This is a genomic window from Bradyrhizobium sp. RDM12, from assembly GCF_051917485.1.
Classification (GTDB): Bacteria; Pseudomonadota; Alphaproteobacteria; order Rhizobiales; family Xanthobacteraceae; genus Bradyrhizobium.
In genome coordinates, this window is record NZ_CM133064.1 from 5,328,639 (window position 1) to 5,442,703 (window position 114,065).

The 114,065-nt window shown below is 64.1% G+C and carries 84 protein-coding genes and 25 pseudogenes (1 of these 109 only partly in view); 54 read left to right on the forward strand and 55 right to left on the reverse strand.

All coding sequences use genetic code 11. The features are described 5' to 3' along the window. Window positions 1-56: 56 nt before the first annotated feature. Window positions 57-1,310 (reverse strand): FAD-dependent oxidoreductase, encoded by a 1,254-nt coding sequence (locus ACTGJ9_RS26180; RefSeq protein WP_456673451.1) that lies wholly within the window; start codon window positions 1,308-1,310, stop codon window positions 57-59. Between the two features lie 83 nt (window positions 1,311-1,393). Then, window positions 1,394-2,909: pseudogene (locus tag ACTGJ9_RS26185) on the reverse strand (caspase family protein); the annotation flags it as partial. Window positions 2,910-3,114: 205 nt separating this feature from the next. On the opposite strand from ACTGJ9_RS26185, the gene ACTGJ9_RS26190 reads away from it, so the two are divergent. The 4 genes from ACTGJ9_RS26190 to fabA all read left to right on the forward strand — a co-directional run bounded on the left by ACTGJ9_RS26190 (window position 3,115) and on the right by fabA (window position 7,748). After that, window positions 3,115-4,077 carry a helix-turn-helix transcriptional regulator gene (locus ACTGJ9_RS26190; RefSeq protein ID WP_456673452.1) on the forward strand — a complete coding sequence of 321 codons (963 nt, stop codon included), beginning with the start codon at window positions 3,115-3,117 and terminating at the stop codon, window positions 4,075-4,077. Window positions 4,078-4,357: 280 nt separating this feature from the next. Next, a complete protein-coding gene (locus tag ACTGJ9_RS26195) occupies window positions 4,358-5,908 on the forward strand; it encodes a DEAD/DEAH box helicase (protein WP_456673453.1) in 1,551 nt (516 codons plus the stop codon). Window positions 5,909-6,036: 128 nt separating this feature from the next. After that, window positions 6,037-7,104 carry a GGDEF domain-containing protein gene (locus ACTGJ9_RS26200; RefSeq protein ID WP_456673454.1) on the forward strand — a complete coding sequence of 356 codons (1,068 nt, stop codon included), beginning with the start codon at window positions 6,037-6,039 and terminating at the stop codon, window positions 7,102-7,104. A gap of 113 nt (window positions 7,105-7,217) precedes the next feature. Continuing rightward, a complete protein-coding gene (fabA, locus tag ACTGJ9_RS26205) occupies window positions 7,218-7,748 on the forward strand; it encodes a bifunctional 3-hydroxydecanoyl-ACP dehydratase/trans-2-decenoyl-ACP isomerase (RefSeq protein WP_456673455.1) in 531 nt (176 codons plus the stop codon). Window positions 7,749-7,813: 65 nt separating this feature from the next. Here the strand turns inward: fabA and ACTGJ9_RS26210 are convergent, their stop codons facing one another. From ACTGJ9_RS26210 to ACTGJ9_RS26250, 9 genes are all read right to left on the reverse strand, one after another. Continuing rightward, window positions 7,814-8,236 (reverse strand): TfoX/Sxy family protein, encoded by a 423-nt coding sequence (locus tag ACTGJ9_RS26210; RefSeq protein ID WP_456673456.1) that lies wholly within the window; start codon window positions 8,234-8,236, stop codon window positions 7,814-7,816. Window positions 8,237-8,386: 150 nt separating this feature from the next. Continuing rightward, complete coding sequence (locus ACTGJ9_RS26215) at window positions 8,387-8,728, reverse strand: HesB/IscA family protein (RefSeq protein WP_456678625.1); 342 nt, start codon at window positions 8,726-8,728, stop codon at window positions 8,387-8,389. 118 nt (window positions 8,729-8,846) lie between these two features. Continuing rightward, the gene (locus tag ACTGJ9_RS26220) at window positions 8,847-9,218 is read right to left on the reverse strand and encodes an SUF system Fe-S cluster assembly protein (protein ID WP_148748806.1); all 372 of its coding nucleotides are present in this window, start codon (window positions 9,216-9,218) and stop codon (window positions 8,847-8,849) included. Next, window positions 9,215-10,462 carry a cysteine desulfurase gene (locus tag ACTGJ9_RS26225; protein WP_456673457.1) on the reverse strand — a complete coding sequence of 416 codons (1,248 nt, stop codon included), beginning with the start codon at window positions 10,460-10,462 and terminating at the stop codon, window positions 9,215-9,217. The genes ACTGJ9_RS26220 and ACTGJ9_RS26225 overlap by 4 nt, the downstream gene beginning before the upstream one ends. After that, the gene (sufD, locus tag ACTGJ9_RS26230; protein ID WP_456673458.1) at window positions 10,459-11,763 is read right to left on the reverse strand and encodes a Fe-S cluster assembly protein SufD; all 1,305 of its coding nucleotides are present in this window, start codon (window positions 11,761-11,763) and stop codon (window positions 10,459-10,461) included. Before sufD ends, ACTGJ9_RS26225 begins: the two co-directional genes overlap by 4 nt. An 11-nt stretch (window positions 11,764-11,774) precedes the next feature. After that, window positions 11,775-12,527: a Fe-S cluster assembly ATPase SufC gene (gene sufC / locus ACTGJ9_RS26235; RefSeq protein WP_456678626.1), complete on the reverse strand. Its 753-nt coding sequence runs from the start codon at window positions 12,525-12,527 to the stop codon at window positions 11,775-11,777. Window positions 12,528-12,658: 131 nt separating this feature from the next. Next, a complete protein-coding gene (sufB, locus tag ACTGJ9_RS26240) occupies window positions 12,659-14,155 on the reverse strand; it encodes a Fe-S cluster assembly protein SufB (RefSeq protein WP_456673459.1) in 1,497 nt (498 codons plus the stop codon). Window positions 14,156-14,268: 113 nt separating this feature from the next. Then, window positions 14,269-15,408 (reverse strand): cysteine desulfurase family protein, encoded by a 1,140-nt coding sequence (locus ACTGJ9_RS26245; protein WP_456673460.1) that lies wholly within the window; start codon window positions 15,406-15,408, stop codon window positions 14,269-14,271. A 184-nt stretch (window positions 15,409-15,592) separates the two neighbouring features. Continuing rightward, a complete protein-coding gene (locus ACTGJ9_RS26250; protein ID WP_456673461.1) occupies window positions 15,593-15,757 on the reverse strand; it encodes a hypothetical protein in 165 nt (54 codons plus the stop codon). Here ACTGJ9_RS26250 and ACTGJ9_RS26255 point away from each other — a divergent pair. Both ACTGJ9_RS26255 and ACTGJ9_RS26260 read left to right on the forward strand, forming a co-directional pair. Next, window positions 15,756-16,403: an alpha/beta hydrolase gene (locus ACTGJ9_RS26255; RefSeq protein ID WP_007591562.1), complete on the forward strand. Its 648-nt coding sequence runs from the start codon at window positions 15,756-15,758 to the stop codon at window positions 16,401-16,403. The genes ACTGJ9_RS26250 and ACTGJ9_RS26255 overlap by 2 nt on opposite strands. A 7-nt stretch (window positions 16,404-16,410) precedes the next feature. Further along, entirely contained in the window at window positions 16,411-16,923 is a 513-nt protein-coding gene (locus ACTGJ9_RS26260) for a DUF1697 domain-containing protein (RefSeq protein ID WP_456673462.1), read from the forward strand. 130 nt (window positions 16,924-17,053) lie between these two features. Here ACTGJ9_RS26260 and ACTGJ9_RS26265 read toward each other — a convergent pair. From ACTGJ9_RS26265 to ACTGJ9_RS26275, 3 genes and pseudogenes are all read right to left on the reverse strand, one after another. Next, window positions 17,054-17,376 (reverse strand): annotated as a pseudogene (locus tag ACTGJ9_RS26265) (DMT family transporter). Between the two features lie 3 nt (window positions 17,377-17,379). Then, window positions 17,380-18,057, reverse strand: a complete 678-nt coding sequence (locus tag ACTGJ9_RS26270; RefSeq protein ID WP_456673463.1) for a glutathione S-transferase family protein — start codon at window positions 18,055-18,057, stop codon at window positions 17,380-17,382. 69 nt (window positions 18,058-18,126) lie between these two features. Further along, window positions 18,127-19,230: an anhydro-N-acetylmuramic acid kinase gene (locus ACTGJ9_RS26275; RefSeq protein ID WP_456673464.1), complete on the reverse strand. Its 1,104-nt coding sequence runs from the start codon at window positions 19,228-19,230 to the stop codon at window positions 18,127-18,129. A gap of 166 nt (window positions 19,231-19,396) precedes the next feature. Between ACTGJ9_RS26275 and tyrS the strand changes: the two genes are divergently transcribed. The 4 genes and pseudogenes from tyrS to ACTGJ9_RS26295 all read left to right on the forward strand — a co-directional run bounded on the left by tyrS (window position 19,397) and on the right by ACTGJ9_RS26295 (window position 24,673). After that, entirely contained in the window at window positions 19,397-20,650 is a 1,254-nt protein-coding gene (gene tyrS / locus ACTGJ9_RS26280) for a tyrosine--tRNA ligase (RefSeq protein ID WP_456673465.1), read from the forward strand. 56 nt (window positions 20,651-20,706) lie between these two features. Further along, window positions 20,707-21,965, forward strand: a pseudogene (locus tag ACTGJ9_RS26285) (MFS transporter). Between the two features lie 218 nt (window positions 21,966-22,183). Then, on the forward strand, window positions 22,184-22,621 hold the full coding sequence (locus tag ACTGJ9_RS26290; RefSeq protein ID WP_456673466.1) for a DoxX family protein: 438 nt from the start codon (window positions 22,184-22,186) through the stop codon (window positions 22,619-22,621). Window positions 22,622-22,979: 358 nt separating this feature from the next. Then, window positions 22,980-24,673: pseudogene (locus ACTGJ9_RS26295) on the forward strand (methyl-accepting chemotaxis protein). A 219-nt stretch (window positions 24,674-24,892) separates the two neighbouring features. Here ACTGJ9_RS26295 and ACTGJ9_RS26300 read toward each other — a convergent pair. Further along, a complete protein-coding gene (locus ACTGJ9_RS26300) occupies window positions 24,893-28,699 on the reverse strand; it encodes a YhdP family protein (protein WP_456678627.1) in 3,807 nt (1,268 codons plus the stop codon). 204 nt (window positions 28,700-28,903) lie between these two features. Between ACTGJ9_RS26300 and ACTGJ9_RS26305 the strand changes: the two genes are divergently transcribed. Then, a complete protein-coding gene (locus ACTGJ9_RS26305; protein ID WP_456673467.1) occupies window positions 28,904-29,638 on the forward strand; it encodes a peroxiredoxin in 735 nt (244 codons plus the stop codon). Window positions 29,639-29,749: 111 nt separating this feature from the next. Then, window positions 29,750-31,115, forward strand: a pseudogene (locus tag ACTGJ9_RS26310) (M23 family metallopeptidase). Between the two features lie 50 nt (window positions 31,116-31,165). Here ACTGJ9_RS26310 and ACTGJ9_RS26315 read toward each other — a convergent pair. The 8 genes and pseudogenes from ACTGJ9_RS26315 to ACTGJ9_RS26350 all read right to left on the reverse strand — a co-directional run bounded on the left by ACTGJ9_RS26315 (window position 31,166) and on the right by ACTGJ9_RS26350 (window position 40,534). Continuing rightward, window positions 31,166-32,413 carry an ABC transporter substrate-binding protein gene (locus ACTGJ9_RS26315; RefSeq protein ID WP_456673468.1) on the reverse strand — a complete coding sequence of 416 codons (1,248 nt, stop codon included), beginning with the start codon at window positions 32,411-32,413 and terminating at the stop codon, window positions 31,166-31,168. A gap of 115 nt (window positions 32,414-32,528) precedes the next feature. Then, window positions 32,529-33,431, reverse strand: a pseudogene (locus tag ACTGJ9_RS26320) (DMT family transporter); the annotation flags it as partial. Window positions 33,432-33,489: 58 nt separating this feature from the next. Continuing rightward, complete coding sequence (locus ACTGJ9_RS26325) at window positions 33,490-33,684, reverse strand: hypothetical protein (protein WP_456673469.1); 195 nt, start codon at window positions 33,682-33,684, stop codon at window positions 33,490-33,492. An 8-nt stretch (window positions 33,685-33,692) separates the two neighbouring features. Continuing rightward, complete coding sequence (locus tag ACTGJ9_RS26330) at window positions 33,693-34,364, reverse strand: DMT family transporter (protein WP_456673470.1); 672 nt, start codon at window positions 34,362-34,364, stop codon at window positions 33,693-33,695. 12 nt (window positions 34,365-34,376) lie between these two features. Continuing rightward, window positions 34,377-35,258, reverse strand: a complete 882-nt coding sequence (locus ACTGJ9_RS26335; protein WP_456673471.1) for an NAD(P)-dependent oxidoreductase — start codon at window positions 35,256-35,258, stop codon at window positions 34,377-34,379. A 2-nt stretch (window positions 35,259-35,260) separates the two neighbouring features. Continuing rightward, a protein-coding gene (prfB, locus tag ACTGJ9_RS26340) for a peptide chain release factor 2 (protein WP_456673472.1) occupies window positions 35,261-36,392 on the reverse strand; the annotation gives its coding sequence in 2 pieces (ribosomal slippage) (window positions 35,261-36,322 and window positions 36,324-36,392; 1,131 coding nt in all). Window positions 36,393-36,496: 104 nt separating this feature from the next. Continuing rightward, complete coding sequence (locus ACTGJ9_RS26345; protein ID WP_456673473.1) at window positions 36,497-39,004, reverse strand: penicillin-binding protein 1A; 2,508 nt, start codon at window positions 39,002-39,004, stop codon at window positions 36,497-36,499. Between the two features lie 231 nt (window positions 39,005-39,235). Further along, complete coding sequence (locus ACTGJ9_RS26350) at window positions 39,236-40,534, reverse strand: N-acetylmuramoyl-L-alanine amidase (RefSeq protein ID WP_456673474.1); 1,299 nt, start codon at window positions 40,532-40,534, stop codon at window positions 39,236-39,238. Window positions 40,535-41,239: 705 nt separating this feature from the next. Between ACTGJ9_RS26350 and ACTGJ9_RS26355 the strand changes: the two are divergent. Together ACTGJ9_RS26355 and ACTGJ9_RS26360 are read left to right on the forward strand one after the other, a co-directional pair. Beyond that, window positions 41,240-44,347: pseudogene (locus ACTGJ9_RS26355) on the forward strand (Rne/Rng family ribonuclease). 64 nt (window positions 44,348-44,411) lie between these two features. Next, a pseudogene (locus ACTGJ9_RS26360) lies at window positions 44,412-45,645 on the forward strand (NAD(P)/FAD-dependent oxidoreductase). A gap of 153 nt (window positions 45,646-45,798) precedes the next feature. Here ACTGJ9_RS26360 and ACTGJ9_RS26365 read toward each other — a convergent pair. Next, the gene (locus ACTGJ9_RS26365) at window positions 45,799-46,632 is read right to left on the reverse strand and encodes a helix-turn-helix transcriptional regulator (RefSeq protein WP_456673475.1); all 834 of its coding nucleotides are present in this window, start codon (window positions 46,630-46,632) and stop codon (window positions 45,799-45,801) included. Window positions 46,633-46,739: 107 nt separating this feature from the next. Between ACTGJ9_RS26365 and ACTGJ9_RS26370 the strand changes: the two genes are divergently transcribed. Then, window positions 46,740-47,612 carry an SDR family oxidoreductase gene (locus ACTGJ9_RS26370; protein ID WP_456673476.1) on the forward strand — a complete coding sequence of 291 codons (873 nt, stop codon included), beginning with the start codon at window positions 46,740-46,742 and terminating at the stop codon, window positions 47,610-47,612. Window positions 47,613-47,642: 30 nt separating this feature from the next. Here ACTGJ9_RS26370 and ACTGJ9_RS26375 read toward each other — a convergent pair whose 3' ends face one another. The 3 genes from ACTGJ9_RS26375 to ACTGJ9_RS26385 form a co-directional block, all read right to left on the reverse strand. Then, window positions 47,643-48,977 (reverse strand): dicarboxylate/amino acid:cation symporter, encoded by a 1,335-nt coding sequence (locus ACTGJ9_RS26375; RefSeq protein ID WP_456673477.1) that lies wholly within the window; start codon window positions 48,975-48,977, stop codon window positions 47,643-47,645. 80 nt (window positions 48,978-49,057) lie between these two features. Continuing rightward, window positions 49,058-49,612, reverse strand: coding sequence for a biotin transporter BioY (locus tag ACTGJ9_RS26380; RefSeq protein WP_456678628.1), 555 nt, complete (start codon window positions 49,610-49,612; stop codon window positions 49,058-49,060). A 90-nt stretch (window positions 49,613-49,702) separates the two neighbouring features. Then, the gene (locus ACTGJ9_RS26385) at window positions 49,703-50,890 is read right to left on the reverse strand and encodes a pyridoxal phosphate-dependent aminotransferase (RefSeq protein ID WP_456673478.1); all 1,188 of its coding nucleotides are present in this window, start codon (window positions 50,888-50,890) and stop codon (window positions 49,703-49,705) included. A 190-nt stretch (window positions 50,891-51,080) separates the two neighbouring features. Here ACTGJ9_RS26385 and ACTGJ9_RS26390 point away from each other — a divergent pair, with 190 nt between their 5' ends. Next, a complete protein-coding gene (locus ACTGJ9_RS26390) occupies window positions 51,081-52,487 on the forward strand; it encodes a M48 family metalloprotease (RefSeq protein WP_456673479.1) in 1,407 nt (468 codons plus the stop codon). Between the two features lie 97 nt (window positions 52,488-52,584). Continuing rightward, window positions 52,585-53,352, forward strand: coding sequence for a DsbA family protein (locus tag ACTGJ9_RS26395; protein ID WP_456673480.1), 768 nt, complete (start codon window positions 52,585-52,587; stop codon window positions 53,350-53,352). A 47-nt stretch (window positions 53,353-53,399) separates the two neighbouring features. Here ACTGJ9_RS26395 and ACTGJ9_RS26400 read toward each other — a convergent pair whose 3' ends face one another. Beyond that, window positions 53,400-53,543 (reverse strand): hypothetical protein, encoded by a 144-nt coding sequence (locus tag ACTGJ9_RS26400; protein WP_456673481.1) that lies wholly within the window; start codon window positions 53,541-53,543, stop codon window positions 53,400-53,402. A 78-nt stretch (window positions 53,544-53,621) separates the two neighbouring features. Between ACTGJ9_RS26400 and ACTGJ9_RS26405 the strand changes: the two genes are divergently transcribed. The 8 genes from ACTGJ9_RS26405 (at window position 53,622) to aat (ending at window position 61,018) form a co-directional block, all read left to right on the forward strand. Next, on the forward strand, window positions 53,622-54,443 hold the full coding sequence (locus ACTGJ9_RS26405) for a DUF1236 domain-containing protein (protein WP_456673482.1): 822 nt from the start codon (window positions 53,622-53,624) through the stop codon (window positions 54,441-54,443). A 224-nt stretch (window positions 54,444-54,667) separates the two neighbouring features. Continuing rightward, window positions 54,668-55,135 (forward strand): type II 3-dehydroquinate dehydratase, encoded by a 468-nt coding sequence (gene aroQ / locus ACTGJ9_RS26410; protein WP_456673483.1) that lies wholly within the window; start codon window positions 54,668-54,670, stop codon window positions 55,133-55,135. A 37-nt stretch (window positions 55,136-55,172) separates the two neighbouring features. Beyond that, a complete protein-coding gene (gene accB / locus ACTGJ9_RS26415; protein WP_456673484.1) occupies window positions 55,173-55,664 on the forward strand; it encodes an acetyl-CoA carboxylase biotin carboxyl carrier protein in 492 nt (163 codons plus the stop codon). Between the two features lie 82 nt (window positions 55,665-55,746). Continuing rightward, complete coding sequence (accC, locus tag ACTGJ9_RS26420) at window positions 55,747-57,105, forward strand: acetyl-CoA carboxylase biotin carboxylase subunit (RefSeq protein WP_456673485.1); 1,359 nt, start codon at window positions 55,747-55,749, stop codon at window positions 57,103-57,105. 102 nt (window positions 57,106-57,207) lie between these two features. Continuing rightward, window positions 57,208-58,725 carry a sensor histidine kinase gene (locus ACTGJ9_RS26425; RefSeq protein ID WP_456673486.1) on the forward strand — a complete coding sequence of 506 codons (1,518 nt, stop codon included), beginning with the start codon at window positions 57,208-57,210 and terminating at the stop codon, window positions 58,723-58,725. Continuing rightward, entirely contained in the window at window positions 58,722-59,162 is a 441-nt protein-coding gene (locus ACTGJ9_RS26430; protein WP_456673487.1) for a response regulator, read from the forward strand. The genes ACTGJ9_RS26425 and ACTGJ9_RS26430 overlap by 4 nt, the downstream gene beginning before the upstream one ends. After that, a complete protein-coding gene (locus tag ACTGJ9_RS26435) occupies window positions 59,159-60,286 on the forward strand; it encodes a sensor histidine kinase (protein WP_456673488.1) in 1,128 nt (375 codons plus the stop codon). The genes ACTGJ9_RS26430 and ACTGJ9_RS26435 overlap by 4 nt, the downstream gene beginning before the upstream one ends. A 51-nt stretch (window positions 60,287-60,337) precedes the next feature. Further along, window positions 60,338-61,018, forward strand: a complete 681-nt coding sequence (gene aat, locus ACTGJ9_RS26440; RefSeq protein ID WP_456673489.1) for a leucyl/phenylalanyl-tRNA--protein transferase — start codon at window positions 60,338-60,340, stop codon at window positions 61,016-61,018. Window positions 61,019-61,024: 6 nt separating this feature from the next. On the opposite strand, the pseudogene ACTGJ9_RS26445 reads toward aat, so the two are convergent. Next, window positions 61,025-62,076 (reverse strand): annotated as a pseudogene (locus ACTGJ9_RS26445) (DUF2155 domain-containing protein). A gap of 246 nt (window positions 62,077-62,322) precedes the next feature. Here ACTGJ9_RS26445 and ACTGJ9_RS26450 point away from each other — a divergent pair. Beyond that, window positions 62,323-63,328, forward strand: a pseudogene (locus ACTGJ9_RS26450) (Na+-dependent transporter). A gap of 49 nt (window positions 63,329-63,377) precedes the next feature. Here ACTGJ9_RS26450 and ACTGJ9_RS26455 read toward each other — a convergent pair. Continuing rightward, window positions 63,378-64,220: pseudogene (locus ACTGJ9_RS26455) on the reverse strand (LysR substrate-binding domain-containing protein); the annotation flags it as partial. A gap of 45 nt (window positions 64,221-64,265) precedes the next feature. Here ACTGJ9_RS26455 and bla point away from each other — a divergent pair. Further along, window positions 64,266-65,224, forward strand: a pseudogene (gene bla, locus ACTGJ9_RS26460) (class A beta-lactamase). A gap of 17 nt (window positions 65,225-65,241) precedes the next feature. On the opposite strand, the gene ACTGJ9_RS26465 reads toward bla, so the two are convergent. After that, window positions 65,242-66,180 carry a GlxA family transcriptional regulator gene (locus ACTGJ9_RS26465; protein WP_456673490.1) on the reverse strand — a complete coding sequence of 313 codons (939 nt, stop codon included), beginning with the start codon at window positions 66,178-66,180 and terminating at the stop codon, window positions 65,242-65,244. 91 nt (window positions 66,181-66,271) lie between these two features. On the opposite strand from ACTGJ9_RS26465, the pseudogene ACTGJ9_RS26470 reads away from it, so the two are divergent. Continuing rightward, window positions 66,272-66,956: pseudogene (locus tag ACTGJ9_RS26470) on the forward strand (DJ-1/PfpI family protein). A gap of 407 nt (window positions 66,957-67,363) precedes the next feature. Here ACTGJ9_RS26470 and ACTGJ9_RS26475 read toward each other — a convergent pair. Next, window positions 67,364-67,769 (reverse strand): annotated as a pseudogene (locus tag ACTGJ9_RS26475) (NADH:ubiquinone oxidoreductase subunit NDUFA12). 300 nt (window positions 67,770-68,069) lie between these two features. On the opposite strand from ACTGJ9_RS26475, the pseudogene ACTGJ9_RS26480 reads away from it, so the two are divergent. The 3 genes and pseudogenes from ACTGJ9_RS26480 (at window position 68,070) to ACTGJ9_RS26490 (ending at window position 71,626) form a co-directional block, all read left to right on the forward strand. Then, window positions 68,070-68,616, forward strand: a pseudogene (locus tag ACTGJ9_RS26480) (BA14K family protein). Between the two features lie 343 nt (window positions 68,617-68,959). Next, the gene (locus ACTGJ9_RS26485) at window positions 68,960-69,373 is read left to right on the forward strand and encodes a response regulator (RefSeq protein WP_456673491.1); all 414 of its coding nucleotides are present in this window, start codon (window positions 68,960-68,962) and stop codon (window positions 69,371-69,373) included. Continuing rightward, window positions 69,370-71,626: pseudogene (locus tag ACTGJ9_RS26490) on the forward strand (CHASE3 domain-containing protein). The gene ACTGJ9_RS26485 and the pseudogene ACTGJ9_RS26490 overlap by 4 nt, the downstream one beginning before the upstream one ends. Here ACTGJ9_RS26490 and ACTGJ9_RS26495 read toward each other — a convergent pair. Continuing rightward, window positions 71,623-72,519 carry a DMT family transporter gene (locus tag ACTGJ9_RS26495; RefSeq protein ID WP_456673492.1) on the reverse strand — a complete coding sequence of 299 codons (897 nt, stop codon included), beginning with the start codon at window positions 72,517-72,519 and terminating at the stop codon, window positions 71,623-71,625. The pseudogene ACTGJ9_RS26490 and the gene ACTGJ9_RS26495 sit on opposite strands and share 4 nt — an antisense overlap. 763 nt (window positions 72,520-73,282) lie before the next feature. Between ACTGJ9_RS26495 and ACTGJ9_RS26500 the strand changes: the two genes are divergently transcribed. The 4 genes and pseudogenes from ACTGJ9_RS26500 to ACTGJ9_RS26515 all read left to right on the forward strand — a co-directional run. Continuing rightward, a complete protein-coding gene (locus ACTGJ9_RS26500; protein ID WP_456673493.1) occupies window positions 73,283-77,041 on the forward strand; it encodes a vitamin B12-dependent ribonucleotide reductase in 3,759 nt (1,252 codons plus the stop codon). Between the two features lie 200 nt (window positions 77,042-77,241). Continuing rightward, window positions 77,242-78,429: an SAVED domain-containing protein gene (locus ACTGJ9_RS26505; protein WP_456673494.1), complete on the forward strand. Its 1,188-nt coding sequence runs from the start codon at window positions 77,242-77,244 to the stop codon at window positions 78,427-78,429. 12 nt (window positions 78,430-78,441) lie between these two features. Then, on the forward strand, window positions 78,442-79,014 hold the full coding sequence (locus tag ACTGJ9_RS26510) for a nucleotidyltransferase domain-containing protein (protein ID WP_456673495.1): 573 nt from the start codon (window positions 78,442-78,444) through the stop codon (window positions 79,012-79,014). Window positions 79,015-79,634: 620 nt separating this feature from the next. Continuing rightward, window positions 79,635-80,033 (forward strand): annotated as a pseudogene (locus ACTGJ9_RS26515) (E2/UBC family protein); the annotation flags it as partial. Between the two features lie 38 nt (window positions 80,034-80,071). Here ACTGJ9_RS26515 and ACTGJ9_RS26520 read toward each other — a convergent pair. Next, complete coding sequence (locus tag ACTGJ9_RS26520; RefSeq protein WP_456678774.1) at window positions 80,072-80,350, reverse strand: hypothetical protein; 279 nt, start codon at window positions 80,348-80,350, stop codon at window positions 80,072-80,074. 228 nt (window positions 80,351-80,578) lie between these two features. Here ACTGJ9_RS26520 and ACTGJ9_RS26525 point away from each other — a divergent pair, with 228 nt between their 5' ends. Together ACTGJ9_RS26525 and ACTGJ9_RS26530 are read left to right on the forward strand one after the other, a co-directional pair. Next, a complete protein-coding gene (locus ACTGJ9_RS26525; protein WP_456673496.1) occupies window positions 80,579-81,436 on the forward strand; it encodes a HesA/MoeB/ThiF family protein in 858 nt (285 codons plus the stop codon). Further along, window positions 81,436-81,960: a Mov34/MPN/PAD-1 family protein gene (locus ACTGJ9_RS26530; RefSeq protein ID WP_456673497.1), complete on the forward strand. Its 525-nt coding sequence runs from the start codon at window positions 81,436-81,438 to the stop codon at window positions 81,958-81,960. Before ACTGJ9_RS26525 ends, ACTGJ9_RS26530 begins: the two co-directional genes overlap by 1 nt. Before the next feature lie 15 nt (window positions 81,961-81,975). Here the strand turns inward: ACTGJ9_RS26530 and ACTGJ9_RS26535 are convergent, their stop codons facing one another. After that, entirely contained in the window at window positions 81,976-84,738 is a 2,763-nt protein-coding gene (locus tag ACTGJ9_RS26535) for a helicase-related protein (RefSeq protein WP_456673498.1), read from the reverse strand. A gap of 3 nt (window positions 84,739-84,741) precedes the next feature. Continuing rightward, the gene (locus ACTGJ9_RS26540) at window positions 84,742-87,300 is read right to left on the reverse strand and encodes an anti-phage-associated DUF1156 domain-containing protein (RefSeq protein WP_456673499.1); all 2,559 of its coding nucleotides are present in this window, start codon (window positions 87,298-87,300) and stop codon (window positions 84,742-84,744) included. 99 nt (window positions 87,301-87,399) lie between these two features. On the opposite strand from ACTGJ9_RS26540, the pseudogene istA reads away from it, so the two are divergent. After that, window positions 87,400-88,921: pseudogene (istA, locus tag ACTGJ9_RS26545) on the forward strand (IS21 family transposase). Next, window positions 88,899-89,219, forward strand: a pseudogene (locus ACTGJ9_RS26550) (ATP-binding protein); the annotation flags it as partial. The pseudogenes istA and ACTGJ9_RS26550, both read left to right, overlap by 23 nt. Before the next feature lie 34 nt (window positions 89,220-89,253). On the opposite strand, the gene ACTGJ9_RS26555 reads toward ACTGJ9_RS26550, so the two are convergent. Beyond that, window positions 89,254-91,503 carry a recombinase family protein gene (locus tag ACTGJ9_RS26555; RefSeq protein ID WP_456673500.1) on the reverse strand — a complete coding sequence of 750 codons (2,250 nt, stop codon included), beginning with the start codon at window positions 91,501-91,503 and terminating at the stop codon, window positions 89,254-89,256. Between the two features lie 311 nt (window positions 91,504-91,814). Here ACTGJ9_RS26555 and ACTGJ9_RS26560 point away from each other — a divergent pair. Next, window positions 91,815-92,333: pseudogene (locus ACTGJ9_RS26560) on the forward strand (ATP-binding protein); the annotation flags it as partial. A 204-nt stretch (window positions 92,334-92,537) separates the two neighbouring features. On the opposite strand, the gene ACTGJ9_RS26565 reads toward ACTGJ9_RS26560, so the two are convergent. Together ACTGJ9_RS26565 and ACTGJ9_RS26570 are read right to left on the reverse strand one after the other, a co-directional pair. Further along, window positions 92,538-92,699, reverse strand: coding sequence for a hypothetical protein (locus ACTGJ9_RS26565; protein ID WP_456678775.1), 162 nt, complete (start codon window positions 92,697-92,699; stop codon window positions 92,538-92,540). Window positions 92,700-92,767: 68 nt separating this feature from the next. Then, a pseudogene (locus ACTGJ9_RS26570) lies at window positions 92,768-92,839 on the reverse strand (hypothetical protein); the annotation flags it as partial. Between the two features lie 112 nt (window positions 92,840-92,951). On the opposite strand from ACTGJ9_RS26570, the gene ACTGJ9_RS26575 reads away from it, so the two are divergent. From ACTGJ9_RS26575 to ACTGJ9_RS26585, 3 genes are all read left to right on the forward strand, one after another. Next, entirely contained in the window at window positions 92,952-94,193 is a 1,242-nt protein-coding gene (locus tag ACTGJ9_RS26575) for an HNH endonuclease (RefSeq protein ID WP_456673501.1), read from the forward strand. A 419-nt stretch (window positions 94,194-94,612) separates the two neighbouring features. Further along, on the forward strand, window positions 94,613-95,038 hold the full coding sequence (locus ACTGJ9_RS26580) for an ImmA/IrrE family metallo-endopeptidase (protein ID WP_456678629.1): 426 nt from the start codon (window positions 94,613-94,615) through the stop codon (window positions 95,036-95,038). Window positions 95,039-95,321: 283 nt separating this feature from the next. Beyond that, entirely contained in the window at window positions 95,322-95,615 is a 294-nt protein-coding gene (locus ACTGJ9_RS26585) for a hypothetical protein (protein WP_456673502.1), read from the forward strand. Between the two features lie 235 nt (window positions 95,616-95,850). Here ACTGJ9_RS26585 and ACTGJ9_RS26590 read toward each other — a convergent pair whose 3' ends face one another. Continuing rightward, window positions 95,851-96,171, reverse strand: a complete 321-nt coding sequence (locus tag ACTGJ9_RS26590) for a hypothetical protein (protein ID WP_456673503.1) — start codon at window positions 96,169-96,171, stop codon at window positions 95,851-95,853. Window positions 96,172-96,555: 384 nt separating this feature from the next. Here ACTGJ9_RS26590 and ACTGJ9_RS26595 point away from each other — a divergent pair, with 384 nt between their 5' ends. The 3 genes from ACTGJ9_RS26595 (at window position 96,556) to ACTGJ9_RS26605 (ending at window position 98,377) form a co-directional block, all read left to right on the forward strand. Beyond that, window positions 96,556-97,071: a chromosome partitioning protein ParB gene (locus ACTGJ9_RS26595; protein WP_456673504.1), complete on the forward strand. Its 516-nt coding sequence runs from the start codon at window positions 96,556-96,558 to the stop codon at window positions 97,069-97,071. 260 nt (window positions 97,072-97,331) lie between these two features. Then, on the forward strand, window positions 97,332-97,679 hold the full coding sequence (locus ACTGJ9_RS26600) for a hypothetical protein (protein ID WP_456673505.1): 348 nt from the start codon (window positions 97,332-97,334) through the stop codon (window positions 97,677-97,679). Next, on the forward strand, window positions 97,661-98,377 hold the full coding sequence (locus tag ACTGJ9_RS26605; protein ID WP_456673506.1) for a hypothetical protein: 717 nt from the start codon (window positions 97,661-97,663) through the stop codon (window positions 98,375-98,377). The genes ACTGJ9_RS26600 and ACTGJ9_RS26605 overlap by 19 nt, the downstream gene beginning before the upstream one ends. A gap of 64 nt (window positions 98,378-98,441) precedes the next feature. Here ACTGJ9_RS26605 and ACTGJ9_RS26610 read toward each other — a convergent pair whose 3' ends face one another. Next, window positions 98,442-99,107, reverse strand: coding sequence for a cell envelope biogenesis protein TolA (locus ACTGJ9_RS26610; protein WP_456673507.1), 666 nt, complete (start codon window positions 99,105-99,107; stop codon window positions 98,442-98,444). A gap of 226 nt (window positions 99,108-99,333) precedes the next feature. Between ACTGJ9_RS26610 and ACTGJ9_RS26615 the strand changes: the two genes are divergently transcribed. Further along, window positions 99,334-100,038 carry a transglycosylase SLT domain-containing protein gene (locus ACTGJ9_RS26615; protein ID WP_456673508.1) on the forward strand — a complete coding sequence of 235 codons (705 nt, stop codon included), beginning with the start codon at window positions 99,334-99,336 and terminating at the stop codon, window positions 100,036-100,038. A 132-nt stretch (window positions 100,039-100,170) separates the two neighbouring features. Next, window positions 100,171-101,769, forward strand: a complete 1,599-nt coding sequence (locus ACTGJ9_RS26620) for an IS1182 family transposase (protein WP_456673270.1) — start codon at window positions 100,171-100,173, stop codon at window positions 101,767-101,769. 59 nt (window positions 101,770-101,828) lie between these two features. On the opposite strand, the gene ACTGJ9_RS26625 is transcribed toward ACTGJ9_RS26620, so the two are convergent. The 3 genes and pseudogenes from ACTGJ9_RS26625 to ACTGJ9_RS26635 form a co-directional block, all read right to left on the reverse strand. Continuing rightward, a complete protein-coding gene (locus ACTGJ9_RS26625; protein ID WP_456673509.1) occupies window positions 101,829-102,839 on the reverse strand; it encodes an acyl-CoA desaturase in 1,011 nt (336 codons plus the stop codon). A 513-nt stretch (window positions 102,840-103,352) separates the two neighbouring features. Next, window positions 103,353-103,605: pseudogene (locus ACTGJ9_RS26630) on the reverse strand (class I SAM-dependent methyltransferase); the annotation flags it as partial. A gap of 193 nt (window positions 103,606-103,798) precedes the next feature. Then, window positions 103,799-104,470 (reverse strand): hypothetical protein, encoded by a 672-nt coding sequence (locus ACTGJ9_RS26635; protein WP_456673510.1) that lies wholly within the window; start codon window positions 104,468-104,470, stop codon window positions 103,799-103,801. A gap of 172 nt (window positions 104,471-104,642) precedes the next feature. Between ACTGJ9_RS26635 and ACTGJ9_RS26640 the strand changes: the two genes are divergently transcribed. Continuing rightward, the gene (locus ACTGJ9_RS26640; protein WP_456673511.1) at window positions 104,643-105,152 is read left to right on the forward strand and encodes a PhzF family phenazine biosynthesis protein; all 510 of its coding nucleotides are present in this window, start codon (window positions 104,643-104,645) and stop codon (window positions 105,150-105,152) included. 125 nt (window positions 105,153-105,277) lie between these two features. Here ACTGJ9_RS26640 and ACTGJ9_RS26645 read toward each other — a convergent pair whose 3' ends face one another. Then, window positions 105,278-105,676 carry a VOC family protein gene (locus ACTGJ9_RS26645; RefSeq protein WP_456673512.1) on the reverse strand — a complete coding sequence of 133 codons (399 nt, stop codon included), beginning with the start codon at window positions 105,674-105,676 and terminating at the stop codon, window positions 105,278-105,280. 212 nt (window positions 105,677-105,888) lie between these two features. On the opposite strand from ACTGJ9_RS26645, the gene ACTGJ9_RS26650 reads away from it, so the two are divergent. Further along, complete coding sequence (locus tag ACTGJ9_RS26650) at window positions 105,889-106,149, forward strand: hypothetical protein (RefSeq protein ID WP_456678630.1); 261 nt, start codon at window positions 105,889-105,891, stop codon at window positions 106,147-106,149. Window positions 106,150-106,189: 40 nt separating this feature from the next. On the opposite strand, the gene ACTGJ9_RS26655 is transcribed toward ACTGJ9_RS26650, so the two are convergent. Together ACTGJ9_RS26655 and ACTGJ9_RS26660 are read right to left on the reverse strand one after the other, a co-directional pair. Beyond that, window positions 106,190-107,110, reverse strand: coding sequence for a DMT family transporter (locus ACTGJ9_RS26655; RefSeq protein WP_456673513.1), 921 nt, complete (start codon window positions 107,108-107,110; stop codon window positions 106,190-106,192). A gap of 86 nt (window positions 107,111-107,196) precedes the next feature. Further along, complete coding sequence (locus ACTGJ9_RS26660; RefSeq protein WP_456673514.1) at window positions 107,197-107,343, reverse strand: hypothetical protein; 147 nt, start codon at window positions 107,341-107,343, stop codon at window positions 107,197-107,199. Between ACTGJ9_RS26660 and ACTGJ9_RS26665 the strand changes: the two genes are divergently transcribed. Further along, window positions 107,342-107,548 carry a hypothetical protein gene (locus tag ACTGJ9_RS26665; protein WP_456673515.1) on the forward strand — a complete coding sequence of 69 codons (207 nt, stop codon included), beginning with the start codon at window positions 107,342-107,344 and terminating at the stop codon, window positions 107,546-107,548. The two genes, ACTGJ9_RS26660 and ACTGJ9_RS26665, sit on opposite strands and share 2 nt — an antisense overlap. 121 nt (window positions 107,549-107,669) lie before the next feature. Here ACTGJ9_RS26665 and ACTGJ9_RS26670 read toward each other — a convergent pair. Further along, window positions 107,670-107,931 (reverse strand): annotated as a pseudogene (locus tag ACTGJ9_RS26670) (hypothetical protein). Between the two features lie 417 nt (window positions 107,932-108,348). Then, window positions 108,349-108,591, reverse strand: a complete 243-nt coding sequence (locus ACTGJ9_RS26675; RefSeq protein WP_456678776.1) for a hypothetical protein — start codon at window positions 108,589-108,591, stop codon at window positions 108,349-108,351. Between ACTGJ9_RS26675 and ACTGJ9_RS26680 the strand changes: the two are divergent. Continuing rightward, window positions 108,521-109,566 (forward strand): annotated as a pseudogene (locus tag ACTGJ9_RS26680) (M15 family metallopeptidase domain-containing protein). The gene ACTGJ9_RS26675 and the pseudogene ACTGJ9_RS26680 overlap by 71 nt on opposite strands. 4 nt (window positions 109,567-109,570) lie before the next feature. Here the strand turns inward: ACTGJ9_RS26680 and pdxY are convergent. After that, window positions 109,571-110,384: pseudogene (pdxY, locus tag ACTGJ9_RS26685) on the reverse strand (pyridoxal kinase). A gap of 339 nt (window positions 110,385-110,723) precedes the next feature. Between pdxY and ACTGJ9_RS26690 the strand changes: the two are divergent. Together ACTGJ9_RS26690 and ACTGJ9_RS26695 are read left to right on the forward strand one after the other, a co-directional pair. Then, on the forward strand, window positions 110,724-111,074 hold the full coding sequence (locus ACTGJ9_RS26690; protein ID WP_456678631.1) for a DMT family transporter: 351 nt from the start codon (window positions 110,724-110,726) through the stop codon (window positions 111,072-111,074). Next, window positions 111,074-111,643, forward strand: a complete 570-nt coding sequence (locus ACTGJ9_RS26695) for a TetR family transcriptional regulator (protein ID WP_456673516.1) — start codon at window positions 111,074-111,076, stop codon at window positions 111,641-111,643. The genes ACTGJ9_RS26690 and ACTGJ9_RS26695 overlap by 1 nt, the downstream gene beginning before the upstream one ends. A gap of 6 nt (window positions 111,644-111,649) precedes the next feature. Here the strand turns inward: ACTGJ9_RS26695 and ACTGJ9_RS26700 are convergent, their stop codons facing one another. The 5 genes from ACTGJ9_RS26700 to ACTGJ9_RS26720 all read right to left on the reverse strand — a co-directional run. Then, window positions 111,650-111,961 carry a hypothetical protein gene (locus ACTGJ9_RS26700; protein ID WP_456673517.1) on the reverse strand — a complete coding sequence of 104 codons (312 nt, stop codon included), beginning with the start codon at window positions 111,959-111,961 and terminating at the stop codon, window positions 111,650-111,652. An 85-nt stretch (window positions 111,962-112,046) separates the two neighbouring features. After that, a complete protein-coding gene (locus ACTGJ9_RS26705; protein ID WP_456673518.1) occupies window positions 112,047-112,253 on the reverse strand; it encodes a hypothetical protein in 207 nt (68 codons plus the stop codon). A gap of 245 nt (window positions 112,254-112,498) precedes the next feature. Continuing rightward, complete coding sequence (locus ACTGJ9_RS26710) at window positions 112,499-112,777, reverse strand: hypothetical protein (protein WP_456678632.1); 279 nt, start codon at window positions 112,775-112,777, stop codon at window positions 112,499-112,501. A 169-nt stretch (window positions 112,778-112,946) separates the two neighbouring features. Continuing rightward, a complete protein-coding gene (locus ACTGJ9_RS26715) occupies window positions 112,947-113,921 on the reverse strand; it encodes an SH3 domain-containing protein (RefSeq protein ID WP_456673519.1) in 975 nt (324 codons plus the stop codon). Window positions 113,922-114,061: 140 nt separating this feature from the next. Beyond that, window positions 114,062-114,065 carry the 3' end of an FAD-binding monooxygenase gene (locus tag ACTGJ9_RS26720; RefSeq protein ID WP_456678633.1) on the reverse strand. The gene runs 1,919 nt beyond the window's last position, so the window shows 4 of its 1,923 coding nt (coding positions 1,920-1,923); its start codon lies beyond the right edge, outside the window; the stop codon is at window positions 114,062-114,064.

The following is a 114,065-nucleotide window of genomic DNA, read 5'->3' on the forward strand; positions in this document are numbered from 1 at the left end:
GAACGCAACGCAAGGCGCGCGATTTAACGCGACATTATCCTTACCCAATCCCTGCGTTACGCCGCTGGGGCAGCCTTCGAATGCACATGCTCGGGCCGGACACCGAGCGCGATGAAGCGCGCCGGAATCCCCTGAAGCCATGGCAGTGCGGAGATCAACCGCAGCAGCAGCGGCACCTTGAGCGGGTGATCGCCGCCCTGTAGCGCGCCGCTGATGATGTGGTTCTGCACGATCACCTGCATCGCCTGGGTCATCTTCACCGGGAACTCGCGGCGGCGCCGCACGGCATCGAGCTCATCCTCCGATGGACAACCGCGCGTCAGTCTGTCCGCGAGCAGGTTTGCGGTCGCGACCGCATCCTGCACGGCAAGATTGACGCCGACGCCGCCGACCGGCGACATCGCATGCGCGGCGTCGCCGATGCAGAGCAGGCCCGGCCGCGCCCAGCGTGGCAGGCGGTTGATCGCAACGGTGAGAAGCTTGACGTCGTCAAAACTCTTCACGTCGGCAACTCCGGATCGAAGGACCGGCGCCATGCGGACGACGTCGTCGAGCAGTGCCTGCAACCCCCTCGCCTTCACTGCATCGTATTGCCCTTTGGCGATGACATAGGCGCATTGCCAATAACCACCGCGATCGAACGTCACCATCATCTTGCCGGGCTCGATCCGCGCAAACAGGTTTTCGGTCTCGTCCGGCTTGCGGCCGGCACGGAACCAGAGCACGTCCATCGGCGCGCCGATCTCCTCGACGCCAAGGCCCGCACGTTCGCGCACCGTCGAATGCCGGCCATCGCAGGCGATGGTGAGATCGGCCTCGATGTCGACGATGCCGTCGAGCGTCCTCACGCGCACGCCGGCGATGGCATCGCCGCGGCGGATCAGGTCGACGGCCTCCGTGCTCATCAGCACCTCGAGCGAGGCGAAGCGTCCGCCTGCCTCGCGCAGGAAATTGAGAAAATCCCACTGCGGCATGAAGGCGATGAACGGGTACTTCGTATTTAGCCGGCTGAGATCGGCGATCCGCACCTTGGTGCCGCCGAACAGGCCGTCCATCTTCTGCAAGCGCTGATGCGGCAGCTTGAGGAAGCCGTCGATCAGGCCGAGTTCGTCCATCACCTGGAGCGTCGAGGGATGCACGGTGTCACCGCGAAAATCGCGGAAGAAGTCGGCGTGTTTCTCCAGCACCACCAAGTCGATGCCGGCACGTCCCAGCAGATAGCCGAGCATCATGCCGGCCGGTCCGCCGCCGACGATGCAGCAGCGGACTTTCCGGACGCGCGACGGCTGATCTGGATTGACTGCTTCCATAGCTCGACCCTCACTGCTGCATCGTTCGGGCGATTGTAGCGCGGGCAAGCGTCGGGAGCATATTCAATTTGCGAAAGCGCCCAATTGTTACTGCGGTTGGCCGTGCGGAAGCTTTTGACCTCCGAGACGCTGCCGTCGCGGTAGGTCAATTCGACCGACATGAACTGCGTGGCCGGAGGCAGCTTCTCGTAGAGCAGCATGCCGGCTGTGATCGCCGAGGGATCGCGGAGGTCGCAAGGCGGCAGCTTCAGCACCTTGTCCTGCACCGCCGTGTCGATGCCGATCCGCACCTCGCGGATCGCGCAGCGGTACGACACCAGATGAGAATAATAGACCAGCAGCCCATTGAACTGACGGAATGACAGCCAGCTCGTGGCGGTCATGTCGAGGATCTTGCGCTGGTCGCGGATCAGCGCCGCTTCGGGATCGAACTTGATCGGGAACGGGCCCTGCATGTCGCCGGACGCATCGACATAGCGGACTTCGATGGTGCCGGCCTGCGCGTCCGGCGGCAGCTCGATCGACGGGTTCGGCATCCGCTTGCGCGTGCGCGGATCGAGCGCGTCGATGAAGCCGGTCTCGCGGAAATCACCATTGCCTGCCATGCGCCAGGACACACCGAGGGTGGGATCGGCGAAGGAGAAGGTCACGCTCCAGCCGCCATTGTGGCGCGAGAAGCTCGCGATCGGCGCGTTGGTGGTCTCTTCCTTCGGCACGCGCGGCACCGAGACGGGCGGCAGCGCCGCGACCTTCTGCGGCGGCGGATCGGCCGGACGCGCGGCTGCCGCATCCTTCGCGGCACCGCTGAGGAAGACGTCGTCGACCATCTGGTCGAAATAGACCGGCACCTGATTGTGCTTGACGGTGTCGGCCATCTCGCTGACCAGGCGGCGCGTATGCTGTGCGACCTGCACGAGGTTCTCGCCGGGCTGCAGCAGCTCCTTGGCGAAAGTGCGCGTGAACACCGAATTGGGATTGGCATCGTCGTTGGAAAGGCGATCGAGCGCGGTCTGGCGCGGGCCTGCCGAGAACACCGAGAACACGCCTTCGGGCAGCTGCGTCATCGGCGCGAGCCCACCACCGCCGGCCACGGCGCGCGTGCCGCTCCGCTCGAACGGATTGTTGCGGCAGGCGTCGAACACCAGGATCGAGGTGCGCGCCTTCTTGTTCTGGAGGCGCTCGACGACGCGATCTGCGAGAATGGAAGCGTCGCGCACCAGCTCTTCCTGGCCTTCGGTCGCCGCCGGCACGTCGGTCGGCAAGAGGTAGTTCTGGCCCGCGATCTCGAACCCGTGGCCGGCGTAGAAGAAGAACGCGGTATCGCCGGGCTCGATCGCCCGGTCGAACGCGAGCAGCGTCTCGGAGAATTGCTGACGGTTCTGGTTCTCGGCGACCATCACGGTGAAGCCGAGTTGCTTCAGCGTGTCGCCCATCGTGCGGGCGTCGTTGACGGCCTTCTGGAGCTTCGGAACGTTCCGGTAGTCGTTGTTGCCGACGACGAGCGCGACGCGCTTTTCGGCATACACGGCACCCGCGAAACCGCTGAGGGCTCGCGGCCACGCCAAGCGCCGCCAAACTTCTGAAAACCCGACGCATCATCCTGATTTTCCCGTTGCCGAACGGCTCCCCATTGGCTCCATGCGGACCTTACGCCGTTGATGTCATAGTCGGGCCAGCCGTAACGGCGGTCCAACCGGTCTGTCCCTCGGCTCCATGATCTGGCCTATGGCAGATTGCCGTGGAATCTGCTTTTTCTTCGGTAGAATTTTCTTGGGTGGAATTCAGTTCGAGACGAGGGGCTGCCGTGTATCGCTGGTGCACCGACGAGGTCGAGCCGCACGATCGTTTCGATTTCTGGCGCGAGGTGCGTGCCAAGGGGCTGTTCGGGGTCACCGCCGAGCTCGAGCGCGAACGGCGCGGCGACTTTTACGGCGAATTCTCGCTGAGCCAGGTCGGCAATGCCGCCCTCGTGGAGCTGAAGGCCTCGTCCTATGCGGTCGAACGGAGCCAGGCCGACATCGGCCACGCGCCCGGTGACAGCATCTGCGTCTACCAGCAGCTCGGCGGTGGCGGTTGGTTCGGCGGCATGCGCTCCAGCGACTTCGCCATCGCCAATGGCGGCTTTGCCACCAGCCATACCGACCTGCCCTACCGCACGAGGCCGCCGGGCGATTCCGGTTTCCATCTGCGGATCCTGAAGATCCCCGTCAGCGGCCTCGCGACACAGGACAAGCGCACGCGCGAGCTTGCGCCCAAGGTTTTCAACGATCCCGCTCTCGCACCACTGCTCGATGCCTGCTTTGCCGATCTCGGCGACGCTGCCGCGAATGATGGCTCGTCCGGCGCCGTCCCGCTGGTGCAGGCCTTGGGGCAGCTGGCGCTGATCGAGCGCGGCATCGTCAGGCCGGGCAGCCGGCGCGGACAGGCCGCGCTCCGGACCGCCCGCCTGTCGCTGGCGCAGCGCCTGATCGCGCGCCATCTGCAGGATCCCGATCTGACGCCGACGCGTGTCGCCGACCTGCTCGGCGTCTCGGTGCGCCATTTGCACATGCTGTTCGAGGTCGCCGACCGCAGCTTCTCGCTGACCGTGACGGAAGAGCGGCTGAAGCAGAGCCGCCGCTTGATGCGCGAAGCACCGGAGCGGCTGATCGCCGATATCGCCAGCGCCTGCGGCTTCGAGAGCCTGGCGACCTATTACCGGGTCTTTAACTCCGCCTATGGCATGGCGCCCGGCGATTTCCGGGCCCAGGCCGCAGGGGCGCGTTAACCACCGGGCTGGCCGCCGTGCCGAAAACCCGAGCCGGGCCCGGTATTTGGGTAAAAACATGAGGGTTTTTAGGGCCTTCCCGCGCCTGCTCCATTGACTTTGGCCGATTCCACCCTATGTTCCGGGTCGACGCGGCTCGGATCGAAGAGCGATTCCTGAGCCTGGCGCTTTGTTCGCGTGAGTCAGCACCCCCAGCTTCTTTGAGAGCGCGCCGTTTCGGGGTGGAACGCGACAGCCTTATTACCCTCGATTCCGAACGGCGGTTTCGACCAGAGGCTCAATGTCCTTTTCCAATCTCGGACTATCCGAAAAAGTCCTCGCCGCAGTGGCGGCCACCGGTTACACCACCCCCACCCCCATCCAGGAACAGGCGATTCCACACGTCCTCGCACGCAAGGACGTGCTCGGCATCGCCCAGACCGGCACCGGCAAGACCGCGGCCTTCGTGCTGCCGATGCTCACCATCCTCGAAAAGGGTCGCGCCCGCGCACGCATGCCGCGTACGCTGATCCTGGAGCCGACCCGCGAGCTCGCAGCGCAGGTGAAGGAAAACTTCGACCGCTACGGCGCCGGCCAGAAACTCAACGTCGCCCTGCTGATCGGCGGCGTCTCGTTCGGCGACCAGGATGCCAAGCTGACCCGCGGCGTCGACGTGCTGATCGCCACCCCGGGCCGGCTGCTCGACCATACCGAGCGCGGCGGCCTGCTGCTCACCGGCGTCGAGTTGCTCGTCATCGACGAAGCCGACCGCATGCTGGACATGGGCTTCATCCCGGACATCGAGCGCGTCTGCAAGCTCGTCCCCTTCACGCGGCAGACCCTGTTCTTCACCGCGACCATGCCGCCGGAGATCCGGCGCATCACCGAAACTTTCCTGCACAATCCGCAGAAGGTCGAGGTTTCGAAGCCCGCCACCACCGCAGTCACCGTCACGCAGTGTCAGGTTCCGGCCGGGCGCGAGGCGCACGAGAAACGCGAATTGCTGCGACGCCTGCTGCGCGAGGCCAAGGATCTCCAGAACGCGATCATCTTCTGCAATCGCAAGCGCGAGGTCGCGGTCGTTCACAAATCGCTTCAGAAGCACGGGTTCAGCGTCGGCGCCCTGCACGGCGACATGGACCAGTCGGCCCGCACGGCGGCGCTCGAGCAGTTCCGCAAGGGTGAGCTGCCGCTGCTGGTCGCCTCCGATGTGGCTGCCCGCGGCCTCGACATTCCCGAGGTCAGCCACGTCTTCAATTTCGACGTCCCCCATCATCCCGACGACTATGTTCACCGCGTCGGCCGCACCGGTCGTGCCGGCCGCAGCGGCATGGCGATTTCGCTGGTGACGCCGCTTGACCAGAAGTCGATGGTTGCGATTGAAAAGCTGATCGGCCAAAGCATTCCGCGCGCCGAGGGCGACTACGAAGTGCAGGCCAGCACGGGCGAGCACAGCGAGCGCCCGCGCGAGCAGCGCGGCCGCGAGCGTTCGCGCGGCGGGCGCGGCAAGCCGCAGCGCAGCCGTGACCGTGAGCGCAGCCATGAGCCGCGCGAGGCGCGTAGCGAGGCAAGACCCGCAGCCGAAGCACGGCCCGCCGCCGAGGCGAGGCCAGCACGCGAGGCAAGGCCGCCGCGCGAAGCGAGGCCTCCGCGCGAAGCCAAGGCTCCGCGCGAAGCAAACCCATCGTCAGAGCCGCGCCACGGTTCGCGCCAGCAAGCCAATCCATCGCATGTCCCGTCGATTGGCCGTCCCGAGCCGCGCCGCCAGCGCGAGCCCGATACCGAGCCTGGCGATCACTCGCATCTCCCCGCGTTCCTGCTCCGACCGGTCCGCTCCCCCGCCGGGGCCTGAAACCACGATGCACGCGTGAGTTGAACGGTCGATCATTTACCGACCGTTCACGATCGTCCGTTAGCCTACGAACATAATTTAAGTATTGCTGCGGTCGTGAGCGCACCGACCGTTGTGGGGTATGTTCTGTGGTCAAGGTTCTCGATGAACATGAACGCACGATGGCGTTCGCCGAGGTGGCGCTCGGTCAGATCCGATCATTGAAGCAAACCGCAATTCCCCGCAATTACGAGATCTGGTACGTCTATGCGACCGGCTACAACGCCCCGCTCAACAAGATCATCAACGAGACGCTGGCACGTAACGGCAAGCTGACCGAAGCCGATCTCGAGCAGATCTACGATACCTATCTCTCCCACATCAAGACGACCGACCGCATCGACAAGGTCGGCGCGCGCGTCATCCGCGAGATCGATGACGTGATGACCGTCTTGAGCGACGCGCTCGGCATGACCGGCGCCTATGACGCCAGCCTATCGGGTGCAACCGAGCAATTGTCCTCGGCGGAGAGCCGCGAGCAGATCAAGACGATCGTCGAGACGCTGCTGCGTTCGACCGGCGAGATGCGCGAGACCAACAAGGCGCTGGAAGACCGGCTGACACTGTCGAAGAACGAGATCAGCAATCTGCAGCAGAGCCTCGAGGCGATCCGCGCCGAGAGCCTGACCGATCCGTTGACCGGGCTCGGCAACCGCAAATATTTCGACCGCATGATCGGCATGGCCGTGCAGAGCGCACTCGCCTCGGGCGAGCCGTTGTCGCTGCTGCTGTTCGACATCGATCATTTCAAGTCGTTCAACGATTCCTACGGCCATCTCACCGGCGACCAGGTGCTGCGCCTGGTCGGCCTGTCCATGAAGCAGACCATCAAGGGCCAGGACATCACTGCGCGCTATGGCGGCGAGGAGTTCGCCGTGCTGCTGCCCAACACCGCGCTGCGCCAGGCTCTCACCGTCGCCGATCACATCCGCCGCGCCGTGATGGCGAAGGAGCTGAAGAAGAAATCGACCGGCGAGATCCTCGGCCGTGTCACCATCTCCGTCGGCGTCTCCATGCTGAAGCCAGGCGACGACACCGATGCCCTGATCGAGCGTGCCGATGCCTGCCTCTACGCCGCCAAGCGCAACGGCCGCAACCGCGTGATCTGCGAAGTCGACCCGGAATACGCGGTCGAGACCCACAACCGGGTGGCGTAAGGCGGGAAACTGCAGGCCGCGAGACGCGGGCCGCGCTTGACATTCCAACCTGACGAACGACATCTTCCTCGCCGCTTGCAGCGTCTGACCGCGCGTATCGAGGACTTGTTGTCGTGCCCAATCCTCATGATTTTCACAGGCCGCAATCGTCCTACACCAGGGACGAACTGCTGAGATCGAGCGAAGGCGGCTATTTCGGTCCCGGCAACGCGCAATTGCCGGCGCCGCCGATGCTCATGATGGACCGCATCACCGAGATCAGCCTGGACGGCGGCGAGTTCGGCAAGGGCCATATTGTCGGCGAACTCGACATTGCGCCGGAGCAGTGGTTTTTCGATTGTCACTATCGCGGTGACGCCATGATGCCGGGAAGTCTCGGCCTGGATGCGATGTGGCAGATGGTCGGCTACTGGCTCGGCTGGTCGGGCTCACCGGGCAAGGGCCGCGCCATCGGCGTCGGCGAGGTCGAGGTCACGGGCGCCATCACGCCGGAGACGCGATCCGTGCGCTACGAGGTCGCCATGCGCATGGTCCGCCGCGGCAAGCTGGTGCTCGGAATTGCCGACGGCCGCGTGCTTGCCGACGGCACTTGCGTTTTTGTGGCTAAGGATATGCGGGTTGGCCTCACCAAGGCTGTCGACTGAGCAAACGGTCTCGTCGGGTGGGCAAAGCGAAATGGTGGGCACGGCGCTCCGCGCCTTTCCCCACCCTACCGCACCGTTCTCTTGGTTGCTTTCTTGGCCGGACGCTTCTTGGCAGCAGGTTTCTTCGGTGCGGCCTTCTTCGCCACCGCTTTCTTCTTCGGCCGCTTCTTCACCTTGGCGCGCTGGGCGGCGGCGAGGGCCGCCCTCGCCCATTGCGCCAGTTCGTCGGAATCGTCGAACAGGCGCGCCGGCAACTCCCAATAGGAGTTCACCAGCACGGTCTTGGCGCGGGTCGAATACTGGAACGGTTTTGAGCCTTCCGCTTCAAAGTCGGGGATGGTTACCTCGTCGGCGCGGAAGAACAGGCCGGCGCGCAGGGCGAGCGCGAAGTTGATGCCGTCGGCGGAGATGCCGTAGCCGGAGAACATCTTGCGGATGGCGACAGGGCCGAAATCGGCGAACAGGTCAGTCAGGAATTCGCGATCCATGGGCAAACTCTCTCGTGCCCCGGATGCAGCGCAGCGTGAAACGGTGCGCTGCTGAGCCGGGGCCCAGCCATCTTTGTACTGGTGACTATAGCGTGAGTCCCGCAAGGGCGCTGCAGCGCGTCCGGGACACGAGAGCAACGACCGAGAAACCTACCCGTCGATCTGCGCCGGGCGCAGCTCGACCGACTCGCCGCAGCCGCATGCGGAGATCTGGTTGGGGTTGTTGAAGACGAACTGGGCCTGCATCTTGTCGGCCTTGTAGTCCATCTCGGTGCCGAGCAGGAACAGCACGGCCTTGGGGTCGACCAGTATCTTGACGCCCTTGTCCTCGACAACCTCATCGGTGGGGCGGATATCGTGGGCGTATTCGACCGTGTAGGACTGGCCGGCGCAGCCGCCATTCTTCACGCCGACACGCAGGCCGACGATCTCGGAGTCCGCGCGCTGGGTCAGTTCACTGATGCGCTGGGCAGCAGCATCGGTCAGCCGCATCACCTGCGGGCGCGGGCGCCGCTGCTTCGGAGTGGATGCTGGTGTCGAGCCGGACGAGATCTGGGTCATCTTATTTATGTGGTCCGTTGCGGAACGAATTCAATATCGAGGCTACGCGTCACCACATGTTCAGGACGAGGCGCGCCTCGTCGCTCATGCGTTCCGGCGACCAGGCCGGCTCCCAGACGACCTTGACGTCGACCACGCCGACGCCGGGAACGCTGGCGACCGCGTTCTCGACCATGGTTGGCAACTCGCCGGCGGCCGGACAGTTCGGCGTCGTCAGCGTCATCTGCACGTCAACGGAGCGATCGTCCTTGATCTCGACCTTGTAGATCAGGCCGAGTTCGTAGATGTCGGCGGGGATTTCCGGGTCGAACACGGTCTTGAGGCCGGCGATGATCTCGGTCGTGAGACGCTCGGTCTCCTCCGGCGGCAGCGCCGAATGGGTCTCCATCGGATTGGCTTTGATTTCGGCCGTGTCACTCATGCGAACAAATCCCGCGCCTTCAACAGCGCCTGTGCCAGATGATCGACTTCTTCCCGCGTATTATACATGCCGAACGAGGCCCGGCAGGTGGCGGTCACGTTGAACCGCTCTAAAAGCGGCATCACGCAATGGGTGCCGGCGCGCACCGCGATGCCCTGGCGGTCGATCACGGTGGCGACGTCATGGGCGTGCGCGCCCTTGAGCTCAAAGGAGATCACCGGGCCCTTGCCCCGTGCGGTGCCGATCAGACGCAGCGAGTTGATCTCGCGCAAGCGATCCTGGGCGTAAGTGACGAGATCGCGCTCGTGCTCGGCGATGCGCTCCTTGCCGATTGACTTGACGTAGTCGATGGCCGCGCCAAGGCCCACGGCCTCGACGATCGCGGGCGTGCCCGCCTCGAATTTATGCGGGGGATCGCCGTAAGTGACGATCTCGCGCGAGACCTCGCGGATCATCTCGCCGCCGCCGTTATAGGGGCGCATCGCGACGAGGTGGTCATACTTGGCCCAGAGCACGCCGATGCCGGTGGGACCGTACACCTTGTGGCCGGTGAAAACGTAGAAGTCGCAGCCGATATCCTGAACGTCGACGGGCAGATGCACCGCGCCCTGGCTGCCGTCGACCAGCACGGGAATGCCGCGGGCATGGGCGATCTTCACGACGTCCTTGACCGGCACGATGGTGCCGAGTGCGTTCGACATCTGCGTGATCGCGACCAGCTTGGTCTTCGACGTCAACAGCTTCTCGAACTCATCGATGAGGAAGTTGCCCTCGTCGTCGACCGGCGCCCACTTGATCACGGCACCCTGGCGCTCCCTCAGGAAATGCCAGGGCACGATGTTGGAGTGGTGCTCCATGATCGAGATGACGATCTCGTCGCCTTCTCCGATGTTCGGCCCACCCCAGGACGAAGCGACCAGATTGATCGCTTCCGTCGCGTTGCGGGTGAAAATCACTTCCTCTGTACGCGCAGCGTTGATGAACTGAGCGGCCTTGGTGCGGCCGCCCTCATAGGCTTCGGTCGCGGCGTTGGCGAGGTAATGCAGGCCGCGATGGACGTTGGCGTATTCGGATGTATAGGCCTGCGTCATGCGCTCGAGCACGGCGCTCGGCTTCTGCGCGGAGGCCGCATTGTCGAGATAGACCAGCGACTTGCCGTAGACCTGCATCGCGAGCGCCGGAAAATCCTGGCGCACGCGCGCGACGTCATATGCGCCGTTCCTGACTGCGGGATGCGTGCTCATGACCGGCGCTCCAGCCAGCGCTCGGCAATGCCGATCACATGCTCGCGCAAGCCATCATCAGCGATCTGCTCGATCGCTTCGCCCACAAAGGCCTGAATCAGCAGCGCCTGGGCCTGCTTCTCCGGCAGGCCGCGTGCCTTCAGATAGAACAACAGGTTCTCGTCCAGCGCGCCGGCGGTGGCGCCGTGGCCGCAGGATACGTCGTCGGCAAAGATTTCCAGCTCGGGCTTGTTGTCGGCCTCGGCTTCGTCCGAGAGCAAGAGCGCCCGGGTCATCATCTTGCCGTCCGTCTTCTGCGCATCGGGACGGACGATGATGCGGCCCTGGAACACCGAATGGGCACGATCGTCAATCACCGCGCGAAAAACCTCGCGGCTGACGCAGTTGGGCACGGCATGATCGACCACCAGCGTGGTGTCGCCATGCTCGGTCTTCTGCAGCAGGTTCACGCCGTTGACCGAGAGATCGCTGCCCTCGCCCGCCAGCGTGATGAAGCCTTGCAAGCGGCTGACGGCAGCACCGGTGGTCATGTTGAAGAAGTTGAGTTTGACGTTGGCGCCGACCGTCACGAAATGCGAGGTCACGTTAAACGCGTCGGCCGCATCGTCCATCAGGCGGATATGCGCGACATCGGCATCGTCACCGACCGTGACGAGCACGGCGTCGTTGATCTGGTAGGCCTTGGCGCCAGCCGCAACGAAACTCTCGACGATGGTGGCGCGAGCGCCTTTCCCGATCGCGACCCGCGAACGGGTGAAGGCCGACGCGGATGCCGCGGTGGCGATGTGGATGATCTGGATCGGCGCGGACAACTGGGCGCCGTCAGCAATCGACAGCACGAGTCCATCGGTCGCCATCGCCGCGTTGAGCGCGATCACGGCATCGGTGGCACCGGTCTGCAGCAGGCCTGCATCTTTCTCCAGCGCCTCCCGCAATGTCTTGAAGCTCGCCTCGGGAGCGAGCGCCTTCGCGTCGGAGAGATCGGCCGCGAACACGCCGTCGACCAGCACGAGCTTGCGGGCTCCCTCGATCGCGTGCGCCTTGACCGCCTCCGCGGCGCGCTTCATCGCAGCCGCATCGGGTGCGGCCGCCAGCGGCAGCACCTCGCCGACCAGCGCGCGGAGATCGGTGTATTTCCATTCCTCGATCCGGCGGTGCGGCAGGCCGAGACGCTCATAGGTCTCGAATGCCTCGCGGCGCGCCGCGATGACGGACGGCGAACCCGGCAGCCGGCCTTCGGCGCTGGTGAAGAGATCGCTCACCGCGCGGCCCTTTCCGGTCTTTGCCACAGCAACGTTCATCGCAAAATTCCTTACGCGGCGTCCTCGAACTGGGCGTAGCCAGACGCTTCCAGCTCCAGCGCCAGTTCCTTGCCGCCGCTCTTCACGACGCGGCCCTTCGACATCACGTGCACGACGTCGGGCACGATGTAGTTCAGCAGCCGCTGATAGTGGGTGATCACGACCATGGCGCGCTTGGGCGAATGCAGCGCGTTGACACCATCGGCCGCGATGCGCAGCGCGTCGATGTCGAGGCCCGAATCCATCTCGTCGAGGATGCACAGGCTCGGCTCGAACAGCGCCATCTGGAGCACCTCGTTGCGCTTCTTCTCGCCGCCGGAGAAGCCGACATTGACGCCCCGCTTGAGCATGTCCTGCGGAATGTTGAGCGACTTCGAGACCTCGCGAACCTTCTTCAGAAAGTCCGGCACCATCAATTCGCTCTCGCCGCGCGCCTTGCGCTGGGCATTGAGTGCGGTGCGCAGGAAATTCATGGTGGTGACACCGGGAATCTCGACCGGATATTGGAACGCCAGGAACACGCCCTTGGCCGCTCGCTCCTCGGGAGCCATCTCCAGGAGGTCCTCGCCTTTGAACAGGATCTGGCCGCCGGTGACCTCATAGCCGGGCTTGCCGGCAATGACATGGGACAACGTCGACTTGCCGGAGCCGTTCGGCCCCATGATCGCGTGGATCTGGCCCTCGTTCACGGTCAGCGTCAGCCCATGGAGGATCTCACGCTCCTCGACACGAACCTGCAGGTCTTTCACTTCAAGCAAAGCCATCATTTTTTCCATCTATTCCCTCATCCTGAGGAGCGCCGCAGGCGCGTCTCGAAGGAATGAGGCCAACAATCTTTCCGATTTCCATCCTTCGAGACGGCCGCCTACGCGGCCTTCTCAGGATGAGGCCGGAGCTAGCCAACCGACCCTTCAAGCGAGATCGAGATCAGCTTCTGCGCTTCCACCGCGAATTCCATCGGCAGCTGCTGCAGCACGTCCTTGACGAAGCCGTTGACGACCAGGCCGACAGCCTCTTCCTGGCTGAGCCCGCGCTGAACGCAGTAGAACAGCACGTCCTCGGAGATTTTTGAGGTCGTCGCCTCGTGCTCGAACGTCGCCGAGGAGTTCTTGGCCTCGATATACGGCACGGTGTGCGCGCCGCATTTGTCGCCGATCAAAAGGGAATCGCAGGCGGTGAAGTTGCGCGCGCCGGTCGCTTTCCGGTGCGCGGTGACAAGGCCGCGATAGGTGTTCTGCGACTTGCCCGCGGCGATGCCCTTGGAGATGATGCGGCTCGACGTGTTCTTGCCGAGGTGAATCATCTTGGTGCCCGAATCGACCTGCTGGAAGCCGTTCGAGATCGCGATCGAGTAGAACTCGCCACGGGAATTATCACCGCGGAGAATGCAGCTCGGATATTTCCAGGTGATCGCCGAACCGGTCTCGACCTGGGTCCAGGAGATCTTGGAATTGTTGCCGCGGCAGTCGCCACGCTTGGTGACGAAATTGTAGATGCCGCCCTTGCCTTCCGAATTGCCCGGATACCAGTTCTGCACCGTGGAATATTTGATCTCGGCGTCATCGTGCGCGACGAGCTCGACCACGGCGGCATGCAGCTGGTTCTCGTCGCGCTGCGGCGCGGTGCAGCCTTCGAGGTAGGAGACGTACGAGCCCTTGTCCGCAATGATCAGCGTGCGCTCGAACTGACCGGTGTTGCGCTCGTTGATGCGGAAATAGGTCGACAGCTCCATCGGGCAGCGCACGCCCGGCGGCACGTAGACGAACGAGCCGTCCGAAAACACCGCCGAGTTCAGCGTCGCGTAGAAATTGTCGGAGGTCGGAACCACCGAGCCGAGATATTTCTGCACCAGCTCGGGATGCTCGCGGATCGCCTCCGAGATCGGCATGAAGATCACGCCGGCCTTCTTGAGCTCGGCCTTGAAGGTGGTCGCAACCGAGACCGAATCGAACACAGCATCGACCGCGATCTTACGGCGCGCCGGGTCTTCCTCGCCGGGCTTAGGCTCGACGCCTTCGAGCATCGCGACCTCCCGCAACGGGATGCCAAGCTTCTCGTAGGTCTTCAGGATCTCCGGATCGATTTCGTCGAGCGAGGTGATCGTCTTCTTCGGCTTCGGCGCCGAATAGTAATAGAGGTCCTGGAAGTCGATCTTGGGATAGTCGACGCGCGCCCAGGTCGGCTCGGTCATGGTGAGCCAGCGCCGATAGGCCTCGAGCCGCCACTGCAGCATCCAGGCGGGTTCGTTCTTCTTCTCGGAGATGAACTTGACGGTCTCTTCCGACAGCCCCTTGGGGGCCTTGTCGGACTCGATCAGGGTCTCAAACCCATAACGATACTGATCGACGTCGATGCGCTTCACGCGCTCGACCGTCTCTTGCACGGCTGGCATTCTATCCTCCGCTCGCGGTTTCAAGGACCGCGGTGGATCAAACTCGGACGAGTATTACGATGTTTCTTGGCGAAACGCACGGGCTTAGAACCGTTCAAGCCGTGTTTCGTCGCTTAGCCCTTAAGTAGGGCATTACCGAGCTTTCGCCAAGCCTCTAACGCCCTGTTGATGTCATCGGCTTCCGTGGACCAGCCCAGACTGAGGCGCACCGCTCCTTGGGCCACGGTGGCATCGTACCCCATCGCCGAGAGCACATGGGAGGGCTGGACCTTGCCGGAGGAACAGGCCGAGCCGGAGGATACGGCGACGCCTTCGAGGTCAAAGCCGATCACGGCAGTCTCGGCCTTGAGCCCCGGGGCGGTGAACAGGACGGTATTTGGCAACCTCTTCATGTCTTCTGCGAAGATGGTCGCCCCGGCAATGCCACGAAGGCCATTTGCCAAGTGATCTCTGTGACTTGTCATACGCTCCGCATCCTCCGGCAGAGCCTCAAGCGCCGCTTTCACCGCCGCCCCAAAACCGGCGATGCCGGCGACGTTCTCGGTTCCCGCCCGCCGGCCGAACTCCTGTCCGCCGCCCCGGAGCACCGGTTCCAACCCGGCAAGCCCTTCGGCCACGACGAGCGCGCCGATGCCTTTAGGAGCGCCGATCTTGTGCCCAGAAAAGGTCGCAAGGTCTGCGCCTACCTCATTAATGTTGAAAGCAATTTTGCCGAGTGCCTGGATCGCGTCGACGTGCAGGAGGCCGCTGGCCTCGTGGACGATCCGCGCGGCCTCAGCGACCGGCTGGAGCGCGCCGGTCTCATTATTGGCCGCCATGATCGAAACCAGCGCCGGCGGGCCGTCCGCGAGCAGCGCACGGAGGTGATTGAGATCGACGACGCCGGAGCGCATGACACGGATCCGGCCGATGTCGCCGGCCGGGAACCGGCCGCCCGCGAGCACCGAGGCATGCTCGACCGCGGAAACCACGAGTCGCCGCACCGGCTCACCCGATCGGCTGCGCAAGCCGGGCGACAGCGCCAGCGCGTTGGCCTCAGTTCCGGCCGAGGTGAAAATCACGTTTCGCGGCAGCGCGCCGACAGCCGCCGCAAGCGAGCTTCGGGCGTCCTCGACCAACCGCCGCGCCTCCCGTCCCTCGGCATGGACCGAAGACGGATTCCCGATCAGTTCGTAAGCGGCCAGCATCGCTGCGCGCGCCTCGGCGCGCAGCGGCGTGGTCGCATTCCAGTCGAGATAGACGCGGCTTAGCATGAAAGTAATATATTACCCTGTGCGCGGGACCTACTCCGCCGCTTCGCCCGACATGGGCTCCCGCCGGGCGCTTGGCAACCGCGATTCCCAATCAACGCCTGGCCATGACACGACGGTGACACGCTAACATCTTGAGCTCATTGCCGGATGTTCAAGATGCTTGCTTTTTGACCCTCGCCTCATGTTAGAACGCGCGCGTCAGTTCACCCGCGCGCCGCTCGCGCATCATCCGAGGGCGCCGCTCCACCCTTCCATTTGCGGCTTGGTCGGCCCAGCAGCCGATGAAGTTCCGACAGTCGGTTGGTTGTTGAGGACCGTCTTCCAGGAAATCAATCACGAGATCATCCATGCCTGAAGTTATTTTCACCGGTCCTGCCGGCCGCCTCGAAGGCCGCTATCACCCGGCCAAGCAGAAAAACGCGCCGATCGCGATGGTTCTGCATCCGCATCCGCAGTTCCACGGCACGATGAATCATCAGATCATCTACCAGTGCTACTACGCGTTCGCGCATCGCGGCTTCTCGGTGCTGCGCTTCAATTTCCGCGGTGTCGGCCGCAGCCAGGGCTCGTTCGACCACGGCACCGGCGAATTGTCGGATGCGGCAGCAGCCCTCGACTGGGCGCAGACCATCAATCCCGAGGCGCGCGCCTGCTGGGTCGCCGGCTTCTCCTTCGGCGCCTGGATCGGCATGCAGCTTTTGATGCGCCGCCCCGAGGTCGAAGGCTTCATCTCGATCGCGCCGCCCGCGAACCTCTATGACTTCTCGTTCCTTGCGCCCTGCCCGTCGTCGGGCCTGATCGTGCACGGCGAGAAAGATGCGGTGGTTCCGCCGAAGGACGTCAACACGCTGGTCGAGAAGCTGAAGACGCAGAAGGGCATCGTGATCGACCAGCAGGTCATCCCCGGCGCCAACCACTTCTTCGACGCCAAACTCGAGCCGCTGATGGAAACCATCACGGCCTATCTCGACATGCGCCTGGCCAACGTGCGCTGAGATTGACATGACCGCGTTCGTCGCCCTGCTGCGCGCGGTCAATGTCGGCGGCACCGGCAAGCTGCCGATGACCGAGCTCAAGGCGATGTGCGAAGAGCTCGGTTTCGGTGCCGTCCGCACCTACATCGCCAGCGGCAATGTGGTCTTTAGCAGCCGCAAATCGGAATCCGCCATCAAAGCCACGCTGGAAAAGCGTCTGCACACCTACTCCGGCGCGCCGATCGGTGTGCTCGTGCGCAGCGCTGGCGAGATGGCAAAGGTTTTGGCCGACAATCCCTTTGCCAAAACGGCGCCCAACCGCACGGTCGCGATCTTCCTCGACAAGGCGCCGCCCGTGGACACACTCGCCGAAATTCGCGGTCAGAAGGACGAAGAGGTCAAGCTCGGCCGCCGCGAGATCTACGTGCATTACGGCGACGGCATGGGGACCTCAAAACTCGTGATCCCCGCCGCCAAGACCGGCACCGCGCGCAACATGAACACCATCGCGACCCTGGCGAAGATGGCCATGGAGCTCTAGCTGACCGAGGACGACATCGCCCGGTTCGGGAGAGAAGCAGTGAAGGCGTATCTGGTGCTCGAGCTGTCCGTGAACGACGTCGCCGGCTTTATGCCTTGCCAACGGCTGCACCTGATCGCTGTGGCGCCGCCTAGGCCAGCTTGAGCGCTACGATTCCCATCATGACGAGCGCGATCCCGGCAAGCTTCATCGCGCTCAAGGTCTGCCGAACAGCACGACGCCCATGACGAAGGTGCCGGCGGCGCCTATTCCGGTCCATACCGAATAGGCGACGCCGATCTCGAGCACCTTCAACGCGCGCCCGAGCAGCGCGACGAAGGCGGCGAGCAGCACCAGCGAAACGGTGCTCCATCCGATGCGCGTGTAGCCTTCGGCATATTTCATCGAGATAGCCCAGCCGACATCGAGCGCGCCGGCGATCACCAGCATCAGCCAGGCCAGGGACTGCGACATAGTTCAGGCCGCGAGCTTCAGGAGATGCGCGTCGTGACGCGCGAGGAAAGCGCGCAGCAATTGCGGATAGTCCGCGCCGACCGCAGTGCGCACGCTCGGACGTTTCGCAAGCTCGCTCCGCCACGCCCGCACCTTCGGCACATCGCTGAAGATGCGATGCTCGGTCAGCTCATCGAACAGGTCGAAATAGCGGAAGATCGGAGCAAACACCGCGTCGACCAGGCTGAACGCCTCGCCGGCGAAGAACGGGCCTGTGCCGAGCGCGGCTTCGATGCGCCCGAACTTCGTCAGCAGCGCCTGGCGCTTGCTTTCGAACGTCGCGGGATCGGTCGTGGTCTCCAGGCCCCAGAGATCGCCGAGGATCGCCGAGCCGAACTCCATCCAGGCGCGGTGCTCGGCGCGCTTGAGCGCGTCAACCGGATGCAGCTTTGCGCCGGTTTGCGTCTCCTCGATGTACTCGCAGATCACGTTGCTCTCGAACAGCGCGACCTCGCCCTTGTCGGTCGTCACCACCAGCACCGGCACCTTGCCGAGCGGCGACAGTTTCAGAAACCAGTCCGGCTTGTTGGCGAGATCGATATCGACCCGCTCGAACGGCACGCCCTTCTCGTTGAGCGCGATCACGGCGCGCTGCACATAGGGGCAAAGCTTGTGGCTGATCAGTTTCAGTGAAGCGGTCATGACCCAATCCCGGCGGTTAGATGCAGTTGCATCAATATAGATGCATTTGCATGCACTCGTCAAGACGCCTCAGGGCCGCGCGATCACCCCGCCCGTCATCGGCATCGGCACGCCAGTCGTGGCCGGATAGGACAGCGGCAGGCCCTTCAGGCCGCGCGCGGCAAGGAAGCCGAAGGCCTGCGCCTCGATCGCGTCGGAGGCCCAGCCGAGAGTCTCGGCGGCCTCGACGGTGGCCGTGCCGACCCGCTCCCGCAGCATGCGCAGCATGGTGAGATTGCGGGCGCCGCCACCGCAGACGATCCAGCTTCGCGGCCGCCGCGGCAGCAACGGAATGACGCGCGCGATCGCAGCCGCAGTGAAGGCGGTGAGCGTGGCTGCGCCATCGGCCGGCAGCACATCGCCGAGCTTGAGCGCGGCAAAATCGTTGCGGTCGAGCGATTTCGGCGGCGGGGCTGCGAAGAACGGCAACTGAAGCGCGCGTGCGATCCAGGCCTCGTCGACCTTGCCGAGCGCCGCGAACTTGCCCTCCGCATCGAAGGCCCGGTTCATGGTGCGATACATGAAATCGTCGAGCAGCGCGTTGCCGGGCCCGGTGTCGCAGGCGACCAGCGTGTCGTTGCCGTCGATATAGGTGATGTTGGAGACGCCGCCGATATTGACCACGACAATCGGCCCTTCGCGCGCCAGCGAATTGGCGAGCGCCCGGTGGTAGACCGGCACGAAGGGCGCGCCCTGCCCGCCAGCCTCGACGTCGGCGGCGCGGAAGTCGTGCATCACGGGGATATGGATGGCCTTGGCCAGCGCCGGCGCATCGCCGATCTGCACCGTCAGCCGCCGCTCGGGCCGGTGCAGCACGGTCTGGCCGTGGAAGCCGACGATATCGATGTCTTCGGGCTTCATCCGGTTCTGGGCGATGAAGGCGGCCACGGCCTCGGCGTGCGCGAGCGTCACTGCGCGCTCGGCCTCGGCCAAAATCCCCGGCCGGGCATCGCGCTGCGCCAGGTGCACGGCCTCGGACAGCGCCTGGCGCAGCAGGTTGCGCTCGGCCGGGCTATACGGCCGGTAGCCGGACGGCCCGAACGCCTTGACCTGTTTTCCGTCGGTTTCGATCAGCGCGACGTCCACCCCGTCCAGCGAGGTGCCGCTCATCAAACCAAGTGCAGTCAACATCATGGGATCAGCGTCCTCAAAACACGCCCTCCGGCATGCCGATCTTGTGCCAGAGGGACACATCTTATAATGCCACAGCGCCAAGTGGCGGGCGGCAATCGAGTTCCGGCGAAAGACCCTTAAATTGCTCCCAAAACAGTAAACCAAGAATTGTCAGGCATGCCGACAGATGACTGCATTTAAATCGGATTTCCTCAACACCCTGCAGGAACGTGGTTTCATCCACCAGTGCTCCGATTTCGAGGGGCTGGACGCGCTCGCGGCCAAGGGCGAGGCGATCGCTTATGTCGGCTACGATTGCACCGCTCCCTCGCTGCACATCGGCAACTATTTGACCATGATGCTGCTGCACTGGTTTCAGCAGTCCGGCAACAAGCCGATCACGCTGATGGGCGGCGGCACCACCATGGTCGGCGACCCCTCCGGCAAGGACGAGACGCGCGCGATCCGCACCGTCGCCGAGATCGAGGCCAACAAGGCCTCGATCCGCGGCGTGTTCGCCAAGGTGCTGCGCTACGGCAATGGCAAGAGCGACGCCATCATGCTCGACAATGCCGAATGGCTGACCAAGCTCAACTATATCGAGATGTTGCGCGACGTCGGCCGGCATTTCTCGGTCAACCGCATGCTGACGATGGACTCCGTGCGCCTGCGCCTCGAGCGCGAGCAGGAGATGAGCTTCATCGAGTTCAATTACATGATCTGCCAGGCCTACGACTTCGTCGAACTGGCCAAGCGGACCGGCTGCCATTTGCAGATGGGCGGCTCGGACCAGTGGGGCAACATCATCATGGGCGTCGATCTCGGCCGCCGCATGGGCACACATCAGCTGTTCGCGCTGACCACGCCGCTGCTGACGACCGCATCGGGCGCCAAGATGGGCAAGACCGCGCAAGGTGCGGTGTGGCTCAACGCCGACCAGTTCTCGCCGTATGATTTCTGGCAGTACTGGCGCAACACCGAGGACGCCGACGTCGCCAAGTTCCTGAAGCTGTTCACGACGCTGCCGATGAGCGAGATCAAAAAGCTCGAAGCGCTCGGCGGCTCGGAGATCAACGAGGCCAAGAAGGTGCTCGCGACCGAAGCGACCGCGCTGCTGCATGGCCGCGACGCAGCGAACGAAGCGGCCGAGACCGCCCGCCGCACCTTTGAGGAAGGCGCACTCGCCGAGAGCCTGCCGACAGTGAAAATTCCGCGCGGCGAGCTGGAGGCCGGCCTTGGCGTGCTCAACGCCTTCGTCAAGGCGGGCTTGGTAGCTTCCAACGGCGAAGCCCGTCGCCAGATCAAGGGCGGCGGTCTGCGCGTCAACGATGAGGCCGTCACCGACGAGAAGATGGCGCTGTCCGCGGCCAATCTGACGCCGCAAGGACTGATCAAGCTGTCCTTCGGCAAGAAGAAGCACGTCCTGCTCAAGCCTGCATAGGCGTATGAGCTTTTGATGCTTGTCAGGGCGCGTCGAAGCGCGCTCCCTAACAGGCAATGGATCAGAACACGCCCAGGGAAAATGTAGCGGAAAGCAGAGGTGCGCCGCAGCAGGACGCGGTGCGAACCGCACTCGTCGTGCTCGCGCTGTGCTTTACGCTGGCCGTGCTCGGGCGAGGCTTAAGCGAGAGCTTCACCGTCTTCCTCAAGCCGATCTCCGAAAATTTCGGCTGGGACCGCGCGCAGGTGGTCTCGATCTATTCGCTGACCTGGCTCATCAGCGGACTGACCGCGCCGCTGGTTGGCCGCCTGTTCGATCATTCCGGGCCGCGGATCGTCTACGCGCTCGGTCTCCTGCTGCTCGGCTCGGCCTTCCTGATCGCAGGGCACGCGCGGGCGCTTTGGCAATTCCAGATCTCGATCGGATTGTGCGTCGGCATTGGCGTTGCCTTCATCGGCAACGTGCCGAACTCGATCCTGCTCGGCCGCTGGTTCGGGCCAAAGCTGCCGACCGCGATGGCGGTGGTGTACTCGGCGATGGGGGCGGCGTGCTGGCGCTGTTGCCGGCCTCGCAGCTTCTGATCGATCATCTCGGCTGGCGCGTGACCTATCAGGTCTACGGCTTCGCCGCGCTGGGTCTGCTGGTGCCGCTGCTGCTCCTGCCCTGGCGTACATTCGCGGCCGGCTCGCCGTATGTTGCGAAGAAGACCGATCCTGATTTCATCGACAACGGCTGGACGCTGGTGAGCGCGATACGTCACCACGCTTTCTGGGCGCTGTTCTCGACCTTCTTCTTCACCGCCGTCGGCATGTACTGCATCGCCGCGCAGATCGTGGCCTATCTGATCGATGCCGGGTTTCCGCCGCTGCAGGCGGCGACCGCCTGGGGCTTTTCGGGTGTCGTGCTGGTGTTCGGGATGATCGGCGTCTCCGCACTCGACGGGCTGATCGGGCGCCGGCCGTCGGTGCTGTTGAGCTACGCGATCTCGATCCTCGGCATCTTCCTGCTCTGGCTGCTGCAGTACTATCCTGATGTCATCCTGCTCACCGGCTTCGTCGTCTGCTTCGGCAGCATGATGGGTTCGCGCGGGCCGCTGATCACGGCAACCGCGATGAAGATCTTCAGGGGCAAGCGGGTCGGCACCATCTTCGGCACGATCTCGATCGGCAGCGGGCTCGGCTCGGCCTTCGGCTCCTGGAGCGGCGGCCTGATCCACGACGCCACCCATGGCTACAACGCGCTGCTCGCCTTCGCACTTGCAAACGTGGTTCTCGGAATGATCCCGTTCCTGATCGTGCCCGCCTTGCGGCGCTAGGTCTCCCCAAGGTAACCTGAACTCATTGGCGTCACCGGGGAACTACGGACGGCACCAGGCGTAGACGCTCAAAAATGCGGATGGCATGCGGCTGAAATCACGGCCTGCGGTGTTTTGTCCGATATGACAAAAATGTCAGCGCAAATTCACCTGGCGCAGCTTGCAGCGTGGAACCGAATGCGGTCCAAGTCGCAGCATTGGATGGAGGGCACAAACCAATGAACTTTCCTTATCTCGCTCGCTTTCAGCCGGTTCTCTTGAGCCTGTTTCGCTTCATCACTGGTCTGCTGCTGTTCCAGTACGGTGTCGCCAAGCTGTTCAAGTTTCCGGTGCTCCCCTACTTCGCCGACATCCCGCCGCTGATCTACGTGGCCGGCACGCTCGAACTGGTGCTCGGTGCGACGCTGATGCTCGGCCTGTTCACGCGCCTCACGGCCTTCATCCTGTCCGGTGAAATGGCCTTCGCCTACTTCATGGGCCATGTGATGAAGACCGGAACGCCGGTGCTCCTGCCGCTGCTCAACGGCGGCACCGCCGCAATCCTGTTCTGCTTCGCCTGCCTCTATCTCTCGGCAGCGGGCGGCGGCTCGGTCAGCGTCGATGCGCTGATAGACAAAGAGGCGGACGCGCCGGGCGGCGCCTTCGCGCGGCGCTGACGGGCGCACAAGTGATCCGCAGACCCGGCGCCGGCGTTTCCGCCGGTGCCGGATCAGCGCGAGCCCAGCACGTTCCAGATGAGGACGAGGGCCGCCACGAGCAGCACGGACATGATGATGCGGTGAACGAATCGGTTCATTGCCGGTCCAGCCAGGCTCGATCTCCACCAAAGTCTGAGATCATTTGCTTCCCGCAAGAATACGGGCGCAAGGCATCGCATCGCGATTTTCCTGCCCGATTGCGCGTAAGGCTGCGCAGGATCACCCGCGCGGCAGCCGCGCGCACGCCTGTCTTCATGATTGGTAAGAACTTCATGTTAGCGATGCGAGCAATAACAAACATGTCGTAGGGGCTGTTATGAAGCTGCTAAGCCATCTGAAGATCCGCACCAAGCTTGCCAGCATGGTCTGCCTCGCAGCTCTCACAATCACGGCCATCATCGCGGTATCGACCGTCCTCAGCAAGAGCCGCATGATGGACGACCGGGTCCAGCAGATGAAGGCCGCGGTCGATCTGGTCCACGGCCTCGCGCAGACTTTCCAGGATGATGCCGCCGCCGGCAAGATGACGGTGGACGAGGCCAAGCTGCAGTTTCGTCAGCGTGCCCGCAACATGAAGTTCGGCGGCGGCCAGGGCTATCCCGTCGTCTACAATTCCGATACGTCGATCCTGGTCAACGGCGCCAATCCGCAGCTCGAAGGCAAGATCACAGGCGCCACGGATTCAAATGGCGTCCTGATTGCCGATGCGCAGCTCAACGCCGCCAGGCAGGCGCCGCAGGGCGGCGTCACATCCTATCTCTACCCGCGCCCCGGCCAGAGCGAGCCCGTCCGCAAGACCGTGTTCGTCCGCCAGTTCACGCCGTGGAACGCCACGATCAGCTACGGCCTCTATGTCGACGATATCGACGCCGATGTGCGCGCGCTCACGCTTGAGCTCGCCGCAATTGGCGCCGGCCTGATGCTGCTGATGGCGGCGCTGTCCTGGCTGATCGCCCGCGACGTGCTCAGCGCACTCGACCGCCAGAAGACCCGCATGCAGGACATCGCCGATGGCGCTATCGACAAGCCGGTCGAGGAGACCGATCGCGGCGACGAGATTGGCCGTATGGCGGAAACGCTCGAAGTGCTCAGGCAGACCGCGTTGACGGCGCGCACGCTGGAAGCCGAACAGGTCGCGGCCAAGGCGCGCGGCGAGCGGGAAAAGCGCGACGCTTTGATCTCCCTCGCCGACCGCTTCGATGCGTCGGTCGGTCAGCTCGTCGGCCTGATGGCCTCTGGCTCCGGCGAGTTGGAGACCACGGCCAAGTCGATGTCGTCGACCGCCGAGGGCACCAACCGCCGCGCCGCCGTGGTCGGCTCGGCTGCGACCGAAGCCAGCCAGCGCGTCCAGACGGTGGCAGCCGCGGCCGAAGAGCTCTCCTCCTCCATCACCGAAATCAGCCGTCAGGTCGCGCAATCGGCCGACGTCACCGGCCGCGCGGTCGAGAGCGCGCGCCGCACCGACACGATCGTGCGCGCCCTGTCCGACGGCGCCCAGCAGATCGAGCACGTCGCCGAGCTGATCTCCAGCATCGCCGCACAGACCAATCTGCTCGCACTCAACGCCACCATCGAGGCGGCGCGCGCCGGTGAGGCCGGCCGCGGCTTCGCTGTCGTCGCCTCCGAAGTGAAATCGCTGGCGAGCCAGACCGCGGAAGCCACCCGCGAGATCGGCGACAAGATCGCCCAGATCCAGGGCGCGACCAAAGAAGCCGTGGACGCCATCGGCGGCATCACCGCCACCATCGAGGAGGTCAGCCGCATTGCCACCTCGATCGGCGCCGCGATCGAGGAGCAAGGTGCAGCCACCGCCGAGATCGCCCGTAGCGTCTCGCAGACTGCCGAGGCGACCAGGAAGTCACTACCAACATCACGGGCGTCAGCTCGGCTGCCAACGAGACCGGCAATGCTGCCGGCATGGTGCTCGCCGCCGCGTCAAATCTTTCCAAGCAGGCCGAGCAACTCTCGGGCGAAGTCGGTACGTTCCTGGCGGGCGTGCGCGCGGCGTAAGCTGCGCGGTATCGATTGGTCCAGACCGTGCCGGACCACCGCATTCGTGGCCCGTCCTTCGAGACGATCGCTTCGCGATCCCCTCAGGATGAGGTCGCTTTTATGATGGGATTTGATGTCCCGCGGCAAGACCTGACCTCATCCTGAGGGCCCGCCGGAGGCGGGCATCTCGAAGGATGGCCACAGATCATTCCAGCCGCGACGAAGCGGCCTCTGCGGCTAACGCCGCGCCATGCTGCAACCGTTCGATAGCGGCCTTGCCGTTGCCGTCGGGCTGTCGCCGGACTGCGTTGACGGCAGCTCGTCGATCGGCGTGTTCTGTTTGCCGGTGTTGAACTCGAATATCTTCCGGAACACGCCGGGCACCATCGCGGAGATCGGATTGACGCGCATCACCGGAGCCGCGGGCGTGCCGACGACCTCGTAGGTCACGCCGATCAGCCCCTCCTTGTCGCCACCGCCGAGGAAAAGGCCAAATAACGGGATCTGGCCGAAGATGTTGTTCACGCCATACATCGGCACGAAGGTGCCGCTCATGCACACCTGGTTGCCGGGATAATCGATCGACCCCTCGATGGTGGCGCCGATCATCGGGCCCTTGACTAGGCCATCGCGGACCGTAAGCGCACCATTCTGCCGGGTAAACTCCGCACGCAAGGCGCTAAAGGAAACGCCGCCACCGCCCGGAGTGCCGTTCGGCGCGCCGGCGGCAACGCGCTCGAGCTGCGCCTCGCCCTTCACCGTGAAGTCGCGCACATTGATGAGGCCCTCGCGCGCCGTGGTCGGATCGGATGCCGGCGGCTCCATCGCCACCACCATCTGGCCGCCAACCGCCTTAGTATAGGTGTCGGTGAATTTCAGCAGCGACCCGGCATCATTGGTCTGGAGATAGATCACCTCGCGGCTGCCCTGCGCGCGCCCACCGCGCAGATCGGCTGCCACCGGCGTGTTCTGCCCGATCCTGCCGCTCAGCGAGAACGCCTTGATGGCACCGCTGCGTTTCGACATCTTGGCATCGACGCTGCGCATCGCCTCGCCGTTGAAGCCCGCGACCGTGCCGAGCTTCACGTCGATGTCGAAATCGACGTTCTTCAGCTTGCTCTTGCCGTCGTCCTTGGAATTGCCTGAGATCGCCGACTTCAGGAAACCACGGCCGTCGAAGACGTCGCCGCGCATCGTGCCACGGACCACGCCGTCCTGACCGCGCTCCACTTTCAGCGACGTCTTGTCGCCATCGGACGGCGCGTAAATCGGGAAGTTCGCATTCATGAGATCGCCGTTCGGATCGACTTCCAGCGAGCCCTTGATCGAGGCGCCGCCGCCTTCGATGACGATGTCCTCGAGCCGGGTCGACTGTGCCGTCGGCACCACCTTGAATGTCGCCTTGCTCGCCTTGCCCGGCAGCTTGACCCAGCCGGGCAGGATATTGTCGAGCTTGACCGCGGTCAGGTCCGCCTCGATGCCGAGCTTCGTGGTCTGGTCAGGACTGCCGGCAATCTTGCCCGACACCTTGACCGGGACCGAGCCGCTGACGGCAGGACTGAGGTCGAAGCCAAGGCGGGCACGGCTGGCATCGTCCAGCGTCGTCTGCAGCTTGATGTCCGCGTCGCCATCGGTCGCCTTGCGGTAGTCGAGCGAGGCCGCCTGCCCGTTGATCTTGACGTCGCCCTTGACCTGGTAGCCCTGGTTATTGGCAACGATCTTGAGATTGTTGGCCTCGAGCTTCTGGTTCATCACCAGCTTGTCGGCGGCAAAGCCGTTGAGATCGGCGGTGACGGCGTAGACGGTATCCGCCTTGGTCAGCTCGCCCTTGACCGGCAGACCGAGCTGGATGTTGGCCGTGAAGGTGCCCTTGGCCGTGTTGGGATCGACGACGGTCGACGACAGATCGCTCAGGCGATCATTGGACAACATTTCGGCCGCCGCCGGCACCGGACCGTCGACACGAAAGCGGGTCCGCGAGGGCGAGGGTTTCGGCGCCATGTCCGGCACCTCGAAGGTGAAGTCGGAGATCGTGATCTTGCGGCCCGCGGGCGTGTCGGCAATACCCTGGGCGATATTCACGGTGGCGGTGCGTCCGGTCACGTGCGCCTTCAGATCGGCGTCATGCACCACCGGCATGCCGTCAACGGGACGAACCGCGACGCCGCTTGCCACGATGTTGACCGAGAGGCCGTCATCGGGAATCGGCGGTCCCTTGCGCGGAAGGTTCCGCGTCGGCGAGTTGATGCCGACCTCGATGCGCTGAAGCGTGCCGCGCTCGATCCGCTCGATCACCCATTGCCGCAATTCGGGCACCACCAGCGTCGGCCACATCCGCTTCAGCGCCGAGGCGGACATCGGCGTTCCCGCAAAGCCGAGCGTCAGGCGCGGCTCGCCGGAATAGTCGATCGCACCGGTGCCGGCGACGCCGATCTCGCCGTTGGAGATGTCGGCCTGCGTCAGCAGCATGCGCTTGTGATCGGTGTCAAAGCGGAAGCCGATCGCAATACGGTTGAAGACGAGCGGCGGCTCGTTGTCGATGCCACCGAGCAGGATCGAACCGCCGCTGAAGCCGAGCTGCCAGTCATTGCTGGTGCCGTTGGGCGGCTCGAGATGGGCGAGCAGCGTCAGGCGGTTGGCGCCGGAGAGAATCTTGAACGGTGCGACCAGCACCCGCCGTCCCGCATCCCATTCGACGTTGATCTCGGCCGAGTCGATCGCCATCGGATAGTCGGGCGTGTCAGTATCGATGATGCTGCCCGCGCCGATCGTGACCTTGCCGCGGAAGAATGTCGGCACGCCGTCGCGGCCGAGCTCACCCTTGAGCTCGCCGGTCAGAGGCAGGTCGGCCGTATAGGTGAGGTCCTTGAGGCGCAGCGCGAGCAGGATGTTGGCGGTCGAGACCTTGTCGGCGCGGATATCGATCGAGCGTACGCCATTCTCGGTCGGTCCGATCGTGGCGCGCAGCGACCACGGGCGCGCGCCCTCTTCGCCGAGGCTCAGCGTCACACCGCCATGGCTTGGGCGGCGCAGGCTGAGCGTGATGTTCTCAAAGGTCCATCTGCTGCCGCGCTGCTGGTCGTCGACGATCAGATTGCCGTTCTTGAGACCGATCTCGTTGAGGTTCTGGCCGTCGAGGCCGGTCATGCTCAGGCTGTCGAGCCAGTCGAGGCCCTGAAGAATTCCACTCTGCGCAGCCGGCTGAGGTGCGGCCTGGGACGCGTCGGGGGTTGCAGGCGCCATCCCGAACGGCGGCGGCGGAACGCCGTTGCGCGGGAATGTCGGCGGCAGGCCCGCTTCCTTCTTGGACGCGACGCCGGTTGCGAGCGGCTTCGCCGTGTCGCCCGCGGACACCGTGACGGTCCCGTCAGGCGCGATCCGGATCGCGAGCTCGGCATCGACCAGATTGAGGCTTTCGGCGCGCAGATGCCCGGTGAAAAGCGCAGCCCCCGACAGTCGCACCTCGGCTTTCGGTGCGCTGGCGACGATGGCATGGTCGTGATCGCGGACGATGATGTCGCGGATACGCACGGCAATCCGGACCCGCCCGGCGCGCTCGATCTGGGTGCCGCCGACCTCCACGGTGTTACCGTGGCCGATGTTGTCCTCGATCGCGGCGGCGAGCCAAGGCGTTGCCAGGTCGAGATTGATCGGACCGGCACCAAGGCGCCACCACAGCGCACCGAAGCAGCCGACGAAGATGACGATCAGGGCGCCGAGGACGACGGAGATCCGGCGCAGCCATCGTCCGCATGGCAGCACCCGCCGAAACAACGCGAAACCGTCACCGACCGGGATGCGCGAACTGGAACGCGACAACAGGCGGCGCGCGCGATGACCCGCCTCCTCTTCCTGGTCTTGGTCCCAGTCGGCCTCGTCCCATTCCGGCTGCGCGTGTTGGCCGCCGTGCCGATCGAAGTCCCGATTGGGATCCTGGGGCGACGTATTCCTAGCCATTGCCTCTCGATACAGGCGCCCGTCGTAGGATTGAGCGCCGCCGGGACCGCAGCCGTCGACGGGAATCGACGCTCCCCGCCCCGGCATTGCCGCCATGCCTCGAATGTTCCTGCTGTTCGTCATTTCGCCCCGGGAGCGCGTTCAACGAGCAGTGGTGTGGTGCGTGGAATTCCTTGTAACCATACTCCGTCGCCGCCAAAATTGCCCAGCCGAGGGCGCGAATCCGGCACACCGGACGAGAGCTGCAATACCGCTTCGGTTGACCCGCCGAAAGCGACGAAAGGAAGGCGTATGTCCAAGAAATCCCGAAAGAAATCGTCCAAAACTCCCTCCGGCGGTCCGACTGCTAAAAAGAAGCCCCTGAAAACACGGGCATCGACCCAAACACGTGACGAGAAAACACAGCCGGCATCGGCAACCAAATCAAGCAAGGCAGGCGCCAAGGCAGCATCGCACAAGGCCGCATCGAAACGGTTAAAATCTTCTGAAAAGGCCTCTAAGCCCGCCGCATCGGCGTTCACGGTTTCAGCAAGGTCCTTACCGGCAAAGTCCTTGTCGGCAAAGTCCTTGGCCGATGGCCAGAAGGCCCCGGCCTTCCGCCTGCCCCGCGATGGCGGCAACGTCGTCACTCTGTCGGACTATGTTGGTCAGAAGCTCGTCCTGTTCTTCTACCCTCGCGCCGACACGCCGGGCTGCACCCGCGAGGCCATCGACTTCACCCGGCTCAAGGACGCCTTTACCGCGGCCGGCACCGCCGTGCTCGGCATTTCCGCCGATCCGTTGAAAGCCCAGGAGAGGTTCCGCGACAAGCACAGCCTCGGTATCCCCCTGATCTCGGACGAGCAGCATGAGATGCTGGAGGCGTATGGTGCATGGGGCGAAAAATCCATGTACGGCAAGAGTTTCCTCGGAGTTCTTCGCACCACGGTGCTGATCGGATCCGACGGCAAGGTGGCCAGGATCTGGCGCAATGTCCGGGTTGACGGACATGCGGACGAGGTGCTGGCTGCGGCAACAAGTCTTTAACCAGCCCGTTAAAATCGCGTGTTCCCGTTTCCGGAAAATTAACCATGACCGGCCCAGATTGCTGCGGCAATTGAGCCGCAAGGAACCGTTCCGACCGGCGCGGGAGTGCCGATGTCGAAAAGTTCTGCCCAATATTCGCAGTACCCCCAGCATCATTCCCACGACCACGGACGCGCCTTCCATCGCCGTCCCGCCAGTGCTGCGACAGCCGCTGCGATTCCCCTGCCCGACGCCGACGACGCCTACACGATCGTGCATCACGGCAAGCAGGTTCGCCTCGGGCCTGTCGTGTTCTGGATCGTGGTCGGCACCGTGGTGCTGCTCGGCCTGTGGTCAGCGGCGACCGCCACCTATTTCGCCTTCCGTGACGACGTCCTGACCCGGCTGATCGCCCGTCAGGCCGAGATGCAATATGCCTATGAAGACCGCATCGCCGAGCTCCGCGCCAAGGTCGATCGCACCACCAGCCGGCAATTGCTCGACCAGGAGCAGTTCGACCAGAAGCTCGACCAGATCATGAAGCGCCAGACGGCGCTGGAGTCCCGGGCCACGGCGCTGGGCGCCATGCCTGATGTCACCGGCTCGATTTCCCGGTCGACGCCGCAGCGTGGCGCCGCGAACCAGACCACGACGCAAGGTGCGCCCAAACCGTCGCCGATCAACGATACCGTGATCTTCGTAGCGCCGCCCGACCGCGAAGCCCGGCTCGAATCGCGTGCGCCCGCCGTGATCGCTCCGCCGGTCAATCAATTCGCCAAGAACCTGGGCTTTGACAATGTCCTGGTCCGGCTGACGAACTCGCTCGATCAGGTCGAGCGCCGCCAGGTTGCGGCGCTCAGCGCCGTCGAGGAAGGCATGGATTCGCGGATGCGGCGGATGCGCGGCGTGGTCAGCGACCTCGGCCTGAACCTCGCCAGCCTCGAGGCGGCCGTGCCGCGCGCCGCTATGGGCGGCCCGTTCGTACCGGTGAAGCTCGCCGCCAACGCAGGCCCGTTCGAGAAGCAGCTCTACCGCATCAACGTCACCCGCGCCGACATGGACCGGCTCAACCGCACGCTGGCGCAGGTGCCCTATCGCAAGCCTGTCGTCGGCGAGGTCGAATTCACCTCCGGTTTCGGCGTGCGCAGCGATCCCTTCCTCGGCCGGCCCGCGATGCATACCGGCCTCGATTTTCGCGCCGCGACCGGCGATCCCGCGCGTGTCACCGCCAACGGCAAGGTGGTCTCAGCCGGCTGGTCCGGCGGTTACGGCCGCATGGTCGAGGTCGATCACGGCAACGGGCTGTCGACCCGCTACGGCCATCTCCGAGATCAACGTCAAGGTCGGCGAGATCGTGAAGATCGGCCAGGTGATCGGCCTCGTCGGCTCGACGGGACGTTCGACCGGCCCGCATCTGCATTACGAAACCCGTATCGATGGCGAAGCCGTCGACCCGCAGAAGTTTTTGCGCGCCGGTGTGCGTCTTAGCGCTGGCTAGACCCACCGCATCTGTTTCGGCTCACGCGAAAGCCGCCACCCCAGCCCTGACTACTGGCTGCGCTCGTGGCCGACCTCGCCGGTGATGACGTCGCCGAACAGCTCCCAGGCCTGCCCGTTGAAGCGCATCAGCTGCATCTGCTCGATCGGAAAATAATCGTCCGGCGAGGTATTCACCATGATGCCGGGCAGCATCAGCTCGGTATGGAAGTTCTTCAGGTTGGCCGCCTGCTTCATGACGTTGTCGCGCGTGAGAGTGTCGCCGCACTGCTTCAGGACCTGCGCCATCGCCTCGGCCTGCACGTATCCGTAGACGTTGTTGGCATTGGCCTTGTCGCCGTCGGGGTAATACTTGTCCATGAATTCGCGCCATTTGATCACGGCCGGATCCTTGTCCCAGGTCGGATCAGTCGGGTCCTTCAGATAGACGGTCGAGATAATGTCCTTGGAATAGTCGAGGCCGGCAGGCTTCAGGACCGAGGCGACCGAAGTCGCGGTGTTGGCGAGGAAGAACTTTGGCTTCCAGCCGAGCTCGCCGACCTTCCGGATCGCCTGCGCCGAGCCTTTCGGCGCCGCCCATGAGAAGAAGATGTCGGCGCCGGAATCATGCAAGGCGACGATCTGCGAATCGATCGAGGGATCGCTGACCTCATAGGACTTGTCGGCGATGATCATGTTGGCCTTGTCGCCGAGCCCGTCCTTCAGGCCCTTGAACTGGTCCTTGCCGGCGTCGTCGTTCTGCCAGAACACCGCGATCTTGCCGTTCGGGAAATTGTCGCGAATGTACTTTGCGTAAATCCGCCCCTCACTCTGATAGTTGGGCTGAAAGCCCATGGTCCACGGAAAGTTCTTGGGATCGCCGAACTTGGTGCCGCCGGAGGCGACAAAGAGCTGCGGCACCTTCTTGGCGTTCATATATTTCATGATCGCGGAGTTCGAGGGCGTGCCGAGCGGCTGGAAGATCAGCAGCACCTCGTCACTCTCGACCAGCTTGCGCGCCTGCTCGATCGCCTTCGGCGGCGAGTAGGCATCGTCATAGCTGACGAAGTTGATCTTGCGGCCGTTGATGCCGCCCTGATCGTTGATCATCTTGAAGAACGCGGTCTCGGTCTTGCCGATCACGCCATAGGACGACGCCGGTCCGCTATAGGGCATGATGTTGCCGATCTTGATTTCGGTATCGGTGGCGCCGGGATCGTATTTTTTCTGTGTCGAGGTCTGTGCCAAGACCGGTGTCGTGGCGAGCAGTCCGGCAGCAAGCATGGCGAGGGCAGCAAGGTTTTCGCGGCGACCCGGCATCGTTCTCTCCCCTGTATTCTGTCGTTCTTATTACGAGGGAGTGTCGCAAGCAGGCCTGCCGCTGGCAAGCGGCAGGATTTTCCGTGGAGTGAAACGCGGCGCAGGAACTTATGCTACGCTGCAGCATTCTCACCGCCCGTCCGTCGATCACGATCAACGCGCTGCCGATGACGACCGCACCGGCGATCTCTCGCGTGGAGATCGGCTCACCCAGCACCAGCCATCCCAGCAGGATCGCGGTTACGGGAATGAGCAGCGTCACCAGCATCACATTGCTCGCGCCTGAGCGTCGTATGATCTGAAAGAAGGCGATGTAGGCGAGCGCTGTCGAGAGAGCGGCAAGGCCAAGCACCGCAAGCCAGGTCACGATGCCCGGCATGGGGAGACGCCACGGCTGCTCCACTGCACCGGCGACGATCGCCATCATCACCGTGGACGCCATCAGCTGAAACGTGGCCGTCCCAAGCGGCGGCGAATCCTTCAGCAGCCGCCGCGCCGCAAGTGCTGCAAGGCCATAGCTGAACGCGCCGCCAAGGCAAAGCAGGATGCCGAGCCCCTGCCCGGCGCGCGACTCGACACCCCACCCGCGCAGGATGATCACGCCGGCAAGGCCAAGCGCCACACCGGCCAGCCGCCGCGCCTGCAGCGCCTCTTCAGCCGCGGCCGCCATCACCAGCACAGTGAACAGCGGCGTGGTCGCGTTCAGGATCGACGCCAGTCCACTCGGAATGAAAGTCTGGCCGGCCACGATCAACGAGAACGGAATGACGTTGTTGAGCAGCCCGATCACGGCAAAGGGCCGCCAGCCCGCCGTGCCCCTGGGAAAGCCGATCCCCTGCACACGCAGCAACGGCAGCAGAATGGCCGCGCCAAGCGCAACGCGCAAAAACACCAGCGTCAGCGGTGGCAATTCCCGCAACGCCGCAGCATTGAAGAAGAACGAGCCGCCCCAGAGGATCGAGAGCACCACGAGCAGCGACCAGTCTCGCACATCGATCCGGCTATCATTCAAGGGCATGCTTCTTACCTCGGTCAGCGCGACGCTTCTCGCCACCCGATTTCCGACAAGACGCGGCTCATGACGATCGGCGCGAACTGGCCTCGCCCGCGACATCCGCCACGACCGCCCCGATCACCAGCGCCCCGCCAATAAGCGCATGTACGGCAGGCACTTCGCCAAATCCCACCCAGATCCAGAACGCCATCAGCGGCGTCTCCAGCGTCGCGATCAGGGAGGCTTGGCTGGAAGGCAGCAGGCGCGAGCCGAGCATGTAAAAGGTCAGGCCGAGCGCGCCTGGAGGCAGCCGAACATCGCGAGGATCGCAAGGCTGTTGCCGCCGACATGGGCGATGTCGTGAGCGAACGGCAGGCTGACGAGGCTGCCGATGAAGTTCGACAACGCCGCCGCCGCGAGCATCGAGGTCTCCCTGTGGCGCCGAACGACGGCCGTCATGGCCGATATCGCGAGCACCGTGAGGCAGCTCAGGGCCACGCCGCCGATATCGGCGCCGGCTCTGATGCCACCGACGGTGATGGCGACGCCGGCAAATGCGACGAGGCTTGCGATCAGCGTACGCCATGTCGCGGCTTCGCCGAGCCACAGCCACGCCAGCGCCGCCGCGACAAACGGCTGGGTTGCGATCAGCACCGCGACATTCATGACATCGGTGATCTGGAGCGCGGGAATGAACGCGATCATGCCGAGCGCGGACAATGACGCCACGAGCAAACCGCCGCGACCCGGCACCACCAATTGCCGCAGCGCGCCCGGCCCCTGCATCAGGACGAGAAGCACCGAGATCAGACCGCCGCCGAACAGGCCGCGCCAGAACAGGATGGTCCAGGGATCGAACGGCAGCAGTCGCGTGAAGAAGGGCGCCGTGCTCCAGGCAATCGCCGCCGCGGTCACGAGGGCAATGCCGAGACCGCGTTCCGATCGAGGCTGCCCCATGTCGAATTCCAGCTAAGACGGTTTCTTCGGCCGCGACACCAGCTCGATCATCTTGCCTTCGTCCTCGTCCGGCATCGCGGCCTTCGCCTGCGCGTAGGACTCGACGGCGGCGCGCGAGACCAGCGGCTTGTCGGCCAGCAGGCTCTCGGCGAGTTTGACGGCGTAGGCGGCATCCTTGTGCCGGAGCGCGGCCGTGAACGTGGCGCCGCTGAAGTCGCGGGCGACCATACGCTTGGAGTGGCGCTGCACCTGCGGGCTAGCGGCAACGCCGGCCTGGATGGACTCGAGCACCAGCTTCATGTCGAGCCCGGCCTGCTCGGCGATCGCGAGGCCCTCGGCGAGGCCCGCGATCTGGATCGCGCCGAGAAGATTGTTGATAAGCTTGTAGACCGTGCCGGAACCGACCGCGCCGAAATGGCGGATGGTCGAGCCGATCGGTTCGAGGAACGGTCGCGCCCGCTCGAGGTCGGCAGCGTCAGCGCCTGCAAGCAGCGTCAGTTTCCCGCTCGCGGCTGCATCCGGCAATCCCGTCACGGGGCAATCGATGTAGATCAGCCCGCGCGCATTAAGCTCGCGGCCCATCTCGCGCGCATGATCATAGGAAACGGTGGAGCACTCGATCGCAATGGTGCCGGCCTTCGCCGTCTTGGCCGCGCCGTTGAGCCCGAGCCAGACGGCGCGCGAGGCCTCGTCATCGGCGACCATGGTCACGACCGCGTCGGCATCGATCGCGGCATCCTCAGGCGAAGTCGCCCAATGCGCGCCGCGCGCGATCAAATTTTCCGCTTTGGCCTTGCTTCGATTCCACAGCGTCACCGTGAAGCCGGCATCGAGATAGCGGCCGGCCATGCCATGGCCCATTCGCCCCAACCCGATGAAGGCAATGCGGGGCATGATCAGTCCACGTCCTCAATGTCGGCGCCGGTGGTGCCGAAGGCGCGCTGCGCCAGTGTCGCAGCCATGAAATCGTCGAGCTCGCCGTCGAGCACGCCCGACGTGTCGGAGGTCTGCACGCCGGTGCGGAGATCCTTCACCATCTGATACGGCTGCAGCACGTAGGAGCGGATCTGGTGGCCCCAGCCAATATCGGTCTTGGCGGCCTGGTCGGCGGCGGCCTTCTCCTCGCGCTTCTTCAGCTCGATCTCGTAAAGGCGCGCGCGCAGCATGTCCCAGGCCTGCGCCCGGTTCTTGTGCTGGGAGCGGCCGGCCTGGCAGACCACCGCGACGCCGGTCGGAATATGCGTGAGGCGCACCGCGGATTCGGTCTTGTTGACGTGCTGACCGCCGGCGCCGCCAGACCGCATGGTGTCGACGCGGACGTCGGCTTCCTTGATGTCGATCTTGATGCTGTCGTCGATGACGGGGAATACCTGCACGCTGGAGAAAGACGTGTGCCGCCGTGCATTGGAATCGAACGGCGAGATGCGCACCAGCCGGTGCACGCCGGCCTCCGTCTTCAACCAGCCATAGGCATTGTGGCCGGAGACCTGGATGGTTGCGGACTTGATGCCGGCCTCTTCGCCCTCGGATTCTTCGAGGAATTCGACCTTGAAACCGTGCGTCTCGGCCCAGCGCGTGTACATGCGCAAGAGCATCTGCGCCCAGTCCTGGCTCTCGGTGCCGCCCGCGCCGGCATGGACTTCGAGATAGGAGTCGAAGCGATCAGCCTCGCCCGACAGCAGCGCCTCGAGCTCGCGCCGCGCCACTTCCTTCTTGAGATTCTTGAGCGCAGCTTCAGCCTCGGCCACGACACCGGCGTCGCCCTCGGCCTCGCCGAGCTCGATCATGCCGATATCGTCTTCGAGCTCCTGCTCGACCTTGCCGATGCCCGAAAGCGAATCCTCCAGCGAGGTCCGCTCCTGCATCAGCTTCTGGGCTTTCTGGGGATCATTCCAGAGGTTTGGATCTTCTGCGAGCTTGTTCAGCTCAGCGAGCCGCGCCGTCGATTTCTCGACGTCAAAGATGCCTCCTCAGCAGCCCGACTGACTGCTTGATCTCTTCTACCAACCGTTCGATTTCGGCGCGCATATCGTTCTCTGGTCTCGCGGAATCCCGCGTGCAATTGAAATGGGGATGTAGCGGCGACGGTTGCAAGCGCAACCGCCCGCCTCTCCCATCGTCGGCGTTATCCGCTAATACAGCCCGCCGGTGCCGGGCCGCATGAAGAAGCCGGAATCCGGTTGCTGCTGTTGCGACGGCGGTGCGCCGCGACCGTCAGCATCAGCGACGCCAATGACGGAGTAGTTATCCGGTGGCGCCGTACCCGGCTTGAAGGCTTCCAGAATGGTTCCGCCGGTCTCGCCGGGGCCGGCGCGCATGCCGGTCTTGGCGACGACGCGGATCAGCTTGATGCCGGCCGGCACCTTGAACGGAACGGCGGGCTTGTCAGCGAGCGCGAGCTTGAGGAAATCGCGCGCGATGGGAGCGGCCAGATGGCCGCCGGTGGCGGCGTTGCCTTTGCCGAGCGGACGCGGCTTGTCGTAGCCCATATAGATGGCCACCGCGACATCAGGCGAGAAACCGACGAACCAGGCGTCCTTGGCCTCGTTGGTCGTACCGGTCTTGCCGGCGATCGGCTTGCCGACTTCCCTCACGACGGTCGCGGTACCGGCCTGGACCACGCCCTCCAACAGCTCGGTGATCTGATAGGCGGTCATGGAGTCCAGCACCTGCTCGCGACGGTCGATCAGCTGCGGCTCGGCCTGGTTCTTCCAGCCGCCGGGCGCGTCGCAGCCGCGGCATTCGCGCTGGTCGTGCTTGAAGATGGTGTGGCCGTAGCGATCCTGGATGCGATCGATCAAGGTCGGCTTCACGCGGCGGCCGCCATTGGCGAGCATCGAATAGGCCGTGACCATGCGCATCGCCGTGGTCTCGCCGGCGCCGAGTGCGTAGGAGAGATAGTTCGGCAATTCGTCATAGACGCCGAAACGGCGCGCATATTCGCCGATCAGGGGCATGCCGATGTCCTGCGCAAGGCGCACCGTCACCGTGTTGAGCGATTGCCGCAGCGCGTTTCGCAGCGTCACCGGTCCCTGATATTTGTTCGCCGAGAAGTTTTCAGGCCGCCACACACCGGCGCCCTGGCCCTGATCGATTTCGATCGGCGCGTCGAGTACGACGGTTGACGGCGTGTAGCCGTTGTCCAGCGCGGCCGAATAGACGATCGGCTTGAACGACGAACCCGGCTGCCGGTAGGCCTGCGTGGCGCGGTTGAACTGGCTCTGGTCGAACGAGAAGCCGCCGACCATTGCGAGCACGCGACCGGTCCAGGGATCCATCACCACCATCGCGCCCGATACTTCGGGGATCTGGCGCAGGCGGTACTGGCCTTCGACCGGCTGTCCCTCCTTGGTGTAGAGCGGATCGGCATAGATCACGTCGCCGGGCTGCAGCACCTGAGCCACCGACGTCGCTGCCCTGCCCTTCGCAGCTCCTGAAGCCGCCTTCGCCCATTTGACTCCATCGAGCGTGATCAGGCCGGTCTCGCGCTGCTTGCTGACGGCGCCGCCGAGCTCGCGGTTCGGCTGGAAGCCGATCCGTGCCGACTGCTCGCTGGTCTCCAGCACCACCGCCATGCGCCACGGCGAAATGTCGGAGAGCGACTTGATCTCGGCGAGCTTCACGCCCCAGTCGCCCGAAATATCGAGCTTGCTGATGGCGCCGCGATAGCCCTGCTGCTCGTCATAGTTGACGAGGCCGGCAACCATGGTCTTGCGCGCCATGACCTGGATCTTGGGGTCGAGCGTGGTGCGGACCGACAGACCGCCCTCATAGAGCTTCTTCTCGCCATAGCGCTCGAAGATGTCGCGGCGGACCTCCTCGGCGAAATATTCGCCGGCGAAGGTGTGGGCACCGTTGGAGCGGTTGGTGACGGCCAGCGGCTCCTTGCGCGCCTTGTCGGCGTCGGCCTGCTTGATCCAGCCGTTCTCCTGGAGGCGGTCGATCACGTAATTGCGGCGCTCGATGGCGCGATCACGGTTGCGCACCGGATGCAGCGTCGCCGGCATCTTCGGCAGCGCCGCAAGATAAGCGGCTTCCGCCACGGTGAGCTCGTTCACCGATTTGTCGAAATAGACCAGCGAAGCGGCTGCGATGCCGTAGGCGCCGAGGCCGAGATAGATTTCGTTGAGATACAGCTCGAGAATCTTGTCCTTCGAATAGGTCTTCTCGATCCGCATCGCGAGCAAGGCTTCCTTGATCTTGCGCGCGAACGAGACCTCGTTGGTCAGAAGGAAGTTCTTGGCGACCTGCTGGGTGATCGTGGAAGCGCCCTGCGGCCGGCGGTTGGAGCCGTAGTTCTGCAGATAGACCAGGCCGGCGCGGGCCATGCCGGTGTAGTCGATGCCGCCATGCTCGTAGAAATTCTTGTCTTCGGCGGCGAGAAACGCGTTGATCACGAGCTTCGGCACCGCCTGGATCGGCAGATAAAGCCGCCGCTCCTTGGCATATTCGCCGAGCAGCGAGCCGTCGACCGCGTGCACGCGGGTCATCACCGGCGGCTCGTAATCCTGAAGCTGAGAGTAGTCGGGCAAGTCCTTGGAGAAATGCCAGATCAGGCCTGCCACGGCACCGACACCGACAAGGAACACCACCGTTCCCGCAGCGAACAGGAAGCCCATGAACCGCACAAGCAAGCGCATTATGTGTTTATCCGTTTAATCCCTGGATCAGCCCAAGATCAGCCTCAAGGCGCCCCAAACGGACGCCACCCTCACGTCGCGAAGTCACCGGCCTACTCAATACCGTCAGGGCCGGATCAAAAGACGCTTGCCGAACGGGATTCTCGTCGATTCCGGAACCCCCTGCGCCGGTTTTATAGAGCGTCCGCTGTGGCCAAACTAGGGCTTAACATCGGAACCGGCATTGCCTGCTTAATTGCCGGCCCCCGCCGTCGCCATCCGCTTGGCCAGGAACGTGTCGATCGCCTGGGCCATCGAGCCCACGGCGCGCGATCGCCAGCCCTCGGACACGAGGTGCTCGAGGTCGCCCTTGTTGGAGACGTAGCCGATCTCGACCAAAACCGAGGGCACGTCGGGGGCCTTCAGCACCCGGAAGCCGGCCGACTTCAGGGGATGCTTGTGCATCCGCACGGTCGACTTCATTTCGCCCATCAGCAAATGCGCGAAACGGTTTGAAAAGGTGCGGGTTTCCCGCTGCGTCAGATCGATCAGGATGTCGGCGACGTCGGTCGGCTCTTCCGCGAGATTGAAGCCGGCGATCGCGTCGGCGCGGTTTTCCGCATCAGCCAGGCGCTGGGCTTCGGCGTCGGAGGCCTTGTCCGAGAGCGTGTAGATGGTGGCGCCCTGCGCGTCGCCTTCGGCCTTCGGCAGCGCGTCGGCGTGGATCGAGACGAACAGCGCGGCGTTCAGATTGCGGGCGACTTTGGACCGGTCATTGAGGGGAATGAACGTGTCGTCGTCCCGCGTCATCACCACGCGGTATTTGCCGGCCTTTTCCAGCCGGTCGCGCAGCGCCAGACCAAACGCGAGCACCAGGTTCTTCTCGCTCTCGCCGTTCGACTGGGTGCCGTTGTCGATGCCACCGTGGCCGGGATCGATCACGACGACCGGACGGCCATCGGAAGGCGCTTCCGGATTTTGCGGCGCCGCTTCGGGCGCGCCGGGATCTGCTGCCGGCGGTGCGGCGGCAACCGTCGGCCGCAGCGCGGGGCGATTCTCCGGAGCGGACGTCTGCACGAAGCCCGCACGGTCGACCTCCTCCAACTCGAGCACCAGCCGGGCCGGCTGGCCGTTGGCCGCCTCGAGCACGTAGGAATTGGTGATCTTGGCGGGCCCGGTCAGGTCGAACACGATTCGGGAGCCGCCGGGCATCACGAGGCCGTAGCGGAAGGCCTTGACCAACCCTCGCCCGGCCCCGCTGCCCGGACCCAGCTGAAAGTTGACCTGGGGAATGTCGACCACGACCCGGTAAGGATCGGCGAGTGTCGTGGCGCGGAAGCTGACGGTCTGGTCGAGGTCGAGAATGAAACGGGTCTGCTTGCCGTCGCCGGCCAGGCGTGCAGCCGTGGCTATCGGAAAATTCGCCGTTGCAACAGAGGGTTGCGTTGGGCTTTCGGCTGCGCTCAGACGCGTGGAATCGGCGCACGGCAATGCCGCGGCGCACAGCAGCGCAAGTCCCAGCAAAACCCTTTGATTTGTGCGGCTCGCCACCGAATCCGTGCCTCCGAGCGGCCCTCTTTAACGCAATAGAACCACAGGGTTAATCGATCCTTAATGACGGAAACGCGAAACTCTCCGACTGTGACCGGCGTGCGACGCTCCCTTGCACGGATGGCCCATTCCTCGTATGTACGGATTGCTGACGGCCAATAATTTCCGGTTGTGTCGCATTCAGCCTCCCGGTGCAGCGCCGGAACTCCCAAGGTTTGGGAATTCCAGTGTTTTTCTGTTCCCCTCTAAGACCAGCGCGGTGCGCGGCAGCGAGGCGGAACGGGGCAAGCCCCGGCGGCGAACGGTTTCCGGTTACCACACAGTTTCCGGGGCAGTTTTGACAGCGACGCGGCCTGTTACCCGATCCCTTAATCCCAAGGGGGCGGTTCTTGATCCAAGGCGAGCGTGCACGCGCCATGCCTGGCCAACAGCAACTGATTGAGGGGCGGCCCCGCCGCCCAATGTTTCATACGGGCCGACGCTTGATGCGCCAGACAGTGCCGACGAATTCTGAAGGACCTTTCGCGACGCTGCGGAGTGACACTCCCGCGCGCCGCTTCGGTCCTGAAGCTTCCGGTTCGGCAAGGCGCGAGAGACGGCGTTTCGGCCTTCCCCTCACCCCCGAATCAGGTGGACCGTCGCGTCACCCGGCAGCGCTCTTCGCGCCCACGGTCGATCGCGCCCGCCGCCGCCAAGAGTTAAGACATGCCCAACAAGATGTTGATCGATGCCACCCACCCGGAAGAGACCCGGGTCGTCGTGGTCCGCGGCAATCGCGTCGAAGAGTTTGACTTCGAGACCGCGCAACGCAAGCAACTGCGCGGGAATATCTACCTCGCCAAGGTCACAAGGGTCGAACCCTCGCTCCAGGCCGCTTTCGTAGAATATGGCGGCAACCGCCACGGCTTCCTCGCCTTCAGCGAAATCCATCCCGACTACTACCAGATCCCGGTCGCCGACCGGCAGGCGCTGATCGAGGCCGAAGAACAGGCCCATCGCGAGGCCGAGGAAGAGAGCGAGAATCGCTCGCACGGCCGCCGCCGCTCGCGCCACCGCAATGCGCGCCGCCGGGCGGTCAAGGCGAACGCGTCCGCAGTGACATCGTCGAGGGTAGGCGCCGATCCGGCCGGCCAGCCGCTCGAGGGCCAGAGCCTGCCGGAGCACGCCGAGGGCGCTGCGCATGGGGGCGAGCACCTGCACGCCGATGCCGAGCATCACGGCGAGCACGAAGGTCACCACGATCATCATGACCATGATCACGACGATCACGGCCACGGCGATCACGAGCACGACGATCACCATCACGGCCATGATGACGAGCACCATCATGCGCACGATCACGACGACCATGGCCATGACGACGCGCACGATCATCACGACCATGATCATGCCGGCGAGACGCCGGCGCCTGTCGCAGCGATCGGCGCCGAGCCCGTTGTCGCGGCCGAGACCGTTGCCGAGCCTCAGGAGGCTCCCGCCTTCGAAACGCAGGACGAGGCTTTTGCCGAAGCCGTGATCTCCGCCACCGAACCGGCCGATGCCGTCTACGCCGCCGGCGAGAGCGCTGAAGCGCCGCATCATGACGCGGAAGCGAGGGCCGACGAAGACGACGAGGACGATGAAGACGGCGAGGAAGCCGAAGAGGAACACGTCGAATCCGTCGGCGGTGACGACGTGCTCGAGGAAGTGCCGGAGCGCACCTTCCGCCCGCGCCGCCAGTACAAGATCCAGGAAGTCATCAAGCGCCGCCAGGTGATGCTGGTGCAGGTGGTCAAGGAAGAGCGCGGCAACAAGGGCGCGGCGCTGACGACCTACCTCTCGCTCGCCGGCCGCTATGCCGTCCTGATGCCGAACACCGCCCGTGGCGGCGGCATCAGCCGCAAGATCACCAGCGCCCAGGACCGTTCGCGCCTGAAGGAAGTGGTGCAGGATCTCGACGTGCCCGAGGGCATGGGCATCATCCTGCGCACCGCCGGCGCCGCCCGCACCAAGCCCGAGATCAAGCGCGATTTCGAATACCTGATCCGGATGTGGGAGACGGTGCGCGACCTGACACTGAAGTCGCAGGCCCCGACCTTGGTCTACGAGGAAGGCTCGCTGATCAAGCGCTCGCTGCGCGACCTCTACAACAAGGAGATCGACGAGATCTCGGTGGCCGGTGACGCCGGCTACCGCGAAGCCCGCGATTTCATGAAGATGCTGATGCCCGCCAATGTCAGTGTGGTGAAGCAATATCGCGACGGCCAGCCGCTGTTCTCCCGGATGGGCGTCGAAAGCCAGCTTGACGCGATGTTCTCGCCGACAGTGCAACTGCGCTCCGGCGGCTACATCGTGATCAATCAGACCGAGGCGCTGGTCTCGATCGACGTCAACTCCGGCCGATCGACGCGCGAGCACCATATCGAGGACACCGCGCTCAAGACCAATCTGGAGGCGGCCGAAGAGGTTGCGCGCCAGCTCCGCCTGCGCGACCTCGCCGGCCTGATCGTCATCGACTTCATCGACATGGACGAGAAGCGCAACAACCGTGCGGTCGAGCGCAAGATGTCCGATTGCCTGCGGCAGGATCGCGCACGCATCCAGATCGGCCGCATCTCGCATTTCGGCCTGCTCGAGATGTCGCGCCAGCGCATCCGCGCCAGCGTGCTGGAATCCTCGACCGATCCCTGCCCGCATTGCGGCGGCACCGGCCATGTCCGCTCGGTATCCTCGGTGGCGCTGCAGCTGCTGCGCGGCCTCGAAGAGATCCTGATGAAGGGCGCGACCCACAACCTCGTGGTCCGCACCCGCACCGACGTTGCGCTCTATGTGCTGAACCACAAGCGCGGTCATCTGCGCGATCTCGAAAACGGCTTCAAGGTCTCGCTGTCGGTCATCGCCGACCCCAGCGTCAGCGGACCGCAGGCCTATGTCATCGACCGCGGCGAGCAGGTGCATACGCTCGAAGCCGCCAAGGCGCTGCTCGCCGCACAGGCGGCCGCAAGTCCGCCGCCGCTGGCCGAAGAGGCCTATGACGACGAGGAGTTCGATCCGGAGCTGGAATCCGAGGTCGAAACCGAGGAAACCGAAGGTCTCTCCGAAGAGCAGGCCGCAGGCGATGCTTCGCCCGAGCAGGACGGCCAACGCCGCAAGCGTCGCCGCCGCCGGCGTGGCCGCGGCGGTCAGCGCGAAGGCGAGGTGCGCGAGGATGGGGCTCCCGCTTCTCCTGAAGCGACCGTAGCGGCCGGCGAAGGCGAAGAGGATGCCGACGCCGAGCAGGACGCCGAGGAAGGCGAGGAGCAGGCCGCCCGTGGCGAGCAGCAGGGCAGCGCCGACCGGCGGCGCCGGCGTGGTCGCAGGGGTGGACGTCGTCGGCGCGGTACCGGCGAGGAGGGTCTCGCCGGCTCCATCGGCGACGAGCTCACTGGTAATCCGCCGTCGGAAGCAACCGAAGCGGTCGCCGATTTCGATAGCTCCGGCGGCGAGACAGCTCCGTCGATTGCGCATTCGGAGCATATTGCGCCGGTCGAAACCTCTCAGCCCGAGTTTCAGTTGCAGGCACCGGTTGAAACGCCGGCGCAGCCCGCGCCTTCTGCCGCTGTTGCTGAGGAAGAGCCCGCATCCGACGACAAGGCGGCACGACGCCGCTCCACCGTCCGGGAGAAGGTGAGCTTCCTGTCGAGCAGCCCGAGCGAGCCGGCAACCCCCGTTGCGGCGGCGCCGGAGCCGGTTGCTCCGCCCGCGCCTGAGCCTGCGCCGCAAGCGGCAAGCGAGACGCCGGCCGCACCGCGTCGCGCCGGCTGGTGGTCCCGCCGTTTCGGCGGCGGCGAATAGAACGAGATCCAGATGAAACCGCCCGGCCAAGCCGGGCGGTTTTGATTTGGCGAGGTGAAATCCGATGCAAAGCGCAATAATTCTCGGCGGCGGCATGGTGGGCGTCGGTGCTGCCTTGCATCTCAGGCAACGCGGCTGGACCGTCACGCTGGTCGACCGCAGAGAGCCCGGCCGCGAGACCAGCTACGGCAATGCTGGCATGATCCAGGCCGAGGCGGTGCGGCCCTATCCGATGCCGCGCGATCTCGCCTCGCTCGTGAAAATCGCAACCGGCCGCACCAACGACGTGCGCTACAGCTTTTTCCTCGCTGCATCGTCACGTGGAGCCGCTGCTTCGTTATTGGTGGCATTCGGCGCCGAAGCGGCATCGCGAAGCGATCGCTGCCTGGTCGCAGCTGATCGCCTATGCCACGCCCGAGCACGACATCCTCATCCGCGAGGCCCATGCCGACAATCTGATCCGCCGCGCCGGCTATCGCGCGCTGTTTCGCGATGCCGCCATGCTCGACGAATCGATCAAGGCCGCGGAAGCGGATCGCCGCGAGTTCGGCGTGAGTTTTCGCGTGCTCTCGGGCAGCGAGCTGACCAAGGCCGAGCCGATCCTGCGCGACGATCTCCCCGGCGCGATCCATTGGCTCGACACCTGGACTGTGTCCGATCCCGGCGCGCTGGTCACGGCCTATGCCAATTTGTTCGAGCGCCTCGGCGGCACCATCGTGCTCGGCGATGCGCAGTCGCTGCAGCAAACCGCGACCGGATGGTCGGTCGACACCGACAATGGCCGCATCGATGCCGCCAATGCCGTGGTGACGCTCGGGCCGTGGTCGCCGGATCTCCTGCACAAGTTCGGCTACCGGATTCCGCTGGTGCGCAAGCGCGGCTACCACATGCATTACAACGGCGGAGCCTCGCTCGATTTACCGCTGGTCGACAGGGGCAGCGGCTACGCCATGGGCCCGATGGCCAAGGGCATCCGCATCACCACCGGCGCGGAGTTGACCGGGCCGGATGCACTGGCAACGCCGGTGCAACTTGCCAGCGCCGAAGCTTCCGCGCGCGAGCTGATAGACCTTGGCAAGCGTGCCGAACCGGAGCCATGGTTCGGCACCCGTCCCTGCACCCCGGACATGGTGCCCGTGCTCGGTCGCGCTCCGCGCCACCCCGGCCTCTGGATGAATTTCGGCCACGGCCACCAGGGCTTTACACTCGGCCCCGCCACCGGACGCCTGCTCGCCGAAATGATGAACGGCGAGACGCCGTCGATCGACCCGACACCGTACCGGCCGGAGCGGTTCTAGCTCTCGGCTTTCGCGGCGAGGACTGAGTGAGCGCGCGACCGTCAGGCTTGCGCTGCCAGAACAGCCGCATGGCCGGATACCACGGGGCGTCCTCGCTATCTCCGGCTCTGCCTTCAGAAATTCCGTGCAGAGCACCGGAGGCCGGCAATTCCGTCAATCGGTATGCGTGGCAAGAACTTTTCTGATCCGCTGGGCGTCCTCCGGCGTCGCGGGATTGTAGACGACCATGCCGAGATCGGGCCGGCCGTCGACCGAGAAGGCCGAGTATTCGAACGCGATCGGCCCGAGCGCCGGATGGCGCAGATGCTTGACGCCCTCGCCATACGAGCGGACATCGTTGTTGCGCCACAGCTTGGCGAATTCGGCGCTCTCCCGGCACATCTCGTCGACGAAGTCGGCGACATGCGAGACCGCGCCGGCGCGCGCCGCGTCCGCACGGAACGCTGCGACAACGAAACGCGCCACGCTGTCCCAGTCATATTGCGCGGCCCGGACATTGGGTTCGCTGAAGATCAGCCGCAGGATGTTGCGCCGTTCCGGCGGAAGCTTCGAATAGTCGGTCAGCACGAGCGTGGCCGCGCGATTCCAGGCGACGACGTCCCAGATCGCGGTCCTGATGATGGCAGGGCTGGTCTCCAGCGCGTCGAGCACGCGCTGCAGCCGCGGCGAGACGCCCTCACTCGCCTGGTAGCGGACTTCAGGCGGACGGCCGAGCCCGATCAGGAACAGATGCTCGCGCTCGACATCGGTGAACATCAGCGCGGCTGCGATGCGGTCGAGCACATCAGCTGACGGCGCGCCGCCGCGGCCCTGCTCCAGCCAGGTGTACCAGGTCGGGCTGATATTGGCCCGCTGCGCCACCTCTTCGCGCCGTAGCCCCGGCGTGCGCCTGCGATTGCCGCCAAAGCCGAAGGCAGCCGCATCGAGCCGGGTGCGGCGGTCCTTCAAATAGGTCCCGAGCCGGTTCTCGCTTGCGATCTCGCTCATCCTGTTAGCCGTTATACCCTGATAATGTCACTACTTTACCCGGATAATCTTAGCGCAGATGCTGCCTCCTACCAACCTTTTGCCGATCTTTGGAGAACTGCTCATGCGTGTATTCGTCTGGCGCCACCGGCTTCGTCGGCTCCGCCGTCGTTGCAGACCTGATCGCCGCCGGCCATAGCGTCACCGGCCTCGCCCGTTCCGATGCGGGGGCCGCATCGCTCTCGGCAATGGGGGCCAAGGTCCATCGTGGGTCGCTGGAGGACCGTGCCTCCTTGCGCAGCGGCGCGGCCGCCTCCGACGGCGTGCTGCATCTCGGCTTCAACCACGACTTCTCGAAATTTTTGGACAATTGCGAGCTGGACCGGCGCGCGATCCTCGCCCTCGGCGAAGAGCTCAAGGGCTCCGATCGCCCTCTCATCGTCACATCCGGCGTGGCGCTGCTTGCTCCCGGCCGTCTTGCGACCGAAGACGATGAGTCGGCACACCGCTTTCCACGCGTGTCGGAATCAGCGGCGCTGTCGCTGGCAGGCGTCCGCACCGCCGTGGTCCGGCTGCCGCCGACCACCCATGGCGAAGGCGACCACGGTTTCGTGCCGATCCTGATCAACCTCGCACGCCAGAAAGGCGTGGCGGCCTATATCGGCGACGGGATGAATCGCTGGCCCGCCGGCCACCGCTTCGACGCCGCGCGCGTCTATCGGCTTGCGCTCGAGCAAGGCGCAACGGCACCGCGCCATCACGCGATCGCCGAGGAAGGCATCCCGTTCAAGGCAATTGCCGAGGTGATCGGCAAAAGGCTGGGCGTGCCCGTGGTCTCGAAATCGCAGGACGAAGCGGCCGATCATTTCGGATGGTTCGCGCAATTCGCAGGCGTCGACGTGCCGACATCGAGCGCGAAAACCCGCGCATTGCTCGGCTGGGCGACCAAAGAAATCGGGCTGATCGAGGATCTCGACCAGCCCTATTACTTCAAGACCTGACGGCGCGCCGCCGCCGATGCAGCTTGCAGATCAGTCCGTCGTGACTGCGGTTTCCATGTCCGTCGGATCGATCTGCCGGCTCAGCCGCGCGTTGAGCTTGTCGCGATCGAGCTCGCCCTCCCACCAGGCGACGATCACGCAGGCGACGCCGTTGCCGCAGAGATTCGTCAGCGCGCGGCACTCGCTCATGAACTTGTCGATGCCGAGCACGATCGCCATGCCCGGCACGAGCCGCGGATCGACCACGGCGAGCGTCGCCGCCAGCGTGATGAAGCCCGCACCGGTGATGCCGGAAGCCCCCTTCGAGGTCAGCATCGCCACCACCAGAATCGTGAGCTGCTGGCCGAAGGTGAGATCGAAGCCGAGCGCCTGCGCGATGAACAGGGTCGCCAGCGTCATGTAGATGTTGGTGCCGTCGAGGTTGAACGAATAGCCGGTGGGCACCACGAGGCCGACCACCGACTTCGAGCAGCCGAGCCGTTCCAGCTTTTCCATCAAGGACGGCAGCGCGCTTTCCGATGACGAGGTGCCGAGCACGATCAGCAGCTCGTCCTTGATGTAGGCCAGGAACTTGAAGATCGAGAAGCCCGCAAACCGCGCGATGGTGCCGAGCACCACGATCACGAACAATGTCGAGGTCAAATAGAACGTCGCGATCAGCCCCATCAGGTTGAGGATCGCGCCGGTGCCGAACTTGCCGATAGTGTAGGCCATCGCACCGAACGCACCGAGCGGCGCGGCACGCATCACGATGGAGATGACGCCGAACACCGCATGCGCGGCATCGTCGATGAAGCCGCGGATGGCGTGGCCGCGCTCGCCGAGCCCCATGATGGCGAAGCCGAACAGCACCGAGAACAGCAGCACCTGAAGGATCTCGCCTTGCGCGAAGGCGCCGACCACGGTGTCGGGAATGATGTGCAGGATGAAGTCGACGCTTCTCTGGCCCTCGGCCTGCTTGGCGTAGTTGGCGACCGCTTGCGCGTTGGCGGCCGCGTTGCCGAAGCCTGCGCCCGGCTTGGCGACGTTGCCGATGATGAGGCCGATGAGGAGCGCGAAGGTGGAGACGATCTCGAAATAGACCAGCGCCTTGACACCGATGCGTCCGACCTTCTTGGCATCCTGGATGTGGGCGATGCCGGAGACGACGGTGCAAAAGATGATCGGGGCGATCACCATCTTGATCAGCTTGATGAAGCCGTCGCCGAGCGCCTTGATCCAATCGTTGGTGGCAACCGCCGGCCAGAGCCAGCCGACGATCGCGCCAAGCACGATCGCGATCAGCACCTGGACGTAGAGGATTTTATACCACGGCTTGGCCGCAATCGGTGCGGCCGGCGCGCCGGCCATCGTTGTCGTTGTCATTGTTCACTCCCCAAAATTGAGAGCCAGCCAAGATCAACTTGGCTGGCTCTGTCAATTGGAACTGCTCGGGCTTGCGCGCTTTACCGGCGATCGATGATCCGGCGCGCAGCCGGCATCAGCGCGGCGCCAAGCGCGTTCTTGACCACCGAGGCCGCAATGAATGGAGCGACGCCGACCGCCCAAGCCTTGGTTGCACCAAGGCCGATGCCGTAGGCCAGCCAACCGAAACCTGCAATGAAAATGACGACATGGCCGACTGCCATTGCCGCAAACAGCAGCACGACGTTGCGATCCCAGCCCCGTTCGGCGAACCAGCCGATGACGAAGGCAGCCAGCACGAAGCCGTAGAGATAACCGGCAGTCGGGCCGAGCAGCGGTGCAAGTCCACCGACCGGACCTGCGAACACCGGCAGCCCCATCGCGCCTTCGGCGAGGTAAGCGATCATGGTTGCGCTGCCAAGACGCCAGCCATACGCGGCGCCGATCATCAGCACGACCAGGGTCTGCAACGTCATGGGCACGTAAGGCAGTGGCAGGTTCACCTTGGCCGATAACGCCATCAGTGCGGAGCCGAACGCGACGAGGACGACGGCGCGCAAGGCGCCGACGGTCTCACCCGGTCGGGCCGGCCACATCACTGCGGCAAGAGGAGAATGCGAGGTGGCGGCGGACTGGACGGTTCGGTCAGACAAGATGCACTCCAGAAGGCTGTTCGAAACTGGCGGCTATTTAAGCCAGTGAGCGATCCGGTCAACTGCCTCCCGCATCTCCGCGACCGAGCGTGCATAGGAGAATCGGACGAACGAACGGCCATGGACCGGATCGAAATCGACGCCCGGCGTTGCCGCAACGTGGGCCTTCTCCAGCATCTGCTTGGCAAAGTCGAAACTGTCGGAGGTGAAATCCGAAACGTCGGCATAGAGGTAGAATGCGCCGTCCGCGGGCAGAAACTTGCTGAGGCCCGCCTTGGGCAATCCCTCGATCAGGATGCGCCGGTTTTCCTGATAGCCGTGCTTGATCTCCTCCATCTCGGCCGCACCGTCGAAGGCGGCTTCGGCCGCGATCTGCGACAGCGACGGCACGGAGATCGAAAGGTTCTGCTGCAGCCGCTCGATCGGCCGCACCAGAATCTCCGGCACGACCATCCAGCCCACGCGCCAGCCCGTCATGCAAAAATACTTCGAGAACGAGTTGATCACGAGTGCGTGGTCGGACAGCTCTGCCGCCGTCACCGCCGGAAACGCATAGTCGAGCCCGTGATAGATCTCGTCGGAGATGAAGCGGATGCCCGCATCCTCGGAGGCCGCGATCAGCCCGGCGAGCGCCTCGCGGGACATCATCGTTCCCGTCGGATTGGCGGGGCTGCCGACCAGCACGCCCTTCAGCGGCGCCTTGCGATGGACGGCGAGCAACGCCTCCCCGGTCAGCGCGTGACGCGTCTCGTTGGTGGTCTCGATCAGCACCGGCTCGCAGCCCAGCGCAGTGAGGATATGGCGATACGGCGGATAGCCCGGCACTGTCACGGCGACGCGATCGCCCGGCTCGAACATCGACAGGAACGCCAGGATGAACCCGCCGGAGGAGCCCGTGGTCACCACGATCTGCTCCGGGCTGACGATGCAGCCATGGGCATCGCGATAATGCCGCGCGATGCGCTCGCGCAAGGAGGGGATGCCGAGCGCCGAGGTGTAGTCGATCCGTCCCGCAGAAAGCGCGGCCTGTGCAGCCGCGATCGCAGTCTTCGGCGCGCCGGCCGCGGGCTGGCCGACCTCCATGTGAATGACATGACCGCCGGCCGCCTCGATCCGGGCCGCCGCGGCCATCACGTCCATCACCATGAACGGGGGAACATCACTGCGGAGGGAGGGCTCGAGCCACTGCCCCACCCGGTTCCTCAATGTCGCATCGTGCATCGATTTCTGCTATTTCGCTCGCGGAGCGGTCCGTTCGGTCCGGAAAACAGGGCGCTTGCGCCCCAGACTGGCCGCATTATACGGCTCATAAGGGCATATCGCGTATCCGGTCCGCCGCCAATCGCCAAAACCGATCACAAAAACTGCATTCCAAGCCCGCTTGCAAAGCCCGTTTGACCCAGACCGTTTGATGTTGCTCCAGATCGCATTGCGCAAGAAGGCCTCCGCCCTCACCGCCCTCGTCACGGCGGCTGCGATCGCGCTGCTGCCGGTCCCGGCGACGCAGGCGCAGGAAGGCCGCGGACCGCCGGTCCTGCGCGACACCGAAACCGAGCAGCTGTTGCGCGAATATACCCGCCCGATCCTGCGGGTTGCCGGTCTGGAGAAGCAGAACATCCAGATGGTGATCATCAACGACAACTCGTTCAACGCGTTCGTCGCCGATGGCCGCCGCATCTTCGTCAATTACGGCGCGATCCTGCAGTCGGAAACGCCGAACCAGCTGATCGGCGTGCTCGCGCACGAGACCGGGCATCTGGCCGGCGGCCATCTGTCCAAGCTGCGCGAGCAGCTCGCCAATGCCCAGACCCAGATGATCATCGCGATGCTGCTCGGCGCGGGCGCTCTGGTCGCAGGCGCCAGCCGCGGCTCGGGCAGCTCCGGCAATAACGGGCTCGCCAATGCCGGCGCGGCTGCAATCGCCGGACCGCAAGAGATGATCCGCCGCTCGCTGCTGTCCTACCAGCGCCAGCAGGAAGAGAACGCCGACCGCGCCGGGGTGAAATTCCTGACCGCGACCCAGCAGTCACCGAAGGGCATGTACGAGACCTTCAAGCGCTTCACAAGCGAGAGCCTGTTTGCGGCACGCGGCGCCGATCCCTATCTGCAGTCGCACCCGATGCCCGCCGAGCGCGTCGCGGCGCTCCAGGAGTTCGCCAGCACCAGCCCCTATTGGGACAAGAAGGACGATCCCGCGCTCCAGCTCCGCCATGACATGGTGCGCGCCAAGATCTCCGCCTTCATGGAGCGGCCGGAGCTGGTGTACCGCCGCTATCCCCTGACCAATGACAGCATGCCGGCGCGCTATGCCCGCGCCATCAGCACTTATCTGCATGGCGATTTGCGCAGCGCGTTGACCCAGATCGATGCACTGATCGCGGTGCAGCCGAACAACCCGTACTTTTACGAGGTCCGCGGCCAGGCCCTGCTGGAGAGCGGCAAGCCCGCCGACGCGATCGCTCCCCTGCGCAAGGCTGTCGCACTCTCGAACAATGCGCCCCTCATCGAGATGTTACTTGGGCAGGCTCTGGTTGGAACCGATAATAAGGCCTACACCGACGACGCCGTCCGGATTCTCCGTGCCGCGGTGGCGCGGGAGCCCGAAGCCCCTCTCGGCTATATGCAGCTCGCGATGGCCTATGGCCGGAAGGGAGACTATGCCGAGGCGGATCTTGCCTCCGCCCAGGCCGCCTATTTGCGCGGCGACAACAAGACCGCTCGCGAGCTCGCCACGCGCGCGAAAACCCGTTTCGCCGTCGGCACGCCCGGGTGGGTCAAGGCCGACGACATCGTGGCGTCGAAACCGCCGCGCAACTAGCCTAAATCACGACATTCGCCACCTTGACGTCACGACACTCCGACTAGGTCCGCCGGGACGTTTTTTCGAAACCTGCTCTGGATAAGAGGATTTGCCAATGCCTTCGCTGCGCCTGCTTGCTCCCGCGCTGTTTGCGCTCGCCATCTTCGGCGCAACGGGACCGGCTTCGGCCGACAGCTTCTCCGATGCCCAGCGCACCGACATCGAGGCCATCATCAAGAACTATCTCGTCAGCCATCCCGAGGTGCTCGAGGAGGCCATGACCGAACTCAGCAAGCGCCAGGCTGATGCCGAAACGAAGAAGCACGAGGCCAGCATCGCGCAGAACTCGGATGCGATCTTCAACTCGCCGCACCAGGTCGTGCTTGGCAACAAGGACGGCGACGTCACCTTCGTCGAGTTCTTCGATTACAATTGCGGCTACTGCAAGCGCGCGATGAGCGACATGCTCGACCTGATGAAGACCGATCCCAAGCTGAAGGTCGTGCTCAAGGAGTTTCCGGTGCTGAGCCAGGGTTCGGTCGAGGCCGCGCAGGTCGCGGTCGCCGTGCGCATGCAGGATCCTTCCGGCAAGAAATATCTCGATTTCCACCAGAAGCTGCTCGGTGGCCGTGGCGCCGCCGACAAGGCGCGCGCAATGCAGGCGGCCAAGGAAGCCGGCCTCGACACCGCAAAGATCGAGAAGGACATCGCGAGCCCCGAGGTGCGCGCCACCATCGAGGAGAACTTCAAGCTCGCGGAAGCGATGGGCATGAACGGCACGCCGAGCTACGTGATCGGCAAGCAGATCGTGGTCGGCGCCGTCGGCCTCGACGGCCTCAAGGAAAAGATCGGCGTCGCCCGCTGCGGCAAGGCGACTTGTTAACAAGGCGACTTGCTAACAAGGCGAGCTGCTGATCGCGCGTTTCGCACTCACGCATCCAGGAAAGGCCGGCCAAGGAGCTGGCCTTTTTCTTGCGACAGATCTTCTTGCGACAGACGTTCTTGCGGCGGATCCTGGTGCGATCCTGCCAAGTCATTCATCTGGCGTTCAATAAACAAAAGCTGCGGAACCACCGAAGTTCCGGAACAACTCAAATCTCCTTTCGTTGTCGGCGCGGGCAATGACGCAAATGGACACGTGAGGAGAATTTCATGTCTAACCGCTTTATGATTTCGGTTGCTGCACTGGCGCTTGTTGCGGGGACCGGACTGGCGAACGCACAGGGCACCACGGGCCGCGAGAGCGGCGGCGCTGGCGGTGCGCAGATGCAGCATTCGCAGCAGCCCTCCGGCGGCGCCGCCGAGCGCGGCGGCTCGATGGGCCGGGAATCCAGTCATGAGAAAGGCACTGTCGGTCAGGCCGGCGGCTCCAGCAGCATGAAGTCCGGCACCTCCGCCGAGGACAAATCCTCCGGCGCCATGAAGGACGAGCACTCCGGCCGCGAGATGAACAAGAACGCGGCTGAGGAGAAGTCCGGCGCCAAGGGCCAGCGCACCGACGAGCGCGCGCAGGGTCAGCAGGACAAGTCCAAGAGCATGAGCGAGGACACCAGCAAGTCCGGCGCCAAGGACCAGAAGGACATGAAGGCTGAGGGCACCAAGAGCGGCGCCAGCAGCACCAACAATGCCGAGAACCAGAAGGGCACCGAGCGCACGAACCAGAACGCTCAGGGCCAGAGCAGCACCAACATGACGGTCGGCCAGGCCGGCGCCGGCGCCAAGCTCTCGACTGAGCAGCGCACGCAGATCACCTCCGTGATCCACGAGGAGCATGTGCGGCCGGTGACCAACGTGAACTTCTCGGTCTCGGTCGGCACCCGCATTCCGCGCGAGGGCATCGAGCTGCACGCCCTGCCGTCCCGCGTGGCGACGATCTACCCGGAATGGCGGTCCTATCGCTACGTCCTGGTCAAGGACGAGATCGTGATCATCAATCCGGACACCTATGAGATCGTGGCTGTCCTGAACTCGTAAGGCGATACCCTGAAAGCTCAGGGGCGGCAGCGATGCCCGCCCCCTTGCTTTCGGCCGGCAGCCATGCTTTGGACTGGTTAACAAGCAATTTCCGTAGTTTCCGCACAGGTTTTTGCACACTGGATGAGCTGCCCGAGGCAGTCCCGGAGGCCCTTCGAGGCTTCCCTGGGTCACTTTGTTACCTATAACCCCCGCCACGCCGAAACACCTGCGCCGGGACAGGAATGGCCGAACCAGCAACCGACACGATTCTCGTTCTCAACGGGCCGAACCTCAACATGCTGGGGACGCGCGAGCCCGAGAAGTATGGTCATGCGACGCTGGCCGACGTCGAGGCGCTATGCCGGGAGACGGCGGCGACGTTCGGCCTCAAGGCCGATTGCCGGCAATCCAACCGTGAAGGCGAGCTGATCGACTTCATCCACGAGGCGCATGCCCGCAGGATGAAGGGCATCATCATCAACGCCGGCGGCTATTCGCACAGCTCGATCGCATTGCACGACGCGCTGCTCGCGGTGCAGATCCCGACGGTCGAGGTGCACGTGACCAACATCCACGCCCGCGAGAGCTTCCGTCACCATTCCTACACCGCACGCGCAGCCTTCGCCTCGCTCTGCGGCTTCGGCATCGAGGGCTACCGGCTCGCCATCCAGGGCCTTGCCGCCAAGCTCGGCATCAAGCCCAAAGCCTGACGCTCCCTCCTCACACAGAACATTCGGATCAAAGAACATGGCGCGCCAGCCAGACGACAAAGCAGCCGCAAAATTTTCCAGCGAGGATTCCGCGCTGGTCCGGGAGCTCGCTCTGCTGCTCGATGAGACCAGCCTCACCGAGATCGAGATCGAGCGCGCGGGCCTGCGCCTGCGCGTGGCCCGCAACATCAGCGTCGCCGCGACCATGCCCGTTCCGGTGGCGCATGCGGCCCCGACGCCGGTCGCCGTTGCGGCTGCCGCCCCTGCGGCAGCCGCGGCCGACATGTCGAAGCATCCGGGCGCCGTGACCTCGCCGATGGTCGGCACCGCCTATTGGGCGCCCGAGCCCGGCGCCAAGCCGTTCGTCGAGGTCGGCTCGAAGGTCTCGGTCGGCCAGACCCTGCTGATCATCGAAGCGATGAAGACCATGAACCAGATCCCCTCGACGCGCGCCGGTACGGTGACCCAGATCCTCGTCGAGGACGGCCAGCCGGTCGAGTTCGGCGAGCCACTGGTGATCATTGAATGAGCGAGTGGCGAATGGCGAATAGCGAATGGTCGCCGCATTGCCATTCGTCGTTCGCTACTCCCTATTCGCCAGCTGAGGCACCATGTTCGACAAGATCCTCATAGCCAATCGCGGCGAGATCGCCCTTCGCATCCTGCGCGCCTGCAAGGAGCTCGGGATCGCGACCGTCGCCGTGCACTCCACCGCCGACGCCGATGCCATGCATGTGCGCCTGTCGGACGAAAGCGTCTGCATCGGGCCGCCACCATCCAAGGACAGCTACCTCAACGTGCCCGCGCTGCTCGCGGCCTGCGAGATCACCGGCGCCGATGCCGTGCATCCCGGCTACGGCTTCCTGTCGGAGAATGCGCGCTTCGCCGAGATCCTCGGTGAACATAATCTGCAATTCATCGGCCCGAAGGCCGAGCACATCCGTCTGATGGGCGACAAGATCGAGGCCAAGAAAACCGCCAAGAAGCTCGGCATTCCCGTGGTGCCCGGGTCCGACGGTGCGGTTGGTCCCAACGACGATGCGATAGGGATCGCCAGGAAGATCGGTTTTCCCGTGCTGGTGAAGGCGGCTGCCGGCGGCGGTGGCCGCGGCATGAAGGTCGCGCAGACCGAGGCGGATCTCCAGGTGGCGCTGTCGACGGCGGCCAACGAGGCCAAGTCCGCCTTCGGCGACGCCTCCGTCTATCTGGAGAAATATCTCCAGAAGCCGCGCCACATCGAGATCCAGATTCTCGGCGACGGCCGCGGCGGCGCAATCCATCTCGGCGAGCGCGATTGCTCGCTGCAGCGCCGCCACCAGAAGGTCTGGGAAGAAGGCCCCTCGCCCGTGCTGACCGCGGCTGCGCGCGCCAAGATCGGCGAGACCTGCGCGAAGGCGATGCGCGAGATGAAATATCTCGGCGTCGGCACCATCGAGTTCCTGTTCGAGGACGGCGAGTTCTACTTCATCGAGATGAACACGCGCATCCAGGTCGAGCATCCCGTCACCGAGAGCATCACCGACATCGATCTCGTGCTGGAGCAGATCCGCATTGCCGCCGGCGGCGAGCTGCCGGCCAAGCAGAGCGAGATCCAGATCATTGGCCACGCGATCGAGTGCCGCATCAACGCCGAGAATCCGCAGAGTTTCCGCCCCTCGCCGGGCCGCATCACGCAATATCATCCGCCCGGCGGCCTCGGCGTCCGCATCGATTCCGCGGTCTATCAGGGCTACACCATCCCGCCCTATTACGATTCCCTCGTCGGCAAGCTGATCGTCCACGGCAAGACCCGCGCCGAATGCCTGATGCGGCTGCGCCGGGCGCTCGATGAGATGGTGGTGGAAGGCATCGAGACCACCCTGCCGCTGTTCCGCGATCTCGTGCGCCAGCACGACATCATCAACGGCGACTATCACATCCACTGGCTTGAGCAGTATCTCGCCGGCAAGACGGAACCGGCCGGGAAATAATCCGTCGGCGGAACCCTTTCGCCCCAATCGCATTATGGACGGTTGGGGACAGTTCCAAGGGGGCGTTTTGAAGTCCGCGACACGTAGCAAGGCGAGACCGTCGTGACGGCTGGGGAACAGCGGCGGCGCGCAATTTGGCAGATCCTGCTGTTCGCTGCAGGACTGCTGGTGCTGACCGTGATCAGCGCCGGCTCGGTCTACCTCGTCAACCAGGCCAGAGACGACAGCAAATGGGTGGTTCACACCCTCGAGGTGGAGAACCAGATCAACGCTCTGCTGCTCGAGGTCCGGCGCGCGGAGAGCGCGCTGCGCGGCTATCTCCTGACGTTGGGACCAGAATTCCAGGGCGACCACGAGCAGGCCGTCGCCGCAATCATTCCTGCGATTGACCGGGTCACACGTCTCATTGGCGATAATCCCGCCCAGCGCGACAGCATCGAAAGACTGAGCGCGGCGATCGAGACCCGCCTCGGCCAATTCGCGCGCGAGATCGATTTGATCCGGCAGGGCCAACGAGCCGAGGCCGTAGCGCTGGCTCGCGAGGCAGCCGCCGGCAACACCACCGCCACGATCGGCAGTGTCGCGGGCGCAATGATAGCCGAGGAGGAGCGACTATTCCGCCTCCGCTCGGCGAATGCCGACCGCAGCCAGACGCTCGCTGCCTCAATGACCGGCATCGGCTCGGGCCTCGTCGTGCTGCTGGCGCTGATCTCGGTCTGGCTGGTGCGGCGCTCCGCCGGCGCGCGCGACGACGCGGAGACACGCCTACGCGACGCTAATCTCAATCTGGAGACCACCGTCGATGAGCGCACGGCAGACCTGCGCGAAGCCAACGACGAAATCCAGCGCTTTGCCTATATCGTCAGCCATGACCTGCGATCGCCGCTGGTCAACATCATGGGCTTCACCAGCGAGCTCGAAGAATTGGGCAAGGACATCTTTCGACGCATCGGCGGACTCACGGGCGTGCCGGCAGGCGGCCCACCCGTCGACGTCGCTGACATCCCGCTCGATGGTCCCGACAAGCAGCTTTCGACGGATTTTTCCGAAGCGCTCGGCTTCATCAAATCCTCGATCGCCCGGATGGACCGGCTGATCTCGGCGATCCTCAACCTCACCCGCGAGGGCCGGCGCGAGTTCCAGCCTGAAAGGATCGATACCCGCGAATTTATCGAGGCCATCGTCTCGTCGCTGGCGCATCAGGCGGCCGAGGCACAGGCCGAGATCCACATCGAGCCGCTGCCGAATATCGTCAGCGACCGGCTTGCGCTGGAGCAGATATTCTCCAATCTGATCGACAACGCGATCAAGTATCTGAAGAACGGGGTGCCCGGCGAGATCAGAATTCGCGGGCGCACCAAGCTTGGCTACGCTATCTTCGAAATCAGCGATAACGGCCGCGGTATCGACCCGAAGGATCATCAACGGATTTTCGACCTGTTCCGCCGGGCGGGAACCCAGGACAAGCCCGGCCAGGGCATCGGTCTTGCCCATGTGCGTGCACTTGTGCGCCGCCTCGGCGGCACGATGTCGGTATCGTCGGAACTGAATGCGGGCAGCACTTTCACGATTACGCTGCCCATCTCGTGGAAATCCAGCAACCGGAACGCTGACAAATGACATTGCCAGTCACCATCATCATGATCGAGGACGACGAGGGCCACGCCCGGCTGATCGAGCGCAATATCCGCCGCTCCGGAGTCAACAACGACATCGTGTCGTTCGCCAACGGCACTGCGGCGATGAAGCATCTGTTCGGCGCCGACGGCACCGGGTTGAACCAGAAGGGCAACGCCCTGCTGATCCTGCTCGACCTCAACCTGCCCGACATGAGCGGGATCGACATCCTGAAGCAGATCAAGGAAAACAACTATCTCAAGGCTTCCCCCGTGGTGGTGCTGACCACCACCGACGACAGCCAGGAGATCAAGCGCTGCTACGAGCTCGGCTGCAACGTCTACATCACAAAACCCGTCAATTACGAGAATTTCGCCAATGCCATCCGGCAGCTCGGCCTGTTCTTCTCGGTCATCCAGGTCCCGCCCGCCGCCTCATGACCCAGCGCATGCCAACCCTGCTTTATATCGATGACGACGGTGCGCTGGCGCGCCTGGTCGAGCGCGGCCTGACGCGGCGCGGCTACAAGGTCATCCATGCCGCGAGCGGCGAGGAGGGCCTTGAGCGTATCCGCCGTGCGGGAGCCCAACCCAACACTGACGACAGTGCCGAGGGCTGCATCGATGTCGTGGCGCTCGACCAGTACATGCCGGGCCTCGACGGGCTCGAGACGCTCGAGCAGATCATGGCGATCCCGGACGCCCCGCCGGTGGTGTTCGTCACGGCCTCGCAGGATTCCAGCATCGCCGTCACCGCGCTGAAGGCGGGCGCCGCCGACTATCTGGTCAAGGACGTCAGGGGCGACTTCATCCCGCTGCTGCATGTCGCGGCCGAAGGCGCGCTGCGCCAGGCCGAATTGCAACGGGCGCGCGAGGAAGCCGAGGCCGAGGTTCACGCCTCGCGCGACCGCTACGCCGCGCTTGCCGCCGAGCGCGAGCTGCTGCTGCGCGAGGTCAATCACCGTGTCGGCAATTCGCTCCAGATCATCGCCTCGCTGTTGCATCTGCAGGCGAGCTCCGCCGCACAGGACGAGGTCAAGGCTGCGCTGACCAACGCGATGGGCCGCGTCGCCGCCGTTGCCCAGGTCCACCGCCGCCTCTACACCTCGCAGGATCTGAAGAGCGTGATGCTCAACCAGTATCTGGACTCGCTGCTCGAGGATCTCCGCCGCTCCGCCGAAGGCAATCGGATGTCGCGCCTGACGGTGAAGGCCGAACCGATCGAGATCGACCCGGATCGCGCGGTCGCCGTCGGCATCATCGTCAACGAGCTGGTGATGAACGCAGTGAAGTACGCCTATCCCGATGGCCCCGGCCCTATCCACGTCGAGCTGAGCTCGAACGGAGACGATCTCCTGCTGTCGATCACCGACGACGGCGTTGGCGACAACGTCAAGGCCGATCCGCGTTCGACCGGCATGGGCCAGCGCATCGTCGCGGCGATGGCGACCAAGCTCGATGCCAGCGTCGAGCGTGATCCGGCACATTCCGGAACCCGCATCATCATCAGGTTCCGCCGCACTCCCGCGGCACCGGGCAACGCGAACAGCGCTGCGGCGGGTTGATCCTCGCATCCCGGTCGCACGCGCGGCGCGATCCTGCTATAATTGGATCCTATGACTTCGCGCGACTCCGCCTCGTCTGAAATCACGCCGGCCGTGCTGCTGCGCGCCTATGCCTGCGGCATCTTCCCGATGGCCGAGAGTGCCGACGACCCGACCCTGTTCTGGGTCGAGCCGGAAATGCGCGGCGTGATCCCGCTCGACGGTTTTCGCGTCGCCTCGCGCCTTGCGCGCACGGTGCGCTCGGATGCGTTTCGGGTCACCGTCAACACCGCCTTCAAGGCGACCATCGCCGGCTGCGCCGCACCGCAGGCCGGACGCGAGGACACCTGGATCAACAAGCGCATCCGCGACCTCTATGGCGGGCTCCATGAGCTCGGCCATTGCCACAGCGTCGAGGCCTGGCAGGGCGACGACCTCGTCGGCGGCCTGTACGGCGTGAGCCTGGGGCGCGCCTTCTTCGGCGAGAGCATGTTTCACACCGCGCGCGACGCCTCGAAGGTCGCGCTGGTGCATCTGGTGGCGCGGCTGATCCATGGCGGCTTCGAGCTGCTCGACACGCAATACGTCACCGACCATCTCAAGAGCTTTGGTGCGGCCGAGATCCCGCGGCGGCGCTACACCGCTCTGCTCGATCACGCGCTCGCCGGCGAGCCCGCTGATTTCCTGAGAGTGTCTTCGGGGGATGCGATCCCCGGTGCACGCGCACTCGAGATCATCGCCTCGCGGCCATAAATCGGACTACCGGCCGAAGCCCGGAATACCGAACAGACCCGGCCGCTGCTCCGGCGGCGGAGGTGGAGCCGGCTGCTGCTGCTGGATCGGCGGCAAAGGCTGCGGCGGACGCTGCTGCACCGCCTGCTTTGGCGCGGCCTTCTTCTGCGCCGGAGGCGGCGGTGGCGGCGCAGGCTTGGTCGCGGGATCGGGTGCGGCGGTCGCAATGGTCTGCTGCGGCTCTTTGCAGTCGGTGAGCCAGATATCGTAGATCGGATGCTCGACGCCGTGCAGGCCCGGGCTCGCGGCATACATCCAGCCGGAGAAGATCCGCTTCACCTCGCCCTGCAAGGTGATCTCGTCGACCTCGACGAACGCGTCGGTGTTGGCGGCTTCCGTGGCCGGACGCGTGTAGCAGGCGTCGGTCTTTACCCGCAGCGCGCCGAACTGCACGGTCTCGCCGATATCCTCGTCGAAATTGATGATGCGCCCGGTGATCTTGTCGAGGCCGGAGAAGGTCGCCTTCTTGTTCACGATCTTCTGGGCCGGCGGCTCGGTGACGACCTCGTCGCCCGGCTGGAGGCTCGCGGGTGCCTGCGGCACGGCGCCCTGCTGGGTCCCGCCCTTCTGCTGCGGCTGGCGCTGACCAGGGGCTCCGCCCGGCGCCTGACCAGGCGCGCCCGGCGGCGCGACCGCGACGGCCGGTGGCTGGTTCTGCGGAGCGATGGCGGTGCCCGGCGGCGGCGCCAGCGGCTGGCTCTCGACCGGCCCCGGCATCACATTTCCCTGGCGGTTCGGCGGCGGCATCGGGCGCGACGGCAGCACGCGGCCCTGCGGCGGCAGCTCGGGTACCTCTTCGTCGTCCTCGGGGGTCGGCTGCGGTTGCGGCTGCCCGCCACGGGGATGCTCCCCGGCGGCCGCAGCGGCGGTGGATCGGAGAAGATCGTGCCGATCTGCGCCTGCGCGGGCGTCTCCACCGTCAAAGCGGTAGCGGCCAAAAGCGCCGCAAGACCTGTCAGGGTAAGGGTTCGAAACATTATCTCGCGCGGCTTCAACAGCGAATCGGGCTTGCTGGACATTCTACAGGGGATACCGCCGCTCGCAGGCCATCCGGTTAACACGCCGAATACGGCGGGGAAAGGGCGGCATCCCTGCCCTGCCGGACGCCGGCGTGACAGCCCGGCGCCCGGATGGGATAGTCCAAAGGCCCCGCCCCGGGGCCGAACCGGGCATCGCCTCCCGAAAATGACCTCCAATGATAACCAGAACCCCTGGGATACTTGCCCATGCCGGTGACGGCACTGGGCTGAGAAGCCATCATCCGAATGTCGCCTGCGCTTAAACCTGTTTTCGCCCTTCCCCTCCGCGGCCTGACCTGGCTCGGCAGCCAGGGCACGCGCGCGGTGGCCGCCGTCGTGTTCATCGCCGCCGCTGTGCCGTCGCTCGGTGCGCTGCTGCGGCCCTACGTCACCGAGGCGATCCTCATTCTGCTCTGCATCTCCTTCATGCGGGTGGATCTGGCGGCGCTGTGCGGCCATCTGCGCCGGCCGGCGCTGGTGGCGACCGCCACGGCCTGGACCACGATCGGCGTGCCGCTGATCGTCGGACTGACCGCGCATGCGACCGGCCTCACCGACCGCGCGCCCGGCCTGTCGCTGGCGCTGATGCTCCAGAGCATGGCCTCGCCGATGATGGCCTCTCCGGCGCTCGCGGCCCTGATGGGCCTCGATGCGACGCTGGTGCTGGTCACACTGGTGACCGCGACTGCGATCGTGCCCTTCACCGCCTCGCTGTTCGCGAGCCTCTTCCTCGGCGGCATGCTGAGCATCTCGCCGCTCACGCTCGGCCTGAAGCTGCTCGGCATCCTCACAGCGTCGCTGCTGTCGGCGAGCGCGATCCGCTGGATTTTCGGCGCCAATGCGATCCAGCGCCACAAGCAGCCGATCGACGGCTTCAACATCATCATTCTCCTGATCTTCGCGTCCGCGGTCATGGGCGATGTCGAGCGATCTGGTGGCGCAGCCGGTCTTCACCCTCAGCCTCGCGCTGTTGTCCTTCGCGATCTATTTCACGCTGCTCGCCGTCACGACCTTGCTGTTCCGCCGCATCGGCTATGAGCGCGCGCTGGCGCTCGGGCTGATGGTGTCACAGCGCAATCTCGGCCTGATGCTGGCCGCCACCGCCGGCGCGCTGCCGGCAACGACCTGGCTCTATTTCGCGATGACGCAGTTTCCGATCCATCTTTCGCCATACATGCTGACGCCGATCGCACGGCGGCTGACGGCGCGGGCGGAGAGGTCCGACACGTCGACCGCAGGCAGCGTAACCTGAAGCCTACGGCGTCATGGATTGCGCAGTCCCTTCTCTTGCACTCTGCCAATATCCAGTCGCGGAACGCTTTCATCGCATGCGAAGGCCTTTTTGATTTCAGGGACGTGAGCCAATACGATCCGAGATAGGCTTGACTGTCATACGGGCAGACCAGTCGCTTGCGCGAGAGGTCGTCCGAAAACAAGGCGACCGGCAATAGCGCGACACCGGCGCCTTGCGCTGCTGCGTGCGCCAAGGAGACCGAGGAGTCGAATGTCGGGCCGGTCATTCGCGGCTGCCGGCATTGCACCACATCGAACCATTGTGCCCACTCGCCCACCCGATAGGACCGCAACAGCACCTCGTTGTGCAAATCGGTGGGGTTCCTGAGCCGCTTCGCAACAGCCGGCGCGCACATCGGCGTGAAATGGGCATCGACCAGACGCTCGGCGTTCGTTCCGTGCCATGCGCCGTCGCCAAATCGAATGGCGTAGTCCAGTCCTTCGCCGCCGAGGTCCACGCGATTGTTGTTCGCGAAGATCCTGATGTCGATGTTCGGATGGCTCGCGGTGAAGCTCTTGAGACGCGGGAGGAGCCAGCCGGACGCGAACGTTCCGACCGCGCCAACGGTCAGCATTTCGCGCATCCGACCGTTCTCGAACCGGTCCAGCACCTGATTGATTTGGCCAAAGGCATCCGAGATAGCCGGCTGCAGTGCCTCGCCCTCTTCCGTAAGGGCAAGCCCGCGGGTCAATCGCCTGAAGAGCTTCACGCGCAGACTGTCTTCCAGAATCCGCACCTGCTGACTCACGGCAGCCTGCGAGACCCGAAGTTCCAGACCGGCCTTGGTGAAGCTGAGATGGCGAGCGGCCGCTTCGAATGAGCGGAGCGCGTTCAGCGGCAGACTTGAAATGTTGGCAGGGCGGCGGGCCACGTCTGATCCAAGTTTTGCTTATGGATGGCCTTACGAAGCATCGTTTGTCAATTGCGCGGGCGCGACGCAAAACCTGCCCGCAATTCACGGGAGATCTCGATGCTTACACGACGTCAGTTCGGCTCATCGGCATTTGCGGTCGCGGGAAGTCTCGTCCTGCCGAACGTTTCGGCTGCCGCGGCGGGCGCAACGGCATCGCTCATCAAGGCGCTCGAACAGTTGGAGCTGAAGAGCGGGGGCCGGCTCGGTGTCTCCGTGCTCGATACGACGACGGGAGTTCCGGTCCATCACAAGGGGGACGAACGCTTTCCCATGTGCAGCACTTTCAAACTCCTGGCGTCGGCAGCCATACTCAAAGACGCAGGCAACAAGCTGGACCGCCTCGAGCGGCGCGTTCGTATCGAGCAGGCCGACGTCGTCGAGAACTCGCCCGTGACCCGCCAGCATGTCGGTGGAGAAGGAATGTCGCTCCGCGAGCTCTGTGACGCTGCCATCACCATGAGCGACAACACGGCCGGCAACGCGCTTCTGAAGAATATTGGTGGTCCCGCCGGGTTGACCAGCTTTGCACGTAGCCTCGGCGACACGATGACACGACTGGACCGGACTGAAACCGAACTGAACGAGGCTACGCCCGGCGATCCCCGCGACACGCGACCCCAAATGCGATGGCCGCAAATGTACGAAACTTGCTGCTCGGTGATGCCCTCCTCGCGCAGGGTCGCGATCAACTCGCCAAATGGCTCATCGCGAACAAGACGGGAAACAGTCGTTTACGCGCCGGCCTGCCGCAAGGCTGGCGTGTGGGCGACAAGACCGGAGCAGGCGAACACGGCACCACCAATGACGTCGCCATCGTATGGCCGCCCGAACGTTCGCCGATCATCATCGCAGTCTACCTCACCGGTGCAGCGCTCGATCCGAATGGACGAAACGATGTGATCGCCTCTGTTGGACGAGAGATCGGCAACAGCTTTGGCTGACAGTCGCGGCGATCGCCCTATCCAGCCCGCGCGGCGCGCCGCAGCGCCTGCGGCGGCTGGCCGAAGGCGCGGATGAAGGCGCGGCGCATGCGCTCGGGGTCGCGGAAGCCGGTCGCTTCCGCGACGAGCTCGATCGCCTCGCGCGAGGACTGCACGCGCTCGCGGGCGACCTCGATCCGCAACCGCTCGATCGCCTTCGACGGCGTCGTGCCGGTCTCGGCGGCAAAGGCGCGGGCGAAATGCCGCGCGCTCATGCCGGCGCGATCGGCGAGGTTTTCCACCGTCAGCGGCGCGTCGAGATTTTCCCGCGCCCACGACAACAGCGTCCCGAAGCGGCCGTTCGGCGTCTTCAATTCCAGCAGCGATGAGAACTGCGACTGGCCGCCGCTGCGACGATGGTAGAGCACGAGCTGGCGCGCTGTCGCCTGCGCGATCTCCTCGCCATGGTCCTCGGTGACCATCGCGAGCGCAAGGTCGATCCCGGCGCTGATGCCCGCCGACGTCCAGACATTGCCATCGCGGGTAAAAATCTGGTCCGGCTCGAACTTCACCTGCGGATAGCGTGCGACGAAATCGCGGGTGCGGCCCCAATGCGTGGTGGCGCGGCGGCCGTCGAGCAGGCCGGCCTCGGCGAGCACATAGGCGCCCGAGCAGACGCTGGCGACCCGCACGCCACGTTTGGCCAGCCGCTGCACGAAAGCGAGCGTGGCCGGACAGCGCGCCGCGGCCTCGACGCCCGAGCCGCCCGCGACGACAAGAGTCGTGATCGCGTTCGCTGATTTGAAATCGCGCGCCATCATCTCGACGCCGGAGGACGAGCGCACCGCGCCGGGGTTCACCGCCAGCACCCGCAGCGCCAGCGGCTTTCCGCTGGCGCGTGCCGCGATCTCGAATACCGAGATCGGGCCGGCCGCGTCGAGCAGCTGAAAATCCGGAAAGATCAGGATGCCGATCATGCTCATGTCCGAAAGTGAGGGAAATACGCCATTTTGGACAGGATGGCATCATGCCAATCTGCCGGCGTCAAGCACTTCATTGGAGGCTCTCATGTCGGCACCGCTCCAGATCGGACTTCTGGTGTTTCCGGGCGTCACCCAGCTCGACTTCACCGGCCCCCTACAGGTGTTTGCCAACGTCCCGGGCGCGACGCTGCACCTGATCTGGAAGCGCATCGAGCCGGTGCCGAGCGATTCCGTGCTCACGGTGACGCCGACCACGACGTTTGCCGACTGCCCACAGCTCGACGTGATCTGCGTGCCCGGCGGCGGCGGCACCGACGATCTGCTCAACGACGAGGAGGTGCTTGATTTCCTGCGCGGGCAGGCCGAGGGCGCAAAGTACGTCACCTCCGTCTGCACAGGGTCGCTGGCGCTCGGCGCCGCCGGTCTGTTGAAGGGCTATCGCGCCGCCACATTGGAGCGCGATGGAGATGCTCAGCCAGTTCGGTGCGACGCCGACCAGGACGCGGGTCTGCGTCGACCGCAACCGCATCACCGGTGGCGGCGTTACCGCAGGAATCGATTTCGCGCTGACGCTGGTCTCGATCCTGCGCGACCGTACGACGGCGGAAGCGATCCAGCTTCAGCTCGAATACAATCCGGCGCCGCCGTTCAATTCAGGCTCGCCCGACACGGCATCGGCGGAGGTGCTCGCCTTGCTCCGGGAGCGCGGCGCGCCAAGGCAGACCCGCCGTCTCGAAGCCGTCGCGCGTGCAGCAGAGCGGATGATCTAGCCGCACTCTCGTGTCCCGGACGCGGCGGCACGCAGTGACGCTCCGCAGCGTCCGGGGGCACGAGCCAGTTGTGCCAGTCTAGCCAACAGAAAAAGGCCACCCGGTTTCCCAAGCGGCCTTTCCTGTCTTACGACGGCGCACATTCTCATCGGGCGATTTCGGAACTTGCAGACCGGGGGCCTATCTCCCGATCGAGTCCTGGTCGGCGGCCGCTGCATTTCGGGACAGTCGCGAACTGTTGCCCGAACCGAACGCGATGGTCTCCCATCTCCGTAAGATGGGTTCATTGAGCCGCATCGCACGCGCAGGCGCAACGGCCACGCGGCCGGCATCCCCGCTGTTCCCGTTGTCCACAGCAAGGTGAGGCGGATGCGTATGCATCCAATCCAATGATGGACGAGCGCGCGTTAGCCGGGCGTCCAGGGCTGGTAATCGCCGGTCGCCTTGGGACGCTTGCCGCTGGCCAAGGTCGAGCCCGAGGGCCGGTAGGCCTTAGCCGTGCCGGTGAGATTCGGCAGATGCGGCTTTTCCCACTCGCGCGGTTGGTAATTCTCCTGGGTCGGCGGCACGTCGACGGTGATGGATCCAGCCGTGCCAGGACGGCGGAATGCGGCTCGCTTCGGCATAGCCGTTGTAGATCACCCAGCGCCGCTCGAAGCCGAGCACGGGATCGATTGCGCCGCCGCGGGTGCGGTAGTAGCGATTGCCCTGTTCGTCCTCGCCGACCAGCTCCCCGTATCGCCGGGTCCAGAGTTGGGTGCCAAAGGTCTGGCCGTTCCACCAGGTGAAGAGCTTCAGGAAGAATTGTTTCATGCGGCAAGGGCCCTGCTTCGTGGGGTCCTGATGCCATCCGGACGGCCAAATGTCCAGTTCGCCCCGTGCGGCCGTGCCCCACGCCGAGCGTGGTGCCTCGGCACGAGCGCCGCCGCAATGAGGGCACGGTCCGTTCATGCCCGGTACAGCGGCGGCGTGGAAGTCTGGCCTTTCCTGCGCACACCGGCGTGACCCCAGGAACAACGGCCGTTTCGGTGTGTTTGCTCTCGGGAAAAGGAGTTTGATCATGAACAGTCGAGAGTTTTGAGTGCAGCCGCGGCGCTGGCACTGGTGCTTCCGATGGCGACCCCGAGCTTCGCCCAGGGCCGTGGCGGTCACGGCGGCGGTGGCGGTGGCCATTTCGGCGGCGGTGGCGGTGCTCACTTCGGTGGCGGCGGCGTCCACATGGGCGGCGGCAGCATGGCGGCGGCGCCCGGATCGGTGGTGGCGGCGGCAATTTCGCGGCCAACGCGGCGGCGCGCCCGAGCGCCGGAGCCGCCTTTAACGGAGGTGGCCGCAACTTCGCAGCAGCCGGAGGCCACTGGAACGGCGGCGGCGGCAACTGGCACGGCGATGGCTGGCATCACCGCGGCGGTGGCTTCGGCCCGGCGTCGCAGCCGGTGCGGCGATTGGCGCGCTGGGGTCGTCCTACGCCTATTATGGCGGTGGCCCGTATTACGGCGACGGCTATTACGACGACAGCTACTATGACGACGGCGCGACTGTCGCCGTGGTGCCCGACACTGGCGGCGACTCGTCGGCCTATTGCGCTCAGCGCTTCCGGTCCTACGACCCGGCGTCCGGCACCTATCTCGGCTATGACGGGCTACGTCATCCCTGCCCGTAATACGGCCTGAACGGCATCATCTGTGAGCGGCGCCGGCCGACGGCGCCGCTCCAGTGTTGGCGGCGCCTGTGCGAGTCCTTCACTGAAGCTCTTGCACGAACTCTTGCACGCCTCGTCGCGAACACGCGCCGACCGCCGGGATCGCGGAGGCGCTGTCGTGGACCGCCCGGATTTGCCTCAACCTGTCATTGAAATCCGACGGAATTCACCGGCCGCCGGAACCTGCAGAGGCGCTATGCATTCCGCCGTGCACATCTACTTCGTCCCAATCCAAAATTGACCCGGCGCACGATCTGCCTATATCACCAATCACTGTGGGGACTTCGATCTACTAGGGAAGGTCATGCCGCGTATTCTCGTGGTCGATGACGATCCGATGGTCGGCGCGACCATCGAGGTCCTCCTCCTGCGCCAGGGCTTCGACGTCACGCTCACCGACGGCGGCGAAACCGGGTTGGCTGCGCTGGAGGCGCAGACGTTTGATGTCATGCTGGTTGATATCTTCATGCCGCATATGCGCGGCTTCGAATCCATCCGCATCTTCCATGAGCGTGCGCCGGCGATTCCGTTGATCGCCATGTCTGGCTATGCTTTCGCCTCATCCGCCTCGCCCTCCCCGGACTTCCTCCGCATGGCGCTGGAGCTCGGCGCCTCGCGCTGCCTGCGCAAGCCGTTCACGCCCGAGACGCTGTTGACGACAATCCGGGAATGCCTCGGCGAGAGCGCGCCGTCGAAGGACCAGAAAGAGGCCCCTTGATTCCCTCGCAGCGCGTCATTCTAGGTGCTGGACTTGCCATCCTCCTGCTCATCACCGCCGCCTCGATCGGGCTCGACGTAAAGTCGCGCTCGGACGCGGCCTGGGTCAATCACACCGTCCAGGTGCAGAAGAAGATCTCCGATCTGCGCGTGCTGATGCGTCACGCCGAGAGCGCCGCACGCGGCTACGAGCTTTATCGCAGTCCCGGCTTCAGCGACGAGTTCCAGGCGGTGCGTGCTCAGATCGCGCCGGCGCTCGCCGACCTCAAGCGGGTCGTGCGCGACAATCCCGATCAGGTCGTGCTGCTGGAGGGGACGGAGGCGCTGGCGCTGCGCCGGATCGAGATCGCCGCCCAAGTGATGAGCCTGCGCGCCGCCAACGACGGGGCCGGCATTGCCGCGCTCCAGGGCAAGGGCGAGGGTCGCGGTCTGATGGACACGGTGATGGGCAATCTCGACCAGCTGAGCGCAGAAGAGGAACGGTTGCTCACCGCGCGCTCCCAGGATCTGCGCCGCACCGGCATCGTGCTGCTCGGCATCGACGTCGCCGGCGCGCTGGTAATCCTGTTGCTGGTCGTGATGGTGATGCGCGAGAACCAGCGCACCACGGTCGCGCTGAAGAGCACACTGCTGGAGACCACGGCGGCCAACCAGCAACTCGAGGCGGCCGTTGCCGAACGCACGGAGCACCTCGTCACCGCCCACGACGAGCTGCGCCTGTCGGTCAACGTGCTCCAGAGCACGTTCCGCAGCATGGCGGAGGCGGTGCTGGTGATCGACGCCGAGGGCAATGTCCTTTTGTCCAATCCGGCCGCGGAGCGCATGCTGCTGCACCGGACCGGCATGAACCTGCGCAATCTGCGCGCCCTGTCCGACGTTTTCCATGGCGACGGCGTCACGCCGCTCAAACCCGACGAACTGCCCTCCGCGCGGGTGCTGCGTGGCGACGAATTCGAAAACCTGGAGATGATCGTCCGCCCGCACAGCGGCAACATCGCGCGCCATCTGATGATCAGCGGCCGGCCGATGCGCGGCGGGCAAGGCAACATCTCGGGCGGCGTGCTGGTCTATCACGACGCCACATCCTCGCGCGAAACCGAGCGGCAATTGCATCAATCGCAGAAGCTCGACGCCATCGGCAAGCTGACCGGCGGCGTCGCACACGACTTCAACAACATGCTGACCGTGATCTCGGGTAACACCGAGACGCTGGTGGCGAGCCTGAAGCAGCAGCCCGAGCTGCAGCGCACCGCGCGCCTGATCGACGATGCCGCCGGGCGCTGCGCCGAGCTGATCCAGCACCTTCTCGTTTGCGCGCAGGCAGCCGCTGCAGCCGCGCAATGTCGACATCAACGGCGCGATCGCCGATATCGCAAAACTGTTGCGTCCCACCCTCGGCGAACAGATCCAGATCGAGACCGTGCTGGAACAGGAGCCGATGACGGCGCATATCGACCCGTCCCGCCTCACCAATGCCGTGCTCAACATGGCGATCAATGCCCGCGACGCCATGGCGAACGGCGGCAAGCTGCTGCTCGAAACCCACCGCGTCGTGCTGGACGAGGCCTATGCGAAGACCAATGCGGACGTCACGCCCGGCCCTTACGTGATGCTTGCGGTCAGCGACAGCGGGGCCGGCATGCCGCCGGATGTCCAGGAGAAGGCGTTCGAGCCCTTCTTCACCACCAAGGAGGTCGGCAAAGGCTCGGGTCTCGGCCTCTCCATGGTCTACGGCTTCGTCAAGCAGTCCGGCGGCCAAATCAAGATCTACAGCGAGCAAGGCCACGGCACCACGATCAAGCTCTATCTGCCGCCGGGCGAAGGCACGACGGAAGCCACGGCCGCGATCGCACCACAGGCCGAAGGCGGCGCCGAGACCATTTTCGTGGTCGAGGACGACACGCTGGTGCGCAATTTCGTCACCGCGCAGCTGCAGAGCCTCGGCTACAAGACGGTGGCCGCCGCGGACAGCCGCGCCGCGCTGCAATTGATCGAGGCCGGCCAAGCCTTCGATCTGCTCTTCACCGACGTCGTCATCCCCGGTGGCATGAGCGGCCGCGAGCTCGCCGAGGAGATCGCCAGGCGCCGGCCGGGCGTAAAGGTGCTCTACACCTCCGGCTACACCGACAACGCCATCGTCCACCACGGCAAGCTCGATGACGGCGTGATGCTGCTGACAAAGCCCTATCGAAGAAACCAGCTCGCCGAGATGATCCGGAAGGCGCTGGGCGGCGGCGGGATGGTGGCGGGCTAACGCGTCGCCAGCAGCACCGCGGCCAGCGTGAAGATCAGCCCGGCGATCTGTCCCGCCCCGAGCGGCTCGTGCAGCGCCAGCGCTGACGCCACCACGCCGATCACAGGCACGGCCATCGTTCCGATCGCGGCGACCGAGGCCGGCAGGCGCGAAAGCGCCGCAAACCAGCTGACATAGGCGATGCAGAACTGCACCACCGTCGAATAGACCAGCAGCCACCAGCCGAGCGGCGTCACCTTGTCCAGATGCGAGGTCTCGATCAGCAGGCCGATGATCGAGATCGGCAGGCAGCCGATCCCGATCTGCCAGGCGGCGGCCGTGATCGGCGGCAAATGGATCGGGTACTTCTTCGAAAACACCGTGCCGACCGCAAAGCCGATCGCGCCGCACAGCGCCATGATGATGCCGGGCAGCTTCTCCGCGCTGGCGGCGATGCCGTTGCCGCCCATGATCGAGGCGAGGCCCGCAAATGCCATCACCAGCCCGAGCGTGCGCAGCACCGTCGGCCGCTCGCCGAGCACGGGCCAGGCGATCAGCGAAGCCCAGACCGGCATGGTGTAGGCAATCAGCGCCGCCTCGCTCGCCGGCAGCCACAGCAGCGCCAGCCCCATCAGCACCATCCAGCCGGTGACGTTGAGGATCGCGGCGGTCGCCAGCCGTAGCCAGATCCGGGGCGCGACTTTCAGGCTGTCGCCGCGGACCAGCGCCAGCACCGCTAGCAGCACCGCGCCGAGCACGCCGGTCACCCCGCGCAAGGTCAGCGGCGGCAGCTCGCCGAGCAGGAATTTCGTGACCGGCCAATTGAAGCCCCAGCCGATCGAGGTGATCGCGAGGAACATCAGGCCGGCCGGGGCGATGCGCGGTCGCGCATCCCGGCGGGTCGAATCAAGCATGTGGGCAATCCGGCAAAATCGAGCCTCAGCTTGGCGCGGATTCGGCGTCGCCACCACCACCTCGGCGGGCATGCCTGCCCTCACCTTCCGTAGCCCTACGTGAGTCCCGTTGGCGCAACCCCGGGCCTCAAAAATATACCTGCCCTGTGAACAGCGGGATGAAGGGTCCGTATCGCCACCGGATGCAAATTTTTTCGGTTGGGAATCCCTGAGGACTCACTGATACTTGGCTCAACAGCAGGTGACGGCTTGCCCCCTGTTATCCCCCACAATCCACCATATTTAGTATTTGATTCAGGAACTCGCACTAGTTATTGACGGGCGCAACGGAGAGTCCTAGCTTTCGATCCGTTCGGCGCGAGTGTGTTTGCGTCCCGCCGGCACTCCCCCAAAGGGTCCGCAAAACTGCACTCCGCCAGGCCAGACGAAGGCAGCGGGAAGAGGGCTTGTCTGCCCTGAGGTCGCGGACTTTTCGGGCGCCAGAACGGGCTGGAAACAGGTCCGGATGGCAAGTGTTGAACGTGACGTGTGGGGCGTTTGAACGCGTGTCGGGCTCATCGCTTTGGGGCGGATGGGCCTGAACATGCCGGCGGATGATCGGTGCGCGCACCGACCAATCGCGTCGGGAGAAACTGGGCCGGATCCACCGGCTGAACTGCGTTGCTCAAGGGCCGATCCGGCCTGGGTGGAAACGCGAAACGTAATGTCGACCCGGATGCCTGAACCGAGGCAGTCGGGTCAAAGAATAGGACGGGGCAAGACCATGCGGATTGAGCGGCGCCACACCACTTCGGGACAATCAGCTTACGCGGGAATCGAGTTCCGCCTGACCACGTCGGAGATCAGGAATCCCGACGGTTCGGTCGTGTTTAAAATGGACGGCGTCGAGGTCCCGGCCGAATGGTCGCAGGTCGCCTCCGACGTGCTGGCGCAAAAGTATTTCCGCAAAGCCGGCGTCGCCGCGCGCCTGAAGAAGGTCGAGGAAGAATCCGTCCCCTCGTTCCTGTGGCGCTCCGTGCCCGACACGGAAGCTCTTAGCCTCCTGCCCGAGAAAGAGCGCTATGTCAGCGAGCTCAGCGCAAAGCAGGTGTTCGACCGCCTCGCCGGCTGCTGGACCTATTGGGGCTGGAAAGGCAACTATTTCTCCTCCGACGAGGATGCCCAGACCTTCTACGACGAGCTCCGCTACATGCTCGCCAGGCAGATGGTCGCGCCGAACTCGCCGCAATGGTTCAACACCGGTCTGCACTGGGCCTATGGCATCGACGGCCCCGGCCAGGGCCATTATTACGTCGACCCCTTCAGCGGCAAGCTGACCAAGTCCAAATCGGCCTACGAGCATCCGCAGCCGCACGCCTGCTTCATCCAGGGCGTCGGTGACGACCTCGTCAACGAGGGCGGCATCATGGACCTCTGGGTCCGCGAAGCCCGCCTGTTCAAATACGGCTCCGGCACCGGCTCCAACTTCTCTCGCCTGCGCGGCGAAGGCGAAAAGCTCTCCGGCGGCGGCCGCTCGTCCGGCCTGATGAGCTTTCTCAAGATCGGCGACCGCGCCGCCGGCGCGATCAAGTCGGGCGGCACCACCCGCCGCGCCGCCAAGATGGTCGTGGTCGACGTCGATCACCCCGATATCGAGACCTATATCGACTGGAAGGTGAAGGAGGAGCAGAAGGTCGCAGCCCTCGTCACGGGATCGAAGATCAACCAGAAGCACCTCAAGGCGGTGCTGAAGGCCTGCGTCAACTGCGAAGGCTCGGGCGACGATTGCTTTGATCCCGAGAAGAACCCTGCGCTCCGCCGGGAAATCAAGCTGGCTCGCCGCTCGTTGGTGCCCGACAATTACATCAAGCGGATCATCCAATTTGCAAAACAGGGCTACAAGGACATCCAGTTCGACGTCTACGACACCGACTGGGATTCGGAAGCCTATCTCACGGTCTCAGGCCAGAACTCCAACAACTCGGTCTCGCTGCGTGACGACTTCCTCCGCGCCGTCGAGACCGACGGCGACTGGAATCTCGTCGGCCGCACCACGAAGAAGATCACCAAGACGCTGAAGGCGCGCGATCTCTGGGAAAAGATCGGCTACGCCGCCTGGGCGTCGGCCGACCCGGGCCTGCACTTCAACACCACGATGAACGACTGGCACACCTGCAAGGCGTCCGGCGACATCCGCGCCTCCAATCCGTGCTCGGAATACATGTTCCTGGACGACACCGCCTGCAACCTGGCGTCCGCGAACCTGCTGACGTTCTACGACACCACGACCAAGCAGTTCGACGTCGCCGGCTACGAGCACCTCTGCCGGCTCTGGACCATCGTGCTCGAAATCTCCGTGATGATGGCGCAGTTCCCGTCGCGCGCGATCGCCGAGCTCTCCTACGAGTTCCGCACGCTCGGCCTCGGCTACGCCAATATCGGCGGCCTCCTGATGACCATGGGCCTGTCCTATGACAGCAAGGAAGGCCGCGCGCTCTGCGGCGCGCTGACCGCTGTGATGACCGGCATCACCTACAAGACCTCGGCGGAGATGGCGGCCGAGCTCGGCACTTTCCCGGGCTACAAGAAGAACGCCCAGCACATGCTGCGCGTGATCCGCAATCACCGCCGCGCCGCCCACGGCCAGTCCAACGGCTACGAGGCGCTCAGCGTCAATCCGGTGCCGCTCGACCTCGTCTCCTGCCCGCAAGGCGACCTCGTCGCGCGCGCGCAGGCGGCCTGGGATGCGGCGCTCGAGCTCGGCGAGAAGCACGGCTATCGCAACGCCCAGACCACTGTCATCGCGCCGACCGGCACGATCGGCCTGGTCATGGATTGCGACACCACCGGCATCGAGCCCGACTTTGCGCTGGTCAAGTTCAAGAAGCTCGCCGGCGGCGGCTACTTCAAGATCATCAACCGTGCGGTCCCCGCGGCGCTGCGCGCGCTCGGCTATCGCGAAGCTGATATCGCGGAGATCGAGGCCTACGCCGTCGGCCACGGCTCGCTCTCCAACGCGCCGGGCATCAACGCCTCGACGCTGAAGGCCAAGGGTTTTACGGACGAAGCCATCGCCAAGGTCGAGAAGGCGCTTCCGACTGCCTTCGACATCAAGTTCGCCTTCAACAAATGGACCTTTGGCGAGGATTTTATTCGCGACCAGCTCGGCATCGGTGCCGAGGCGATCGCAGCTCCCGGCTTCGACCTGCTCCAGGCCGTGGGCTTCACCAAGCGCGAGATCGAGGCGGCCAACGTCCACATCTGCGGCGCGATGACGGTGGAAGGTGCTCCGCACCTCAAGGCCGAGCACTATGCGGTGTTCGACTGCGCCAATCCCTGCGGCAAGGTCGGCAAGCGCTATCTCTCGGTCGAGAGCCACATCCGCATGATGGCCGCGGCCCAGCCGTTCATCTCGGGTGCGATCTCCAAGACCATCAACATGCCGAACGACGCCACGGTGGAGGACTGCAAGTCCGCCTACATGCTGTCGTGGAAACTGGCATTGAAGGCCAACGCGCTCTATCGCGACGGCTCCAAGCTCAGCCAGCCGCTCAACTCGCAGCTCATCGGCGATGACGAGGACGAGGACGATGCGGTGGAGAGCCTCTACGAGAAGCCGATGGCGGCACGTGCCACCCAGGTCTCGGAGAAGATCGTCGAGAAGCTGGTCGAGCGCATCATCGTGATGCGCGAGCGCGAGAAGATGCCCGACCGCCGCAAGGGCTACACCCAGAAGGCGGTCGTCGGCGGCCACAAGGTCTATCTCCGTACCGGCGAATATGACGACGGCCGCCTCGGCGAGATCTTCATCGACATGCACAAGGAAGGCGCAGCACTCCGCTCCTTCATCAACAATTTTGCGATCGCGGTGTCCCTCGGTCTGCAATACGGCGTGCCGCTCGACGAATATGTCGATGCCTTCACCTTCACTCGCTTCGAGCCGGCGGGCCCCGTGCAGGGCAACGACAGCATCAAGTACGCGACCTCGATCCTCGACTACGTCTTCCGCGAGCTCGCGGTGAGCTACATGTCGCGGTTCGATCTCGCCCATGTCGATCCGACCGAGTCGAACTTCGACGCGCTCGGCAAAGGCGTCGAGGAAGGCAAGGAGCCGGACGCCCAGCACGCCACCAAGCTGGTCTCGCGCGGCCTCACCCGCTCCCGCACCGACAACCTCGTGGTGATGCGCGGCGGCACGATGCCGACGAGCGACACACCGAACTCGGCGGTCAAAATGGGCTTCCATCAACCCGCCGGCTGGACTGAAAAGAGCCGTACCGGCGATGCCATTGAAGGCGCCGTCGCACTGAAGCAGGAGGCCAACCACGACCTCTCTCCAACGGAGAAACTTGAGGCACTCCAGTGGAGCAAGTCCGGCAGTGCGCAGACGGTTGCAACTCCCTCCAAGGCCGAGCGCCGTGCAGAGGCTAAGGCAAAGGGATACGAAGGAGAAATGTGTTCTGAGTGCGGAAACTTCACGCTGGTCCGAAATGGAACTTGCATGAAGTGTGACACTTGCGGCAGCACCACCGGATGCTCTTAAGTTTTCCGTAGAGTATCCGGTGTCCAAGAGTGCGGCCACGGGGAAAACGTGTCCCCTGAATAAGTGTCCCTAGGCGGGTAGCCGCCTGTTCTGCCCGGCGCCGATGGCGCCGGCGACATCAGATAAGACTTCGCGGCGAGCTTCGGCTTCGCCGCGAAGTGGCGCGACGAACGAATCATGAATCCTTGAAAAAAGTACGTATGAGTTTGGTTGCAGACATCCCGGAGACTGAGGCCGCGCCCGCAGCGAGGCCGAAGCGCAAGCAGATTCCCACCAAGATCCAGAACATCTTGTGGGGTCGCGCCGCTGGCCGCTGTCAGTACAGGGGCTGCAACCATTCCCTTGTCGGCGACCAGATCTCCGGCGCCGCGAATGCGAACAAGGCCTACATCGGGCACATCGTCGCCGATCTGTCCGACGGGCCTCGCGGAGATCCGGTTCGGTCTCCCAAACTGGCCCATGACGTCGACAACCTCATGCTGGTCTGCGACACCCACCACCGCGTGTTCGACCGCGAAATGGTCGCAGAGCACCCGGAGGAAGTGCTCGTCGCGATGAAGCGGCGCCACGAAGAGCGCATCCGGATCGTCACCGGCATCGACGAAGACTTCGGCAGCCACGTCATCCGCTACGCCGCCAAGATCGGAGCCAACGAGTCGCCCGTCGAGAAGGGTGCGGTCAAGTGGTCCCTGCTCCCCGACCGCTATCCGCTGGACGACGGTTGGATCGACCTCGACCTCGTCACGCTCGAACTCCGTGACGACGATCCGGCCTACTGGCCGACCCACGTCAAGAACCTGCAGACCGTCTTCAACGAGAAGGTCCGCGGCAGGATGGAGCGCCAGGAAATCAAGCGTCTCGCCGTGTTCGGGCTCGCGCCGATCCCGCTGCTGTTCGAGCTCGGCCGACTAATCTCCGACATCGCCACCGCCGAGGTCCGCCAGTTGTTACGGGATCCAAAGGGCTGGAAGTGGGACAGGTCGACGGCACCGATGCAATGCGTGTCGGCTCGTCCGGGGCGGATCGGGGGTCCCGTCGCTCTCAAGTTGGAGATCAGCGCTCCCATCGCCGACGAACGGGTCACGAAAGTTCTCGGTCCCGACGTCGCCGTCTGGTCGATCGCCGCCGCCGACCCGCACAACGACATCGTGCGGCGCCCCGATGACGTCGCGGCGTTCGCCAAGCTGTTCCGGCGGACACTCGATGACATCAAGCAGGCTCACGGCGAGGACGCCACGGTGCACGTGTTTCCCGCCGTGCCGGTCTCGATCGCCGTAGAGGCCGGACGGTCCTGGCAACCGAAGGCCCATGCCCCACTCTCGATCTACGACCAGAACCAAAAGTTGGGCGGCTTCGCCCTCACCCATCGCCTCGAGCACGCCCGCTGATTGGAGCCCAAAATGAACGTCCAGACGCGAATCCCCACCACCGAGGAAGCAGCAAAAACACTCGAAGCCCTCGCGAAGGAGCTCGAGATTTCGCCTCATCGATACGAACAGGCCGAGACGAGCTATCGGTCGCTTGGAGATTGGCTCAACCGCCCGGCGTCGAGCATTCGGCAGTTCGATGCCCAGGTGCACGTCCAAGGATCGTTCGGGCTCGGCACGGTGATCCCGCCGATCAGCGATGACGAGCACTACGACGTGGACGCGGTCTGCGAGTTTCGCAACCTGACTAAGAAGCAGATCAGCCAGGAGGTGCTGAAGCGCCGACTGGGCCAGGAAATCCGGTCCTACGCCGCAAGCCAGAGCATGAAGAACCCGGTTGAGGAAGGGCGTCGCTGCTGGACCCTAGTGTACGCGGACGGCGCGCAGTTTCATGGACGTCACCCCCGGCATCCCAAACGCGGCCGAGCAGCGGTCGCGCTTGGCGGTCAGGGGGCTCGATGCGGCTTTCGCTGGTACGGCGATCGCCATCACCGACCGGGACCATCAGAACTATCGCATCATTTCGCAGGACTGGCCGCGGTCTAACCCACGCGGCTTCATCGATTGGTTCCGTAGCTGCATGGTCAAGGGGCGCGAACAGGAGCGGAGCATCGCTTTGGACAGCACCGAGCCCATGCCCGACTACGAGCGTCGGACGCCTTTGCAGCATGCAGTGATGATCTTGAAACGGCACCGCGACATCATGTTCGCCGACCGTTTCGACGAGCGGCCGATCTCCGTCATCCTGACCACTCTGGCCGCCCACGCCTACGCCGGCGAGCCTAAGCTCGCGGACGCGCTGCTCACGATCCTGCGTGGTATGGATCGCTATATCGTACAGCAGGGGGGCGGTGCGGTCTTGATCGCGAATCCCAGCGATCCGTCGGAGAATTTCGCAGACAAGTGGGTCAAGCGCCCTGAGCGTAGGAAGGCCTTCTTCGAGTGGCTTGACCAGGCTCGGATGGACTTCGAGCAAGTTGCCGTGTTGTCGAACGAGCAGTTGATCGCCGAGCATCTGGCGAAGGGCGTTGGTCTCGACATGGCCTATCGCGCGAAGAAGCGCGCCACCCGAGGTCTCGGGGCGCCCACGATCCTGACCGGAGGACTGGTCCGCAACGAGGCCCAGGCCCGGAGCTCCGCCGTCCAGCTTCATGGGGATCGGCGGAATGCCTGAGGGCCGCAAAGCTCTCTCGGACCGGTTCAACTCGGCCTTCAAGGAGGTGGAGGCCCGGTGGTGGGGGTGTGGCGAGCGAGCTGAGCGGCTGTCGGCAGCGCAGTTGTCGACCTATCGCGGCCATGGCGCAGTCGCGGGCTGGCGGCACCATGTCGAATTCCCCGATCGAGTACGTCGGCTCGACGTGTTGGTGACGGCCGGCTTTCCTTTCGTGCCCGCCCGCGTCGCGCTCGTCGATCGGCCCGAATTTCTGACTTGGCCTCACGTCGAGAAGGACGGCTTGTTGTGCGTGCTGCCGAGCCACGCGACGGTCAGCGTCGATGACCCCTTCGGAGCTGTCGGCGGGGTGCTCAACATGGCCCGCGAGATGATCGGCGGGTTCGGCGAGATCGGTGCGGTGGAGGCCGAATTCAGGGCGGAGTTCCTATCCTACTGGTCGAACTCCGCGGAAAAGTTGGAGCCGCCCCTACTGTCCGTGATCGCCCCGCGCCTCCGTCGCGGGTCATCAAGGTCTGGGAGGGCAGCAAGCGGATCGTCATCGGCGACCAGGCCGATCAGCTCGATGGCTGGCTGGCAAATCTCTACCCGGCCATGTCCTCCTTCGAGCGCCGTCTGCACGATGGCATTCTCGTTTGGCTTGACGAAGTGCCGCTCCCTTCCGAGTATCCTCGGACCGCGAAGGATGTCTATGCGCTCGTCGCCGAGCATGGCCTCTCGGACGATCTCGACAGGCTGGCGTGCTCGGGACGCGACCGGATATTCGTCGCCCTCGGTGCAGCAACCGAGAACGGACCTGCCATAGTTGCCTCTGTGGTCAAGCGGCCGCGGTTCTCCCGCGATAGCGATCCGATCACTCGGGGCTTCCGGCCTTCCCGGATGCCGACACAAATCCTCAACGCGCGCTTGTTCGGGGCGGCTCCGATCGGCAAGGCTCTCGTGGAACGCGCCGACGGATCCTGGATCCACGGACGCGACCATGACGAGCGTTTCGCCAAGCTGCGGAACGCGACGGTTGCCGTCTTGGGCTGCGGCTCCGTCGGAGCTCCCGTCGCCGTCAATCTGGCCCACGCCGGCGTCGGAAAGCTGATCCTGGTCGATCAGCAGAAGATCGAGGCGGCAAACATTGGTCGGCACCCGCTCGGCGTCAGATCAATCAATGGGCGCAAGGCCGTCGAACTCGCGCAACGCATCCGGACCGACCTTCCTCACATGCAAGTTGAGGCGCATTTTGCAGCTGTGCAGCGGCTGCTGCTGGAGAACGACGGGCTGCTCGGCGGCGTCGACCTGATAGTTTCGGCTTTGGGTGATTGGCCCAGCGAGTCGATGCTCGACGAATGGCACGTCGTTGGTGGCATGAAGTTCCCGGTCGTCTACGGCTGGACCGAGCCGCACGCGGTCGCCGGACATGCCGTTATCGTGTCTTCGGCCACGACGGGCCGTCTCCGCGACGGGGTGAATTCGGCTGGTGAACCCTATTTGATGGCGGCGGAATGGGACCAGGAACCCCGCATGTATGAGCCGGCTTGCGGCGCTGCGTTCACGCCGTATGGCCCCGTAGAGCTCGGCTCCGTGATCACTCTCATTGGAAAAGCGGCGTTGGATTGCCTCCTTGGTGGGATCGGCGATGCCCGCGGTACTCACCGCATCTGGCTTGGAGACGGTGAGCAGCTCGCGGCTGCAGGCGGGCGTTGGAGCCCTGCAATTCAGCAGATTGCTCCGCATGCGCTTGAGGGCAACACGGTCGTGAAGCGCAAATGGGGGCAGCCTCTCGAAGCAGCGGTCCGCGCAGCGTGATGGAGTTCGAGATCGGTGCTTCCGGGCAGTCGCTGCGGCTGGATGCTTCCGTGATCCGACATTTCGACCGTAACCGCCAAACACGACCATGGCACCGGGAAGCCGGTGGACTCCTGTTCGCACGCTTCGATCTTCCGCTCATCGACGTCGTCGAGGCTACGGGCCCCCGCCGGGGCGACCGGAGGGGCCGATACTCCTATTCGCCCGATATCCAGGCCGAGCGACTGGAAATCGAGGAGAGATTCCGACGTGACCTGCATTTTGTTGGCTGCTGGCATACCCACCCCGAACACCGCGCGTCGCCGTCGCAGGTCGACATCAGGAACACGGCCGAGTGCGTGCGACGCTCCAATCATGGTCTCGGGGGGTTTGTCATGATCATCGTCGGTCGAGTTTCGATCCGCGACGGCCTGTTCGTGTCCGTGTGTGACGGCGAAGCAGTTCACCGGTTGGCTGCGTCAAAAGATGCCGGCCCTTATCCGCCCGCTGGCGCGCCCCTCGTCTGTCCTGCACGACTGAGGTGAATGACCACTTTTTTGCTACCGCCATCCCTGACGCATGTGCGCTTCGATGTCGTGAGCCGAGAGCACCTTTTCCGTGAACTCCCAGTCGAGGCCGGCGTCGTCGGCCACGTCGTTCCAGTAGCGCTTCTCCATCGGAGAGCTGATCGTCTCGACCCGTTGCGGGAAATAGCGGACGGCTTCACGGTCCTTGAGAACGGCCTCCACCCAGGCGTCTTCGAATGAATCGGGCAATTGGCCCAGCACGGCGAAGATATCGCCCAACCGTTCCGACAGAACGGAATACACGTCGTCCTCGACCGTGCCGGCGTAGCGCATGTTCACGACATGGATGACGTCCCGCAACTGGCCGATGCGCTGGATGCGCCCCTTTCGCTGCTCGAGGCGGGACGGATTCCATGGCATGTCGACGTTCATCTGGCTCCCGAGCCGCTGCAGATTGAGCCCCTCGCAAGCGGCGTCGGTGGCGACCAGCAGCCGAATATCGTCGTTCTTGACCTTCTCCTTGATGAGCTCGCGCTCCGCGTAGATGCGCTGCCCCGCCTGGTAGACGAACGAGTTGCCGTGGCCGGCATAGAGGCCGATCGGCTCCTTCGGGAACTCGGCTGCTAAGGAGGTCGCCACCCATTCTGCCGTGTCGAAATACTGACTGAAGATGATGGAACCATGCGTCTCCAACCAACGCATGTTCCGGAGGTAGTGTAGGATTACGGACAGCTTGGGGTCCTGCTCCGCCCCGTGCTTGACGATCTCAAGATTTCTCTGAACTTCCTCCAGAAGCGCCCTTTCCGCCGACGTCAGGGGGATCTTGGCGCGGTCCTCCTTGAAGAGGTCGTCGGTGGTGTCGCCATCCAAGGAAGACGGTTCGCTCGATCGCAGAAGCGCGGCCGCGGTGTTCAAGCCCGCCTGCACGGACGACCCGATGCGCCTCAACAAAATCGTCTTCATGAAACCGGCCCGCGGCCGCGCGCTGGCGTAGAGCTCACAAAACTCCAACGCCTTCGTATAGGCCTGCTCGAAGGCAAAGCCCATCGAGAGCCCCTGCCCGGAGAAAAGCTCGCTGGGAAGCTCGTCCTTGTGGGACGGATGGACCTCGACGGCGATCGCCTTGAGCAACCCGCGCTGTTCCAGCATCCGGCGCGAGCGCCGGACGACCCGACGAAATATCGGATTGGCGCGTTCGACCAGGCTCTGGAAGCTGCGACCAATTGTGCTCCGCAGGCTGGGCGGCAACACCTCAAAGCGCGGTCCCCTGACCTCGCCGGGCGCCAGCCGACGGGCAGTCCGGATCTCGCGGAATACGCCCCCCTTCCCCGCAGGTGGCAGCGGATTTTTCAGAAGCTCCCATTGGGCGTCGGGCTCGGTCGGCCATGGCCGGCGCCCAGTGAGGTACTCAATGGATTCCGGCTTAGCCCAAGGGGAAGGGCTGAGACCAAGCACATGGGCCGCGCCCTGCGCGATCATGCTGACCAGATCCCACAGCTCGACTGCCTGAAGTTGAATGGGAGTGGCGGTGCCGACGATGACATTGTCCGCTGCAGCCGCCATGTGGCGCATGAAAGTCATGAGGGCATTGTAGCTCTCCGCATCCAGGCTTTCGCCTCGACGATTGGCTCTGGCCTTATGTCCTTCGTCCAGGATCAGCACGCCGAACGATTTTTTGGACAGTATTCCGCGCTCACCTTCCTCGTCGCCGTTGATGATCAGACCAGTCGAGACGATGCCGATGCGCATTGGACAGCGGTCCACTTGATCGCGATCGCCCTTGATCGTCAGCGGGAATCCCTTCGGATCAATCCATTGTTTGTCGCTGGACGACCATACGGCGGACGGGACGCCGAGCATGTCCATGATCTCGTCCTGCCACTGCCAGGTCAGCGTCGCCGGCGCCAAGATCAGGACAGGCTTGCTCGACAAGATGGAGAGGACGATGGCCGCCGCAGCCATGGACAGCGTTTTGCCGAGCCCCACGTCGTCTGCGATGATGAAGCGGGCCTTACCGTAGATCTTCCAATCGTCGACGCAGGTCTGTACGAACCGCTTCTGCCAAGCGCGGAGTATCTGGCCGCCTTTGTAGACCGGTCGGTCGGCCAAGATGGCGGCCGGCGGCACCAGACCGGTCTCGGCCTCGCGGGCCTCCTCGATGGAACGATATTCGGAACGCTTCGCGATCGCCCCGACATGTTTGATCACGGCATCGGGAAGATCGATTGCATTAGGGTGGTTCCAGAAATACTCGAACTCGTCTCGAACCCATTCGGTCGCTTCCGGATCCTCGTCCTCCCAGAGAATTTCGTAGGAGTCCCGGAGCCCCGACACGCTGTCGTTCATGCTGCCGACGAAGGCGGTCGTGGTGCCGTCGGCGAAGTAGACGACGCCGGCCTTCCCATGCACGAAAACCGACCCACCCCGCGGCAGGATCCGGACCTTCAGCCGTCCGGAAGCCAAAAGATCGTGGAGCTTTTCGTAACGATCTCGCTTCAGATGAGCATCGACAGAGTCCTCGGTGCCCTGCCACAGCGAGACCAAGGTCTTGGCGACGGCGTCGTTGCCTTCCTTGGCGGCCTTGGCCACCTTCGCCGCTGCCACGTCGGCCGGGTCAAGTTCGCCGTTGCAGACGACCCTGATCTCATCGAGCGCGGCCAGTTCCTCGCCGACCACGTCAAGGAGGGAGGACCTGAAATAACCGGCGATGCGGTCGTACCGCTTCGCCCGCTTGAGGCGCTCCGAAAGGACCTCATGTAGCGGCGTGCGACGGGAAGAGAATCGCTGCACCGCCATCGGTCAGAGCCTGTCGACGCGAAGAGCTTCTGCGACCAGATTGGCTGCCGCGCTCTCGTCTGGCCGGGTCCGAACGGTCTTGGCCGAGAGATAGCTGGCCATGTCGGCGAGGGTGAGCCGCGCCGTCCAATAGTCTTGGCCAAACTCGGTCTTCAGGAAGGAAAGGCCGATCTTGGGGTCGTCCTTCTGCATCGTCTTGAACACGGCGAAAAGAACCCGGCGCAGAGGGGTTTCTCCGAACCCTCCGGGCTCCATGTGCTTGCCCTCAAGTCGGCCGGCGCCGGCGAGAGAAGCTTTGTTTGCTTGGGTAGCTCCCATCAATTGCTGATAGGACGATAGCGCGAACGTCTTCGCGAAGTTCTCGAAATCTGCGAACTTGCTGATGCCCTTGTGCTCCATGTCGAGCATCCGGACGTAGAAACGAGACGCCGAGTCCAGGTCTCGCCAAAGCGAAGGCTGGAAACCTTCCGGCACCAACATGTTGTTCGCCACCGAGGCGGCGTACTCGATGAGATCCCTGATGACGGTCTTCTCGCCCTTGGCGAGCTTCCGGAACACATCCGATCCGACATCCTGCTTGTCGATCGTCTCATAGGAGGTGATGACCCGCAGCGCCGCGGCGTAGGCGGCCAGTTGGAGGTCGCCGTCGGTATAGAGACGTTCGGCACGCCATTCTTCATCGATGGCATTGAGCGACCGAAGCTGGGCCTTCACCTCGTCTTCGATCTCACCCTCGATGTCCATCCGGCGGCCATTGTGCTTTTCCAGTCGCTTTCTCACCACCAGAAGAATCGTGCCTTGGACGTAATTACCCTTCTTAGTGGAGCTCTCGGTCTCCGTGATCACGTTCCAGGCGGCCGTGACGCGGAGGCCGGCGGCCCACATGATCGCGGCGAGATCCGCCCATACCCCAGCATCCTGGTGGGTGAACATGACCACCTGGATCCCGTTGTCGGGCATGTGCGCCGCCATCGCCTTGTAGGCGCCGACCATGTCGGTTCTGAACTTCTCGTCGACCCCTTTGATCGCGAGTTCGCGGCGCGAGTCCCAGATAAAATCTGGGAAGACTTTCCGGCCAAGCTTCCTCGCCCAGGCGATGAAGAACTCCGTGATTTCATGGTAGTTCACCGCGTCCGCGTAAGGCGGATCGGTGACGTAGATGTCACTTTCGGTATCGATCGCGCTCGCTTCGCGGGTCGATACCCGCCCGGTCCCTGGAAGACCAATCGACGGAAACGCCTTCTTCATGCTGGGCAGGAGGCCCACCGAAGCCCTGCAACCGAAATTATAGAACGTATTTAGGGCCTGGTTATAGAAGACGTGGTTTACGACGTCCGAGAAGCCGCCGGCGGCGTTCTCCGGCTTCTTGCGCGTCAACCATTGGGTCAATCTGGACATGTAGTTGAGAGTGCGACAAAAGCCGATCAAGAGAGAGCCCTTGACGAAAGGATCCTTGATCGCTGCAATCTCCTCGAGAGCGAGCGCTCCGAAAAGCAAATGCCGCGGCAGGAACAGGTGATGCCAGTGCGTCCATCCGCGCGTGCGGATCGGTTCGTCCGTCTTCTCGCCGGGGGCGATGACTTGGTCGGGCACAAGCCCGCGCTTCTGCCAATCGGCCAGCGACTCCTGCACGATTCGGGTCACCTTGGCTTCCGACGCCAGGTCTCGCTTCGTGGGGGCAGCGTAGAAGGTTGAAGCCGCGTCCAGGTCGTCGTCACCTTCGGCCTCGGTCGCGCCATCGCGCATCCACTGAATGCAGTAGAGTCGTTCTCCGAAGACGTCGTCCTTGCGCGGAACAACGTCCTCGCGATTCCACTTGCGCAGAAGGTTCACGTTCTCGCCGGCGTCCCCCTTGCGGTCGCCTCGGATAACGGAAAGCGCGACCCCTTCCCGATCGGGGTTAGCGGGGTGAACGACCCGCTCGTCGATCAGCGTTCCGGCCTTCTCGGCGGCTTCGAGCTGCTTGTCGGTGGCGCCGGTGACGATCTCGATGTCGTATGTCTTCTTTTCAGGCCGCGGCACCAACTTCGCGATGGTCCGCAGGTTCTTCGAAATAACCCAAGACGGCGCCAGCGGCACGCGATACTTAGTCTTCGGGCAGGTCACTTCGACGCAATAAAGGTACGCCTTCGCCCGGCGACCGCTCGCGTCAGTTTCGACCCCGAGCTCGTCAAGCTTAGCTTCGATAGCCTCGACGACTTTCTGCTGGGCGTCGGCCAACAAGAGACGTGCGGCCTCGCCTCCGCCGATGATGTTGAACGCTCCCCAGTTCAACATGCAAGCGATCGGATTGAGATCGGTCGCGACCGCATCGCAGCCGATCCGCGCGGCTTCGAAAGGAATGGACCCGCCGCCCGCAAACAAATCGGCGACGCGCGGCGAATGACCGAAACGCATGACCCCGAGCTGCTGGACCAACTCCGGCAGGCTGTTGGAGGTGGTCCCGAGATGGGCGTTGACCTCCTCCCAGATGCCCCCGTGGAGATCTTCCTCGCATTCGTCGGGGCGAAGACTCAGCGCGAGGCGTTGGCTGAACGGCAACCCGGAAATGTGTTTCGGCATGGAATAAGGACCCCGTTTTCGGGGTGATCGGCATCCAATCGGGACCCCGGGATAAGGGTCCACAGTGGCTTCCATCGAGTCATGGAAGCCGAGGTTGGGATGCTGGTGGTGGAGACGATTGGTAAGATCCGTCGCGCCTACTTTGTTGATGGTCGTCCGATCAAGGCGATCTGCCGAGAACTTGGCGTATCGCGGAAGGTGGTTCGCAAGGTCATTCGTTCTCAAGCGACGGAGTTCCGGTATGAGCGCGAGACGCAGCCGCTCCCGAAGATGGGTGCCTGGAGTGCCGAGCTTGACCGGTTGCTGGCAGGGAATGAGAGCAAGGCGGCGCGGGAACGGCTGACGCTGATCCGGCTATTCGAAGAGCTTCGCGGCCTGGGTTACGCCGGCGGCTATGATGCGGTTCGTCGATACGCACGACGGTGGAGCAAGGAACGCGGCAGCTCGACAGCGTCGGCCTATGTGCCGCTCAGCTTTGCACCAGGTGAAGCCTACCAGTTCGACTGGAGCCACGAGGTCGTCCTGCTGAGCGGCACCACGGTGATGGTGAAGGCTGCTCATGTCCGGCTCTGTCACAGCCGCATGCTGTTCGTGCGGGCCTATCCGCGGGAGACGCAGGAGATGGTGTTCGACGCCCACGACCGGGCGTTCGCCCTGTTCAAAGGCACCTGCACCCGCGGCATCTACGACAACATGAAGACCGCCGTAGAGACGATCTTCGTCGGTAAAGGCCGTCTCTACAATCGCCGCTTCCTGCAGATGTGCAGCCACTATCTGGTCGATCCGGTCGCCTGTACGCCAGCGTCGGGGTGGGAGAAGGGGCAGGTCGAGAACCAGGTCGGGCTGGTCCGGGAACGCTTCTTCACGCCGCGGCTGCGGTTCAAAAACCTCGACGAGTTAAACGCCTGGCTGCTCGACAAATGCATCGCCTACGCCAAGGCTCATCGTCATCCGGAGCTGGCCGATCAGACGATCTGGGACGTGTTCGAAGCCGAACGCCCCAAACTCGTTCCCTATGCCGGCCGTTTCGACGGCTTCCATGCAGTGACAGCATCTGTCTCGAAGACCTGCCTGGTGCGCTTCGACAACAACAAGTACTCGGTCGCAGCCAGCGCAGTCGGACGACCGGTCGAGGTTCAAGCCTATGCCGATCGCATCGTGATCCGTCAGGACGGCCGGATCGTTGCCGAGCATCCGCGATCCTTTGGCCGCGGCGATACCGTCTACGACCCCTGGCATTATGTGCCGGTGCTCGCTCGCAAACCCGGCGCCTTGCGCAACGGTGCTCCCTTCAAAGACTGGGTGCTGCCGGCCGCGATCGAGCGGGTCCGGCGCAAGCTGGCCAGCACCGACGATGGCAATCGGCAGATGGTCGACATCCTCAACGCGGTGCTGACTGACGGTCTGTCCGCGGTGGAAGCGGCCTGTGCCGAAGCGCTCAGTCACAGCGTCCATTCCGCCGATGTCGTGCTCAATATCCTGGCCCGTCAACGTGAACCCGCCCCACCGGCCAACATCATGACGCCGGCCGCACTGACGCTGCGCCATGCACCGATCGCCGATTGTGCCCGCTACGACAACCTCCGGAGGACCATCTGATGGAACGAACCCAAATCTTTGACCTCATGGGCGAGCTCAAGCTCTACGGCATGAAGGCCGCCTTCGATGAGATCATGGCAACTGCGGTCAAGCGCCAGCACGAACCCCAGCGCATTGTCGGCGACCTGCTCAACGCCGAGATCAACGAGAAGCAGGCCCGCTCGATCAAGTACCAGCTCACCATCGCCAAGCTGCCGCTTGCCAAGGACATCGCCGACTTCCAGTTCGACGGGACGCCGATCAATCAGACTCTCGTCAATGATCTCGCTGGCGGCGGCTTCATCGCCCAGCAACGCAACGTCGTCCTGGTCGGCGGAACCGAGCCCGCTTCATAATGCTCACCTTTCTATCTCGTTAGAGTTCCAGTTCTTTTGTAGCGGAGTGCCGGACGGCGGACGTCTCGAGGCGCCGCGCGGTGGCGGCTCGTTTGACGTCAGCACGCTCAAGATCGGCTGCTTTGATGATCCAAGGTGCCCCTTTGCAAAGCTGGCCCGCCGCGAGCTGGTCGTCCTTGATCAGACGTCGCACGGTTGATGGGCTGACGGAGAGGGCCGCGGCCGCCTCGTCCAGAGTGACCTCGCCGCGGTCGTGGCGCTCGCCTTCACGATAGGCTGCGACGTCGTTGTGGCTGCGCAAGCTGCACACTCGCGACTTGGTCCAGCCATTGCCGCGCCCCGTGGTCTTGCCGGAGCGGTTTAGCACCGACGCGATCGCTTTGTCCGGCATCTGCCGCGCCAGCACGCGCACGAGATCGACTGTCTCTCCCGCTGCGCTCCAGCGGTGCTGGCCGGAGCGATTCTTCTTGACCTTGAGAGCGGAGTGGTCACCGCCGTGCCAGCGGATCACCAGATCGAGCGTGGTGTCCTCGACGCGGACGACGATCTCGTCGATCAGCGTTCGCACGATCCGCTTGCGCGTCTCGGGGGCCACGCTGGCACTCGACCAAGCACGCTCCAGGTCGGCGCCTAGCGTCATCAGCCGCTCCCGGTCGGCAGGTGTGAGATCAACAGCGGGCGAAGCCGTCAGTGCGTCCAGCTCGGTCTCCAGATTGCGCGCGACCGCCAGCCGGTCATTCCATCGCTTTTCCAGCTCGGCGGCGACGAGACGATTGGCGGGATCGACGGCATCGTATTGGCGGCGCGCCCGCCCGACCTCATAGCGAGCCTGCTCCAGCGCCAGTTCGACTTGGCCGCGTTTGTCTTCGTTCGCACGGCTGCGCGCAGCCTGCGCGGCGAGTGCCGCCTCGATACCGAGCGGCTGCAGGCGCTCGACCACCTCGGCGGCCACGTCACGATCGATCCGCATGCCGCCGAACGAGATGCAAGGGTCACCGCCATGATTGTTGGCGCCGCCCCGACAATGGTAGCGACCGGTGTTGCCGTCCTTGCCGGAGTAGGCGACGTGAAGTTTGCGCCCACAATGGCCACAGCGCAGCAGGCCGGCGAGCAGAGCCTCACCTCGGCGCAGGGCACCGCGGCTCATCGGGTTCTTGCCGTTGGCGTTATCCGCAATCAGGCCGAGGTTCCTCTCATGGTCCGCCCAGCTCAGATAACCCTCATGATGGTTCGGAATCAACACCTCCCAATCCTTGCGCTCCCTCTTGAAGCCGCGAACCACCTTCTTGCGGCCGGCCTCGATGCTGATGCGGCTGCCAGTGCGCCCGAATGCATACGCGCCCGCATAGATTGGGTTGGTCAGAATGTGCAGGATCGTGTTGTAGACCGGCAGCTTCCACTCGACCAGGCGGCCTTCGGCGCCATAGGTGACGGCCGGCAGCGGAACGCGCTCGTGTCTGAACCAGAGGTGCACCTGACGCACCGACTGCATCTCGGTGAACTTGGCAAAGACGAGCGCAATCGCCTCGCCGACGCGCCGATCCGGGTCCTTCTCGATACGGTTGTGGCCGACCCGCACGTAGCCGACGGCGACCGTCATGAACAGCTCGCCCCGGCGCGCCTTCTGCTTCAGCGCTTCGAGCGAACGCTGGCGCAGTACCGACAACTCCATCTCGCTCATGGTACCCTTCATGCCGAGCAGTAGGCGATCGTTGGGCTGTCGCGGATCGTAGACGCCGTCCTCGTCGGCGATCAGTGTGCCGACGAGACCGCAGAACTCGAGCAGGGTGTGCCAGTCGCGACCGTTGCGTGCGAGCCGCGACGCTTCGATCGAGACCACGACTCCGACGCGCACCTCACAGATGGCGGCCAGCAGCTTCTCGAAGCCGGGCCTCGCGACGCCACCACCGGAGCGACCGAGATCGTCATCAATGACGGCAACATCGCTCCAGCCCAGCTGTCGCGCGCGCTCCGGCAAATTGTACTGACGGCGCTTACTTTCCAGGTTGTGGGCGACCTGATCAGGCGTCGACTGACGGATGTAGACGACGGCCTGACGGGCGAGGTGCTCAGGCGTGACCTTGCTCATGAGCGGCCTCCTCGTCTCTGCGGTTGGCGTGCCCGTCTCGATATTGGCGCCGTCGGCGAGGGCCTCGACCAGCAGCCTCTCGATCAGGCGGACGAGAGTGCTTCTCTGCGACGCCGGAATCGCGGGCGTCTGGCGATCCTCCTCGAACAGGCTTCGTTGCAAGTAGCGTCTTGGTTGCATGATCCCCTCCTTCACGCAGGGGCCGCGCCCCGCCTCGAGAGGCGATAAGCACATCGATTCGCGCCCGCAGCTCGACGAGCCTTCGACAGCCAACCGAGGGCTTGCTGTGAGCGTTGCAGAGCGAGCAATATCCTCGCTCATCCAGGCCGGGATTAGGGCGAGTGTCCCGTCGGGCTGCACCACGACCAAATGGTCCTCGCCGGCGAAGCGCTTGCGGTGCTCGACCTGCACCATCTGCCCGGCCCGAGGATGGAACGGATAGAGGATCAAAACCTCGAACGCCAGACACCCGGCATTGTGACGCTGTCTCGACGGGCACCGGCAAGACCCATCTGGCCATCGCTATCGCGCGAAGCTGCATCCGATCCGGCGCCCGTGGCCGCTTCTATAACGTCGTCGACCTCGTCAACCGGCTCGAGACCGAGACCCGCAACGGTCGGCAGGGACGGCTCGCCGAGCATCTGACCCGCATGGACTTCATCGTTCTCGACGAGCTGGGCTATCTGCCGTTCGCGCAATCCGGCGGTCAGCTCCTGTTCCATCTCATCAGCCGGCTCTACGAGCGCACCTCGATCATTGTCACCACCAATCTTGCGTTCGGCGAATGGCCGAGCGTGTTCGGCGATGCCAAAATGACCACCGCGCTACTCGACCGATTGACCCATCACTGCGACATCGTCGAGACCGGCAACGACAGCTGGCGATTCAAAAGCCGCGACGATGTTCAAACAACCCGCGCTCGCGCCGTCTCCGCAACCCCGACCAGCTCCGACGACCCGAGCGCTACCAGCAGAGCACGCCGCTCAAGGGGTCCCTTTGGATGCCGATAGGGGTCCCAGTCGAACGCCGATTGACATCCCCTCCAAGCGGGCGCTGGCTGCGCTCGGCAGTGGATGCTCGGCCGCCAACCTCGCGTGTTGCTAGTCCAAACGCGCGCAACAAGAGGCGCTCCGTCAAATCTCTCTCGCGCACGAAATAATGACAGCGGCGGCGGAGCCGGCACGGATTCGAAGCCCTGGATCGATGCCGCTATCTCATCTCGGCGTCGCCATGAACGTCGCCGGCGCCAGCCGCAGTGCGGATCCCAGCGGCGGCGCGATGTCGAACATCTTCACCTGGTTGCGGAAGTGGAAGACGCGCCGAACCCGGTAGATGCCGCCCTGCTCCTCGGCGACGTCGCACTCGCGCTTGGGCATCCAGAACGGGGTCGCTCGTTGCCGCAGGTGGTCTTGATCTCGAGCAGACGGGGCTCCTCGCTGTCGTCGTCGAACGACCTCACGTCATAGCCGTAGCCGTCCCCGTCGAGGTCGGAGACCCACCTGACGTCCTTGGCCAAGTTTGGCTTGCCGGCCTGCTCCAGCCGTTTGAGCGGCCTCTTGCATTGTGCGACGAGAGCTCAATCGAAAAGGCAATCCTTGGACTTGACACGGAATCGAAACATTGAATCCATGCAGATTATCCGTGATGCTTTCGACGCAGCAGTACGTCGTCCCCGAGGTGAGCCCTATCCGATGAGTGAGAAAATCCAGCACTTTGCCGCGTACCACAATATCGCAGGTCAAGGAGGCCGGCTGCAGCGCGGACGGGGCGGCTATTGGGGGACAAACAAGCCGCAGTTGCCCCGGCCAGGCGACGTGTTGTGGTGCTTCGAAGGAGAAGGCTATCCTAGGCGATATCGGCTGGTGAAGCGTGCTGTGGCCACGCGCAGCCAACGACAGCTCGAATCCTCTAAAGTCCATTACTCAACCTCTATTCCCGTCGAAGCCGATACCACTAACTTCACGTGGTTTCAGGAACTGCTGAAGGAGCAGCGGTCCTTCAGCTTCGGTCTGAATGCAATCCGTGACCGCGATATAATTGCCGAGCTTGAGAGGTTGGCTGCCGGCGCGGAAGTCAAAAGGCGCGCTGCCGAGCTTTTTAGCGTGGCATACCGGAATCCTACAGCAGAGGGCTGGGTCGATTTCTATCCCGTGAGCTTGTTTGCGAGCAAGAAATCTGGGTCAGTTCTCTATCGATGCCAACATTACGGGCAGAGGTATATTGCAAGGGCTACGCTGAATTTTGGTGAGGACTACGTTGATGTAATAACCGACAATCAGGAAGCCGCCCGGCTCGACATTTACCCTGGCACGGTGCGATTCTTCTTAGGCGAAAGTGCGGGATCGATGACTATCGCAGAAGTGCGGTGGGCCGATCCTGGCAAGAAATTCGTGCATCTCGAGCCGGCTCCTGCCGTCGATCTGGTGACGGCTGATGACGTCGAAAGACGTCGAGAGATTGATAGGCTCGAACGCATCGCGAAGCACAGACCAGAGCAGGTCAGATTTCGGAGCGAACTGTTTAGCATTTATAACGGCGCGTGCGCGGTCACCGGATGCACTATCCCGGAAGCACTGCAGGCGGCCCACCTGGAAACACTCGACGGCAAGGATATCAATGACCCTTGCAACGGGATTCTCCTGCGTGCGGACATTCATGAGTTATTCGACGCTGGATTGCTCTCTCTTTCAAGAGACGGCCTCAACATAGAGATAAGCGAGCTCCTTACGGATGATTATTATCTGGGCTTTCAAGGGAGACCGGTCTTTCGTCCCCCTTCGTTCGCCCCTTCGGAGGCGCATATCGACGCTCATCGTCGAGCCTCCGGATTTAGTGTTTCGCCTCCTACCAGACGACGTCGGATAGCGTGAAATGGCGTAGGAAGTCGGAGGGACGCGCGTTGCTCGGAGTCCTCTGCTTGCCGGCTGCTGCGCCAAGTCCCGACCTGCGGATTTCAGAGACTTACTGAAGGGTCAAGGGACACGTTTTGCCCGGTGCCGCAAAGAGGGACACTCCTGATGCAGTCTGACTACAAAGTTCGGTATCTCCACGACGATATAATCGCGGCAGCTGCCGACTCCTGTTGGAGACATGCGCCTCCAGAACGACCCTATACCTTCGACGTCATCAAACTTCTTGAAGTTTTGGTGACGTCGGGAATCGACGATGTTTTTCACATCAAGGGTGACAGGAAGAAAGGGGCGCTGGAGGTTGGTTTTTTTGATCGCCTGCGTCGATGGCAATGGGAGCGACCGGCTTATGTGACCTTCGAAAAAAGGTCAAATTGGTCGTGGACTCCGCAATCTGGGAAGCCGCAAAGCTTGGCAAAACCTTTGCGTGTTTCGTTCTCGCCCATGAAGTCGGCCACATCCTCCTTCATGACAACACTGCAAAAGCCTTCTCCAGCAGCAAATCGGAGCAGCTCTCCTTTTTAGGAGAAGGAGAGTCAGCTGAAGAACAGGCGAACTCCTTTGCAGGTCATCTACTCGTTCCGACCAGAACGGTGCATCGCTTTCCGGATAAGGATCTGCTCGCAGCGGTGTGCAACGTCCCCGATGAGCTAGCAGAAGACCGTCTCGCCGCCGTCAGCAATGCAAAGGCGGTCTTGGCCCAACATAGAACAACGGACTACTGCCGTGGTTGCGGTGGCTTCACGGAAGTGACCTTTGGTGTCTGCCCATCGTGCAAGCACGATCAACTTCAGCCGATGAGCTAAACCGCATTCGGTTAGGAAAGGGACGAAAACTTACATTGAGAATCTACGAACACAGGAGCGCCCCCTGAATTCGTCGCGTTACATTCTGAAATCAGTACCGTGATTCGCGTTCCAGAGACGCCAATGCCGAGGCAAGCCTCGGCATTGGGCCCGTGAAGACCAGCTAAGGTACTTACGGGGACGTCGAGAAGGCAAAGCTTCCTCTCCGTGGCACGAGCAGTTAAGCGATTCTTTCCTCCGGCGTCTAGCGGAGCCTTAGCGTTTTCTACAACGAGGTTCGCATATGGCGAATAATTTGCATATTTCGTACGACCTTCACGACCCAGGAAGAAACTATCACGCTGTGATTGCCGCAGTTCAAAGCTTGGGTGCTTGGGCGAAGATTCACTACTCATTCTGGTACGTCAAAAGCAACTACACCGCGGAACAGGCGAGGGACATTGTCTCGCGCGCAATCGATGCGAATGACAGCATTTACATCGTTGACTCAACGAACAACAATGCGGCTTGGAAGAACATACCGCCCGAGTCGTCCGACTTCATTCGGCAACGCTGGTTGTCGTTTGCTGCGGCCTGAAAAGAGAGAAAGGGGCAGTCAAACTGCCCCTTGCTTATTGATTTGCGAATTACGGTGACACCAAATTTCGAACCATCTGACGCCGAAACACTAACCCGCGGGCTACGTCGGCGACTTGCCCGCCGTAGGTCCAACGCGTGAAGGTGGACGCGATACCAATCTGGCAGAGCCGGAATTTGCCGGGGATGTAACCCGCCAATCGGGTCTCGCGAATGGCGGGTTACTGTTGTGCCCGTCAGTACTTCGGCGTTGTGCTCTTGCCCGACTTTGGCATTGTGCTCGTGCCCGTGGTTTGAGACCTGGTGCTCGAGCCGGTGGTTTGGCCGGGCGCGTAATTGGACGCGCCGGCGCTGGTCTTGGTCGAGGCCTTGGCGTGGTGCATCGCATGGTGCCTCGTGTGTCCCGGCGCGTAGCTGGAAGCGCCCGGCTCACCCGTCTTGGAGCCCATTTGCTGCATCTCGTGGCCCGGCGTTTTGCTCGATACGCCCTGGGCATGCACGGCTGATGCTGTTGCCATGAGAATGGTAGCAGAGAGCACGATGAACTTCGATTTCATGTCGTCGTCCTCCTCTCGATAGCCCCCAATGCAACGAAATGAGCCTAGCCCCCGTTCCCCTGAACGAATGTTCATACTGGGTCGGCCGACTGATGGGGCGAAGCAGGACCAAGCTGCAGAACGCAACCGATCATCGCCTGCGCGCCGCCAAAGGCACCAGCATCACGGTGCCAGTGCACTCAACTTACCCGCTTCGTCCTGCCAATCTGCGGATTCGGCTAGCGTTTGGTGCACAGCCTCACCTTTTACCGTCGTCGAGATTGGTTCCGGCTTCGATGCTCATCGATACCCACCCCGAAATTACCTTTGCGGTCGAGCCCTTCCCCTTAAACTCCGAACCTCACGGCATGGGTTCCGACGGGCCCGGTAGAAGCGAGTCGAGTTATGCCCGAACCGGAAAGCTTCCCGATCGAGAAGATCTTCGTCCCCACGAAGCAGAAGAAAGCCATCAAGCCCGAGATCGTCGGGGAGATCGCGGAAAGCATTCTGGACATCGGACAACAGGACCCCATTTCCGTTCGGCACGACGGAGACCGCCTCGTTCTGGTTGAGGGACTGCATCGGCTCGAAGCCTGCAAGGCGCTCGGCGAGACAACCATTCTCGGCGTCCTGGTCCCGGCCGAGCTTGCTCAACACAAGCCACTGCTGTCCGAAGGCCCCGAAGTCGAGGCGGAGCGCATCAAGATGGCGCGATTGAAAAAGCTGCGCCTCGAGAAGGAAGCCGCGGAGGCATCGGCGGCTGCCTTGAAGAGCGTCAACGCGACGGAAGCGCCGCGCACCCGTCCGACGAAAGACGTCCGCGACAATCAGAAGGCATCACCGAGCCGGACCGCGAGATCGACGCCGAAAACATTGTCGGACTGGATCACGCAGCAAAAGCATAACGGCGGCCGCTATTGATGGCCGCCTCCGGAACTACGGTGCTCTAATTTTGTTCGCAGCCCGTAGGATGGGTGGAGCGAAGCGATGCCCATCATCAGCCGTTCGGCAACGCGATGGGTTTCGCAAGGGCTCAACCCATCCTACGAACTCGATCCGCCCGCGAACCCGCCATAATTCCTCCTTCGCACGCGCGTTGTGTTGGACGGTGGTGAGGCCTATCCTTCCAGCGATCGGACTGCCGCACTCCAGTGACGCCCGACCGAGTGGAGAGCGCATCGGTGCCTGAAGCGAACGACCCCAAACCTGACACCCAAAAGCCTGATGACAAGAAGCCTGACGCCGCCAAGGCGGACGAGGTGCGCGCCGATGGCGGGCTGGCGCGGGCCCTTGACCAGATCAAGAGCGCAGAGCAGGACCTTGCGCGGCTGGACCGGCTGGTTTCCGGAATGGAACGCGGCAGCGAAGGTCCGCGGGCCACCCAAGCAAGCGCTGGTGCGCTAGCGGCCGAGACCCTCGACGATAAGACTTCCGAGGACAAAACTCCAAAGGAAAAGGCGCCGGCGCCGGACAGCAAGGCTCGCGATCAAGGCCTGAAGGAGGTCGGCCCATGCTGCGCGCTTTGGTAGGCCTCGTGCTGGCGATCGGCATTCTCGGTGCCGCCTTCGCTTCGCAATATCGCGATGAGGCCAGGTCGATCAGCAAGTCGATCATGGCGCGATGGGCTCCGCCGGCTGCGGGCCAGCCCCGGCAAGCGTCGGCGGTTAAAACTCCGGCGCAGCCCCGGGCATTGCAACTGGCTGCTGCGGATCAGCCTGGTCCGGTGCCCGCGCCGCCGGCGGCCAAGGAAGCGGAAAGCGCTCCAAGACCTGATGCTCCAAGGCCTGACGTTTCAAAACCTGACGTTCCAACAACTGCCGCCGCCGCGCCTGCCCCGTCATCGCTCGATCTCGCGCAATCGCTCAAGACCATCACAGGCGAGCTTGCGACCATCAACGGAAAGCTCGAGCAACTGAAGAGCAGCAACGAGCAGACGCTGCGCGAGCAGGCCGACACCATTCAACAGCTCAAGGCGGCGCAGGAGAAGGATGCGGCGGACAATGCGCGCCTTGCCGCACAGGTCCAGGCGCTGCAAACGCAACTGACGACTTCATCCACGTCTGCATCCGCGAAACCCGCCGTGCGGAGCGTGGTGACCAACGATACGGCTGCGCCTGCACGGCCGCATGTGCAAGCGGCCGCACCCCGGCGGCCCAGGCCGCCGCCGCGAGGCCCCTGGATGCCCCCGCCCTATATGGCGGATCCTTACGACGATCCGTATTGGTAGGCCCCCAGCGCGGATCAGCCGACGGGCCACGGGGCGCCGCTCGTGCGCCTGACAAGATGCGGATCTACCGTGTCGGCCCATCCATCCGGCCGACGATCCTACTCCGTGCCCGACGCACCGCCTCCTCCAACTTGATCCGCTGCTTGTCCCAACGCGTGTCCTCCGCCCCGGCACGTTCGTCCAGCGCGGCCCGTTCCGCCTCGATCTCGTCCACCCGCGCCTGGTGCTCCCGCTTCGCCTTGTCCAGCGCCGCCTGGGCGGCCGCGACCGCCTTGTCACGGCGTGCGCGCTCGCGAGCGCGGGCGGCCTCTTCCTTGCGGCGCGCGGCTTCGCGGCGCTGCTCTTCCCGGGCGAAGGCCGCGGCGGCCTTGCGCGCGTCCTGATCGTCGACCTTGCGGGAGGACTTCGCCGCACGCGCGGGTCGCTTCTTTGGCCTGGACCTCGATTTTGTCTTGCCCTCGTCGCCGGCGAGATCGGTCGGCAATTCGGAGTGCTCGGTGAACGGGCCATCCGATCCGACCGGCCGCCTGAGCACCACGCCCGGGCTCGCCATGGTCGCCGCGACGATATCGGGATCGTCGGTCTCCTTGGCGATGCCCTGATGGAACAGGTTGGATTTGGCGCCCCAGGCGTCCAGCGCCGCCTTCATCGAGGGCGCGGCGACCGCCTGATCGTAGAAGCCGAGCGAGGTCTGATAGGTCTTCAGTTTTCTTTTCAGCGTCCTTGGCATGTCGCCTCGCGGCTTGCTATTCCCGGCGCGGAGGGGCCGCGGATCGTTCCGCAGCCCCGAAGCGATCTGCATCAACCCGTCGGATCACGGCTTCCGCAACGGCTCGGCCCATCCTACCCGCTCCCACGAGCCCCATGCCAAGGAAAAGCAAGCGCCAGTTTCCTCGCCTTCGCAGCGTCCGGCAAGGCGCCCGGTGGATGCGAAAAAGTTCGCGCGAGCGCCGCGGATGGTTCGGATCGCGGCCGGCGTGGCGATGCTGCTGGTGCTCGCAGCGCTGACAAACATCCTCTATCAAATGGTGCGCAAGCCGACCGAACTGTTCGTCTTGCTCGGCAACTCGCTCGACAAGGAGCCTGCCGACAACTGGCGGCAATACGGCCCCCTCTTCCGCACCTTCTCTACCGCGACGATCACGCCCGAATTGCTGGCCGCACTGGCGCAGGTCGAGAGTTCAGGCAATCCAGTGGCGCGCACCTATTGGCGCTGGCGATGGAGTTTTAATCCGCTCGCGATCTACCGGCCCGCCTCCTCTGCCGTCGGTCTCTTCCAGATGACCGATCCGGCGCTGAGCGAGGCGGCGCGCTTCTGTGTCCGCGGCAATGTGGTCACGAACAGCGGCTGCGGTTCTACCTTCCTCTACACCCGCGCGATCCCGAGTCACGCCATCGAGCTGGCCTCGGTGTATCTCGATCGCCAGGTCGCTGACGTTCTCGCCCGCGCCGGCGATGTGAAGGCCACCGCGCAGCAAAAGCAGGATCTGGCCGCCTTCATCCATCTCTGCGGCGGCGGTCCGGCCACCGCCTATGCGCGGCGGCACTTTCAGATGGTCGCCACCGAGCGCTGCGGCGATCACCTCGTCGCAAGCTATGTCGCCCGGGTCAACGCGATGAAGCGGCAGTTTCAGCGCCTTGCGGTGGACGACGACAATTAGCTGATGGAGAGCGTAGCCCGGATGGAGCGCCAGCGAAATCCGGGACAGGTGTGTCCTGTGGCAACATCCCGGATTGCGCTTCGAGACTGGGCAAGAATCTAGCCGTTTGTGCAGAGGAGTGTACGATTCGGTATGACGAATCGTATGTTCAAGACCGGGGTAAGCCGGGATCAGGCGAGCTTTCTTCCGCCGAGAGTGGAAGATTACGTGGCTGGCGACAACCCTGTTCGCGCCATCGATGCTTTTGTCGCAGCGCTGGACCTTAAACGGCTTGGCTTCGGCCATGCTGGGTCAGGCGGCGGGGCAGGACAACCTGCTTACGATCCCGCCGACCTGCTGAAGCTCTATCTTTATGGCTACATCAACAGAATCCGCTCCTCGCGCGCTCTTGAACGCGAGGCCGGGCGCAACCTCGAACTTATCTGGCTGATGAAGCACCTGGCGCCCGGCTATCGTACCATTGCCAATTTCCGCCGGGACAACTGGAAGGCGCTCAAGGCGGCGAACCGGGAGTTCGTGCTGCTGATGCGTGAACTCGACCTTCTGGGTGGTGAGGTGGTGGCGATCGACGGGGCGTTTTTTGATGGCAACGCCAGCAAGGCGAGCATCAAGACGCAACGCCGACTTGCCAAGCGGCTGGCGGAGATCGAACAGGAGATTGAAGCCTATGGTGCCGCGCTGGAGGCCAACGACAGCGTGGAGGCGGAACGTCCGCCGGCGGGGCCAGATGGTGGCGGGGGCGAAGGCGGCGGGGACGTCGCGCAGAAGGTGGCGACCTTGATGGCCAAGCGCACAGCCCTGAAGGCGGATTTGGCGCGGCTGGAAGAGAGTGGTCAGACGCAGTTGTCGCGAACCGATGCGGATGCCCGCTTGCTGGCAAAGAACGGCCAGGTGGTGGCGGGCTACAACGTTCAGATCGCCGTCGACGACAAGCACAAGCTGATCGTGGCGAGCGAGGTCGTCAACGACGGCAACGACACCGGCCAGCTTTACGATATAGCCAAAGCCGCGAAGGAGGAGCTTGGCGTCGAGACGCTCACGGCGCTGGCCGATACCGGTTATTACAACGGCCACACGCTGAAGGACTGCGAGGAGAACGGGATCGTGGCCTACGTTCCGCAAGCCAGGCGGACCGCGCGGCTCGAAGCGCAAGATCGCATCAGCCATGAAGAGTTCGCCTATGACACCGAAGCCAATGTCTATCGCTGTCCCGCCGGCAGGCTCCTGAGCCCGACGGACGGCCGCAAGACCAACGGCAAACGGATCGAGATCCGGTATGTCAGCCGCAAATCCGACTGCGACGCCTGCGCGCTACGCTCACGCTGCCTCTCTGCCAAGACGCCGACGCGCACCGTTTACCGCTGGGAGCATGAGGCGGTGCTCGAGCGGCATCGTGCGCGGATGCAGGACGCCGACGCCCAGATGCGACGCCGGGCAGAACTCGCCGAACATCCCTTCGGTACCCTGAAATGCCGGGCGGGCTATCGCCACTTCCTCGTTCGCGGCTTCGACAAGGTGCGCGGCGAATGGAGCCTGATGGCACTCTGCTACAACTTCTCCCGCGTGCTGAACATCCTCGGCAGCGACAGTTTCATGGCTTATCTGGCCAACCGCCATCCATATTGGGCGTTCTTGCTGCTCAAAGCCGTCTCGGCCATCGTCAACCGCCTACAAGCCAGCATGCCGCTCTCCCAAGGCAAAGTGCGCCTGACCTTCGCCATAGCCACATAATCAGCGCGCAATACAATTCTTGCCCAGTCTCGCAGCGCAATCCGGGCTACGGGCGCCCTTCAGACCATGGCTTCCGTATCCGGCACCGCTCCTTTTCCGCCGTCCGAGCCGCGCTGCCGGCTTCCGGCCGAGAAAATGTCGTGCACGAGGCCGAGCTTGCCGAGCCCGAGAATGATCAGGCCGTTGATGTCGATCTCGTACCAGGCGTGCGAGAGATAGGCGTCGCGCGGAAAGCGGTGATGGTTGTTGTGCAGCCCTTCGCCGAAGGTGAGTATCGTGGTAACCAGCTCGTTGGTGGTGCCGTCGTTGAGCTCGTAGCGGCGGTAGCCCCAACGGCCATCGCTATGGCAGACCGAGTTGACCAGCGAGGTGGCCATCGTCATGAGGTAGCTGCGGAACAGGCCGGAGAACAGCACGCAGCCGATCATCGCGTGCACGCCGCCGAACGCGTAGCCGATCGCGGCGGGAATGATGATCGCCGACAGCGCGTACCAGTACCAGCGAGTCCTCGTGAAGAACATGGCGATCGGGTCGGCCAGAATATCCCTGGCGTAGTATTCGGCATCGGTGGTGGCGAGGTCCCACACCCAGCCGCCTTGCGCGTGCCCCATCCCCTTGGCGAAGGAGGCAATGCGGTTGCCGAAGCCGTCATAATAGGGGCTGTGGACGTCGCCGGGTTTGTCGGAGTGAAGATGGTGCCGCCGGTGGTTGCTCACCCATTTCAGGATCGAACCCTGCACGGCCATCGTGGCGATCGCGGCGAGGATCGTCCGCATCACCGGACCGCAGCGGTAGCTGCGATGCACGAAGTAGCGGTGCATGAAGCCGATCCCCATCGTGGTCAGCATAAACATGTCGGCGAAGACCGAAATCTCGACACGGCCGATGCCGACCGTGAAGGCCCAGACCAGCGCGGCGATCGAGCCCAAAATCATCATGGCGAACGAGATGTAGGAATCGCGAAATTTGGCGTCGACCACGGGGCCGTCGACCAGCACGCCCGGCGGCATTTTTGGCGGCAGCTCCCGGTTGGAATCCTGCTCCGGAAGCACGCCCTCGATTGCAGTCATTTCAGCCCGCCCGTTGATGGAAAACCAGCCCTTCTGCAACGCAGGGTACAGACGCCAGTTATGTTGGGCAAGCCGTGGATATCGCGGGGGTTAACGATCAAGCGGCGGGTTCAGCTTTCGGCTAACCCACCTACGCACGGTACAACTCCGCGTGCCCCTTGCCTTCACCACCAATACGGCCACCGCCACCCCTCATAACGAACGTATGACGGCACCAGCGGCGGGCCATACGGATCGACCCGATCGTCTTCAGGGCGGTAACGATAGCGCGGAACGACATTGTAATCCCACGGCGTCGGCCGGAGCACGGGCGCCGTGACGATGAGCCTCTCTTGTGGTGCGCGAACGACGACGGCCCTTCGCGCCCTCGCCTCGGCACCCGACATCCCGAGGCTGCACAGCACCACGGCCGCTCCGAGCGCACACGACAGTCTTGATCTTCATGCGATGGTCTCCTTGCCCGGAGAAGAGTGCAAAAGGACGGAAAGCAAGGCAAGCCCATTTCGATCACGTGATGAAATCGACTCGCGGTAAATTGAGCTCGTCCAGCGTCATCTTGCGCACGACGACGGTATTGTCAGTGTAGTCGATCGGCTGACCGATGAATTCGTTACTCGGGCGCGGCCGCAATTCCAGGCTGCCGAAGCTGGATGGCCTGAAATAGTTCGGGTTGGGGGATTTGCAGCGTGCTGGCTTCGGAGGACACGGCCGCATGCACCGCCAGCACATTGAAGCAATTGTTGATGGCGACGTTGCCGGCCAGCGCCTCATCATTCCATAACGACTATCGACGGCTTTCGCTAGCGCGCGACCCATCCTACGCAGGAGATGTCCCTGCTCGATATATGGTCAATCCCACGGCGATGGGGATTGGTGAGCCCTTGGAGCGAAAGCGATGCCCATCACCTTGGCTTCGCCGAGATGATGGGTATCGCAAAGGGGTAAACCCATCCTGCGGATTACCGCTCCGCGGCCGGTATCTCGTACACCGACACCGTGGCGGCGATCCCGGTCAGCTGGCGCTCTTGCGCCGCAAGCTCCTCGTTGGAGGACTCGCCGACCGAGACGTCCTTCATTCTGCGCTTGACCTCTTCGCATGTCTTGCGGACGTCTTCGGTGAAGAGCGCACATTCTTCGATGCGCTTGAAGATCTTCCGTCCCTCGTCACGATACCCCGCAGCCGTTTCCCGCATGAAGGCAATCGCATCATGGACTTGGGCTGTCAGCGCTTCGCACTTTTGCGCGGCGTCGATCAACTCCGTGCCCATGGCCTCGATCTCTTTTGCAGCGGACTCATAGTCGCGAATGACCGCCTCTGCAGTGAGCGCACCGACGCGCGTGACGCCCTCGGTGTGCTCGACGTAATCAGGCAGAGAAATCGAAGCGATCGAACTTCCCGTGCGAACCGATGCAATATCTGCTTCGAGCTGAACCAGGTTCACGCCTTCCCGTCTGCGCAATTGCTCAACACTTGCCATGATTGATCCTCCCAATACGCACCCCGAACCCCAAAGAACATTCAGTGTATTACGGGGACAAGCAGCATTCCTAACGCGATCTGTCATTGACAGCCCCAACTTCGCCATTTTGTCCGAGCTGCCAACACGGCACGCAGCGATGATGGATGTCATAAGCGCTCAACCCCTCATAATTACGGCTCGCGAAGATGATAGGTTTCGCATGAGCGCACCCATCCTGCGGCAAATGAGATCAATCCCATGACACCAGTGCTTCGGATCGCAGCATTTTCAGACGGCAGCCGAGGCCGTCATTTCCGTTTCGGGCCAGCGCAACGGCACCACCATGGCAGCCCCGCTGCAGTCGCCGCCGACGCGCAGCGCGCCGCTCGATGTGTCGCTGCGGGACGCGTTGATGGATCTGTTCGGCTACACCAGCAGCGATCTCGATCCAACACTGAGGCCTGCGAAAGTTCACGGCGGCGCCGATCATGCCCTGCTGGCGTTGCGATCGCGCGACGCGCTCGCGCGCATGACCTATGAGTTCGAACGCGGCCGCGCCCTGATGGCGCAAGCGGGCCTGGTCACCATCGCGCTGGTCAACGTGGAGAAGCCGCGGCTGTTTCATGTGCGCAATGCTTTCGCCGCCGGCGGCGTGATCGAGGACCCCGCGACGGGCGCGGCCGCCGCCGCATTCGCAGGTTACTTGCGCGACATCGGCTGGCCGCATGGCGGCGCCCTCGACATCGTCCAGGGCGAAGACATGGGCGCGCGCTCACTGATCCGCGCGGAGATCGGCGAGACCAAGGGCAGCTCGATCCGGGTCTCGGGCACGGCGCGGTTCATGGACGGCTGATGCGTCTCGGCACCTTGCCATCATGCGCCTGTTTTGCCTGACGGGTCAAACGTTATTCTGATTCGCCGAAACGAGAAATTCTGTAGGCATTTCTACTGTGCATGGGGTTGTTCCGCAGTTTTTGTTTATGGGAGCAACGCGTCATACCCTTTTGCGCTGAACGCCAGCAGACAAAACCCGTGCCCGAACGGATCGGCCAGCATCGCGATCCGCCCATAGGGCGCATCGCGCGCGGGTGCCTCCAGGATCGCTCCGGCGCGAAGCGCGCGCTCGACGGCCAGATCGACATCGTCGACGACGACGTCGACATGCAGCGGCGTCCAGTGCCGGTCGTAGCGGCGTCGGTCGCTGCCGGCGCCTAACGACCCGGCCGGCTTGGTCAGGAGATAGACCGGCGCCGGCCAACCGACGAGCTCGACGAAGTCGGTCCCGAAGCGGCGGCCGACGGTGAGCCCGAACGCGGCGGTGTAGAAAGTCGTGGCGGCTTCGACGTCGGGGACGTCGATGTTGAGCAGGAACGTCATGGCGGCTTCATCGGCTCCCTGTTCGCGGTTCGGCCTCAACTAACACTTCGGCGGCCCGCTCGTCGCGACGTCCCTGACCGGCGGATCGCAGCACTGGCGTCGCCCCGCTCGCGGCGCCGTTCTCGGCCGCGGGATTTGGTGCTAGGCTTGCTCGGAACGGCCGTCGGTCTCGCATCAGGAGGTTCGCATATCGGCCGGCGAAGGAGCGCATGATGAGCCACCGAGTTCTGCTGTTTTTTGCACCTATGCTGCTGTTGGGCGCGGTCAGCGCCGCCAACGCCGACGGCCTGTGCGGCCCCGGTTGCCACCCGACCGTGACAGGCGCCTGCGTGGTCGACGGCTGGGGCACCGGCGCGCGGGTCTGGAACGAATGCCCGGCCACCACGCGTCCACGCCCGCCCTGCGGCGGATCGGACTACGTCTGGAACTCGCGCAAGCGCGCCTGCTTCCCGAGGGTGAAGGATTGGATCTAAAGCCCGCCCGCCGGCGACGAGCGGCTGATCGCGGCGCGCGCTATCTCTGCCTTTGCGCCAGATAGAACCCGCACAGCACCGTGACGAGGCCGGCGGCCTGCAGCGCCGTCGGCGGCTCGCCGAGCAGCAGCCAACCGGTGAGCAGCGTCAGCGCCGGCACACAGGCCGGGAACACCGCCGCGCGGGCCACGCCGAGGCGCTGCACCGAGACTGCAAACAGATAGAGCGCGGCAGGGCCCGCGAGCACGCCCTGCGCCAGCGCCTGGATCGCATTCTCTTTGATGCCGATCGCAGCGACGTGAGCAAGACCCACGGTCGCGAGATAGATCGGCAGCAGCAGCAGCGACAGCACGCTGATGACGAGTGCGGCCGACACCGCCGCGACGCGCCAGTAGCGCAGCAGTGCACCAAACCCTGCGAACATCAAGCCGGTCAGCACGAAGATCAAATCGCCCTGCACGCCGTCAATGCCGATATGGCCGATCGATTCCGCGCCGATCACGCCGAGCCCGCCGACGATCACGATCGCACCGGCCAGCCGCGAGGCGGATATCCGCTCTTTCAGGAACAGAGCGGCAAGCAACAGGCCGCCGAGCGTTGCGCAGGAGGGCTGGATCACGCTGCCATGGCCGAGCGGCACGAACAGGAATCCGGTGTAGGAGATCAGCGACATCACGGGGCCGCCGAGCACCATCAGCGCAAGGCCCCTCGCCCAGCCGATGCCGCAGAGATCGGAGATGCCGGCGCGCAGCACCAGCGGCAGGAAGGCGATGCCCGACCAGACGTAGCGATGCACCAGGAGATCGACCGGCGTGAAACCGACCTTCAGGCCGTGCCGCGTGCCGGCAAAGCCGAGCGCCCAGAACAGCGCGGCTGACAGCCCCGAAAGGACGCCGACAAGCGCCTGCGTCGCATCCTTCGTTTGGGTGAGAGCGTCAGCGCCGCTCGTCCGCTGATCCATGCGGCAAGCAGTACGTCGCCGGACGTGGCGGCTCAACCCACGTCCCTGCAGGGCTGGCGCGCGGGAGAACGCGGATCGGAGTCCGCTCAGAAGAAGCCGGGGCTGAGATCGAGCCCATAGCTCAGGCTCAGCACGAACACGAACAGCGCGGCGGCTACGAACATCGCGAGATGCCGGACAATGAACTCGCGCGGCGAATTGACGACAACAACGGCTTTTTGCGCAACAGGCATGACGGTCTCCATTATGAAAACGATTCTTGGCCGCCAATATGCGGCGCCCGCATCAAGCGCCGCGATCTGCAAAACAACTATTAAAGAGATCACACTCGTTTTGAACGCCGGTACACAAGTCGCGCGTCGCGAGGAATTTTTCTGGCGAAAGATTCTCAATCAGCGCATCGACACGCGAATGAGATGGAACACGTCCGCGGTGTGATAGATCAATTCGTCGCGATGACATGACGGCCGCGGACCAAAAAAGAAATGGCCGGGACGAGCCCGGCCATGACGTCGCGAAGGTTTTGGCACCGGGCTTCCGGCCCGGTGCAATGTCGGTCCTAGCGGGCGGAGCCCGTGGTCACGGTCGCGGTCTTCAGCTTGCGCGGCGTCAGTACGCTGGCCTGGAGCGCCGTCACGCTGGAGGCGGGCGCCGTCACCTGCTGCTCGACATGGGGCGGCGCCGAGCACGCGAACCTGCAGGGGCGAGACCGGAATGCCGCTCGCCTCGTAGGCCGGCAGCTCGGCGGCAAAGGCGGCCGTCGTGCCCGCAAGAGTGAGGACAGCGGCTGCGATCGACAAAGTCTTTTTGTTCCTGGTGATGCTCCAAAGAGAAGTTCGGAGCACATCTAAGCCTGATTTGCTGCATTGCGATACGCGTTATCGCAACGCAATATCACGCACCACGCATGGCGAGATGTTTAACTCGGCCAACGCTTTGGACGAAAGCTTTGCCCGAGCCGCTTCAGCCACCCATCACGTTTATCCAGGTCACTGGAACCGCGCGAGAACCAAAGTTGCATCCGGGCAACACTGGCGTGAAAAGCCCTTTTAGGGGATTTGCGCCATTGCACCGCCACATCATCCCCCGAACAATTGACGCGCCGCGTGCTTGGCTGTGCAATCTGGTTCGCTGACGAACCTTGGAGCAGGGATCATGAATGATCGGCGGTCTCTTGTTGTGGCGGTCTCGTGCCCCTCGGCCGTGATGGTCGGTTGGCTGGCGCTCTCCCTCTCCGCCTATGCCCCGGCTTTGATCGAGAACAGCGGCGCCAATGCGGCCGCCGTCTCCCGCGCCAAAGATCTGAGCCGGCTCGAGCTTGCCGATATCCCGCGCGCGGCGACGATCGATGATGGCATCGCCCTGACCGCCGAGATCGCCGCAGCCGCGGCCGCGACACCGAGCGTGGCGGTGGTCGAAGCACCACCGCCCGAAGCACCCGCCCCCGCAATCCAACTCGCCTCCGCCGATCCGACCGACATGGTGCCGGCGGCCTCGCTGGCCCCCAGATCGCAGCTGAGCCTGCGCCCGTCGCCGAAGCCGAGGCGGAGCCGGCACCCGAGCCAACCGTCAAGCTCGCGTCCGCCGATCCCGGCGACGTCGTGCCGTCGGAGGCTCTTTCACCCGCGGCGATCGCGAGCGGGCCCGTGGCGGAGAGCAAGGCGTCGCCACCCGCCGATACCGTGGCCGTGCTCGATGAATGCTTCGTCGTGGATGCCTGCATCGACCGCTATCTCTGGGCGCTCTATCAGCGCACGCCGAAGGAAGATTCGATCAAGGTCGAAGACCGCCGCGCCGTCACCATCAAGCGCAAAGGCAAGATGGTCACGGTGATGCGCAGCTTCACGAAACTGGTCGACGAGGATTTTGCCTGGAAGGACCCGAAGGCGGCCGACCACGCCAAGATGGCGCTGATGGATTACGTCATCGGCGGCATGGACAAGAGCTTCAAGCAGAAGCTGTTTCGCATGCTGCTCGCGGCAGAAGCTGCCGGTCTCTCGCCGGGAATCACCAGCGCTTTCCGTGACGACTATCGCCAGGAGATTGCGAGCGGCCTGAAGGCAGCCTCCAACCGCTCCTATCACGGCGGCAGTCTTCGCGGCGGCTACGGCCACGGCATGGCGGCCGACATCGTCAGCACCAGGGGCGACAACCGCGCGCAACGCTGGGTCTCGACCGAGGTGTTATGGAAGTGGGTCGACGCCAACGGCAAGGCGTTCCGCATCGGCCGGCCCTATCTCGGCCGGGATCCGCCGCATGTCGGCCCGATCGACGGTCAGGAATATATCTCGAAGCGCGGCGTTGGGACCGACCGCAAGGAAGCTGCCAACACCGGACCGAAGAAGGCGCGCGCGGTGGCCAGCGCCAGGTCGTCGAGGGCCCAGGCGGCCCGGCAGCAGAAGAGCCAAGCAAAGCCGCAAAGGTCGGCGCAATCCGCCACGAAGCGAACGACCTGAGCCGTCACCAGTTTCCTGAGGTCGGCAACGGCACCAGACGCATCTCTTCAGATCCTGCCTGCTGGGTGCGAACGAGCACGGCAAAGATGGTCTCGACCGCAAGCCGCACCGCCGCCTCGGTGGCCGTACCTTTGGCGAGGTGCGCCGCGATCAGGCCGGTGAGGAGATCGCCAGTGCCGTAGGGGCGGATCGGCAGGCGCGGCGTCGCAAAGCGCGACAGCTGTCCGTCGGCACAGGATCGTCTCCACCTGCCCCGCTGGCGTGTCGGCGAGGGTGCAGCCGGTGGCGACGACGTTAATCCGGCGTTGCTCCGCAATTGCAGCCGCTGCAGCACGAAGGCCGTCCGCGTCTGCGATTTTGACGCAGGAGAGCAGATCGAGCTCGAACTGGTTCGGGGTGATCAGGTGTGCGGCCGGCAACAAGCGATGCCTCACCACATCCAAAATGCCATCGGCGACATAGACACGGCCGTCGTCGCCGATGACGGGATCGCAGAGATAGACGAGCTTCGAATTGCGTGACAGCGCGCGCTCGACGAAATCGGCGATGACGACGGCGTTGTCGGGCGAGCCGAGATAGCCGGTGACGAGCACGGCGGCCTCGTCGACAAGGTCCCGCTCCTCGACACCTCGCAGCAGATCGGCGACCAGCTCAGGGTCGAGCGCCCGCCCGCGCAGGGTCGGATAGCGCGGATGGTTCGACAGCAGCGTCGTCGGCACCGCAGCGACGTTGACGCCCTCCGCCTGTATCGCGTGAACGGCCGCGCTGTTGCCGACATGGCCGTGGACCACCTGGCTTTGGATCGAGATGACGAGCATGCAGAGGTTCGTAGGGTCAAAAGCTGGATGTGGCAAGCGTAGCCCGGATCACGAAGCGTCGTATCCGAGCCCTGGCCGCAGCGCCCGCATCTGTCAGCCAGCCGTCGGCGTGACGCGCGATCTCCGCCTCGCTCCGCGTCGTCTCCGAGAGGCTCTTGCCGACCTCCGCCAGCGCCGTCTTGATCAGCTCCCCGGCGAGCGCGCGTCGCCTTCGAGGCCTTTGGCAGCGCCCCTGTCGCAGCCCCGTCACTCACGCGTGACATTTGCTCCCGACAAACGCCATATTGCGCGTGCTAAACATACCTACCGCGCGGTATCTTTCGCCGCGCCACACTCGAGATCGCCAGGCTATCCACTTTCACCTCCTATGCCGCGCTTGCCCTCGCCATCTTGTTCGAGGTGACGGCGTCGGCCTTCCTGCAGCAGTCCGCGCAGTTCACCCGGCCTTGGCCGACGCTGGCGATGGCGCTGCTCTATGTCGCCTCGTTCTACGCGCTGTCGGTCGCGATCCGGGTCATCCCCTTGAGCATCGCCTATGCGATCTGGGGCGGGGTCGGCATCATCCTGACCGCCACCGTCTCCTTCGTGCTGTTTCGCCAGATGCTGGACGCCGCAGCTTTCGTCGGTATCGCCCTGATCGTTTCCGGGGTCGTGGTCATCAACCTGTTCTCGCAGACGACGGCGCATTGATGCCGGCGAGCGCCCACACCCGCGCCAAGCAGCCCGAGCAGGTGCGGCGCGCTCTGCTCGACCACACCGCTTCTATCGCCATGGACCACGGCGTCTCCGGCGTCACCGTGCAAGCGGTGGCAGCGGCCGCCGGCGTCACCAAGGGCGGGCTGTTTCATCATTTCGGGAGCAAGCAGGCGCTGATCGAGGGCCTGTTCGCCGATCTGCTCGCCCGCGTCGATGCCGAGATCGACGCGGCCATCGCGACGGATCCCAAGCTGCACGGCAGGTTTACGCGCGCTTATGTGAATGCGGTGTTCACGGGCAAGGCGTTCGGCTTTGCCACGCCTTGGGCGGCGCTGAGCATGATGGTTGTCACCGATCCGTCGCTGCGCAAACTCTGGAACGACTGGATGAAAGCGCGCCTGAAACGCCACCGTGCAACCGATGTGGCGCCAGAGCTACAGATCGTGCGTCTGGCCGCCGATGGCGCCTGGCTATCCTTCGTCACAACGGGACAGACCCGCATGACCGCCGATTTGCGCGCCGTGCATGACCGTCTGATCGCGCAAACCTATCGTCGCAGGTAGCGGCGACTACTGGCTTTGCACCGGCTTCGGCGGGTGCGGTTTGGATCGGGTTGACTTTGCACCGGACTTCGCCGGAGCAATTGGGGGCGGCGTGTCGACCGACACCAGATAGGCCGCGAGCGCCTTGGCGCTGTCCGAACTGGCCGAATAATGGTCCTTCAGAAACCAGGACAGCGTCAGGGTATAGCGCCCTTTCGCAAGCCCCCGCGGGCTGCGATGGCAGGCCGCGCAACCGTCCGCGAACAGCTTTTCGGGCGATTTGCCGGCGTCGAGGTTTTGTGCGGACGCGAGCGGTGCCACCAGCATGGCGGCGGCCATGGTCCCAAGAATCACCAGAGGCGCGATAAGTTCGCGCCCCGGTCGAATGATCGATCTCAATGTCGTCCCCTAGCCCGTCCCGCGATCATGCCGCCAGCAACTGATCAAACTCCGGCGGCGCATAGGCCTTGCCGTCCTGATCGGTAATGACGACGCGCCACCCTTCGCTCGCCCAAACCTTCGCCTTCGCGACGATGAGCAACCGGCTCTCCCGGGCAAAACTGTACTTCTCATTATCGCGTTCTGCGATCATTTTATAGGCCAATGCGCGTCCCCTGGCGTTGCTCTGCACCCATTCTCGTCGTGGCAGCGGGCTTTGGCGGCAATTCGCCGGGAGCGTGGCAATTTGATGCCGTCCGCGGCAGCATTGTGTGCCGGCATCGGTTCCGCGGAGTGAGGCGGTCAATCATGGGCCGTATCATGAGTGCGATTCGGCTTGCGGAGAGCTTGTTCGGCGCTGCGCTATGCGATGCAGAGCCCCAGCCGCGCGACGGCCCATCGCCGCCGCGACGGAACCGCTAGATGCCATCGATCTGCTCAGTGGACGCGGATGATGTGTGGACGGCCGAGATCAATCAGACCCTGCACGGCCGATAGACGATCGTCCAAGGCAGCAATGGTAAGCAACAAATTGTTGCGGCGCTCGTCGAGTAGCCCCATCTCGGCGCCGGAGAGCTTTGTACTCGTCCGCTCCTTGTGAAGGCCGTCGAGGGATTTGCGCAAGTCGGCAAGCAGGCTGGCCAGTTGCCTGGCCTCTTTGGTCATCGACCGCTTCGCGACAGTTTGGCGGCGCGTCTCCGCCTGACTTTGTCTCATCTTCATCCTCCCGTGCCCCGCTGCCCCGAGTGGATGCTTACAGCTTTGAATATACATATTACGATCGATGAAATCTGCCCGCGAAGAACCTTCTTAAATTGTACGCGCAGGGAACCCGAGCAGCCCCAAAAAAAGCCCGGCGCTAAGGCCGGGCTTTCGTTGCTCAAGGCTAGTGTTTGTGCGGGCCGCCCGGCGCGCCGCCGGGCGCTCCGTGCGGAGCCGCATTGATGTGCGGAGCGCCGCCTCCACCGGGATGCGGCATCGCAGGCGCGGCCGCACGCGGGGCCGGCATCTGCGCACGAGCATTCATCGGCGCACCGTGGCTGACATTCGGCTGAGCCATATGCGGCATCGGCGACCGGGCTGCCGGCGCAGCCGACATGTGCGGCGCTTCATGTGCACGCGCCATCGGCTGCGCGTGGACTGCGGTGCGGCTTGCCGCCTGTTCGTGCATCATGCGCGCCTGCGCATCGCGGGGATTGCGACCCTGCACCGCGGTCCGCTCGTTGGTGAAACGCTGGCTCCGTTCGGCACGATCTCGATCGACGCCGACCGCAGTGTCGCGCCTTGCGATGGCCGCATCATGCCGCGCCGTCGCGGCATCACGGCCGGAGACAGCGACATTGCCCTTAATGTTGTCTTTGGCATGCGCGTCGTGGCCCAGCGAGACCGCAGCGTCGCGCGTCGCCGCGCGTCCGATGCGAGCGGCGCGCGGATCGACCGTCATCCGCGTCGCAAAGCGCTCATGCGAGGTCCAGTAGTTGTTCCAGTAGGCGTGACGGCGATACCAGGGGCGCCCGCCGTAATAGCTCGACCAGTACGAGCTCAGCACGAACGGAACGACGGGCACGTCGACCTCGTCGGCATAGTCCGGCAGATAGACGTAGTGATTGCGATAGAGATATTCGAGATATTGCGACGACACCCAGCCGCGGTCGTCGGAAAAGCTCACGTCGCACCAGGCATTGCCGCGCAGGCAACCATGGATGTTGACGCGCGCGCCCTCGGGGACACGGTCGACCAGCGGAAAGCCCGCCCCCGGGCCGGCGCGCAGGCCGGTTGAGACGGTGACGATACCCGGCGCGGCCAACGCGGCCGTCGGTGCGAGCAGCAATGCGGCAACTAAAGCGGTTTTCAATTTCATGGCGATGTCCTCCTCTGAGAGGCGGAACGCACGAACGGAACGAACCGTTCCGCACGCAAAGGCGGCATCAGCCAAAAGATTGAGAGGCACGCCGCATACGCAGTTCAATATTCATCCGCCGTTCATCGGCGGGGGCCGCTTCAG

What these genes read in the sequence shown, in the direction of transcription:
- ACTGJ9_RS26180 (WP_456673451.1), bottom strand. Translation starts at nt 1,310, where the DNA reads ATGGAAGCAGTCAATCCAGATCAGCCGTCGCGCGTCCGGAAAGTCCGC.
- ACTGJ9_RS26195 (WP_456673453.1), top strand. Translation starts at nt 4,358, where the DNA reads ATGTCCTTTTCCAATCTCGGACTATCCGAAAAAGTCCTCGCCGCAGTG.
- ACTGJ9_RS26210 (WP_456673456.1), bottom strand. Translation starts at nt 8,236, where the DNA reads ATGGATCGCGAATTCCTGACTGACCTGTTCGCCGATTTCGGCCCTGTC.
- ACTGJ9_RS26215 (WP_456678625.1), bottom strand. Translation starts at nt 8,728, where the DNA reads ATGCGGCTGACCGATGCTGCTGCCCAGCGCATCAGTGAACTGACCCAG.
- ACTGJ9_RS26220 (WP_148748806.1), bottom strand. Translation starts at nt 9,218, where the DNA reads ATGAGTGACACGGCCGAAATCAAAGCCAATCCGATGGAGACCCATTCG.
- ACTGJ9_RS26225 (WP_456673457.1), bottom strand. Translation starts at nt 10,462, where the DNA reads ATGAGCACGCATCCCGCAGTCAGGAACGGCGCATATGACGTCGCGCGC.
- sufD (WP_456673458.1), bottom strand. Translation starts at nt 11,763, where the DNA reads ATGAACGTTGCTGTGGCAAAGACCGGAAAGGGCCGCGCGGTGAGCGAT.
- sufC (WP_456678626.1), bottom strand. Translation starts at nt 12,527, where the DNA reads ATGGCTTTGCTTGAAGTGAAAGACCTGCAGGTTCGTGTCGAGGAGCGT.
- sufB (WP_456673459.1), bottom strand. Translation starts at nt 14,155, where the DNA reads ATGCCAGCCGTGCAAGAGACGGTCGAGCGCGTGAAGCGCATCGACGTC.
- ACTGJ9_RS26245 (WP_456673460.1), bottom strand. Translation starts at nt 15,408, where the DNA reads ATGCTAAGCCGCGTCTATCTCGACTGGAATGCGACCACGCCGCTGCGC.
- ACTGJ9_RS26255 (WP_007591562.1), top strand. Translation starts at nt 15,756, where the DNA reads ATGCCTGAAGTTATTTTCACCGGTCCTGCCGGCCGCCTCGAAGGCCGC.
- ACTGJ9_RS26250 (WP_456673461.1), bottom strand. Translation starts at nt 15,757, where the DNA reads ATGGATGATCTCGTGATTGATTTCCTGGAAGACGGTCCTCAACAACCA.
- ACTGJ9_RS26260 (WP_456673462.1), top strand. Translation starts at nt 16,411, where the DNA reads ATGACCGCGTTCGTCGCCCTGCTGCGCGCGGTCAATGTCGGCGGCACC.
- ACTGJ9_RS26270 (WP_456673463.1), bottom strand. Translation starts at nt 18,057, where the DNA reads ATGACCGCTTCACTGAAACTGATCAGCCACAAGCTTTGCCCCTATGTG.
- ACTGJ9_RS26275 (WP_456673464.1), bottom strand. Translation starts at nt 19,230, where the DNA reads ATGATGTTGACTGCACTTGGTTTGATGAGCGGCACCTCGCTGGACGGG.
- tyrS (WP_456673465.1), top strand. Translation starts at nt 19,397, where the DNA reads ATGACTGCATTTAAATCGGATTTCCTCAACACCCTGCAGGAACGTGGT.
- ACTGJ9_RS26290 (WP_456673466.1), top strand. Translation starts at nt 22,184, where the DNA reads ATGAACTTTCCTTATCTCGCTCGCTTTCAGCCGGTTCTCTTGAGCCTG.
- ACTGJ9_RS26300 (WP_456678627.1), bottom strand. Translation starts at nt 28,699, where the DNA reads ATGCCGGGGCGGGGAGCGTCGATTCCCGTCGACGGCTGCGGTCCCGGC.
- ACTGJ9_RS26305 (WP_456673467.1), top strand. Translation starts at nt 28,904, where the DNA reads ATGTCCAAGAAATCCCGAAAGAAATCGTCCAAAACTCCCTCCGGCGGT.
- ACTGJ9_RS26315 (WP_456673468.1), bottom strand. Translation starts at nt 32,413, where the DNA reads ATGCCGGGTCGCCGCGAAAACCTTGCTGCCCTCGCCATGCTTGCTGCC.
- ACTGJ9_RS26325 (WP_456673469.1), bottom strand. Translation starts at nt 33,684, where the DNA reads ATGCTCGGCTCGCGCCTGCTGCCTTCCAGCCAAGCCTCCCTGATCGCG.
- ACTGJ9_RS26330 (WP_456673470.1), bottom strand. Translation starts at nt 34,364, where the DNA reads ATGGGGCAGCCTCGATCGGAACGCGGTCTCGGCATTGCCCTCGTGACC.
- ACTGJ9_RS26335 (WP_456673471.1), bottom strand. Translation starts at nt 35,258, where the DNA reads ATGCCCCGCATTGCCTTCATCGGGTTGGGGCGAATGGGCCATGGCATG.
- ACTGJ9_RS26345 (WP_456673473.1), bottom strand. Translation starts at nt 39,004, where the DNA reads ATGCGCTTGCTTGTGCGGTTCATGGGCTTCCTGTTCGCTGCGGGAACG.
- ACTGJ9_RS26365 (WP_456673475.1), bottom strand. Translation starts at nt 46,632, where the DNA reads ATGAGCGAGATCGCAAGCGAGAACCGGCTCGGGACCTATTTGAAGGAC.
- ACTGJ9_RS26375 (WP_456673477.1), bottom strand. Translation starts at nt 48,977, where the DNA reads ATGACAACGACAACGATGGCCGGCGCGCCGGCCGCACCGATTGCGGCC.
- ACTGJ9_RS26380 (WP_456678628.1), bottom strand. Translation starts at nt 49,612, where the DNA reads ATGTGGCCGGCCCGACCGGGTGAGACCGTCGGCGCCTTGCGCGCCGTC.
- ACTGJ9_RS26385 (WP_456673478.1), bottom strand. Translation starts at nt 50,890, where the DNA reads ATGCACGATGCGACATTGAGGAACCGGGTGGGGCAGTGGCTCGAGCCC.
- ACTGJ9_RS26390 (WP_456673479.1), top strand. Translation starts at nt 51,081, where the DNA reads ATGTTGCTCCAGATCGCATTGCGCAAGAAGGCCTCCGCCCTCACCGCC.
- ACTGJ9_RS26395 (WP_456673480.1), top strand. Translation starts at nt 52,585, where the DNA reads ATGCCTTCGCTGCGCCTGCTTGCTCCCGCGCTGTTTGCGCTCGCCATC.
- ACTGJ9_RS26405 (WP_456673482.1), top strand. Translation starts at nt 53,622, where the DNA reads ATGTCTAACCGCTTTATGATTTCGGTTGCTGCACTGGCGCTTGTTGCG.
- aroQ (WP_456673483.1), top strand. Translation starts at nt 54,668, where the DNA reads ATGGCCGAACCAGCAACCGACACGATTCTCGTTCTCAACGGGCCGAAC.
- accB (WP_456673484.1), top strand. Translation starts at nt 55,173, where the DNA reads ATGGCGCGCCAGCCAGACGACAAAGCAGCCGCAAAATTTTCCAGCGAG.
- accC (WP_456673485.1), top strand. Translation starts at nt 55,747, where the DNA reads ATGTTCGACAAGATCCTCATAGCCAATCGCGGCGAGATCGCCCTTCGC.
- ACTGJ9_RS26430 (WP_456673487.1), top strand. Translation starts at nt 58,722, where the DNA reads ATGACATTGCCAGTCACCATCATCATGATCGAGGACGACGAGGGCCAC.
- ACTGJ9_RS26435 (WP_456673488.1), top strand. Translation starts at nt 59,159, where the DNA reads ATGACCCAGCGCATGCCAACCCTGCTTTATATCGATGACGACGGTGCG.
- aat (WP_456673489.1), top strand. Translation starts at nt 60,338, where the DNA reads ATGACTTCGCGCGACTCCGCCTCGTCTGAAATCACGCCGGCCGTGCTG.
- ACTGJ9_RS26465 (WP_456673490.1), bottom strand. Translation starts at nt 66,180, where the DNA reads ATGATCGGCATCCTGATCTTTCCGGATTTTCAGCTGCTCGACGCGGCC.
- ACTGJ9_RS26485 (WP_456673491.1), top strand. Translation starts at nt 68,960, where the DNA reads ATGCCGCGTATTCTCGTGGTCGATGACGATCCGATGGTCGGCGCGACC.
- ACTGJ9_RS26495 (WP_456673492.1), bottom strand. Translation starts at nt 72,519, where the DNA reads ATGCTTGATTCGACCCGCCGGGATGCGCGACCGCGCATCGCCCCGGCC.
- ACTGJ9_RS26500 (WP_456673493.1), top strand. Translation starts at nt 73,283, where the DNA reads ATGCGGATTGAGCGGCGCCACACCACTTCGGGACAATCAGCTTACGCG.
- ACTGJ9_RS26505 (WP_456673494.1), top strand. Translation starts at nt 77,242, where the DNA reads ATGAGTTTGGTTGCAGACATCCCGGAGACTGAGGCCGCGCCCGCAGCG.
- ACTGJ9_RS26510 (WP_456673495.1), top strand. Translation starts at nt 78,442, where the DNA reads ATGAACGTCCAGACGCGAATCCCCACCACCGAGGAAGCAGCAAAAACA.
- ACTGJ9_RS26520 (WP_456678774.1), bottom strand. Translation starts at nt 80,350, where the DNA reads ATGCTCGGCGACGAGCGCATAGACATCCTTCGCGGTCCGAGGATACTC.
- ACTGJ9_RS26530 (WP_456673497.1), top strand. Translation starts at nt 81,436, where the DNA reads ATGGAGTTCGAGATCGGTGCTTCCGGGCAGTCGCTGCGGCTGGATGCT.
- ACTGJ9_RS26535 (WP_456673498.1), bottom strand. Translation starts at nt 84,738, where the DNA reads ATGGCGGTGCAGCGATTCTCTTCCCGTCGCACGCCGCTACATGAGGTC.
- ACTGJ9_RS26540 (WP_456673499.1), bottom strand. Translation starts at nt 87,300, where the DNA reads ATGCCGAAACACATTTCCGGGTTGCCGTTCAGCCAACGCCTCGCGCTG.
- ACTGJ9_RS26555 (WP_456673500.1), bottom strand. Translation starts at nt 91,503, where the DNA reads ATGCAACCAAGACGCTACTTGCAACGAAGCCTGTTCGAGGAGGATCGC.
- ACTGJ9_RS26565 (WP_456678775.1), bottom strand. Translation starts at nt 92,699, where the DNA reads ATGCCCAAGCGCGAGTGCGACGTCGCCGAGGAGCAGGGCGGCATCTAC.
- ACTGJ9_RS26575 (WP_456673501.1), top strand. Translation starts at nt 92,952, where the DNA reads ATGCAGATTATCCGTGATGCTTTCGACGCAGCAGTACGTCGTCCCCGA.
- ACTGJ9_RS26585 (WP_456673502.1), top strand. Translation starts at nt 95,322, where the DNA reads ATGGCGAATAATTTGCATATTTCGTACGACCTTCACGACCCAGGAAGA.
- ACTGJ9_RS26590 (WP_456673503.1), bottom strand. Translation starts at nt 96,171, where the DNA reads ATGAAATCGAAGTTCATCGTGCTCTCTGCTACCATTCTCATGGCAACA.
- ACTGJ9_RS26595 (WP_456673504.1), top strand. Translation starts at nt 96,556, where the DNA reads ATGCCCGAACCGGAAAGCTTCCCGATCGAGAAGATCTTCGTCCCCACG.
- ACTGJ9_RS26605 (WP_456673506.1), top strand. Translation starts at nt 97,661, where the DNA reads ATGCTGCGCGCTTTGGTAGGCCTCGTGCTGGCGATCGGCATTCTCGGT.
- ACTGJ9_RS26610 (WP_456673507.1), bottom strand. Translation starts at nt 99,107, where the DNA reads ATGCCAAGGACGCTGAAAAGAAAACTGAAGACCTATCAGACCTCGCTC.
- ACTGJ9_RS26615 (WP_456673508.1), top strand. Translation starts at nt 99,334, where the DNA reads ATGGTTCGGATCGCGGCCGGCGTGGCGATGCTGCTGGTGCTCGCAGCG.
- ACTGJ9_RS26620 (WP_456673270.1), top strand. Translation starts at nt 100,171, where the DNA reads ATGACGAATCGTATGTTCAAGACCGGGGTAAGCCGGGATCAGGCGAGC.
- ACTGJ9_RS26625 (WP_456673509.1), bottom strand. Translation starts at nt 102,839, where the DNA reads ATGACTGCAATCGAGGGCGTGCTTCCGGAGCAGGATTCCAACCGGGAG.
- ACTGJ9_RS26635 (WP_456673510.1), bottom strand. Translation starts at nt 104,470, where the DNA reads ATGACATCCATCATCGCTGCGTGCCGTGTTGGCAGCTCGGACAAAATG.
- ACTGJ9_RS26640 (WP_456673511.1), top strand. Translation starts at nt 104,643, where the DNA reads ATGGCAGCCCCGCTGCAGTCGCCGCCGACGCGCAGCGCGCCGCTCGAT.
- ACTGJ9_RS26645 (WP_456673512.1), bottom strand. Translation starts at nt 105,676, where the DNA reads ATGACGTTCCTGCTCAACATCGACGTCCCCGACGTCGAAGCCGCCACG.
- ACTGJ9_RS26650 (WP_456678630.1), top strand. Translation starts at nt 105,889, where the DNA reads ATGAGCCACCGAGTTCTGCTGTTTTTTGCACCTATGCTGCTGTTGGGC.
- ACTGJ9_RS26655 (WP_456673513.1), bottom strand. Translation starts at nt 107,110, where the DNA reads ATGGATCAGCGGACGAGCGGCGCTGACGCTCTCACCCAAACGAAGGAT.
- ACTGJ9_RS26665 (WP_456673515.1), top strand. Translation starts at nt 107,342, where the DNA reads ATGACGGTCTCCATTATGAAAACGATTCTTGGCCGCCAATATGCGGCG.
- ACTGJ9_RS26660 (WP_456673514.1), bottom strand. Translation starts at nt 107,343, where the DNA reads ATGCCTGTTGCGCAAAAAGCCGTTGTTGTCGTCAATTCGCCGCGCGAG.
- ACTGJ9_RS26675 (WP_456678776.1), bottom strand. Translation starts at nt 108,591, where the DNA reads ATGTCGGTCGGATCGGCGGAGGCGAGTTGGATTGCGGGGGCGGGTGCT.
- ACTGJ9_RS26695 (WP_456673516.1), top strand. Translation starts at nt 111,074, where the DNA reads ATGCCGGCGAGCGCCCACACCCGCGCCAAGCAGCCCGAGCAGGTGCGG.
- ACTGJ9_RS26700 (WP_456673517.1), bottom strand. Translation starts at nt 111,961, where the DNA reads ATGGCCGCCGCCATGCTGGTGGCACCGCTCGCGTCCGCACAAAACCTC.
- ACTGJ9_RS26710 (WP_456678632.1), bottom strand. Translation starts at nt 112,777, where the DNA reads ATGAGACAAAGTCAGGCGGAGACGCGCCGCCAAACTGTCGCGAAGCGG.
- ACTGJ9_RS26715 (WP_456673519.1), bottom strand. Translation starts at nt 113,921, where the DNA reads ATGAAATTGAAAACCGCTTTAGTTGCCGCATTGCTGCTCGCACCGACG.